Source organism: Streptomyces sp. NPDC059994, from assembly GCF_042737755.1.
GTDB lineage: Bacteria > Actinomycetota > Actinomycetes > Streptomycetales > Streptomycetaceae > Streptomyces.
Map to the genome: position 1 here is coordinate 1 of NZ_JBHWUR010000004.1, position 115343 is coordinate 115343.

Annotated in this window: 36 protein-coding genes and 3 pseudogenes (1 of these 39 running past the window's edge); 22 read left to right on the top strand and 17 right to left on the bottom strand. The window is 72.5% G+C overall.

Annotated elements, in window-relative coordinates; genetic code table 11:
- On the bottom strand, positions 1-400 hold a 400-nt coding region (locus tag ACFWA7_RS03585), incomplete at its 3' end, for a hypothetical protein (protein WP_385820629.1).
- Here ACFWA7_RS03585 and ACFWA7_RS03590 point away from each other — a divergent pair.
- Together ACFWA7_RS03590 and ACFWA7_RS03595 are read left to right on the top strand one after the other, a co-directional pair.
- On the top strand, positions 350-16954 hold the full coding sequence (locus ACFWA7_RS03590; protein ID WP_385820631.1) for a hypothetical protein: 16605 nt from the start codon (positions 350-352) through the stop codon (positions 16952-16954). The genes ACFWA7_RS03585 and ACFWA7_RS03590 overlap by 51 nt on opposite strands.
- A 628-nt stretch (positions 16955-17582) precedes the next feature.
- Positions 17583-18716: a hypothetical protein gene (locus tag ACFWA7_RS03595; RefSeq protein WP_385820633.1), complete on the top strand. Its 1134-nt coding sequence runs from the start codon at positions 17583-17585 to the stop codon at positions 18714-18716.
- Positions 18717-18898: 182 nt separating this feature from the next.
- On the opposite strand, the gene ACFWA7_RS03600 is transcribed toward ACFWA7_RS03595, so the two are convergent.
- The 5 genes and pseudogenes from ACFWA7_RS03600 to ACFWA7_RS03620 all read right to left on the bottom strand — a co-directional run bounded on the left by ACFWA7_RS03600 (position 18899) and on the right by ACFWA7_RS03620 (position 21066).
- Positions 18899-19210, bottom strand: a complete 312-nt coding sequence (locus ACFWA7_RS03600) for a hypothetical protein (RefSeq protein ID WP_385536654.1) — start codon at positions 19208-19210, stop codon at positions 18899-18901.
- 208 nt (positions 19211-19418) lie between these two features.
- On the bottom strand, positions 19419-19733 hold the full coding sequence (locus tag ACFWA7_RS03605; protein ID WP_385536656.1) for a hypothetical protein: 315 nt from the start codon (positions 19731-19733) through the stop codon (positions 19419-19421).
- A gap of 4 nt (positions 19734-19737) precedes the next feature.
- Positions 19738-20046, bottom strand: a complete 309-nt coding sequence (locus ACFWA7_RS03610; protein ID WP_385820635.1) for a hypothetical protein — start codon at positions 20044-20046, stop codon at positions 19738-19740.
- A 181-nt stretch (positions 20047-20227) separates the two neighbouring features.
- Positions 20228-20396: pseudogene (locus ACFWA7_RS03615) on the bottom strand (transposase family protein); the annotation flags it as partial.
- Between the two features lie 82 nt (positions 20397-20478).
- Positions 20479-21066 (bottom strand): cysteine hydrolase family protein, encoded by a 588-nt coding sequence (locus ACFWA7_RS03620; protein WP_385820637.1) that lies wholly within the window; start codon positions 21064-21066, stop codon positions 20479-20481.
- Between the two features lie 74 nt (positions 21067-21140).
- Between ACFWA7_RS03620 and ACFWA7_RS03625 the strand changes: the two genes are divergently transcribed.
- Together ACFWA7_RS03625 and ACFWA7_RS03630 are read left to right on the top strand one after the other, a co-directional pair.
- A complete protein-coding gene (locus tag ACFWA7_RS03625; RefSeq protein WP_385536664.1) occupies positions 21141-22133 on the top strand; it encodes a GlxA family transcriptional regulator in 993 nt (330 codons plus the stop codon).
- Positions 22134-22338: 205 nt separating this feature from the next.
- Positions 22339-23139 (top strand): annotated as a pseudogene (locus tag ACFWA7_RS03630) (pentapeptide repeat-containing protein); the annotation flags it as partial.
- Between the two features lie 166 nt (positions 23140-23305).
- Here ACFWA7_RS03630 and ACFWA7_RS03635 read toward each other — a convergent pair.
- Positions 23306-24721: an amidase gene (locus ACFWA7_RS03635; RefSeq protein ID WP_385820639.1), complete on the bottom strand. Its 1416-nt coding sequence runs from the start codon at positions 24719-24721 to the stop codon at positions 23306-23308.
- Between the two features lie 97 nt (positions 24722-24818).
- Positions 24819-25562 (bottom strand): thioesterase II family protein, encoded by a 744-nt coding sequence (locus tag ACFWA7_RS03640; protein WP_385536669.1) that lies wholly within the window; start codon positions 25560-25562, stop codon positions 24819-24821.
- A gap of 376 nt (positions 25563-25938) precedes the next feature.
- Here ACFWA7_RS03640 and ACFWA7_RS03645 point away from each other — a divergent pair, with 376 nt between their 5' ends.
- From ACFWA7_RS03645 to fabD, 10 genes are all read left to right on the top strand, one after another.
- Positions 25939-39867: an SDR family NAD(P)-dependent oxidoreductase gene (locus ACFWA7_RS03645; RefSeq protein WP_385820641.1), complete on the top strand. Its 13929-nt coding sequence runs from the start codon at positions 25939-25941 to the stop codon at positions 39865-39867.
- A complete protein-coding gene (locus ACFWA7_RS03650) occupies positions 39864-61952 on the top strand; it encodes an amino acid adenylation domain-containing protein (protein ID WP_385820643.1) in 22089 nt (7362 codons plus the stop codon). The genes ACFWA7_RS03645 and ACFWA7_RS03650 overlap by 4 nt, the downstream gene beginning before the upstream one ends.
- A 26-nt stretch (positions 61953-61978) precedes the next feature.
- Positions 61979-75442, top strand: a complete 13464-nt coding sequence (locus tag ACFWA7_RS03655; RefSeq protein WP_385820646.1) for an SDR family NAD(P)-dependent oxidoreductase — start codon at positions 61979-61981, stop codon at positions 75440-75442.
- On the top strand, positions 75439-83010 hold the full coding sequence (locus tag ACFWA7_RS03660; RefSeq protein ID WP_385820648.1) for an amino acid adenylation domain-containing protein: 7572 nt from the start codon (positions 75439-75441) through the stop codon (positions 83008-83010). Before ACFWA7_RS03655 ends, ACFWA7_RS03660 begins: the two co-directional genes overlap by 4 nt.
- The gene (locus tag ACFWA7_RS03665; RefSeq protein ID WP_385820650.1) at positions 83007-92186 is read left to right on the top strand and encodes an amino acid adenylation domain-containing protein; all 9180 of its coding nucleotides are present in this window, start codon (positions 83007-83009) and stop codon (positions 92184-92186) included. Before ACFWA7_RS03660 ends, ACFWA7_RS03665 begins: the two co-directional genes overlap by 4 nt.
- 87 nt (positions 92187-92273) lie before the next feature.
- Entirely contained in the window at positions 92274-92525 is a 252-nt protein-coding gene (locus ACFWA7_RS03670; RefSeq protein ID WP_190093451.1) for an acyl carrier protein, read from the top strand.
- Position 92526: 1 nt separating this feature from the next.
- Complete coding sequence (locus ACFWA7_RS03675) at positions 92527-93750, top strand: beta-ketoacyl synthase N-terminal-like domain-containing protein (protein ID WP_385533624.1); 1224 nt, start codon at positions 92527-92529, stop codon at positions 93748-93750.
- Between the two features lie 4 nt (positions 93751-93754).
- Positions 93755-95011: a hydroxymethylglutaryl-CoA synthase family protein gene (locus ACFWA7_RS03680; RefSeq protein ID WP_385820652.1), complete on the top strand. Its 1257-nt coding sequence runs from the start codon at positions 93755-93757 to the stop codon at positions 95009-95011.
- Positions 94999-97218, top strand: a complete 2220-nt coding sequence (locus ACFWA7_RS03685; protein ID WP_385820654.1) for an enoyl-CoA hydratase/isomerase — start codon at positions 94999-95001, stop codon at positions 97216-97218. The genes ACFWA7_RS03680 and ACFWA7_RS03685 overlap by 13 nt, the downstream gene beginning before the upstream one ends.
- Positions 97215-99071, top strand: coding sequence for an ACP S-malonyltransferase (gene fabD, locus ACFWA7_RS03690; RefSeq protein ID WP_385820656.1), 1857 nt, complete (start codon positions 97215-97217; stop codon positions 99069-99071). Before ACFWA7_RS03685 ends, fabD begins: the two co-directional genes overlap by 4 nt.
- 419 nt (positions 99072-99490) lie before the next feature.
- On the opposite strand, the gene ACFWA7_RS03695 is transcribed toward fabD, so the two are convergent.
- From ACFWA7_RS03695 to ACFWA7_RS03705, 3 genes are all read right to left on the bottom strand, one after another.
- Positions 99491-99979: a hypothetical protein gene (locus tag ACFWA7_RS03695; protein ID WP_385820658.1), complete on the bottom strand. Its 489-nt coding sequence runs from the start codon at positions 99977-99979 to the stop codon at positions 99491-99493.
- A 51-nt stretch (positions 99980-100030) separates the two neighbouring features.
- On the bottom strand, positions 100031-100582 hold the full coding sequence (locus ACFWA7_RS03700) for a hypothetical protein (RefSeq protein ID WP_385820660.1): 552 nt from the start codon (positions 100580-100582) through the stop codon (positions 100031-100033).
- Positions 100583-100877: 295 nt separating this feature from the next.
- Positions 100878-101033, bottom strand: a complete 156-nt coding sequence (locus tag ACFWA7_RS03705; protein WP_385533922.1) for a DUF6131 family protein — start codon at positions 101031-101033, stop codon at positions 100878-100880.
- 129 nt (positions 101034-101162) lie between these two features.
- Here ACFWA7_RS03705 and ACFWA7_RS03710 point away from each other — a divergent pair, with 129 nt between their 5' ends.
- Entirely contained in the window at positions 101163-101609 is a 447-nt protein-coding gene (locus ACFWA7_RS03710) for a hypothetical protein (protein WP_385533640.1), read from the top strand.
- Here the strand turns inward: ACFWA7_RS03710 and ACFWA7_RS03715 are convergent.
- The 3 genes from ACFWA7_RS03715 to ACFWA7_RS03725 form a co-directional block, all read right to left on the bottom strand.
- Positions 101584-102057 (bottom strand): cytochrome P450, encoded by a 474-nt coding sequence (locus tag ACFWA7_RS03715; RefSeq protein WP_385820662.1) that lies wholly within the window; start codon positions 102055-102057, stop codon positions 101584-101586. The genes ACFWA7_RS03710 and ACFWA7_RS03715 overlap by 26 nt on opposite strands.
- A 62-nt stretch (positions 102058-102119) precedes the next feature.
- Positions 102120-104738 (bottom strand): RICIN domain-containing protein, encoded by a 2619-nt coding sequence (locus tag ACFWA7_RS03720; RefSeq protein WP_385820664.1) that lies wholly within the window; start codon positions 104736-104738, stop codon positions 102120-102122.
- Between the two features lie 518 nt (positions 104739-105256).
- Positions 105257-106222 (bottom strand): expansin EXLX1 family cellulose-binding protein, encoded by a 966-nt coding sequence (locus ACFWA7_RS03725; protein ID WP_385820666.1) that lies wholly within the window; start codon positions 106220-106222, stop codon positions 105257-105259.
- A 142-nt stretch (positions 106223-106364) separates the two neighbouring features.
- On the opposite strand from ACFWA7_RS03725, the gene ACFWA7_RS03730 reads away from it, so the two are divergent.
- From ACFWA7_RS03730 to ACFWA7_RS03745, 4 genes and pseudogenes are all read left to right on the top strand, one after another.
- Positions 106365-106745, top strand: coding sequence for a hypothetical protein (locus ACFWA7_RS03730; RefSeq protein WP_385820668.1), 381 nt, complete (start codon positions 106365-106367; stop codon positions 106743-106745).
- A 153-nt stretch (positions 106746-106898) separates the two neighbouring features.
- Positions 106899-107003, top strand: a pseudogene (locus tag ACFWA7_RS03735) (AraC family transcriptional regulator); the annotation flags it as partial.
- Positions 107004-107531: 528 nt separating this feature from the next.
- Positions 107532-107867 carry a CU044_2847 family protein gene (locus ACFWA7_RS03740; protein ID WP_385533652.1) on the top strand — a complete coding sequence of 112 codons (336 nt, stop codon included), beginning with the start codon at positions 107532-107534 and terminating at the stop codon, positions 107865-107867.
- Between the two features lies 1 nt (position 107868).
- The gene (locus ACFWA7_RS03745) at positions 107869-110439 is read left to right on the top strand and encodes a serine protease (protein WP_385820670.1); all 2571 of its coding nucleotides are present in this window, start codon (positions 107869-107871) and stop codon (positions 110437-110439) included.
- A 725-nt stretch (positions 110440-111164) separates the two neighbouring features.
- Here the strand turns inward: ACFWA7_RS03745 and ACFWA7_RS03750 are convergent.
- Both ACFWA7_RS03750 and ACFWA7_RS03755 read right to left on the bottom strand, forming a co-directional pair.
- Positions 111165-111767 (bottom strand): restriction endonuclease, encoded by a 603-nt coding sequence (locus tag ACFWA7_RS03750; protein WP_385820672.1) that lies wholly within the window; start codon positions 111765-111767, stop codon positions 111165-111167.
- 655 nt (positions 111768-112422) lie between these two features.
- Positions 112423-113352, bottom strand: coding sequence for a helix-turn-helix transcriptional regulator (locus ACFWA7_RS03755; RefSeq protein WP_385533660.1), 930 nt, complete (start codon positions 113350-113352; stop codon positions 112423-112425).
- 55 nt (positions 113353-113407) lie between these two features.
- Here ACFWA7_RS03755 and ACFWA7_RS03760 point away from each other — a divergent pair, with 55 nt between their 5' ends.
- The gene (locus ACFWA7_RS03760) at positions 113408-113875 is read left to right on the top strand and encodes a hypothetical protein (RefSeq protein ID WP_385820674.1); all 468 of its coding nucleotides are present in this window, start codon (positions 113408-113410) and stop codon (positions 113873-113875) included.
- Positions 113872-114447, top strand: a complete 576-nt coding sequence (locus tag ACFWA7_RS03765; protein WP_385820676.1) for an NIPSNAP family protein — start codon at positions 113872-113874, stop codon at positions 114445-114447. Before ACFWA7_RS03760 ends, ACFWA7_RS03765 begins: the two co-directional genes overlap by 4 nt.
- 201 nt (positions 114448-114648) lie before the next feature.
- Here ACFWA7_RS03765 and ACFWA7_RS03770 read toward each other — a convergent pair whose 3' ends face one another.
- Positions 114649-114849 carry a hypothetical protein gene (locus tag ACFWA7_RS03770; protein WP_385820678.1) on the bottom strand — a complete coding sequence of 67 codons (201 nt, stop codon included), beginning with the start codon at positions 114847-114849 and terminating at the stop codon, positions 114649-114651.
- Positions 114850-115066: 217 nt separating this feature from the next.
- On the opposite strand from ACFWA7_RS03770, the gene ACFWA7_RS03775 reads away from it, so the two are divergent.
- A protein-coding gene (locus ACFWA7_RS03775) for a deoxyxylulose-5-phosphate synthase (protein WP_385820680.1) crosses the window boundary here: on the top strand, positions 115067-115343 show its 5' portion. It continues 53 nt past the right edge of the window; only the first 277 of its 330 coding nucleotides appear in the window; it begins with the start codon at positions 115067-115069; its stop codon lies beyond the right edge, outside the window.

The following is a 115343-nucleotide window of genomic DNA, read 5'->3' on the forward strand; positions in this document are numbered from 1 at the left end:
GTACGGGCGGGCCGGCGCGCGGGTCGGGCGGGGGCTGGGCGGCGCGGGCAAGGGCGCGGCCGGCGCGGGAGGCAAGGGCGCGGGCGGCGCGGGAGGCAAGGGCGCAGGCGGCGCGGGAGGCAAGGGCGCGGGCGGCGCGGGAGGCAAGGGCGCAGGCGGCGCGCTGGGCGACCTCGGCGGCGGCGCGGGCGGCAGGGCCGGCGGGAACGCCGCGGGCAAGGCCGGCGGCAACCTCATCACCCCGGAAGTCGCCCGCGACCTGGGCCGCGACATCGGCAAGGCACTCGGCAAGACCGCACCCGCCCTGGGCGGGGTGACCAGGGGTGCGACCGCAGGGGCGGTCCGGGGCATGGCCGGGGAACTCGTCGTCAACGACTTCGGCAAGATCTTCGAGAAGCACCTGGGCGCCACGCTCGGGAAGACCACGGCCGGCGCCCTCGGCCGGGAGTACGGCGAGGCGTTCGTCACGAACTGGGCGGGCAAGGGCGGTTGGCAGGGGCTGACGCGGTCCCTGGGCGAGGTCCTGGAGCCGTACGCGGGCAAGCTCGGGACCACCGGGATGCAGGCGTTCTCCCACGACCTGCCGGAAGCGCTGGTGCACGGCATCGGCAAGCACCTGCCCGGCGACGCCGGATACAAGATCGGAAATCTGCTCGGCAACATCGGCTCGGACGCCGGGCACCAGGCCGTCACCGAAGGCATGTACAACCTGCTCTTCAGCCCCGAGCACGAGTTCAAGGTCACCGGTTTCACCCCGGTGGCCGGAGCCGTGGGCGGTCTCCTGGGCCATGGCATCGCCCACGGCATCAACGCGCTGCGCGGAGCGGGCGGGGGTGGCGCCCCAGTCGTCCCGCCCGAGGTGCCGGACCTCAAGTCCCCGCGTACGGGAGGTGGTTCAGGAAAGGGTGGCGCCTCCGGGGAAGGAGAAGGGGTCACCCCGGTCCCGGCCGCCGAGAAGATCGCCACCGTCTCCTCGGGCGGCACCGAAGACGGCGGCGGCGCCGCCCGCGGTGACGGCGGTGCCCACAGCACGCCTGACACGGACCACACGGACCGGAACGGACCGGACGGCGGCGAGGGCCAGGACGGCCCCTCGCCCGACCGCGAGCGGCGCGACAGCGACGCGGACAACGACGCGGACAACGAGTACGGGGAGCTCGAATACCTGAACCTGGACGGTGACGACAGGTTCATATCCCCGGATGCGGATGACGACGGCATCGGGTTCACCGAGGGTGACGAGGGGCCCGCGCCGGCTCCCCTACGGCCCCAGACGGTCGGGGCCGGTGGCGGTGACGGCGGAGGGCCGGTCCCGGTGGCCGGGTCGCCGCGCCCCTCGCAGCGGCCTGAAACAGCCGCGGCGCCGGCCCCCGCTCCGGCCCCCGCTCCGGCCCGCGTGCCGACCAGCTCGGGCGGCCCGGACCTCTCGGGCGCCCGCCCGCAGTCATCGGCGGATCCCGGCGGCGGTGCCGGGCGGGACTCCGAGGGATCCGGTCCGCAGCGCACCCCGGACGGGGCCGATAACGGCGGTCCCCGGGTGTCCGGCGGATCCGACCGGACCGACTCGCTGGGCGAGCACTGGCCCAGCACGCCCGACACCGACCTGTCCGCACCGGGTCCACAGGGCCGGGGCGAGGTCCTGGACCGGGTCGAGAAGGCCCTGGCCGAGGGGGACGCGCCGACCGCGCTGCGGGAGATCGCGACCCTGAAGGACCTGGAGGTCCGCTCGCGCGCGGAGCTGGACGACCTTGGGGTTGGACTGCCGCTCGCATCGGACGGCCCCGAGCCCGTAAGGGGCGTGCGGGAGATCGCGGACGATCTGGCGCTGGCCGTACGTACCGACCCGGCCATGGACGTCTCGGCCATGGTGCGGGAGGCGCGCGAGCACCTGGCGGGCGAGCGTGCCGCGCGGACCCGCGCGGACGCCCTGCGCAGCAGGCTGGTCCGTGATTTCCTGGACGGCGCCGGCGGCGCCGGCGGGCGCGGCTCCGTGGACAGCGACGCCGGTCCCCGCAGGTCCGGCGCGGCCGCCGGAGCGGACTCCGACGAGGCGCTGCACCGACGCCTGGACGAGCTGCGCAAGGCCGGATCCGACGCTCCGGACGCCCCCGACCAGTACGCCGGGCTCAGGGATCGTCTGGACCGCCTCCACGACGGCGGCCCCGCCTACCACGGCCGTCCCGCCCGTCTGGAGGAGTTGCGGCGCGCCCGTCAGGAGGCACTGGGCGAGGAGCGCGAGCACGGGCGGCACGAGCCGCAGCCGCAGGAGCCCGACGAGGCGGACAGCACGCGCCCGGCCGGGAATGACACCGAAGCCACACCGGAGGACCTGGCGACCCTGGAACTGCTTGACTCCCTCGACTCGCCCGGTCCCGTTCGGGACCCGGCCGACGACGGGCCCGAGGCGGCGCCGGAGACTCCCCGGCCGCAGGGTGGCGACGCGAACGAACTGGACGCGTTGCTGGACGAGTTGCCCTACGCGCACGGCGATGGAGACGGCTTCGGCGACCTGGACCGGGCCTCACGCGTGCCGGTCGGGCTGCCGGACGTGCCGGGCGACGCGCCGATGGACCTGGCGTTCCCCGAGGTGCCTCGCGGCCGCCCCGCCGGCCGGACGGATGCGAGGGTCGCGCGGGCCCTGGAACACCTCTCCTCCCAGGCCCGCAAGGCCGGTCTGGACCGGAGCGATGTCCGTGAACGCGTGGAGCAGATCAACCAGGACACCGCGGCCGGGCGTCATTCCGAGGCCGCGGCCGGACTCCGCTCGCTCCAGCGCGATGTCGCCGTCTCAGGGCTCGACACGCGGCTGACGGACTTCCGCCGTCACGTCGACGGCGGATACGGGCGTGTCTCGGAGCTCGGCATGCGCCGCAGCGAATGGCTGGGGCACGCGGTTGACATCGAGACGTCGGTTCTGGAGGGCCGCCCCGCCCACGAGACCGCTGCGCTGATCGACACGTACGAGCGGCGGCTGGGGGCTCTGCGGGCCGAACTGGGCAAGCGGGGCGGCGGCTCCGGCGCCGACCGGTCGCCTCTGCCGATGGACCCCGCGTCCCTGATGGACGACGGGGCGCTCAACGAGCGTCTGGACCGCCTCCACCGGGACCACGAGCGACGCCTGGGCATGGATGCGGACAGCAGTGACCTGTGGTCGCTGCGGCGCGGCGCCGAGATGACGGCCGAACAGGCGGCCCGGCTGGACGATGAGTACCGCGCCGAGCTCTCCCGCCTCGATGGCGCACAACGGGTCGAACGGCTGCGGGAGATGGGCGCGGGCGAGCGCGAACTGGAGCAGTGGCAACGGCGGTTGGAGCGCGACGGCCTCAGCGAGGAGCTGAGGGAGCAGTACGAGCGGCGTACGGCCGCGCTGGGCGACCTCGACACCCGGCGCCGCGTGGACCTCACGCGCACCGACGACGAGCGCGAGCAGGCGCGCCTGCAACGGCGCTTCGACGAACTGCGCCCTGACGACGCCGGTAACACCTTGCAGTGGGAACGTCTGCAGCGCCGCCACGACCCGCTGCGCATGCGGGACGCCGAGGCGGACGCGGACCTGGCCGCGCTGCGCCGACGCCTGGAGGCGCTGGGCCCCCGCTCGCGCCCCGACGCAGACGCCGAACGACTCGGCGACCAGACACCGAAGGAGCAGGGCGAGGCGCCCGCCGTGCCGGACCGAAGCGAGGACGGGTCGGGCTCCCGTACCGAGGAGTCCGCCGACTTCGACGCGCGCGTACGCGCCGGACGCCAGAACCTCGTCGACATGCCGCAGGCCGAGCGCGAGCGGTGGGCGGAGCGTTACGCGCACGCCGACGACGAGGCCGCCCGTGACCGGCTCGACCGGCAGCACGACGCCCGGGTAAAGGAGTTGCGGCGTGAGGCCGAGCTGCGTGCCCTTCGCGAGGCCGACCCCGTCGGCGCGGAGCGAACGGACCGGGAGCGCGCCGCATGGCTGTCCCGATTCGACGAGGCCGCCGGTGACACCGAGGCCACGCAGAAGCTGATCGAGGAGTATCAGGCAGAGACCCGGGTGCTGCGGGAAGTCGGACGCAACCGGCTGGACCGGGCGCTCAGGGCCCCCGATTCCCTGCGCCCGCTGAACGACCGTATCGACCAGGCTCTCGACGGTCTGTCCACCGAGGCGCGCCGGGCCGCCGCCAAGGACAGCGCGACGCTCTCGGAACGGCTGGAGCGGCTGGGCCGGGGCCCCGGCGCTGCGGGGCGTGACCTCGGCGACGGTGTGGGCGAGGACCTGCCGCCGCACGACCCGGACCACCCCTCGGACGGCGACGGAGACGGGGGCGCAGTCGTCCGCGAGCAGGCGGACCAGGACTTCGACGACCTCATGCGTGCCCGGTTGCAGGCATTGCAAGGACCCGGCGACGGCTCGGACACGCACGACGGCGCGTCCCAGGGACCCTCGCGTGCCGGTGGCGCCGAAGGATCGGACATCGGGCAGATGTCCCGGACGAGCGAGCGGACGGGCGAGCTGGAGGAGGGCGAGGACACCCTGCGCGAGCCGTTCTCCGACGACAGCGACAGCGACACCGGCGACGACGCCCCGGCCTCCGCGTCCACGAGGCCGTCCGCTCCGGCCGCCTCCACCACCGCCAAGGGGCGTGGCTCCGGTTTCACGTGGAACAGCCTGGAGGAGTCCGAGAGGGTCATCGAGCGCCCCCGTGCAGCCGACGCCGACGCCGTGGGCGAGGACGCACGAGAGCCGCTGCCGGTCCCCGATGAGCCCGAGTCGGTCCCGGTACCCCGCCCCGGCCCCGCGCCCGTCACCTCGGAACCCATCACCGCACCGCCGCGGCCTCCCCGGAGCCTCGACGACCTCTCCGCCGACGCGTACGAGCGGCTGCTGTACTCGGTGCGCCGACGCTTCCCCGACCTTGGCGACGAGGCCGTACGGCAGCGGGCGAGCGAGGAGCTGGACGCCGTCCCGCGCGCGGTCCACGCGAGCGACGACCCCGGCGCTGAGCGGCCCGTGACGCTGGCACGCGACGCGGTCGCGCCCCGGCACCGGCCCGAGGACCTGGTCCGCTTCGACGACGGGGCCGAACTGCCGTACAACCTCCGCTCGGCGGGTCACGGCGCGCTCGCTTTCCGTGGGACGGAGCGGCTGATCGAGGAGCTGCGCGCGGACCACCGCCCGGCCCCCGGCGCGCTGGAGGAGCTGCGGAGGGAGCTGGCCGACAACCCGCACACCTTCCTCCACGGCCGCCCCTTCACCTTCACCACCCAGGACGGCGGCCGGCACACACTGACCGTGGAGGCCGCCAACTACGGCGACTGGAGCCGCTACACCCCGCTCGGCGAAGAGGCGAAGGCCGCCGGGGACACCAAGGTGGACACGGAGGTCCGCAGCCGTCCGGGCACGGGGGACAGCAAGTCCCTCGGTGCGACACGGTCCTTCGGCGCCACCCTCCCCCTGGGCCCGGGGACCGGCACCGTCGCCCCGTACGCGTCCCTCGGTGTCACCGTGCGCCGCAAGGAACCCGCCTACCAGTACGCCTTCGAACACCGCGCCCAGACCAGCAGCACCGCCGTCGGCAAGGACGGCAGCCACGTCCACGTCGACGACCTGTACGTCAGAGCCGTCGCCGCGCCCCTGGACCGGTCCGGGCAGCCGTCCGGACCGGTGCGGGAGTCCGCGTACCGCATCACCGGCGGGCTCGTGTGGCGGGCGCCGGACAGCGCGGTGCGGCCGGTGCTCCCGGACCGGATGCCCGAACACATCCGGTTCGCCCCGGGCGACCGGCCCCGCCTGTTCGTCCCCCTCGACGTCGCCCCCGGCGGCGACCTGTACACGTGGGCGCGCACCGCGTTCCCCGAGGCCGGGCCGGACAGCGCGGCCCGCCGGGCCCTCGACTCCTTCTTCTCGCCGGAGAGCCTGCGCACCCTGCTGGGGCCGGCCACCGAGGCCACGGTCCTGAGCGAACCACTCCCGGCGGACCCGGCCGGCGCGCACTGGCTGGGCGCCGCCGAGATGCGCCTGCGGCCGGTGTCGGCGGCGCTCACCGCCGCGTCCGACACGACCGAGGTGAAGAAGGCCGACACCGGCCGGGTCTCCGCCGTCCTCGACCGGCGCAGCACCGAGGGCGGCGGCCTCACCGGCACGCTGGGCCCGGCCGTGACCGTGCCCGGCCTGGCGCGGCAGCTCCGCGTCCAGGCGGGCGGGGCGCTGACGTGGTCCACGCAGCGCGCCGAGAGCAGCTTCACCGGCAACACCGCCGAGATCGGCCGCACCCTCACCACGCGCGGTCACTCGGGCGTCTACGAGGTGCGTTACCGCGTCGAGGTCCGCAGGCTGGGGGAGACCTGGCGCTCACCGCGCGCCGACGGCGAGCCCGCGCATCTGACCGCGTCCGTGCTGATGGCGCGCGACGAGGCACGGCGGCTCGCCCGATGGCGGCGTGACCTCGGGCATACGGAGGCCGCACAGGAACCCCGTCCGCCCGCCTACCTCCCCACCGCCGAACGGCCGGGCACCTTCGGGCCGCACGTGGTCGTCGCCCTCGACGCGGTGGCCGCGCCCCAGGACGTCGGCGGCGAGCCGGTGCGGCGCGCCTCGCTCATCCAGCGCGTACGCGACCAGGTGCTGGAAAGCCTGTGGGAGCGCCATCCCCGCCTGGTGGTACGGCCCGACCAGGACACTCCGCGCAGCTTCCGCGAGGGCCGGCTCCTCAAGGACTCCGCCGAAGCCGACTACGCCAACGCGCTGCGCAACACCCACAAGCTGTACCAGGCGCTGTCGCAGCCGCAGATCGAGAGCGCCCTGGAACGGCTCACCACCACCGGTCTGCGCATCCAGCTCGACCGCGTCGGCAGGGTGGGCGACAGCGGGCTCGGCGCCGCCCTCAAGGAGTACGTCACCGTCGAGGTCCGGGCGCGCGTGCGCGGCCCGCGGTTCGCGGGAAACCAGCACGATCTGGGCGTCGCCAACAACGTACTGTCGTCGGTCCGCGCCGACGGCGCCAGCACCCGCACCCAGGGCTGGTCCGGCGGGCTGGACCTCGGCGTCCTCGGCGGCGACGCGTACGGCGCCACCGCCGGACTCAGCCTGCGCCGGGGCCGCCAGCGCGTCTACGGGGCCACCTACGGGCCGCAGTTGAACCCGGACGGCGGGATCGGCAGCACCGGAAGCCAGCATCTGTGGACGTACGACCTGGACTTCGAGGTGTCGGCCCGCTCCCTGCGCCGGCCCGCCAACGCGGCACGAGTCGCCACCGGTGAACTCCTGGCCGCGGATGTGTTCATCTCCCATGGCACGGCCGATGACCTGCTGGGCGCGCGGGACTTCGGCGGAGAGCTGACCCTCGCCGTTCCGGCCGCCCTGGCCGCCACCGGTGGCGCCGTCACCGAGGGCGGCGCGCCGGTGCGGGCGATGAGTGCCGAGCAGGCGCGGACGCTGTCCTCCGGGCGGCCCGTCGCCGACCGGGCGACGCCCGCACTGCTGCGGGGGCCCCACATCGTCCAGAACGTCCTGGCACCCGCCACGGTCTACCGGCACGCCCGGGAACTGCTGGCACAGGTCTCGGGCGACTCATGGGTCTACCGGAGCGACGGCACCCCTGCCTCCCACGCACTCGCCGAGTCCTTCGCACCCGGCCGCAACGAGGCGGACTTCGCCGACGCCGCGGTGGTGGGCAAGCACGTCGGCGAGCTGTTCGGCAAGACGGCGTTCACCGACATCACCGCGTCCGTCAGCGCCTGGCCCCGGCTCGGCCGGGCCCGGGTGCTGGGCGTCGTCGACTCCGGCGACGTCACCCTGTCCGCCATCGGATCCGTGACCACCGGCGCGGGCCACTCCCTGGCCGCCACCCGGGACGCCGGCGTGACCGTGGCCGCGGCGTTCCGCGCCAAGCAGCACGACGCCCTGCGCACCACGGGCGCCTACGGGCTGTCCTGGACGCCCTACCAGCGCTCCACCACCCACACCGAGACCCACGCGCTCGGGGCCAACCCCACCCACACCGTGGCCTACAGCGGCCCCCTCGCCCTGGTCGCGGCGGACGTGGAATGGCATCTCGCCGCACGCTCCAGCCCGCGAGGTCTGCTGGCGCTGCCCACGACCGGCCCCTGGGTGAGAGCGCCGCAGGGGCGGATCGTCTCCGTGCCCGACGGCGTGCTGATCTGGATGCCGCTGGAGGAGGCCGGGGCGCTGGGGCTGTACGAGGACGGGCTCGGCGACCCGCTGCCGCATGTCCCGTTCACGGCGGGCCCGCTGGCCGCGCTCGGGTCCTTCCCCGTCGGCAGCCTCGATCTGAGCGGCGCGCTCACCCGGTTCCGGGAGCTGGTGGGCACCGGCCTGCCCCGGCACGCCGACTGGCTGGAGCCGGCCGGTCTGCTTGAGGACCAGCTCGGCAGCCTCGCCCGGCGCAGCGCCACTCTGTCGCCCAGCGGGATACGCGGCCTGCTCGCCACCTTGGAGAACGGCGGCGCCACCTTGCGCCTGACCCGCCAGAACCTCGGCTCCTCGCGCAGCGCCCGCCTGACCGTGTCCCTGCGGCGCACCGCGTTCACCCCCGGCACGCTGCGGCACGACGCCGCACTGTCGGCGTCGAAGGTGACCTCCACGGCGCACACGGTCACCGACAAGGCGGCCCGGGGCACCGACGCGGGCATACGCGTCACCGAAGGCCCCACCGTCCCGGGGCAGTCGGCCCTGACCGGGATCTCCGTGGCGCTCGACGACCGCGCCGGCTTCTCTCGCTCCACCACGCTCGGCCTGACCCTGACCGAATCGGCCACCTCCACCGTGACGCACGGCGGTATCTCCGTGTCGGGCGAAAGCGCGTTCTCCGTCGTCTTCCAGCTGGAGGTCGACGGCGGACGCCATCGGCTCACCAGCCCGCCCTACCCCCTGGGCACGGTTCGCGAGCACCTTCCGCTGTCCCTGGCCGTACCGGCCGCCGTCGCGGGGCGGCCCCCCGCGCACCACCCCTTCGCTCCCCCCGCCGTCTCCACCCGGCCGACCCTGATCGACGCGAGCACCCCCGGGGCCCTGGCCGACTGGTCCGCGCGGCCCGCGTACCGCCGGGCGAGGGAGTTGTTCGCGGCCGGACCCGAAAGCCTGGCGGTCGCCCGGATCGAGGGCATCGCCGAGCTTCGCGAGGCCGGGGCGTTCGTCCTGGACGCGGCCGGGCCGCTGCCGCGCGGCGGTATCCGCCCGCCGCTGGGCACCCGGGCCGGAACCTGGACGGGGACGGCGCTGGGCCAAGGCGGCGACCCTCACCGGGGCCGCGGCGCCCTCACCCGTCCGGGCGCGGCGGCCGCCCAGGTCCACGCCGACACCGTCAGCCACGAAGTCCTCGCCGCCTACTTCCGTCAGGTGCTCACGCAGGGGCTCACCCTCGGGCTGCACGACACCGACTCCGCGCACGGCGGGTTCGACGCCACCTTGCGGTTGTTCGCCAACATCGACCTCGACAGCGCGGTCGTGGTCGCCCTCGATCCGGACGCGGGCATCGGCGGCAGCCGGCGCGCCCTGGGCAACCACACGCACAGCGGTGACACCACCCAGGCGCACCAGCCGGGACTGACGGCGGGCCCGAGCCTGGCACCGGTGTCCGTCGCGTTCCCCCCGGGCACCGTCACCGTGTCCACACCCGGCTGGCCGGACACCGCGATCGACGGACTCACCCTCGATCGCCGCACCTCCACCCTGACCACCATCAAGCCGCCGGCGGCCGGAGCGGTGCTGGTCCGCATGGACGTGGACTGGCGGCACGTCGCCGAGGTCACCCGGCGCACCGGAGCCGTGCCCCAGGCCGTGCGGAACCTCCTGCCGGACCACCTCAGCAGACGTGTCGGACCGCCCGCCGCCGCCGAGCACACCGTGACGGCCGGCATCCACGTCTGGCTCTCGTACGACCTCGCGAGGCGGCACGGCCTGCTCACGCCCGAACTCGACGCCGCGTCCACGACGTTGAAGAAGCAGACCAAGGCGTTCACCGAGGCCGCGAAGGCGGAGGCGGCGACAGCACGGTCCTTGCGCGACCTGACGGCCGAACTCACCCGGGCCCGCGCCGACGTGGAGCGCGCCTGGCACGAAAGCGTCACGGAGGACGGCACACCGGACGCCATGGCGCCGACATCGTCGGCGGCATCCGCCGCGACCGGGCACGGCACACTGCCCGCCGCCGTGCGCGCGGCGGCGGCACGACTGGCCTCGCGCGAGGAACGGCTCGCCGAACTCCAGCAGCAACTGGCCGACCGCCGCCACGACCTCACCTCCGCCCAGACCAGCCTCTCGCGTGCCAGGACCTGGGCCGACGAGACGCTGCTCCACCACAGCCGCCCGCCGGCCCAGCGCACCGGCAACGCGCCGGCGCCCTTCGACGCCGACGCGGTACTCGACGACATCGTCGTGGCGCAGCCCTCCGCCCAGGACCTGGCCGACTACCCGCTGCCGGCACCCGGCCCGCAGCATTTGGCGGGTCCGGCGACCACTGACCCGCTGACCGCACCGGGCCCGCTCACCGAAGCCGAGGTGAGCGAGGCCGTGCGGCCCTGGTTCGCCGAGCACCGCGCGACCCTGGATCCGCTGATGGCCCGCACCGACCTGACGGACGCCGCCGTACGCGAACGCGACAACGCGCGGGCGTGGGCCCGCACTTGGCACGCCGCCGACGCCCGCTACCGTGCCGCGCTCGCGGACGAGCAGGCCGCCCGGGAGCGGCTGAACCGTGCCCATGGAAAGACGCCGCGCGTTTCCGCGGAACGCCAGTGGCGAGCCCTGGAACCCGTACGGGAGGCGGTACGGGCGTACGACCAGGTACGCGAGCGCCTGGAACTCTCCCGGTCAGAGGCGGTCGCGGCCCGCGCCCGGTTCCTCGCGGCCAGGGACGCCGCCCGCACCGCCGCCGGCGCCCCCCGCACGGCGCCTCGTCCGGCCCCCTGGCGTCCCGACCCGATGCCCGCCACGGCCCGCACGGCAACCACCGACGAGCCGCGCCGGTATACGGCCCTGCTCGCCGACCCCGAAGGGCGCCCGCTCACCCTGCTGTCACCGGACGGGGAGAGGGTCCTCGACATCGTCGAGACGCCGGCGGCCGAGCCCGTCAGCGGCACCAGCTTCCTGCGCTCCCTCGTCCACGCCGTGGACACGACCGCCCCCCACCTGCTCGACACGCGCGGACTGCGCGGCGACGACCTCACGTCCACCGTGCGCACCGTCGCCCACGCCTTGGCCGACCAACTGCTCCCCGAGGGCGAACTGACGCCCTGGCAGCGGGAGTTGGCGGACACCCTCGCCCCCGGCCCCTCCGACCGGTTCACCGCGCAGGACGTCGACGCCGCGGACATCACCCTCACCGCAGCGGAGCGCCAGGAACTGGCCGCGCACCACCGTCTGCCCCGCGCGCTCACGCTCACCCCCGAGCAGCGGCTCGCTCTGGCCCGGCTGAGCCTGCTGCGCCCGGGAGACGGCCGGGTGGGCGACCGCGTCGACGCGGGCTGGAACCACGCGGCCGCCGACCTGCTGCCCGTCCTGGCCGCACGCCTGCTGGGGCTGAACCTCACCGTCGTACGCGGCGACCTCGGCCACCAGACGTTCACCCCGCCGGACCGGCTCACGCCGCTGGAGGTGACCCTGCACGTCCAGGACCACCAGTACCGGCCCGCGCTGGGCCGTACCGACACGCAGGCGGCATCGCGCGAGGGCGACAGTCTCGTCCTGGCCGATGGGAGCAGGTATGTGCTGCACCCCGGGGATGCTCCGCACCCTGGTGCCGGGAGCGGGGAGGGCGGCCTGTTCGAAGCGCTCGCCATCGCGCACGGCCGTGGGGAAAGCGGCGTGGACCTGCGGGCCCGCGCCCTCGGCGGTCTGCCGCGGGAGGTCGTCGAGGAGTTCCCCGACCTCGGTGAGGACGTGCTGCGCGGCCATCCGTTCACCGAGGACGACCTGGCAGCCGCCGGGGTCGTCCTCGACGGGCCAGGGTGGCGCCGCTTCACCGAAACGGGAGGCCTGCTGCCCGAGGACACCGTCCTCGGCGCGTCCGCGCGCAGAGCGCTGAGCCGACGCCTGTTCCCCGGAGCGGGCACCACGTTCACCGAGGATGAGCTCCGGGCCGCCGGACGGGAGCCGGGCGCCCCCTTTACCAGGGGCGCGGACCCGCAGTCCTCGACCTCATCCCTGCCTTCCGGCCACTACGCCCTGACGCCCGCCGCCCACGCCCGCCTCTCCGACAGCGAGCGCGCCGCGCTCACGGCCCTCGTACTGCACCGGCCCCCCGCCTCGGCCCCGCCCGCCATGCCCCGGCTCATCCATGAACTGGCTGTCCGCGCGGTCGGCGGGCTGCGGGTGGTGGGCCCGGACGGCCGCGTACGAACGTACGGCACCCCCACGGCCGCGTCGCCGTTGCTGTACCAGGACGGCGACCGCTACGTCGCGACCCGGCCTGCCGCGGACGCGGCCGAAGTCCCGCGCCCGGTGGGCCGGTTCAGCTCGGCGGCGGACACGCTCCTCGCGGCCCTGGCCCTCAACAGCGACAGACCTGCGGCCCTGGCCGCCCCGGACGCTCAGGAGCAGACGTTCCAGGGCTACGAGCACGTCGAATCCGAATTCCGGCTGGGCACAGCCGCGTTGGTCGAACGCCTGCTGATCGAGCGCATCCGGGACGAGCACGCCGTGGAGGCGGTGGTGAGCCTGGGCGGTGGCGGCGGAGTCTTCGCCTACCGCCCCCAACGGCCCCTCCAGGACCTGGACCTGCGGCTGAGCCTGCCGGACGGCATCGACGCGGCACAACGCCAGCAGATCTTCGCCACCGTGTCGCAGCTCGTCAACCCGGACGGAGGCGTCCAGGCGCCGGCGAGCACGGTCAAGGGCTGGTTCGGCGGGGTCGAAGTCAGCGTGACGTTCGGCAAGGTCCCCACGGACCAGCGCCGGCTCAAGCTGGCCGGCGACGAGACGCAGACCGTCCCCGTCACCGCTGTCTCGGCACCGCGCCTGCTCAGCGACAAGATCGTGGCGCTCGCGAACCGGAAACTGGCGGCGCCCGGGGAGGGCACGCAGGGGCAGCGGCCCGAGGACGAGCTGACCGAGAAGCGCAGGCGGGACGCGCTCGACATCCTCGCCCTGACCGACAAGCTCTCCGAGGACCTGCCTGCGGAGCGCAAGGTGGTGGCCGCCCTGGCACAGGTCGGCGAACTCGGTGACGAGGTGTCGCCGAAGTACCAGCCATTGAAGAAGACCGCGTTCGACCAAGCCGCGAACCAGTTGAAGAGGGCCGTCGAGAAGGCGGCCAAGGGCGGGCAGGCGCAGTCCGACTTCGTCCCGGCGGACTGGAGCACGCTGCGGGAGATCGGCAACAACCTGCCCTCGGCGGCCCGCAAGGCGGCGGCACCCCGGGGGCAGGCACAGCCCCGTGGGCAGTCCAGCGGTCAGAACCGGCCCCAGAACCCGGCTCAGTCCCACTCCCCGGTCCAGGCCGAAGCCCAGTCCCAGCCGCCGCTCCAGGGGCAGGATCACAGTGGGCCCGATGCCGAAGGGAGCCAGAAGGACCCCGCCGTGGCGGCGGAGTCGGAGCAGTTCTTCCTTCTCGCGGACGGCCGCAGGATCCCCTACGGCAGTGTGCAGCTGTTCGAAATCAGGGACGCGCAGGGAGAGTTCCTCGGCCACGCCTCGCACAGCGCCGACGACTGGGCCCGGCGGGAGGACTTCTACCACCGCTTCCGTACGACCACCGACTCCTTCCGCCACTACCGCGTGCGCGAGGGCGCGGACCGGGCCACCGCGTCGCCGGACGGCACGCAGGCCGAGGAGCGACTGCCGTGGCGGCCGGAGACCTCGGGCACGGACACATCGCGCCCGTACTTCTTCGACGCGCACGGCGCCCAGGACGGAGTGGTGCTGCGATTGAAGGATGCGGCCGAACCGGCCGACGGGACGGCTGTGTCGGAGAAGGTGGTCGTCGACGGTGCCCAGTTCGGCCGTTTCCTCACTTCTCTCACCAAGGGACCGGCCGAGCGGGGCGACATCGTCCTGGTGGCGTGCAAGACGGGTCAGACGAACGACGGGAGCAGCGTGGTCGCCGAGGCGGCCAAGGCGGCACCCGGGCGCCGCCTCTACGCGCCGGACAGCGACGTGGGCCACTCCCCGGCGATCGAGGGGGAGGCGCCGGACGGAGGCGTGCTGGCACTGCTGGCCCGTGGTGAGGACGCACGTGGGCGATGGGTCACGGCGTATGCGCCCGGTACGGACGAGGCGTCGGTCCAGGCTGCCACCGGTGCGTCGGCGCGACTGGAGCGGCCGGTGGTGACCGAGCGGGCAGCCGCCGCCGTCACGCTCCAGGCCGAGGGCGACACGAGTACGGACGTACGGGAAAGGAGCGCGGCCCCGGGCGAGTTCACGGTGAATGCCGCTCGCCAGGGGGATTTCGCGTCACGCATTTACGAGGGGCTGCAGGGGACGATCCTCGAACATGAGGAGATAGCGACACGCCCCGGCGAAATCGGTTATTACACGAGCCCCGAGCCAGAGGTGGGCGCGCCGCTCGGCATGCGTTCGTCTTTCCCCGTCACCGAGTCGTCGCAGACGGCACCGGTGTACACGGACCTCGCCCACACGCCGTTCCGGCTTTCGGACCTCCAGCTCTACACGCCCAGGTACGGCTGGGACGCTCCTCCGCGGTATCACGCGTCGCTGGCAGACGCACAGGAGCACGCCGCGATTCGCAGATTCTACGAGAAAGTGGATCTGGAATCCTTCACCAACTTCGGCCGCTCTGATCAGATCACCATAATCGAGGCGAACGTCGGCCCCCAGGGCGGGCTCCTCTTGTATACGAGGACTGGCGGGGCGGTGGAGTTGGGCCGCGAGCAACTCGCGCACGTCGTCGAAGCCCTGGAACCCCAGCGAGAGGGACCCGTCGTTCTCGTGACGGCAGGCCATGCGATTCTCAGGCATGCGAGCCTTCTTCTCCAGCACGAGATGGTCCTGCCGAGCGGCGAGAAGAGGATGCTGTCGGCCTGGCCGGCCGGAGTATGGGAAGCCATCCTGAGCGACCACTTCGATCATCGCTATTCCAGGGGCCGTGCCGTAAACGCGATTGCCCCCGGGGCCGGGACTTCCAGCTCCCGGCCCACTCCGCTACACCTCCTGCCCACTACTGCCACGGGACAGATAGGGGCCGCCGATCCTCGATCCGCCCCCGTGCCGCACCCCGTGTCCCTTGCGGCATCTCAGGAGCGTGTCCGTTCAGCGTCCCGACGCGTGTACAACCGTACGCTCATGTCGCCGGAGCAGACCGAATGGGTGAAGAGCACCTCCCGAAAGATCATTGACATCACTTCCGGATCGGTCTTCTCCCAGATGGGGCGATCCGCTCATCAGGTCACCGTCAGCTCGCGGCGTAGTTTCACCGAGTCTCGCCAGGCCCAGTCGCTGCGCCATGTTTCCATCAGGCTGTGGAACGCGCTCGGCCACCTCCACCAGCAGATGCAACACGGCGTAAACGGAGACAAGTTCAAGAGGGAAGTCGAAGTACAGGGGGCGCTCGTCCATGACCGTCTGGTTTTCGCGACGAACCTCGACCGCTCCGTCGAGTGGCTTGTCGAAGGTGCGGCGCAGGCCGGCGGATTCTGGAACCTGCTGCACTGGTCGCCCGACATCCGATATTTCCTGGGGTATACCAAAGTCGACCGGTTCGAGACTCTTGCGCGTTCAAGCCGTGCCCTGAACAAGCTGGCTGCCCAGGTGTCAGGTATGGACATCACGGAGGACGGCGGCCCGGCCCAGGGGGGCAATGCCGTCATAGACATACTCCGAGAGATCTCCGACAAGGGCAATAGCGCACGTGTTCACGCCGTGGCGACCTCCGAGGAACCGGAGGTCCTGCGTGCATTGTTGACGGATGCGGAACACGCGGGTGCCGTGATTCTCGTCATGGGGCCGGACGGGGCCCACGACTGGGCCAGCCCGATGCACGCGGAGCAGAAGATCCTGCACCTCCTGTCGAAGGCCGACGTCACGCCCCAGCACATTCCGTCATCGGTCGTCATTCGCGGCCAGAAACGTCCTTGCGCGGCCTGCTGGCTGGCTCTGACGAACTTTCAGAAGCAATGGAACCCCACGGCGGGTCATAGCGGACACGACATCGAATTCAACGACCACATCGGAAACTTCTACCAGCAGTCACTCCAGACGCTTGCCCGTCACTTGCCGCACCTGGCACGCAACGCCGACGTCCTGGAGGGGGAGTTGCGGCAAAGATCGTTCACCTCCGCATACTCGTACCCTGCGACGGCATCGTCCGGTCAGAGTTCCGCGGCCGCTCCTCCGATGCCAGGGGGAGGCACCCGGTCCTATGAAACGGCCTCCGAGAGCGAATCGGAGTGGGGGCCGGATGCCGTCGTGCCGAGGCACAACAGCATGCACACCGACTCGATGCCGTTGGCTCCTCGGAAGGTTGTCGTGCAAAGGGAGCCCGGGGAACTGGATGATCTCGCCACGGAGTACCAGTGGAACGTCCTGGCCCTGATGACCAACGAGGAGCTCAAGGTCCGCGCGAAGCGAACCGTCGAAAAGGAGACCTCTGAGCAGACCGGGTATTCCAGGGGGGTGTGGAGCGTGATGAAGAATACCGTTCTGGGAAGTCAGGAGAGTGGCCTGAAATCCCAGTTCGCGCGTTTCCTTGGTGTCGCCCCTTCGGCCGTCACCAAGTGGATGAAGAAGGATTTCGTCGAGGAAGTGATGGAACCCTACCTGGTTCTGGACGGATTGAGTGTCCAGGACCGGTACACGATCGTCGAGGCAATGCCACCGGCATTCATGCTGGCGTGGACCGAGTGCCTGCGGACAGATGAGCGGATGCCTTTCGCCAGGTTGATCGAACTGGGTGGCGCCGAGTTGACGAGTGTGCTTGGTGAGATGTGGAAGAGAGATCCTGCGGCAGCCTCGTCCTTGGAAGATTTCCTGGCACTTGAGCCCGGTTCTGTCTCGCATCTGCCCTAAGGAAATGTAATGGCCCGGCTTCCCCGCCGCCCAGTGGGGAAGCCCGTAAGGAATGAGAGTGATGGAGAGAAACCTGTGGGGATCGGCCGGTCCGGAGAACGCCTCCGGCCCTGCGGAGCCCAAGTACCGCGGCGGTGACGGCTCCGGGCTGGACGAGGAGGCGCCCGCCGGGGTCATAGGCGCGCCTGCCCGGACCCAGGCAGTGGGAGGCATCGGCGGCGGCGAGGGTGGTAACGGCGGACGGCCGAGCCGCCCTGGCACCCTCGGCCGCGACCCGGAGCCGGAGGCCGAGGGGGTCCCGGAGGCTGAAGCGCGGACCGAGGCGCAGGGGGCGACCGCGGCGATCGGCGCGCCCGAGGTGGCAGGCGGAGCCGTATCCCCGGCCGTGACGCGTGCGGCCGTGACACGTGCGGCGGCACCGGCACCGGCACCCGCAACCGCACCGGATCGGACGGGCGCAGCCTCGCAAGCAGCCTCCCAAGAGGCAGAAGCGGAGGGGGAGATGGGGACGGCCTCTACCGCCGGCGAGCCCCCTGCCGAGTCGGCCGGCACAGAACCGCCCACGGAACCGCGTGCCGCAGCGAGCGCTGCCGCCGAAGCCCCGGCGGCATCGGGCGGGCTCCTCCCCATGGCCGCCGCAGCGAACACCGCGCCCGCCGCCCCGTCGGCCGTCCGGGCGGCCGTCCGGTCCGACGGCGGTGACGGGACCGGTGACGGTGACGAACCGGGCAAGGGCGGCCCAGGCGTGGCGGGGCGCGTTCCGCGGCCCATGCGCATCGCCGCGGCCTTCGCCGGGGCGGCTCTCATCGCCACGCCGTTCATCGTGGCAGGGCTCCAGGGCGGTGACGACGGTCAGGCGGCACGCCGGGAACAGGCGGCCGCGTGGAACGGCGGTAGGACGAAGGACGGCTTCGTCCCGGGCACCGACCCCCAGCAGCGCGGGGACGAGATCGGTGCGGCGCCGCACACCGGACAGGGCGGGGGCGGCGACCAGCGGGGCGGGACCGGCACGGGTGAGGGCGGCGCCGGTGACGGTACGCGAGCGCTCGGTGGCGTGCCCGCCGGGAGCGGCGTTACGGGTGAGCACCCCGCAGGGCAGGCGAAGTCCGAGGTCGGCACGGGCAGCGGGGGCGAATCCCGTACCAAGACGGGCGGGTCGCCCTCGTCCCAGCCCGGTGGCGGCTCGGGAGGAACCAAGACATCGGGCTCCAGCGGGTCCAGGGGCGCGGTGGGCCAGAGCCCCGGCACGGTGTTCAGCGCCATCGCCGGACCGTACTGCTCGGGTTCGCAGCGCTTCCAGATGCATGACTATGTCAGCGACAAGCGGACGGGCTGGTCCAGCTCGACCGGTGGCTACAAGGGGTCGGGCTGCGACGGGCGGTATGTGTCGATGCCGATGTCCGGTGGTTCGGGGGACGGCGCCAATTCGGTCAACTGGCTCTTCGACACCTCGGCCGACGCCAAGCAATGCCGTATCTCCGTCTACATTCCGCGCAGCAGTGACGTGATGAGGGTCGGCGGCACCGCGACGTACTACAGCGTGTACCGGGCCTTCACCCCCAAGAGCAACAACCTCGTGGGGTCTTTCTCCATCAACCAGGTTGCCCATCAGGGAGGTTGGTACGACGTCAGCGGCACGTTCCCGGTCGGCACCAGGAAGATCTCGGTGATGATGCACGACCGGGGCACGAACAAGAAGGGGTCCACCAAGACCTACGCCCATCACGCGGCGGCCGCTGTCAGGGTCAACTGCACGGGGTGACACCCATACCCCCTGGGCCGGCCCGGAGCTGCCTTCGGGCCGGCCCGTCCCGCACGCGGTGGTCACGACCGGAAGCTACGGCCGCTGTCGTCGCGGCCGGGACGAGGCGTCGCCGGGCCCTACTGGTGCCTGGTTGTGGAGTGCGCGCCGGTACCTCGGGTGTAAGTAGTTGCGGTACAGGACTAGCCGGGCGGCCAGGCGACCACGTTGAGATTCGCCGCATCGGGATCCGCGTCCAGGCACCGCAACGTGAGCTGCTTGCCACGCTCCCGAGGTGTCCAGCCATGGTGAAGCAAGGCCTGGCGGATGGCAGCCGTGACCAATCCCGGTGCGATCACCACTCCGTGCTCGACCCACGTCACCATGCGCTGCCCGTCCGCTTCCCCGTGCACGACGACGATGGCCAGACCGGGCTCGTCGTTGGGCGCCACCACCCAGCGATAGCAGTCCCCGTCCACAACAACGGTGCGCGTGCCCTTTTTCGCTATGCTCATGCAGCGCAGACTTTCACAGCCCGTACGGTTGGGAATACCTGATTCCCGCTCCATGCCGGGCCCAGCCACCCCACCCGTGCGGAACTCGCCTGCCGCCGGACGCCTCACCCGCACATCAGGAAGGCAACGCACGGTGGTCAAAGGCACCCGGTATCCGTTGCCCGAGCGGGCACCGCTCCGTCCTTCGCCCGGCGAGAGCTGGTCCTGACTAACGTTGCTGTTCCACGGTCAACAGCACCTGCCGTTCGTGGTCGACACGGTAGAACTTCCCCCGCTCCAACTGGTCATGGGGAATGCTGAGCACGGCGAGGTCAGCCCCTACCTGTTCTCTTGCCTGAGGGGAGACGTAACTCAGAGCGGTCTGCTCCATCTGTTCGCGGTCGCGGACTTCTGCTCCGGGCAGGTTGACCACCTGATGAATGTGATGGATCGCCCCGCTGCCCCTGTCATACACGACAAACACGTACCGTGATTCGGGCTCTACGGATCCGTCGGTTCCGCCGAGAGGGTCTTGCGACAGCATGTGATCAGCTCCATCGGAAGATGTTGCAAACGGCGGTGCCTTCTTGCCCTGAGCCGAGCGCGAGCGCGAACGTGACGCTGCTCAGATGCCCATCAAATACGGTGTTCGGCCAGCCGTAGAAGTTGTCGCCGAAATCCGTCACGTTCTCCGACCCTGTGGGACTCGGGCGTGTGCGGAAGCCACGGATGCCCGAATTGCAGAGGCCGGCGCCATCGGCCTGCCCCAGGCTGACCTGTCCCACAGCTTTCTGGGCGCCGATGTTCATCTCCAGCGTGCCGCCTCCGGTGCTGGACCAGAGGATGTTCCAGCTCATATCAGTGATCGGCATTGGTGCCCTTTTCTCTTGCTGGAATCAAGCGCGGGGCAGCGGCCTGCGCGGACGTCGATGGCGGTGTTCCGGATGCCTGCGCGACCAGGCAAGACCTTCCTGCGCTTTCGGAGTGTATTCGCATCATCACCCTTGGTTAAGGGGCTCGCAACCGGTCGATGGGCAGCAGGGTGTCGATGGGCAGCAGGGCGCCGTCCAGGGTCACGAACGCTTCGGTCGCGGCCATGGCCTGCCAGAGGGTGGGCGCGAGTGTCGCCAGGACCTCGACGGGCTCCGTGATGTAGCGGTGAGCGGTGGCCGGCGATACCAAACCCGCTCGCGAGCTGGGCAAAGGTGAGGGGCCTCGGAGTTTCCGGACAGGGGTCCAACAGGGTTGTCCTGAACGCCGGAGGTGGCCCGCACCTCTGATCCGGGGTGTCAGGGGCGGACGGCGGCGACCAGCTCGCCGGTCGTCACCACCCGGGCGAAGCCCCCGCCATGCAGCGAGACGGCACTCGCTCGGGCCAGCTCGTCGGCCGTCAGATGCCAGCCGTTCGGGCCGGACAGGTCGAAGGTGTGGGTGGCGTCGAGGGCGACCAGCACGTCGTAGCCGAGGTTGCCGCCCATGCGGGCGGTGGTCTCCACGCACATGTTGGTCTGGATACCGGCCAATACCATTTGGGTGATGCCCGCCGCCCTGAACCAGTCGTCAAGGTCGGGGGTGCCGTAGAACGCCGAGTTCACGGACTTGGTAACGAACAGCTCCGGCCCGCCGCCCTTGCCGCGCCGCTCCTCGACGTACTCCTTGAAGTCGTTTCCCTCGTACCCGGTCCGCAGCGGCGAGCCGGGTGTGTTCGAGTCGTGCCGTACGAAGACGACCGGCCGGTCCGTGTTCTGCCAGGCCGCGATCAGCGAGGCGATGTTCTCGTCAGCGGCCGGGTTGTTGCGCGGGCCCCAGGACTCCGACTCGTCGAAGCCCTTCTGCACGTCCACCACTACCAGCGCCGCGTTCTGTGTGATCTCCATGCCCACGATCCTGCCGCCCTGACGGGCTCTCTCACAGGCGACGAGAAGACAGCGATCGATGGTTTACTGCCAAGGTGACCCAACCCGCACCGGCCCACCGCGTCGCCCTCCTCGCCTTTCCCGGCATCCGGGCCTTCGACGTCTCGGTGATCACCGAGGTGTGGGGCGCGGACCGCACTGACCACGGGGTCCCCGCGTTCGAGCTGCGCCGGGTAGCCGCAGCCCCCGAACCGGTGCCGATGCGTGGCGGGCTCGCGCTCACACCGGACCGCACCCTCGCCTGGCTACCTCGCGCCGAGCTGATCCTCGTGCCGGGCTTGGACGACCACGTCACCCCGGCGCCCGAGCCCGTCCTCGCGGCGCTGCGCCGCGCCCACGCCCGGGGCACCACCATCGCCGCGCTGTGCGGCGGCGCGTTCACACTCGCCCAGGCAGGACTGCTGGACGGCCGCCGGGCGCTGACCCACTGGGCGCTGATGGATCCGCTGAAGACCCGGCACCCACAGGTGCGCGTCGAAGGGGACGCCCTGTTCGTCGAGGACGGCAATCTGTGGACTGCCGCCGGCACCGCCGCCGGCATCGACCTGTGCCTGCATCTGGTGCGCGCCACGCACGGCGCGGAGGCAGCCGCGACCATCGCCCGCTCCATGGTCACCGCACCCTTCCGGACCGGCACCCAGGCCCAATTCATCGAGCATCCCACCCCGCACGCCGACCGCGACGCGGACGCGCTGGCCGAGGTGCGTGCCTTCGCCCTGGCGCATCTCGACGAGCCACTCACCGTGGCCGCGCTCGCCGCCCGCTCCGGAATGTCGCCGCGCTCCTTCGCACGGCACTTTGCGGCGGCCACCGGAACCACCCCGCTGCGCTGGCTCCTGGACCACCGCGTCGCGACGGCCCAGAAACTCCTCGAACGCACCGACCTGCCCATGCCCGAGGTCGCCCGCCGGTCTGGTTTCGGCAGTGAAGTCACCATGCGCCAGCACTTCACATCCCGCCTGGGGACCAGCCCTCGCGCCTACCGCACCGCGTTCGCCGAACAACCACCCTCCGGACAGAGATGTTGATTGCGGGCCAACCACCAACCGCCTCACAGCAGACCATCAGTCGAGGGCCAAGAAAGGCCATCGCGAGGCAGAGTCACGAGTAACGGCCTTGCCCCTGCTCGGGCCCCGATTCCCCGCGAGAGCGATCAGTGGGCATCCTCTGCGAGGCGTACGGCTTCGGTATCCCCACCGCGGTCCTGCCGTACCTGACAGGAGACCACCCACCTTGTCCGAGACATCCGAACTGCGGGCCGACTGTGCGAACTGCTTCGGCCTGTGCCGCGTCGCGCTGGCATTCTGCCGGTCGACGGACTTCGCGATCGACAAGGCCGTCGGGGACCCCTGCCCCAACCTCCAGCAGGACTTCCGGTGCGGCATCCACGACAAGCTGCGTCCCAAGGGCTTCCAGGGGTGCACGGTGTACGACTGCTTCGGCGCGGGCCAGAAGATCTCGCAGGTCACCTTTGCCGGGCAGAACTGGCGGGAGGCCCCGGACGGTGCGCGGCAGATGTTCGGGGCGCTCCCGGTGATGCGGCAGTTCCACGAGCTGCTCCGGTACCTCTCCGAGGCGCCGGCCCGCCCTGCCGCCCGGCCGGTCCACCGCGAGGTGCGGGCCGCGCTGGAGAAGATCGAGCGACTGACCCTCAGCGACGTGGACACCCTGCTCGGCCTGGACGTGGCGGCGTACCGGGCCGAGGTGAACACGCTGCTGCTGCGGACCAGCGAGCTGGTGCGTGCCGGGGTCCGGGGCAAGAAGAAGGACCGCAGGGGCGCCGACCTGTTCGGGGCCCGGCTCAAGGGTGCCGACCTGCGCGGGGCCGATCTGCGCGGCGCGTATCTCATCGCCGCCGACCTGAGCGGCGCGGACCTGCGGCTCGCCGATGTGATCGGCGCGGACTTCCGGGACACGATCCTCGCGGGCGCCGACCTCACCGACTGCCTCTTCCTCACCCAGACGCAGGTCAACGTGGCGCAGGGCGACGCCGCCACCCTTCTCCCGGCCGGCCTCGACCGCCCGTCGCACTGGAACAAGGACGCCACCGCCCCGGCCACGCCCGCCCGCGAGGACGCCCCGGGCCCGCCTGGACGTGGCGGCGCCCCGCGCAAGGGCTCCCCGGCGCGCAAGCCCGGCGCCTCCGGCCGCAGGCGCCCGGGCCCGGCCGGCTCCCGGAACAAGTAGCCGCCGCGTCCGCTCAATCCACATAAACCCCAGGCTGCCGCTCCGCCCAAGGCACCGCCTGCTCCAGCTGCGCCGCCACCCGCAGCAGCAGGTCCTCGCGGCCATGGGCGGCGATCAGTTGAACCCCGATGGGCAGGCCCTCGCGGCTCTGGCCCAGGGGGAGGCTGATCGCGGGGTGGCCGGAGACGTTGAACAGGGCCGTGAACGGGCCGTGTTCGAAGATGCGGCGGAGCCAGGAGCGGATGCTGTGGCGGGCGTCGTCATAGTCCAGGGTGCCGTGCCGGGCGGGGAGTTGGGCCAGTGTCGGGGTGACCAGTAGGTCGTGGTCGAGGAAGAAGCGGCCGATCGGCCGGGTCACCAGGTGCTGGGCCTCCATCGCGGCCAGGACGTCCAGCGCGGTGAAGGACTCGGCCTCGGCCAGGACGCGGCGCGAGACGCCTTCGAGTGCGGACGGGTCGGGTCGGCGCGGGGCGCCCCGCAGCACCGCGCCGCCGGTCGAGACGGCGCTGAGCATGACCGCCTCCACCACCTCGTCGGCATCGACGTCGGGGCTCGCCTCCGTCACGATGTGGCCGATCCACTCCAGGACCTGGCCGACGGCGACGGCCGCCTCGGCGATCTGGCGGTCGACGGGCACGCCCGACCACGGCACGGTGGTGAGGGCGACCCGCAGCCGGCCCGGGTCCGTGCGGACCTCGTCGGCGTAGGGCCGGGTGACCGGCGCCAGTTGGTACTTCTCGCCGACCGTCGGCGCGGACACGGCGTCGAGCAGGTGTGCCGCGTCCCGTACGGTCCGGGTGAGGCCGAACTCGACCAGCTGCCCGAACGCGGCCTCGCCGGTGAGTGGTCCGGACGGGGTGCGGCCGCGGCTCGGCTTGAGGCCGACCAGGCCGCAGCAGGAGGCCGGGACGCGGATCGAGCCGCCCGCGTCATTGGCATGTGCGAACGGTACGGCCCCGGCGGCCACCAGCGCGGCCGAGCCGCCGCTGGAGCCGCCGACGCCCCGCTCCAGGTCCCACGGGTTGCGGGTGACGCCGTAGCGCACCGACTCGGTGGCGAAGTTGAGGCCGAACTCGGGGGCGGTGCTCTGGCCGAGGGCGACCAGTCCGGCGGTGCGGAAGCGGGCCATCAGGTCGTGGTCGACCAGGGCGTAGGCGCCCCGGATGCTGCGGCTGCCCAGGGTGAACGGCACGCCCTGGGTGAAGGGGCCGCTGTCCTTGATGACGAACGGCACCCCGGCCAGCGGCCCGTCCGGCTCATGCGCCGGGGCCGGGTCGAACAACGGCCCGGTCACGGCGTTGAGATCGGCGTTCACGCGCTCGACCGCACGCCGGGCGGCGTCCTCCACCTCGGCGGCGCTCACTTCGCGCGTACGGATCAGCTCGCGCAGACCGACCGCGTCGAAGGCTGCGTATGCGTGCGGCTCCATGCGGTCGTCCACTCCTCGGTTGCGTGCCCGGGTCAGCGTGACATACGTGTACGAGCCGGTCGGCGCCGGGGTTCGACGGCCCCGGCGCCGAAGGCGGTCAGCGGGCGTTCGCGGTCGCGATGTGCTCGCGGATCTCGCGGGTGATGGCCGGGAGGTGGTCGTCGACGAAGAAGTGGCCGCCCGCGAACACCCGCATCCGGAAGGACGCCGAGGTGTGCCGCTCCCACAGGGCGACTTCGTCGAGTTCGGCCACCGGGTCGTCGTCGCCGGACAGGGCGACGACCGGGCAGCTCAGCGGCGGGGCCGGGGTGGCGCGGTAGGTCTCGATGGCGTGGTAGTCGCTGCGCATCGTCGGCAGGACCATCCGCAGCAGCGCCTCGTCGGCGAGCACCTGCGCGTCGGTGCCGCTGAGCCGCTTCAGCTCGGCGAGCAGGTCCTCGTCGCTGCCGAGGTGGACATACCCGTCACGTACGACAGAAGGAGCGCGGCGCCCCGAGGCGAACAGGCCCAACGGAACGGTGCCGCGCCGCTCCAGGCGCAACGCGACCTCGTACGCGACCGCGGAGCCCATGCTGTGGCCGAAGAGGGTGAGCGGCCGGTCCGTCCAGGGGGCCAGCTCCTCGGCGATGCGGTCGGCAAGCGCGGAGATGTCCTTGACGCACGGTTCGGCCAGCCGGTCCTGGCGGCCGGGGTACTGGATCGCGAGCACATCGACCTCGGGCGAGAGTGTCTGGGAGGCCCGGAAGTAGTACGTGGCCGAGCCGCCCGCGTGCGGGAAGCAGACGAGCCGGGTGGCGGCCTGCGGAGCGGGGTGGAACCGCCGGATCCAGGGGCTGCTCATGGACGATCCTGCCACGGTCGATCCTTCTCCTCATGCGCGCTTCGGGTGAAGTCCAGCATTCAAGTTCTTGGTGGGGCCACCCTTCAGCCTAGGGCCCGCGGTCGGCGCCCAGGGCATCCGCCCGGCGGCCTCGACGTGCGCCGCTTGACGTTGTCCGGGGGTGTCATGTGAGATACGGAACCGGGTGGTCAACCTGTTCTGGTCAACTGCCCGATCGAGTGTATATTTTGCGGCTGCCGCACTTGCCGCAAGCAGAAATTACGGTCGTTCGGCCACTGTGAAGTGCCCGGCACTCGGGGGACGGGTCACCACAGCTATGCTTCGCGAGCACAAGGGAACCATTCGTCGTGCCCGGCTGTCCGATCTCACCCGGCTCATGGAGCTGGAAGAGATGTGCTGGGCCGAGGAATTGCGGGTCTCCGCACGGGTGATCCGGCGGCGTCTGACGGTCAACCCGCAGAGCCAATTCGTCATCGAGGACGAGGGCACGGTCTGGGGCGTCATCTATTCCCAGCGCATCGCCGACCCCAACGCCCTGCGCTCCGTACGGTTCGACACGGCCGACCGGCTGCACCGGGCCGACGGGGCCGTCGCCCACGTGCTGTCCCTCAACATCGATCCGCGGAAGCAGAGCTTCGGGTATGGTGATGCCCTGCTCGAACACCTGCTGGAGTGGAGCGGCGAGGTCGCAGGTGTGGCCACGGCCGTCGGCGTCACCCGCTGCAAGGACTTCAAGCGGCACCCCGGGATCGAGCTCGCGGACTACATCCAGGCAAAGAATTCGCAAGACCGTTGCCTGGATACCGTTTTGCGCATGCATCAGCTGCACGGTGCTGAGATACGTTCCCTCGTGCCCGGCTATCGGCCGGGCGATCTGGTCAACGGTGGAAACGGTGTTCTGGTCGAATACGATCTGGCCACCCGGCTCGATCGTGCGAAGCGGCTGGAGCGAGATGCGGTCGTTGTACCGCAGACGAATTCCCCGACCGCGGTGCCCGCGACAGCTGAACTGACGGCAGAAATCCTGGAGTTCCTCGAAGGGCTTCTCAGCGGTAGCTCCGACGCCGAAGACCCTCAACTCTCCCTGGAAAGCCCGCTGTTCGAGCTCGGCCTCGACTCGGCCAGTCTCCTGGACCTCCAGGACAAAATCGAGGGCCGCTACGGCATCTCGCTCGAACCCCTCTTCTTCTTCGAGTACAACACCGGCGCCAAAATCATTTCCTTCCTCGACGGCGTGCGCGGCGACGAGCCGGAGCCGGTGGAATCCGCCGACGTCCAGGAACCGGTGCCGACGGCCCGCGAGGACGCCGAGGGTGACATAGCGATCATCGGCATGGCCTGCCGGCTGCCCGGCGCCGTCGACGACTACAACGCGCTGTGGGAGCTCCTCGCGGACGGGCGCTCGGCCGTCGGCCCCCTCCCGGACGGCCGCTGGCAGTGGCCCGACGGCATCGGCCCCGACACCCACCCCGGCATCGACCGCGGCGGCTTCGTCCAGGACGCGGAGGGCTTCGAGCCCGGGCTCTTCCGCATCTCGCCCAACGAAGCCCGGCGCATGGACCCCCAGCAGCGCTGGATGCTGGAGCTCGGCTGGGCCTGTCTGGAGGACGCCGGATACTCGGCGAGCGCCGTCTCCGGCACCCCGATGGGAGTGTTCATCGGCGCCAGCGGCTCCGACTACCAGCGCGTCATGGACACCCGCCGGTTGCCGGTGCGCGCCCACAGCGGCCTGACCACGTCCATGGCCATCATCGCCAACCGCGTGTCGTACTTCTTCGACCTGCGCGGCCCCAGCGTCCAGGTGGACACCGCCTGTTCCAGTTCGCTGGTCGCCGTGCACTCGGCGGTACGGGCGCTGCGCGCGGGCGACTGCGAGACCGCGCTGGCCGGCGGCGTCAACGTGCTGTGCCACCCGGCCAACAGCGTCGCCTACCACCAGGCGGGCATGCTGTCCCCGGACGGCCTGTGCAAGACGTTCGACGCGTCCGCGAACGGCTATGTGCGCTCCGAGGGCGGCGCCGTCGTCCTGCTCAAGCCGCTGGCGAAGGCGCTCGCGGACGGCGACCACGTGCACGCCGTCATCAAGGGCACCGCCACCAACCACGGCGGCCAGTCGGGCGGTCTGACCGTGCCCAGCGCCGCGATGCAGGCCGGGCTGATCACCGCCGCGCTGGCCGACGCGGGCGTGGAGCCCTCGGGCGTCAGTTATGTGGAGGTGCACGGCACCGGGACCGCGCTCGGCGACCCCATCGAAGTCCAGGGCCTGACCCGGGCGTTCGCCGGAAGCGCCACCCCGTGCGGCCTCGGCTCGGTGAAGACCAACCTCGGCCACCTCGAAGCGGCCGCGGGCATCACCGGCCTGCTCAAGACCGTCCTGTCGATGCGGCACGGCGCCCTGCCCGCCTCGCTCCACTACACCGAGCTCAACCCGCAGATCAGCCTGGCGGGTTCACCGTTCTCGGTGGTCGACCGGCTCACCGAATGGGAGCCGCAGGGCGGCCGGGCACGGCTCGCCGGAGTCAGCAGCTTCGGCTCGGGCGGCAGCAACGCGCATGTGATCGTGGCCGAGTACGTCGAGAACGGCGACACAAGGGCCGACCCGCCCACCGCTCCCTCCCTCGTCGTCCTGTCGGCCGAGAGCGAGCCGCAGCTCGTACGGCAGGCGGAGCTCCTTCTCGACCACGTCCGCCGGGAGCGGCCGGACGCGGCCGGGCTCGCCGATCTGGCGTACACCTCGCAGACCGGCCGCGCGGCCCTGACCGAGCGCCTCGCACTGGTGGCGGCGGACACTGACGCTCTCACCGCTCTGCTGGAACGTTTCCTTGCAGGTGGCGGCGGAGTGGACATCCACCGGGGGAGTGCCAGGCGGCGCGCCGGAGCCCCGGCCGAAGCCCCCGCGGCCGGGCGGGGGCATGGGCTGCCGGCCGACGCCTGGGTGCGCGGCGCGGACGTCGACTGGGAGCGGCTGTACGAGGACGGGCCGAGGCCCCGGCGCGTACCGCTGCCCACGCACGTCTTCGCCAAGAAGCGGTACTGGCTCGACGACGAGCCGGGGACCGGCACGGCCCCCGCGGCCGAACCGCCGCTGCGGGCCCACCCGTTGCTCGGGGCCCCGGTGTCGGACGACCCCTCCCGATACCGTGCCACCCTCTCCGGCCGGGACTTCTACCTGCGGGATCACCGGGTGCGCGGCGAGAAGGTACTGCCCGCAGTCGCGTACCTGGAGATGGCCCGCGAGGCGCTGGTCCGTGCCACCGCGGCCGACACGGACGCCCCGGTGCGGCTCGCCCATGTGGTGTGGCAGCGGCCCTTCGTCGTCGCCGACGAGCCCCGCACCGCGTACACCGCCCTGACGGACGACGGCGAGGGCCGCTTCACGTACGAGATCGGCACCGGGGGGCGCGACGGCGTCGTGCACTCGCGCGGCACCGGTTCGCGCGGGGGCGCCCAGGAGCCCGGCGCGCTCGACCTGGCCTCCCTGAAGGCCCGGATGGGCACGGCCAAGCTGGGCCGCGAGGAGTGCTACGCCGCCCTGCGCGGCGCCGGGCTCGACTACGGCGACGCACACCGCTCCCTGCGCGAAGTCCGCCTGGGCGACGGCGAGATACTGGCCGCGCTCGCCCTGCCGGACACGCTGGGCGACGACCGGCGCGGCTTCGTGCTCCACCCCAGCATCCTCGACGGCGCCCTCCAGGCCGTCTACGCCCCGCAGATCCACGACGCCCGCACGGGCGCGGCCTGGAGCGCGGAGCTGCCGTTCGCGCTCGACGCGCTGGAGGTGCACGGCCCGACCCCGGTGACCGCGTACGCCTGGATCCGCGCGGCCTCCGGCGGCACCGCCGGGGTGCGGCGGTGGGACCTGGACCTGTGCGACGAGCACGGCAGGATCTTCGCCACCCTGCGCGGCTACTCCACGCGCGAGAGCGCCGCCGGCCAGACCGAGGCCCCGGTTACCCTGTTCCGGCCCGTCTGGCACGACCGGCCCGCCCCCGCCCCCGCGAGCGTCGAGCCCGCCGCCCTCACCGCCCAGACCGTGCTGGCCTGCGGATTCGGCGAGCGGCTCGCGGAGCTGCGCCGACTGGCACCGCAGATCACGTTCCTGGACCCGCCGGAGACGGCCGAGAGCGATGGCGCCCCGGCGGCCGTCACCGCTCACGCCGTCGAGCTGCTGCACGCCGTCAAGGGCATCCTCCTCGGCAGGCCGACCGCCCCCGTACTGGTGCAGGCGCTGGTGCCCGCCGACGGCGAACCGTACGCGTACGAAGCCCTGTCCGGTCTGCTGAAGAGCGCGCACCTGGAGAACCCGGTGCTCCTCGGGCAGGTCGTCGCCGTTCCCGCCGACGCGTCGGCCGCGGAGCTCGCCGAGGTGCTTGCCGAGGAGGCGCGCGCCCCGCGGGACCAGCAGGTCCGCAGCGAAGGCGGGCGCCGCAGGGTGCTCGGCTGGGAGCCGGTGGGCGAACTCCCCGACGCCGGGCCGGTGGTATGGCGCGAAGGTGGCGTCTACCTCATCACCGGGGGTGCGGGCGGCCTCGGTCTGATCCTCGCCGAGGAGATCGCCCGCCGGGCGAGCGGCGCGGTGCTGTGCCTCACCGGCCGTGCCGAGCCGGACGCGGAGCGGCGGGCCGGGCTCGACGCGCTGCGGCAGACCGGCGCGAGCGTCGAGTACCACGTCCTCGACGCGGCGGACGCGGACGGCACCGCCGCACTCGTCGCCGACCTCGTACGCCGCCACGGGGCCGTGCACGGAGTGGTGCACGGCGCGGGCGTGCTGCACGACAACTTCCTGCTGAAGAAGTCCGCGGCGGAGTTCGCCCGGGTGCTGCGCCCCAAGCTCGCCGGGGCGGTCGCCCTCGACGAGGCGACCAAGGACGAGGACCTCGACTTCTTCGTCCTCTTCTCCTCCATCATGGGCGCGACCGGCAATGTCGGCCAGGCCGACTACGCCGTGGCCAACGCCTTCCTCGACCGCTTCGCCCGCCACCGCGACTCCCTGGTGCGTGCGGGCGAGCGCGCCGGTCGGAGCGTCGCCATCGGCTGGCCGCTCTGGGAGAGCGGCGGCATGGGCGCCGACGCGGCCACCCGCGACGCGCTGCGGACGCGCGCCGGGATGGTCCCCATGGCGACGTCGGCGGGCATCGAGGCCTTCCACCGCGCGCTCGCGGCCGGCGAGCCGCAGATCGTGGTGGGCGTGGGCGAACGGGCCCGGCTGCAGGCGTACTTGGAGACGGGTTCCGCCGCCCGGCAGCCCATGGGTGTCGTCGCCGAGGTCACCGTCGCTCAGTCACGCGCCGTCGACGACCGTACGCTCACCGATCGGGCCGTCCGCTTCCTGAAGGAGGCGCTCGGCCGGCTCACCGGGCTGGCCGTGGGGGAGATCGAGGAGGACGAACTCCTCGGCGCGTACGGGATGGACTCCATCCTGGCGACCGAGCTGACGGCGGGGCTTGAGGCCACGTTCGGCCCGCTCTCCAAGACGCTCCTGTTCGAGTACCACACGCTCGCCGAGCTGAGCGGATACTTCGTCACGCGGCACCGGGCGGTGCTGGAGGCGCTGTTCGCCGAGGCAGCGGAGGCAGTCGGGACCGTCGGGACCGTCGAGGCAGCCGATGCGGCCGATGGGGCCGGCGCCGTCGCGCCGACCGGCGCCGTGGCCGCCGACGTGCTGCCCGCGCCCCGCGCGGAGGTGACCGAGCCCGCCGCGCCCCGGTCCTCCGCGCTCGACATCGCCGTCATCGGCATCTCCGGCCGCTACCCCGAGGCGCGTGACCTCGCCGAGTACTGGGCCAACCTGCGCGACGGGCGCGACTGCGTCGTGGAGGTGCCGCAGGACCGCTGGGACTGGCGAGACCACTACAGCGAGGACCGGACGGCGCCCGGCCGCCACTACAGCAAGTGGGGCGGCTTCATCGCCGAGGTCGACCGCTTCGACCCGCTCTTCTTCAACATCTCCCCGCACGAGGCCGACTACCTCGACCCGCAGGAACGGCTGTTCCTGGAGCACGCCTGGACGGCGCTCGAAGACGCGGGCCACACCCGCGAGCAGCTACGCCGTCTCGGCGGCCGGGTCGGTGTGTACGCGGGCGTGATGTGGGGGCAGTACCAGCTGCTCTTCCCGGGCGGGGGCGCCCCGGGCGGCAACCCCAACGCCCTGGGCAGCAGCTACGCGAGCGTCGCCAACCGCGTCTCGTTCGTGATGAACCTGCACGGCCCGAGCATGACCGTGGACACCATGTGCTCCAGCTCGCTCACCGCGATCGAGCTGGCCTGCCGGGACCTGCGCCAGGGCCGGACCAAGCTGGCGTTCGCGGGCGGCGTCAACGTCACCGTCCACCCCAACAAGTATCTGAGCCTGAGCGCGGGCCAGTTCATCTCCAGCAAGGGCCACTGCGAGAGCTTCGGCATCGGCGGCGACGGCTACATCCCCGGGGAGGGCGTCGGAGTCGTGCTCCTGAAGCCGCTGCGTGACGCCGAGCGCGACGGCGACCACATCTACGGCGTCATCAAGGGCAGCGGCGTCTCGCACGGCGGCCGCACCAACGGCTACACCGTCCCCAACCCCCGGGCGCAGCAAGCCGCGATCAGCGACGCGCTCGACGAGGCCGGGGTCGACCCCCGCGCCATCAGCTACATCGAGGCCCACGGCACCGGCACCAAGCTCGGTGACCCCATCGAGATCACCGGCCTCAGCCAGGCGTTCGGCGCGGCGACCGGGTCCGCCGACACCCAGTACTGCCACCTCGGCTCGGCCAAGTCGAACATCGGCCACTGCGAGAGCGCCGCCGGGATCGCCGGGCTCACCAAGGTGCTGCTGCAACTGCGGCACGGCCAGATCGCGCCCTCCCTGCACTCGCGCACCCTCAACCCCAACATCGACTTCAGCGGTACGCCGTTCGTCGTCAACCAGGAACTGCGTGCGTGGGAGCGCCCGGTCGTCGACGGCGAGGTCCGTCCCCGGCTCGCCGGGATCTCCTCGTTCGGCGCGGGCGGCTCCAACGCTCATCTACTGGTGGAGGAATACGTCGACAGTGCCGCCCGCCGCCCCGGCAGTGCCGCCTCCGGGCAGCCGCTGCTGTTCCCGCTGTCGGCCAAGGACGAGGAGCGGCTGCGCGCCTACGCGGCCCGGCTGCTGCGCTTCGTACGGGAGTCGGCGGACGGCCCCGACGCGGTGGCGCCCGCCGATCTGGCGTACACGCTGCAGACCGGCCGCGAGGCGATGGACGCCCGGCTCGCCGTCGTCGCCGACTCGTTCGCCTCGCTCGCCGACCGCCTTGAGCGGTACCTGGCGGCCGGGGGTGATGTCGCGGGCCTGGTCAACGGCAGCGTGAAGGCGGGGCGCGAGGCCCTGTCGCTGATCCCGGCCGAGGAGCTCGCGCGGACCACCGACCGGCTCGCCGAGCGCGGAGACCTTCCCCGGCTCGCGGAACTCTGGGTACGGGGTGCTTCGTTGGACTGGCGGAAGCTGCACAGCGGCGCGGACGCGCCGCGCAGGGTGAGCGCGCCGACGTACCCGTTCGCCCGGGACCGCCACTGGGTGCCGGAGTCTGCCGCGAGCACGGCCGACGGTGTCGGCCAGGGTCTGACTGCCACCCCGCGCGCCGATGTGCGCTTCCTCGCCAAGCGGTGGCTCCCGGCCCCGCTCGACGGGGTCGCGCCGCGACGAGTGAGCGCCCTCGTCCTGCACGACGCCGCCACCGCGCCGCTCGCCTCGGCGCTGACCGGGCTGTGCGACGAGGTGACGCTGGTGGAGTCGGGCCCGGGTGCCGAACAGCGGCTGGCCGGCCGGATCGAGCGGGCAACCGCCTTCGTCGATCTCACCGGCGTCACCGAGCGGGAACCGTCGGGCCAGTCCCTGGCGCTGCTCCAGAGCGTCCTCGCGGCCAAGTCGTCGCGGGACATCGATCTGCTGTACGTGACCCAGGGCCTCGAATCGTTCGGGCGCACCCGGACCCGGCAGGACCTCGCGGGAGCGGCGCGGGTCGGGCTGTACCGGATGCTCCAGAGCGAGTACGGCGGCCTCACCTCCCGCCACCTCGACCTCGACCCGGCGACCCGGGGGGCCGCCGAGCTCGCCGCCGTCGTCCGGCGCGAACTCGACGGACCCGGCGCCGACTCGGAGATCTGCCACCGCGACGGCGTCCGGCACGCGCCCGCCCTCGACGACCTCGCCCCGCGCGAGGCCACCGGCCGGGCGGACCTCGCCGAGGACGAGGTGCTGCTGGTGACCGGCGGCACCCGGGGCCTCGGCCTGCTCTGCGCCCGGCACCTCGTCGAGCGGCGCGGAGTACGCCGACTGGTGCTGACCGGCAAGGACCCGCTGCCCCCGCGCCACCTGTGGAGCGATCCCGAGGCGTGCGCCCCGGCGGTCCGCGCGAAGATCCGTGCCGTGCTCGACCTTGAGGCGCGGGGCGTGGAGGTGCGCGTCCTGGCGCTGCCGCTCGACCGCGCCGACGAGGTCGCGGCCGGCATCGAGGCGATCGAGACGACGATGGGCCGGATCGCCGGTGTCATCCACGCGGCCGGGCTGGTCGACACCGAGAACCCGGCGTTCGTCCGCAAGCCCGTCGAGGGCATCGCACGTGTGGTCTCGCCGAAGATCGAGGGCACCCGCAACCTGCTGGCAGCCCTGGACGCCACGGCGCTCCGGTTCATGGTGCTTTTCTCCTCGGTCTCCGCCGCCGTCCCCGCGCTCGGCGCGGGCCAGAGCGACTACGCCATGGGCAACGCGTTCCTGGACTACTTCGCCCAGGCGCACGCCCACGCCCTGCCGATCACCAGCGTCCAGTGGCCCAGCTGGCGCGAGACCGGCTTCGGCGAGGTCAAGAACCAGGCGTACACCGACACCGGACTGCTCAGCATCACCGACCGCGAGGGGCTCGACCTCCTCGACCAGGTCCTCACCTCGCGCTACGCCCCGGTGGTCATGCCGGTGCGCGTCGACCCCGCGCGCTTCGACGCGGCGGCGCTGCCGCGGCCGAAGCGGCGTACGGCGGCGGATACGGCTCCGGCGGCCGACGCCATGGCGCCCGCCTCCGTGCCCCCCGCCGCGCCCGCGTCCGTACCCGCGTCCGGCCTCGGTGCCGAAGCCGGTCCGCGTCTGATGGCGTTCCTGAGCGAGACCTTCGAGGCCGAGCTCAAGCTGAAGCCCGGTGTGCTGGACGAGCGCACCTCGTACGCGGACTACGGCGCCGACTCCATCCTGCTCGCCCAGATCCTCCAGCGGATCAAGCAGCGCCTCGGCGTGCCGCTCGAACCCTCCACGCTCCTGGAGCACCCCACCCTGCACGAGCTGACGGGGTGGCTGCTCAGCGCGCACGGGGCCGAGGTCGCGGCCGAGTTCGCCCCCGCGCGGCCCGCGCCTCTCCCGCACGAGGCGCCCGCGTCGGTCCCGGCCGTCGCCGCACCCGCCCCGGCCGTCGCCGTGGTGGCCGAGGCCGTGATCAGGGCACCGGCCGCGCCCGCCACTCCCACCGCCGGCCCCGTCGCCGTCATCGGCATGGCCTGCCGACTGCCCGGCGCGCCGGACCTCGACGCGTACTGGGACCTGCTCTCGCAGGGCCGCTCCGCCATCCGTACAGTCCCCGAGGACCGCTGGGGGCGGGCGACCGACTTCACCGCCGGACTCGTCGACGACGTCCACGGCTTCGACCCCGGGTACTTCATGCTCCACGCCGAGGACGTCCGGGCGATGGACCCGCAGGCGCTGGTGCTCCTTGAGGAGAGCCTCAAGGCGGTCCACCACGCGGGCTACCGCTTCGGCGAGCTCGACGGCAGCAACACCGGCGTGTACGTCGGCGCACGCGGCCGGGGCCGGGCCGACAACGACCTGGTGGCCGGGGCGCGTAACCCGATCATGACGGTCGGGCAGAACTACCTGGCCGCGAACATCTCCCAGTTCTTCAACTGGCGCGGCCCGGCCATGGTCCTGGACACTGCCTGCTCCTCCTCGCTGGTGGCGATGAAGCTCGCCACCGACGCGCTGGCGGCCGGGTCGGTGGACCTCGCGGTGGTGGCGGGCGTCAGCCTGCTCACGGACTCCGAGGACCACGAACTCTTCCGCCGCCGGGGCCTGTTGCAGGAACGGGGCGAGTTCCACGTCTTCGACCGCCGCGCCGCCGGAGTGGTCCTCGGCGAGGGCTGCGGTGTCGTGGTACTGAAGCCGCTGGAGCAGGCGGAGCGGGACGGCGACACGGTGTACGCCGTGGTCGACGGCATCGCCATCAACAACGACGGCCGCACGGCCGGCCCCGCCACCCCCAACCTCCAGGCGCAGAAGCAGGTCATGCGCGACGCGCTGCGCCAGGCGGACCGCGCGCCGCAGGACGTGCGCTACCTGGAGGTCAACGGCTCGGGCTCGCAGCTGACCGACCTCCTCGAACTGAAGGCCGTCCAGGCGGTGTACCGCGAAGGCGAGCCGACCGCCGCGCCGCTGCACCTGGGCTCCATGAAGCCCAACATCGGGCATCCGCTCTGTGCGGAGGGCATCGCCGCCTTCATCAAGGTCGCGCTGATGGTCCACCACCAGCGGATGGTGCCGTTCCGCTCGGGCCAGGAGCCCATGGAGCACTTCTCCCTCGACGCGGCCAACCTCGCCTTCCCCCGGCAGGCGGCGGACGCGGTCCTGCCGTACGCGGCGCTGAGCAGCTTCGCCGACGGCGGCACCAACGGACACGTCGTCCTCAAGCACCGCCCCGCGCCCGCCGGTCCGGCCACGCGCGGTCCCGTCGCGATGCCGGAACTGACCCGGACCGATGTGCGCACGGGCGCGCAGGTCACGCATGTCGAAACCGCCGGGACACAGGTGTGGACCCGGCGCGTCACGGCCGGTGACCCGGTCATGGACCACCACCGCGTCTACGGCCGCCGGCTGCTGCCGGGCCTGGCCTGGATCGACCTGCTGTACCGGTGCTTCGCCGAGTCCGGCTTCGCGTACGACACGCTGGAGCTGCGCGACCTGTCGATCTACCGCCCGCTGAGCGTGGACGCCGACAGCGCCGTCGACATCCGTGTCGAGGCCGTCGGGCACTCCGCGAACGGCTGGCGCATCGAGGTCACCGGAGCCGGCGCGGAGCGGTACATCACCGCCGAGATGCACCGCCTCACCGGCACGGTCTCCTTCGCCGAGCGCGTTCCCGCCGACGCTGAGCCCGGGGCGCGGGTGACCGGCCTCGACGAGGTGTACGGCGCCTACCGGGCCCGGGAAGTGGCCCACTCCGGACCCATGAAGGCCGACGGCACGGTGTCCGTCGGCGCCCAGGACATCTGGGTGCGGCTCGGCGCGACGGGGGGCACGGGCGGCGAACTCTTCCACCCCACGCTCATCGACGGCAGCGCCGTCGGCGCGAGCGGCGCCCTGGCGTACGCGGAGGGCGGCGACCCCAAGCTGTTCCTGCCGCTCCACTACGGCTCGTTCCGCGCGTCCGCCGCCTTCGGCAACGCCTGCCGCACTCGCGTCCGCAGGTCCTCGGTCCGGCAGAGCGAGGAACTGCTCGGCTTCACCATGGAGTTCTTCGACGCGGAGGGCCGCAAGACCGGCGAACTGGCCGACTTCAGCAGCAAGCTGGTGCGGCACGCGGGTCTGATCGACCCGGCCCGCGGCGCGGAGGCGTCGCCGCTCGCCCCCGTTGCGCCGCTCACGGCTCCCGTGACGCCGTCGGCCTCTGCCGACGCCGTCGGCGCGGTGGTCGCGTCCGTCATCGCCGAGCAGCTGGGCGTGTCCGCCGGTGAGGTCTCCACGACCATCAGCTACTACGAAATGGGCCTGGACTCGGCCAAGTTGCTCCAGGTCGCCAGCCGCCTTGAGCAGGCCCTGGACAGGCGCCTGTCGCCGACGCTGCTCTTCGAGCACGCGACGGTCGGGGCGCTGGCGGACCACCTGAGCGCGGCCGGAACGACCGTCGCCGAGCGGCCCGTACAGATCCCCGTTCCGGGGGAGCGCCGGATCACCCAGCAGCCGCAGGCTCCGCAGGCCGAGCGGCCCCAACTGCCCGGCAGCCAGGACATCGCGATCGTCGGCATCGCCGGGCGCTACCCGAAGGCCGCCGACGTCGCCGAGTTCTGGGAGAACCTCAAGGCGGGCCGGGACTGCATCGGTGAGGTGCCCGGGAGCCGGTGGCCGCAGGACGCGCGCGCGGGCCTGTCCCGCTGGGGCGGGTTCGTCGACGACGTCGACTCCTTCGACGCCGCCTTCTTCGGCATCCCGGCGGACGAGGCCGCCCAACTCGACCCGCAGGAACGGCTGTTCCTCGAAGTGTGCTGGGAGGCCGTCGAGGACGCCGGGTACACCCCGGACGCCCTGGCCGCTGCCCGGGACGGGGCACGACGGCGTGCGGTGGGCGTGTACGTGGGCGTCATGCACCGGGACTACGCCCTGCTCCAGGAGGAGGCCGTACGCCAGGGGCAGCGCGTTCCGCAGGCCCTGAACGCGGCCACCATCGCCCATCGCGTCTCGCACTTCTGCGACTTCCACGGCCCGTCCCTGGCCGTCGACACGGTCTGCGCGTCCTCGCTCAGCGCCGTGCACCTGGCGGTGGAGGCGCTGCGCAGGGGCGAGTGCGACGCCGCGCTCGCCGGCGGGGTCAACCTCTCCCTGCACCCCGGCAAGTACCGTACGTACGGCCTGCTCGGTCTGCTCGCCCAGGAGGCGCCCGCGCGGTCGTTCGGGGCCGGGGGAGACGGCTATGTGTCGGCCGAGGGCGTGGGCGCGGTGCTGCTCAAGCCGCTGAGCCGGGCCGTCGAGGACGGCGACGCGGTGTACGCGGTGATCAAGGGCAGCGCGGTCAGCCACTCCGGCCGCACCCCCGGCTTCCGGGTGCCGTCGGCCACCGCGCAGCAGGCCGTCGTCGCCGACTGCCTGGACCGGGCCGGGGTCGACCCCGCGTCGCTCGGATACGTGGAGGCGCACGGCACCGGTACCGAGATCGGCGACCTGATGGAGGTGGAGGCCCTGGAGCGGGCCTTCCGGGCGCGCACCGACCGTACGGGCTTCTGTGCGCTCGGCTCGGTCAAGTCGGCGATCGGGCACGCCGAGTCGGCGGCCGGGATCAGCGCGCTGACCAAGGCCGTGCTCCAGCTCCACCACCGCACGCTCACCCCGCTGGTACCGGCGGAGCGCGCCAACCCGTACCTGGACCTGGCCGGCTCGCCGTTCCGGCTCCAGACGGAGCTGGCGGCGTGGCCGAGCGAGGACGGCGCGCCGCGCCGGGCCGGGGTCAGCGCGTTCGGCGCGACCGGTGCCAACGCGCACGTCGTCCTGGAGGAGGCGCCCGCGCCGGGGGCGGCGCGGCTGTCGGACGTCCCCGGCGGGGTGCTGGTCCCGCTGTCCGCCAAGGACGAGGACCGGCTGCGCGCGTACGCGCAGAAGCTGCTGCGCTTCCTGGACGCGCACGACGGCCTCGACCTGTCCGCCCTCGCCCACACCCTCCAGACCGGCCGGGTCGCCCTGGAGGAGCGGCTGGTGCTGCGCGCCCGCAGCCTCGACGAGGTGAAGGACGGCCTCGGCCGCTTCCTCACCGGTGACGGCGCCGCCTCCGGAAACCTCTGGCGGGGCCGCGTCGACGCACGCCCGTCCGGCGCACGGCTGCTGGACGAGGACGAGGTGCGCGAGCAGCTGGTCGGCCGATGGGCCGCGCAGGGCAACTGGCGCAAGATCGCCGAGCTGTGGCTGGAGGGGTACGCGGTCGACTGGAGCGCGCTCCACGAGGTCCCGCCGCACCGCCTCCACCTGCCCACGTACCCGTTCGCCAAGGACCGGCACTGGGTGTCGGTGGCCGCGGACATCCGGCCCGCACCGGCTCCGCGGCCCGCAGCCCCCGTACGACCGGAACCGGAGCCGCAGCTTCGGCCCGCCGCCCCGCACTGGCGTTTCCTCGCCGACGGCGAGCCGGTGCCGCACCGCGCCGACACCACCGACGCCGCCGAAGAACGGGCGCTCGGGTTCCTGCGCGGGCTGCTCGCCGACCAGTTGGGCCACGGCGCCCAGCAGGTCGCACCGCAGGCCGGGTTCCTGGAGCTGGGCCTGAGCTCGCTGGGGATCGTCCGGATGACCCGCGAGCTGGGCGCGACCGTCGCCCCGGGCTTCGTGCCCAGCGCGCTCTTCGAGTACGCCACGGTCGGCGAGCTGGCCGCGCACCTGGTGGACGTGTACCCCGAAGGGGTCGCCCGTCTGGTCCCCGTGGGCCGTACGCGCCCCGCCCCGGAAACCGCCCCGCAGTCCGAGGTCCTGGAGGTGCTGGAGCGCCTCGGTGACGGCGACCTGGACCTCGACGACGCCATCGCGCTCCTCGACGGAGAGAGAACTCAGAAGTGAAGCACGAGCTCAGCGCCCTCATCGCCGACTACAGGGCGGGCAAGGTCACCGACAGCGAGGTCGGGGACCTGCTGCGGCGGCTTCGGACGGGCGCGCGGACGTACGAGCTCTCCGAGGGCCAGCGCGGTCTCTGGGCGCTCCAGAAGGCCTATCCGCGGATGGCCGCCTACAACGTCCCGCTCTGCTTCCGGGTCTCCGGGCTCGACGAGGCGGTGTTCGAGCGGGCCTGCCGCGCGGTGGTCCGGCGGCATCCGGTGCTCAGCACGGTCCTCGGCCGCGAGGGCGACCGGCCCGTGCAGTCGGTCGACCCGGGCCGTGAGCTCGACTACGCGCGCGTGGATCTGCGCGCGCTGCCGGAGGCCGGGGCGCTGGCCGCGGTGGAGGCCGAGCACAAGCGGCCGTTCGCCATGGAGGGGGAGCCGCTGCTGCGGATCCGCGTCTTCGCCCGCCCGGCGGACACCTCGATCGTGCTCGTCAGCGTCCACCACATCGTCTTCGACGGCAGCTCGGCCCGGCTGCTGGCGCAGGCGCTGTTCGACACGTACGAGACGCTGCTGGCCGGGGGCGAGCCGGACGCGGCCCGCGCGGGCGCGGACTTCGAGGCGTTCGTGCGCGAGGAGCGCGCGACGCTGCCGAGCCGGCGCGCGGAACTGCTCGGCTACTGGCGGGAGAAGCTGGCGGGCCCGTCCGCCGCGCTGAGCCTGCCCACCGACCGGCCGCACGCCGAGGTCGCCGACCGGTTCGCCGGGGACACCCGCTTCAGCGAGCTGTCCGGCGAACTCGCCCACGCCGTCGAGGAGATGGCCGCCTCCCGGCGCGCCTTCGCCTCCACGGTCATGCTCGCCGCGTACGCCGTCACGCTCGCCGGATACTCCGACGAGCCCGAGGTCGTCGTCGGGATGCCGGTGAACGAGCGGGGCGGCGAAGAGCTCGCCGACGCCATGGGGCTCATGATCAACATGATGCCCGTCCGGGTGGGCCTCGCCGGGGGCACGACCTTCGGGCAGCTGGTGGCCCAGGTGCAGCGCGAGGTCGTCGACGGGATGCTGCACAGCTACCCGTTCGCCGCGCTCGCCCGCGATCTGGCCCAGGCCGCGCCGTCCGGCCGCTCGCCGGTCTTCCAGACCGCGTTCGTCTTCCAGGACGTGCTCGACGGCATCGCGGACCCCGACCGCCCCTACGAGCTGGTCGAGGAGCTGCACCAGGAGGGCGAGTACGAGCTGTCCGTCGAGGTGTGGGGCAAGGGCGACGGGTACGCGCTGCACTGGAAGTACCACCCCGAGCTGTTCGGCGCCGACTTCGTGGCGGGCCTGGGCGAGCGCTACCGGCGCGTCCTCGAAGCCGTCACCACTGACCCGGAGGTCCGCCTGGAGGACCTGCACGCGCTCTTCGCGGCCGACACCGCTCCCACGGCGGCCGACGGCCCCTGTGTGCACGACCTGTTCGACGCGGCCGCGGCCCGGACTCCGTACGCGGTCGCGGTGACCGGTGCGGACGAGATCCTCACGTACGACGAACTGCGCCGCCGCAGCGACGCGCTGGCGGCCCATCTGGTGGCGCGGGGCGTGCGTCCGAACGACCTGGTGACGGTCTTCCTCGACCGTTCGGCCGCGATGGTCGTGGCGCTGCTCGGCATCCTCAAGGCGGGCGCCGCCTACGTTCCGCTGGACCCGGAGCTGCCCGCCGCGCGGCTGTCCGACATCGTGGGGGACAGCGGCACCTCCCTGGTCGTCACCCAGGCCCGGCTGAAGGCGAGGGCCCAGGCTCTGCTCGACGCGCGGCCGGCCGAGGCGCGGGCGGCGGCGCCGGGCGACCTCGTGGTCCTCGACGAGCAGCGGGACCAACTCGCGGCCGCCGCGACCCGGGGCGATCGGCCCGGGGTGACGGTGACCGAGTCGGAACTCGCGTACGTCATCTACACCTCCGGCAGCACCGGCAAGCCCAAGGGCGTGATGATCCCGCACCGGGGCTTCACCAACCTGCTGCGCTCGATGGCCGTCGAGCCCGGACTCGGCCGCACCGACACGCTGTTCGCGGTCACCACCGTCAGCTTCGACATGGCGCAGGTCGAGCTGTTCCTGCCGCTGGTCACGGGCGGGCGCTGCTATGTGTGCGACAGCGCGACGACCAAGGACGTCGACCGGCTGAAGGAGCGCATCGGCCGGGTGCGCCCCACGGTCATGCAGGCCACCCCGGCGACCTGGAGCATGCTGTTCCACTCGGGCTGGCGCAACACCGAGGGCGTCCGGATCCTCACCGGCGGCGAGGCCCTGTCCCGTACGCTCAAGGACCACTTCCTGAGCACCGGCACCGAGGCCTGGAACCTGTACGGGCCGACCGAGACCACCGTCTACTCGACCGGCACCCTGGTGCGCCCCGACGCGCCCATCACCATCGGCAGGCCGATCGCCAACACCGAAGTCCTCATCCTGGACGAGCGGTTGCGGCCGGTGGCCGAGGGCGAGCCGGGCGAGCTGTGCATCGCCGGGACCGGGCTCGCCAAGGGGTACGTCAACCGCCCCGAGCTCACGGCCGAGAAGTTCGTGCCCCACCCCCTGGTCGCGGGCGCGCGGCTCTACCGCACCGGGGACCTGGCGCGCTGGAACGAGGACGGCGAGATCGACTACCTCGGGCGGCTCGACTTCCAGGTCAAGATCCGGGGCAACCGGGTCGAACTGGGCGACATCGAATACCACTTGGGCGCTCACGCGGCCGTCGCCGAGTGCGTCGTGGTGGCGCGCGGCGAGGACGCTGCCAAGCAGCTCGTCGCCTACTACCGGCCGGGCCCGGGGCGCTCGGCGGACGCGGCCGACTTCAAGGAGCACCTGCGCGAGAGGCTGCCGTCGTACATGGTCCCGGACTTCTACGTGCCGATCGACGACGTTCCGCTGACCGGCAGCGGCAAGGTGGACCGCAACGCGCTGACGCGGCGCGAGATCTCCCTCGCGCCCGCCGCGCCCGCGCCCGCGCATGCCGTACCCGTGACGGCCGCCCCCGAGGGTGTGCCGCTCGCGGACATCGAGGAGCGGGTCCTGGCCTGCTGGCAGGACGTCCTCCAGGTCCGCGACATCGGCCCCACAGCCTCCTTCTTCGAGGTGGGCGGCAACTCGCTGGCGGCCGTGGTGCTCGCCGAGCGCATCGCGGAGCGCCTCGGCGTGCCGTTCGCGGCGGCCGACCTGTTCAAGTACGCCAGCGCGCGCAGCATCGCCGAGTACGTGCGCGAGCACACCGCACCGCCGGTCCGGTCCGTGCGGGCCGAGGAGGAGACCGCGGTGATCGCCCCGGATGCCGCCGCGGACCTGCCCGACGACGCCGTGGCGATCGTCGGCATCGCCTGCCGCTTCGGGGACGCCGACGACCACTGGCGGTTCTGGGAGGACCTGCGGCGCGGCGACGGCACCACCCGGTTCTGGACCGAGGAGGAGCTGCGCGGGGCCGGGGTGCCCGAGCGGGTGCTGCGCGAGCCCGGCTATGTGCCGCTGCGCTCCGCCCTCGCGGACAAGGACGTCTTCGACGGCGAGTTCTTCCGGCTCTCCCCGAACCACGTCGCCCTGATGGACCCGCAGTTCCGCCAGCTGCTCCTGCACGCCTGGAAGGCCGTCGAGGACGCGGGCTACGACCACCGCGACATCCCGGACACCGGCGTCTACGTCACCAGCGGCAACCACTTCTACGGAGCGCCCGCCCCGGAGGCGGCGCCCGTGATCGAGGATCCGCAGCAGTACCTGTCGTGGGTGATGTGCCAGAGCGGCACGGTCGCCTCGATGATCTCGTACCAGCTCGGCTTCGGCGGCCCCAGCCTCGCCGTCCACTCCAACTGCTCGTCCTCGCTGAGCGCCCTCTCGCTCGCGGCCCGCGCGGTGCAGAGCGGCGAGACCGGCTTCGCCCTGGTCGCGGCGGCCTCGGCGGCCAGTACGGACGGACGCGGTTACGTCCACAAGCCCGGCCTCAACTTCTCAAGCGACGGCCGTGTCAAGGCGTTCGACGCCGCCGCCGACGGCATGGTCGGCGGTGAGGGCGTCGCCGCGCTGCTGATCCGCCGGGCCAAGGACGCCGTCGCGGACGGCGACCACATCTACGGCCTGCTGCGCGGTGTGGCGACCAACAGCGACGGTGCCCAGGCCACCGGTTTCTACAGCCCCAGCGTAGACGGCCAGAGCCGGGTGATCCGCCGGGCCCTGGAGCGCACCGGCGTCGATGCGCGCTCCATCGGATACGTGGAGGCGCACGGCACCGGCACCAAGCTCGGCGACCCCGTGGAGCTGGCCGCGCTGACCGAGGCGTACCGCGAGGCCACCGAAGAGAGGGGTTACTGCGGCATCGGCTCGGTGAAGTCCAACCTCGGCCACCTCGACTCGGCGGCCGGGCTCGCCGGGACCGTCAAGGTCCTGCTCGGCCTCTACCACGGTGAGCTCCCCCCGACCCTCAACTACACCAGCCCCAACCCCCAGTTGAAGCTGGAGCGGTCGCCGTTCCACGTAGTCGACCGGCTGCGGGAGTGGCCGCGGGGCGAGGGCCCGCGCCGGGCGGCGCAGAGCTCCATCGGCCTGGGCGGCAGCAACGCGCACGCGATCTTCGAGGAGTACACGGCCGCCGCGCCCGCCGCCGACGACCGCTCCCCGCAGCTGGTCCCGCTGTCGGCGCGCACCCGGGACAACCTGGCCGCCTACGCGCGTGAGCTGCGGGCGGCCCTGGAGAGCCCGAGGCCCACGCTGCGACTGCGCGATGTGGCGTACACGCTCCAGGTGGGCCGGGTGCCAATGGCCCACCGGGTGGCGTTCGTCGTCCGTGACCTGGGTGAACTCGTCGACGAGCTCGCGCTGTTCCTCGACGGCCGGGACTCGGGCCGCCGCTTCGCGGGCGAGGTGCCCCGTGGCGGCGCCGCCGACGGCCCCGCCGCCAAGGTCGCCCGCTGGCTGGAGAAGGGCGAGGAGAAGGGCAAGCTGAAGAAGCTCGCCCAGGCGTGGGTGCAGGGCGCCCACGTCGAGTGGCGGCGGCTGGCCAGGACCGCGGCGGGCCGCCGGACCAGCCTGCCCGCCTACCCGTTCAGCCGGGTCGTCCACCCGTGGCCGGCTCGCGCCGTCGAGGCGTCCGGGCCCGCTCCGGCGCACCCCCTGCTCCACGAGAACGTGTCCGGGCTCGGCGCGGTCCGCTACCGCACCCGGTTCACCGGCGAGGAGTTCGTGCTCCGCGACCACGTGGTCGAAGGGAAGCGCTTGCTCCCGGCCGTGGCGAGCCTGGAGATGGCGTACACGGCCGTGCGCCGTGCACTGCCCGCCGCCGGATCGCGGCTCACGCTGAAGAACGTCAGCTGGGTACGGCCGGTGGCCGTCGGCGGCGAGGGCCGCACGGTCGAGTTCACCCTGACCGAGGACGCGGCGCCGGGCTCGGCCCGCTTCGAGCTGACCGGCTCGGCCCAGGACGGCGGACAGGTCCACGTCCAGGGCCGCGCGACGGCCGCGCCCGCCGGCGAGCGGCCCACGGTCGGGCTCGACCGGCTGCGCGCCGCCCTGCGGCTGCGCCCGCTGTCGGGCGACGAGTGCTACGCCTGCATCGCCCGCGCCGGAGTCGCCTACGGCCCTGGCTTCCGGCTGGTGCGCACCCTGTACCGGGGCGCCCCCGACGGGCGGCGCGAGGTGCTGGCCGAACTGCGGCTGCCGGGCGGGTCGCGCGGCTCCCTGGAGTCGTACGCGCTGCACCCGGGCTTCCTGGACGCGGCGATCCATGCCTCGCTCGGCCTCGACCCCCGGTTCGACACGGAGGCGGGCGCGGCGTCGCGGCCCCGGGAGGCGTCGGCCACACCGGTGCCGTTCGCGCTCGACCGGCTCGACGTCTACGCGGAGTGCGAGGAGGAGATGTACGCCTGGGTGCGCCCGGCGCCCAGGGAGCGGGCCGAGGGCGCGGGCCAGGTGCTCGACATCGACCTCACCGACGCCGGCGGGCGGGTCTGCGCCGCGCTGCGGGGCCTCACCTACCGTGTGCTCGACGGGAAGACGGACGGCGGCCGGGTCTCGGCCCTGCGCACCCTCCTGCCGGTGTGGGAGCCCAAGCGTGCCGGACTCCCCTCGTCCGTGGGTGAGTTGGCGGACGCGCAGCCCGGTGAGGTGTTCGTCTTCGACGCCGACCGGCGGCTGCGCGACGAGCTCGGGGTGCTGGCGCCCGGACACCGGCTGGTGGAGCTGCCCGCGGGTGCCTCGGTGGCGGAGATCGCCGAGCGGATCCGCGGCACCGGGCGGACGCCCGCGCACCTCGTCTGGGTGGCGCCGCACGACGGGCCCGACCCCGTCGCGGGCCAGGAGCGGGGCGCCGTCGAGGTGTACCGCCTGGTGCGGGCGCTGCTGTCGCTCGGCCTCGGCACCAAGTCGCTGACCTGGACCGCGCTCACCTTCGCCACCCAGCGCGCGGAGGCCCGCGACCTGGTCGCGGCGACCCACGCCGGTGTGCACGGGCTGCTGGGCAGCGCTGCCAAGGAGCACACCCGCTGGACGGTCCGCCTCCTCGACCTGCCCGCCGCGGCGCCCGGCGACGCGCTGCGCGCGGCCGGACTCGCCCTGCCCACCGTCCCGGCCGGAACCACCCTCGCCCTGCGCGAGGGCCGCTGGCTCGCCCAGGAGCTGCGGCCCGTCGCCCCGCTCGCCCCCGCCACCGCGCCCTACCGGGACGGCGGCCGCTATGTCGTCGTGGGCGGCGCGGGCGGCATCGGTGAGCTGTGGAGCCGCCACATGGTCGAGCACCACCGGGCGGCGATCGTCTGGATCGGCCGCCGCCCCCTCGAAGGCGCCGTCGCGGCCTCCCTCGCCGACCTGGCGGCCCGAGCGCGGGCCGTCGGCGCCGGGGAGCCCCTCTACGTACAGGCGGACGCGAGCGACGAGGCGGCGCTGGCCGCCGCGTACCGGCGCATCAAGGAGCGCCACGACCGGATCGACGGCGTGGTCCACTCCGCGATCGTGCTGGCGGACAAGACGCTGGCCAACATGGACGAGGACCGGTTCCGCGCGGCACTGACCGCCAAGGTCGACGTGGGCGTCCACCTCGCCCGCGTGTTCGGCGCCGAGCCGCTGGACTTCGTCCTCTTCTTCTCTTCGGTGGAGAGCTTCGTACGGGACGCGGGCCAGGCCAACTACGCGGCCGGCTGCACCTTCAAGGACGCGCTGGCCCTGGACCTCGCGGACCGGTGGGCCACCGCGCCGGGCGCCGCCCGTCCCGTGGTGAAGTCCGTCAACTGGGGCTACTGGGGTGTGGCGGGCGTCGTCAGCGACGACTTCTACCGCGCGCGCATGGCGGCGGCGGGCATCGACTCCCTCGACCCCGAGGAGGCCCTGCGCACCCTCGCGGACTTCCTCGGCGGTGAGCACGGCCAGATCGCGCTGATGCGCACCTTCGACGAGGCGGCGCTGCGGGGGCTCGTGCCCGACGAGCGCCTGGGCGCGTCCGCCGATGTGCCCGGGGACGGGCCGGACCGGCTGCCCTCCGTGCTCGACGCGGTCGTGGCGGCGTACCGCGCACCGCACGGCGAGGTCGAGCGGCTCGGCCGGTTCCTGCCGCACCCGCGCCTGTGCGAGCTGGCCGGGCGGCTGCTCTTCACCACGCTGCGCGACCTCGGCCTGGACGGCCTGGAAGGACGGATTCCCGCCAAGTACGGCCGCTGGCTGGCGGAGAGCGACCGCGTGCTGACCGCCGCCGGGCTCATCGAGGTGCGCGGCGGACGGCGCGCCCTGCCCGCCGCGCGCGACCTGGACCCCGCCGAGCTGTGGCGCCAGTGGTACGCGGAGCGCGCCGGCTGGCAGCCCGGCCCCAACCAGCGCGCCCAGGTCGACCTCGTCGAGTCCTGTCTGCTCTCCCTGCGCGAGGTCCTGGCCGGGGAGCGCCCCGCCACCGAGATCCTCTTCCCGGGCTCCTCGATGTCCCGCGTGGAGGGCATCTACCGGGGCGACCCGATCGCCGACTACTTCAACGACCGGCTGAGCGAGCTGGTCGTCGACGCGGTGCGCCGCTGGCGCCAGGCCCACCCGGGCCGCCGCCCGCGCGTCCTGGAGGTCGGGGCCGGAACCGGCGCGACCAGCGCCAAGGTGCTGGCGGCGCTGGAGCCGCTGGGCGACGCGATCGCGGAGTACTGCTACACCGACCTCTCCAAGGCGTTCCTGTTCCGCGCCGAGGAGCAACTGCTGCCGCGCTACCCGTATCTGACGACCCGTATCTTCAATGCGGAGAAGTCGCCCGGGGAGCAGGGCGTCGAGCCCGGCGGGTTCGACGTCGTGGTGGCCACCAACGTGCTGCACGCCACCGCGGACATCGCGCTGACCCTGCGCAACGTGAAGGCGGCCATGCGGCCGGGCGGGCTGCTCTTCATGAACGAGATGAGCCGCAACACGCTCCTGGCGCATCTGACGTTCGGCCTGGTCGACGGCTGGTGGCTGTACCGGGACGCGGACCTGCGCATCCCGGGCAGCCCGGTGCTCACGCCCGAGAGCTGGGTGGACGTACTGCGGGCCGAGGGCTTCGACAGGGTGGGGCAGCCGGACCCCGGGGCGCATGTGCTGGGCCAGCAGCTGACCGTCGCCGAGAACGGTGGCGGTGCGGTGGTCCGTACGGACGCGCCGCGCACCGACGCCCTCCCGGCGCCGCGCCCGGTCGTCACCGCCTCCGTCACCGCCTCCGCCTCCGTCACCGCCTCCGCCTCCGCCTCCGCCTCCGCCTCCGCCTCCGCCTCCGTCCCGGACGCCGGCCTGCGGGCGCGCACCCTCGCCTACTTCGGTCAACTCCTGCGTGACGCACTGCGCCTGACGGACGATCAGCTCGATGCGGGCCGGAACCTGCACGACTACGGTCTCGACTCCATCCTGGTCTCCGGTATGAACAACGCCGTCGCACGCGACTTCGAGGACGTTTCCAGCACGCTCTTCTTCGAGCTGCGGACCCTCGACGAGCTGACCGACCACTTCCTGGACACCCGCCGCCCGGAGCTGCTCAGGCTCTTCGGAGCCCACGCGGCGGAGGCCGAGCCCCCGTCCACCGACCTCGCGGAGCGCGCCATCGCGTACGTCACCGCGCTGGTCGCCGACACGCTCCGGATGGCGCCCGGGGACCTCGCCCCCGACGCCGACCTCTTCGACCTCGGGCTCGACTCGATCCTCGTCATCCAGCTGAACAACGCGCTCGGCCGCGACTTCGACGAGCTGAGCAGCACGCTGTTCTTCGACTGCCCGACGGTCCGCGAGGTCGCCGGGTACTTCACCGGGGCGCACCCCGCGCGGCTGGCCGAGGTGCTGGGCGCCGAGGAGCCGCCGCACACCACCGCCCCGGTCCATGTCCAGGTCCAGGTCCCGGCTCCGGCCCCGGCCCCGGCCCCGGTCCAGGTCCCGGCTCCGGCCCCGGCCCCGGCCCCGGTCCAGGTCCCGGCTCCGGCCCCGGCCCCGGCCCCGGTCCAGGTCCCGGCTCCGGCCCCGGCCCCGGTCCAGGACGCGGCGCCGGCCGTGTCCCCGGCCCCGGTCCGGGCGCCCGCGCCCACCCCCCGCCTGCGCGACATCGCCATCGTCGGCCTCGGCGGCCGCTATCCCCGGGCCGCCGACCCCGCCGCGCTGTGGGAGAACGTGCGGCAGGGCCTCGACTGCACCACCGAGTACCCCCTGGACCGCTGGTGGCTGCGCTGGGAGGAGGACGGCAAGGAGCGCCCGCGGGGCGGGTTCCTGGCGGACGTCGCTTCCTTCGACGCCGAGTACTTCGGCATCCCGGACGACGAGGCCGCCGCCATGGACCCCCAGGAGCGGCTGTTCATCGAGACGGTCCACAGCGCCCTCCAGGACGCCGGGTACACGGCCGCGGCGCTCAACCGGCAGGGCAGGGTCGGGGTGTTCGCGGGCGCCATGAACGCCACGTACAACGGGCGCACCGCCCACTCCTCGATCGCCAACCGCACCTCGTACCTCTTCGACTTCCAGGGGCCGAGCATCGCCCTCGACACGGCGTGCTCGTCGTCGCTCACGGCGATCCACCTCGCCCTGGAGAGCCTGTACAGCGGCGACAACGACTGCGCGGTCGCCGGTGGCGTCAACCTGCTCCTGAACGCCGACCACTTCGACGTGCTCGCCGAGCACGGGCTGCTGTCCGCCGGTGACCGGTGCCGACCGTTCTCCGAGCACGCGGACGGCTTCCTCGCCGCCGAGGGTGTCGGCGCTGTCGTACTCAGGCCGCTGGAGGACGCGCTGGCCAACGGCGACCACGTCCACGCGGTCATCAAGGGCAGCGCGGTGAACGCGGGCGGCCGGACCAGCCGGTACAGCATGCCCAGCCTCACGGCCCAGCGCGACGTCGTCGCCCGCGCCCTGGAGAAGGCAGGTGTCGAGCCCGCCACCGTCAGTTACGTGGAGGCGCACGGCACGGCGACCGCGCTCGGCGACTCCATCGAGATCTCCGCGCTCAGCCGTGCGTTCGGCACCGCACGCGCGGGCCAGTACTGCGCGGTCGGCTCGCTCAAGTCCAACCTCGGCCACGCCGAGAGCGCGTCCGGCGTCGCCGGTCTCACCAAGGTCCTGATGCAGCTCAAGCACGGGCAGCTCGCGCCGTCGATCAACGCCGAGGAGCTGAACGGCGGGATCGTCTTCAAGCGGACGCCGTTCGCGGTGCAGCGCGAACTCGCGCCGTGGGCCCCGGTCGACGCCGACGGGCGGCCGCTGCCGAGGCGCGCCGGGATCTCCTGCTTCGGCGCGGGCGGCTCCAACGCACATCTGATCATCGAGGAACACCCTGGAGGCGGCGACGTGGCCCCCGCGCTTGCGCATCTGACCGACGAGCCCCGCCTGGTGCCGCTCTCCGCCCGGACCCCGGACCAACTGCGCGACGTGGCCGGGCGGCTGGCGGACTTCGTCGGCGACACCGACCGTGCGGTGCCGCTGCGCGACCTCGCCTACACCTTGCAGGTGGGGCGCGACGAGCTGCCGGTGCGGCTGGCCCTCGTCGTACGGTCGGTGCCGGAGCTCGCGGCACGGCTCGCGGCGTTCCTCGGCGAGGGCCTGGCGCCGGGCGCCGAGTACGCCGACCTGACCGGCCGCGAGGCCGGACGGCAGACGCCCGCGCCCGTCACCGACCTCCGCGAGGCGGCCCGGCAGTGGCTGTCCGGGACGGCCCTCGTGTGGGAGGCGCTGTACGGCGGGGCGCCGCTGCCCCGGCGCGTCAGCCTGCCCACGTACCCGTTCGCCAGGAAGACGCACTGGTACGGGGAGCTGTCGGCCCCGGCTGCGACGGCAGCGGCCCAGGCCGTCGCGCCCGCGCCCGCACCCCGTCCCGCCGAGGACGGTGGCGTCCGCGGTCTGCTCCTGGACGCCGTCGCCGCGCAGCTGGACGTGGACCCCGCCGAGGTCCGCACCGATGTGGACTTCCCCGCCCTCGGCCTCACCTCGATGGGGCTGGTGCGGCTGGCCAGGGAGATCCAGCGCGATCTCGACCCGGGGTTCGAGTCGGCGCTGCTCTTCGAGCACGCGACGGTCGACGAGCTGGCGGCCCACCTCACCGGGCGGGGCGTCGCCGCGGCGCCGCAGCCGGTGGCGCCCGTCGCCCGCCACCCGCTCTCCGAGGGGCAGCAGGGGCTCTGGGCCCTGCAGAAGGCGTCCCCGGAGTCCGGTGCGTACAACGTGCCGCTCTGCTTCAGGACCACCGGCCCGGACGTCGGCGCCCTGCGGGCGGCGTTCGCGCGAGTCCGGGCCCGGCACCAGGTGCTCGGCGCGGCCGTCGAGGTGGCGGGCGGCAGCCTCCTGCTGGCCCGACAGCCGGACGGACAGCCGGTGGTGACGGAGCATCACCTGTCCGTGACCGACGAGAGCGAGGCGGTCGCGCTGATCCGCGCGCACGCCAAGGAGCCGTTCGACCTGGAACGCGGCCCGCTCTGCCGCCTCGATGTCTTCCACGGTCCCGGCGCGGCGGCCTGGGTGCTCCTGAACACCCATCACCTCGTCCTCGACGGGGCCTCCGCCGTGCTGCTGGTCATGGACCTGCTCGCCCAGTACACGGCGCTCACCGAGGGCCGGACCCCCGACGCGCCGCGCCCGAGCGCCCCCTACGAGGAGTTCGTGGCCGCCGAGGCCGAGGCGCTGGGCGACGCCCGGGCCGGCGAGCGGCTGGCGTACTGGCGCGAGCGGCTCTCCCAGCCGCTGCCCGCGGTGGCGCTGCCCGCCGACCGGCCGCGCCCCACCGGCTCCGGCGCCGGGGCCACCGCGACCCGGCGCCTTCCGGCCGGACTCGGCGCGCGCATCGCGGAGTTCGCCCGTGGCCGGCGGGTCTACGCGTCCGCCGCCTACCTCGCCGCGTTCAAGGTCCTGCTGCGCCAGTACACCCAGCAGGACGACGTGATCGTGGGCATGCCGGTGAGCACCCGGCCCGCGACCGGCTTCGAGCGCACGGTCGGCCACTTCGTCGACATGCTGCCGGTCCGCAGCCGCGTCAGCGGCGCGGCGCGCTTCGCCGACCTCTGCAAGGACGTCCAGAGGAACCTGGTCAACGGCCTGGCCCAGCAGTACCCGTTCACGGCCCTGGTGCGCGAGCTCGGCCTGTCCACGGGCGACGGCGGCGCGCCGGTGTTCCGGTACGCGTTCATGTACCAGGACTGGCACGAGGACGTCACCGCCGGTGCCCCCGCCTTCTCCTACGTCGAGGGCATCCACCAGGAGGGCGAGTACGAGCTCGTCCTTGAGGTCGTCGAGCCCGCCGGGCCCGGCGGCTCCTGGACCGTCAACTGGAAGTACGACACCGCCCTGTTCGACGCCGCCACGGCCGAGCAGCTGCTGCGCCAGTACGTCCACCTCCTGGAGAGTGTCCCGGCCGATCCGGAGCAGCTCGTCGACGCGTGTTCGCTGCTCTCGCCCGAGGAGCGCCACACCCTCACCGTCGAGTGGAACGCCACCGGGGCCGCCCACCCCGAGCGGCCCGTGCACGAGCTGTTCGCCGAGCAGGCGGCCCGCACTCCGGACGCGCTCGCGGTCGTCACCGGGCAGGACTCCCTCACGTACGCGGAGCTCGACGAGCGCTCCGGCCGTCTCGCGAGCCATCTGGCGGACCTCGGTGTCGGCCCCGGCAGCCTGGTCGCGGTGTACTTGGAGCGCTCGCCCGAGCTGCTGATCGCGCTCCTCGCGACGGTGAAGGCGGGCGGCGCCTACATCCCGCTCGACCCCGACTACCCGCAGGACCGGCTCGCCCACATCCTCGGCGACGCCCGCCCCCAGGCCGTCCTCACCCACAGCGCGCTGCGCGCCCGGCTGCGCGAGCTCGCCGACGTGCCAAGCACGGTCCTGATGGACCGGCCGTGGCCCACCGGCGGCCCGGTCCGCGCCCGCGTCACCGCCGACGACCTCGCGTACGTCATCTACACCTCGGGCAGCACCGGCGACCCCAAGGGGGTGATGGTGCCGCACGGCGCCCTCACCAACTTCCTCTGCTCGATGAAGGACCGGCCGGGCCTGCGGGCCGACGACCGGCTGCTCGCGGTGACCACCCACAGCTTCGACATCGCCGCCCTGGAGCTGTACCTCCCGCTGGTCGTCGGGGCACGTGTCCACCTCTGCGACGCCGACACCGCGCGCGACCCGGGCCGGCTCAAGGCGCTGCTGGGCGCGGTGCGGCCCACGGTGATGCAGGCGACCCCGTCGACCTGGACGATGCTGCTGCACGCGGGCTGGACCAACGACGAGCGCGTCCGCGTGCTGTGCGGCGGCGAGGCGCTGCCCGAGACCCTGCGCGAGCGCCTGAGCGCGCTCGACTGCGAGGCGTGGAACCTGTTCGGGCCGACCGAGACGACCATCTGGTCCACGGCCGGGCGGATCGAGCCGGACGGCCGCATCACCATCGGCACGCCCATCGACAACACCCGGATCTACATCCTGGACGGCCTGGGCCGCCTCGCGCCCGCCGGTGTTCCCGGTGAGCTGTGCATCGCGGGCGCCGGGCTCGCCAAGGGCTATCTGAACAAGCCGGAGCTGACGGCCGAGCGCTTCCCCGAGAACCCGTTCGCGCCCGGCACCCGCATCTACCGCACCGGCGACCTGGCGCGCCGGCTGAGCGACGGCCGCATCGAGTGCCTGGGCCGCATCGACTCCCAGGTGAAGATCCGTGGCTTCCGGGTCGAACTCGGCGAGATCGAGCACGTCCTCGCCGGTCACCCGGCCGTGCGCGAGTGCGTCGTGGTGGCCCGTACGCGTGCGGAGAGCAGGCAGCTGGTGGCGTACTACGTGCCGGCGGCGGCCCCGGTGGCGGCCGAGGAGCTGACCAGGCACCTGGCCCGGAAGGTCCCGACGTACATGGTCCCGTCGTTCGTCCTGCCCATCGACGCGCTGCCGTGCACCCCCAACGGCAAGGTCGACCGCAAGACCCTGGAGGAGCGTCCGGTGGTGCTGGCCCGGCCCGTCGCGGACGCGCCCCGGCCCGTCGGGGCGGCGCCCGCCTCCCCGCTGCCGCACGAGGGCGATGTGCTCGCCCTGTGGCGCGAGGTGCTCGGCGTCGACGACCTCGGCCCGACGGACGCGTTCCTGGACGCGGGCGGCAGCTCGGTCCTGGCGGCCGTGCTCGCCGACCGGGCCGCCGAGCGGTACGGGGTGCCGTTCACGGCGGCCGAGACCTTCAAGTGCGTCAACGCGCGGGGGATGAGCGAGCACCTGCAGGCGAGCGGCGGCACCCGAGCCGGTGCCGAGGCGCAAAGCGTGCAGCCCTCACCGGCCCCCGGCGCCCGTCCCACCGGCAGCGTCGCCGTCATCGGCATCTCCTGCCGACTGCCCGGCGCCGAGGACCACCACGCGTTCTGGCGCAACCTGCTCGCGGGCGAGGAGAGCGTCGAGCTCTGCTCCACCGGCGAACTGCGCGAGCTGGGCGTCGACGAGAGCCTGATCGCGCACCCCGACTACGTTCCGGTGCGCGCGAGCATGCGCGGCAAGGGCCTGTTCGACGCCGACTTCTTCCAGGTCTCGCCGCGCGACGCGGAGCTGATGGACCCTCAGCTGCGGCTGCTGCTCCAGCACTCCTGGAAGGCCGTCGAGGACGCCGGACGGCTGCCCGGTGACATCGCCGACAGCGCGGTCTACGTGTCGACCAGCAACGCCCTCTACCAGGCACCGCTGGCGGCCGGGAACGCGCGGCGCGACTCCGAGTCGCTGGTGAGCTTCCTCCAGGCCCAGCCCGGCACCATCCCGACCACTGTCTCGCACAAGCTGGGCCTGACCGGCCCGAGCCTGTACGTGCACAGCAACTGCTCGTCCTCGCTGGCCGGGCTGGCCCTCGCGGTCCAGGGCATCCAGTCCGGCCAGACCCGCCACGCGCTGGTCGGCGGCGCCGGAATGTACGCCGAGAACGCCGTCGGCTACCTCTTCGAAGAGGGCATGACCCTCTCCTCCGACGGCCACTGCAAGCCGTTCGACGCCGAGGCGAGCGGGATGATCGGCGGCGAGGGCGTCGTCGTGGTCCTGCTCAAGGACGCCGGGTCCGCCGTCCGCGACGGCGACCACATCTATGCGCTGCTGCGCGGCGCCGGGATGAACAACGACGGCGACCGCAAGGCCGGTTACTACGCGCCGAGCGTGGCCGGGCAGGCCGAGCTGGTCTCGGCGGTCCTGGACCGCGCCGGAGTGCACCCCGAGAGCATCGGCTACCTGGAGGCGCACGGCACCGGCACCCGGCTCGGCGACCCCATCGAGGTCATGGCCGTCTCCGAGGCCTACCGCCGCCACACCGACCGCACCGGTTTCTGCGGCATCGGCTCCGTCAAGTCCAACCTCGGCCACCTGGATGCGGCGGCCGGGCTCGCCGGTCTCGTCAAGACCGCCCTGGTCGTCGGCAACCGGCGGATCCCGCCGACCGTCAACCACCGCGTGCCCAACCCGCAGATCGACTTCGCGGGCTCGCCGTTCTACGTGGTGGACCGGCTTGTCGAGCACGCCCCCTCGGCCGAGCCGATGCGCGCGGCCGTCAGCTCGTTCGGCATCGGCGGCACCAACGTCCACGCCGTTCTGGAGGAGGCGCCCGCGCGCGGCGCCGAGGACGCCGTCCTCGCCGGTCCGCGCCTGGTGCCGCTGTCGGCGCGCGGGCCGGAGAACCTGCGCCGGTACGCGGACGACCTGGCCCACCGGCTCGCCGAGCTGGAGGAGACGGGCCCGAGCGCCCGCCGCCTCGCCGACGTCGCCTTCACCCTCCAGGTGGGCCGCACCCAGCAGCCCGAGCGCGTGGCGTTCGTGGTGCGCGACGTGCGCGAACTCATCGACGCCCTGGGCGACTTCGCCTCGGGCGGGGAGCAGCGGGTGTACGGCGCCCACGGCGCCCTGGCACACACCGCCCGGCAGTGGGTGGACGGCGGCGAGGCGCACTGGCCGCACACCGACGAGGCGCACCCTCCACGCCGGATCAGCCTGCCCACGTACCCGTTCACCGAGGAGTACTTCTGGCTGCGCGGCGAGGAGGCCGCGGCGCCGGAACCCCCCTCGACCGACGTGTCCGGCAAGGTAAGTGACGGCTCGTCGGATCTGGACTTCTTCGAGGAGCGCTGGGTGGCGACGGCCGCCGCCGCCGTCCCCGACGCCCCCGCGTCCGAGGCGCAGGTCGTCCTGTGCTTCCTCGACGGGGCGGCGGACCGGGCCGCGTACGAGCGGTCCCTGCGCGAGCGCGCGCCCGGTGCCGAGCCGGTCTTCGTCGGCGCCGGGTCCCCGTATCCCGTGGACCGCGACGACGAACGCAGCTGGAAGCGGGCGCTCGGGGCGGTCGCGGCCGAGTACGGGCGCGTCGACGCGATCCACTACCTCTGGCCGGCCGGGCACCGCGACGGGGGTCCTGGCGAGCAGCCGTCGCTGCTGCGCGAGCTGCGCGACGTCGCCTCCCTGATCCGGGCCGTGGTCGCTGCCCGCCTTGAGGTGCCGCACCTGCTCGTGGCCGGGCACTTCCGCGACGCCGTGGAACAGGCCGCCCTCGACGCCCTGATCGGGTACGAGCGCTCGCTCACCGAGGTGCTGCCGGGCACCGCCCTGCGCGTGGTCCTGCGCGAGGGTGCGATCGACGCGTCCCACTGGGCCGCTCTGCTCTTCGCCGAGCAGCGCCAGGAGGACCCGGCGAGCGTGCTGTACCGGGCGGACGGCGTGCGCCGGACCTGCCGGGTCGAGCGCGTCGAGACCCCGGCCCGGCCCGCCCGGAGCGTACTGCGCGACGGCGGAACGTACCTGCTGACCGGTGCCTTCGGCGGCCTCGGCCGCCGCCTGGCCGAGTACCTGGCGCGCGAGTACCGTGCCCACCTCGTCCTGCTCGGCCGCTCGGAGATCGGCGCGGCCGACGAGGCCTGGGCCGAGGGCCTGCGGCGCTCCGGCAGCCGGGTCGTCTGCCGCCGGGCCGATGTGAGCGACCCGGATGCGCTGGCCGGACTGCGGGCGAGCCTGCCCGAGGAACTGCGCGCCTTCGACGGCGTCCTGCACCTCGCGGGCGCGGCCGAGCCGGTCACCCTGCCGGCGAAGACCACCGCCTCCATCGACGCGGTGCTCGGCGCGAAGGCGCACGGCTCGCTCGCCCTGGAGCGCGCCCTCGGCCTCGACACCGAACGCCCCGACTTCGTCTGCCACTTCTCCTCCACCGCCGCCGTCCTCGGCGACTTCGGCAGCGGCGACTACGCGGTGGCCAACCGCTTCCAGGCGGCCTACGCGCGCGCCCTCGGCGAGCGGCCGACGCGACACCGGACGCTCGCGATCCAGTGGCCGCTGTGGGAGGAGGGCGGCATGGGCGCGTCCGCGCAGCGGAGCGCGGACCCGGACTTCATCGACGCCTACCTCCGCTCCAGCGGCCGGCGGGCGCTGGAGACGGCGGCGGGGCTCGACGCGTTCGAGCGCCTGCTGGCGGCCGACCTCGTCGCGCCGATGGTGCTGCGGCCCACCGCGCAGGCGTCCGCGATCGTCGCCGGCACGGTAGGACCGGCCGCGCGGCCCGAGCAGCCGGCGCCCGCCGTGCGCACCCGGGCGCCGAAGACGGGTGAACTGACGTACGCGGTGCGGGAAGTGGTCCAGCACGTCCTCAAGGCGGAGGCGCACCGGATCGACGACCGCAGCAACTTCGTCGACCTCGGCTTCGACTCCATCCGCCTCACCCAGCTCGCCCACCGGCTCTCCGACCGCGTCGGGGTGCGGCTGCTGCCCACCGTCCTCTACGACCACCCGTCGATCGAACGGCTGGTGGAGCACCTGGCAGGAGAGGACGTCCGGATGGCGGTGGAGGCCCCGGCGGTGGCCGCCGAGCCCGTGGCGGCGGTCCGGACCGCCGCGGCGACCGGGCCCGCTGCCGGTGTCGAACCCGCAGTCGGGGACGAGCCCGTCGCGATCATCGGCATGAGCGGGATCTTCCCGGGCTGCCGCTCGGTGGCCGAGTTCTGGGACGCGCTCGCCGACGGCAAGGACATGGTCCGCGAGCTCGCGCCCGGGCGGTTCGGCGCGTCGGTCCCGGCGGAGCCGGACGGCGAGCGCTACCGGTGGATGGGCAGCATCGACTGGGCGGACGAGTTCGACGCCGCCTTCTTCGAGATCGCCCCCAAGGAGGCCCGGACGATCGACCCGCGCCAGCGCCACCTCCTCCAGGAGTCCTGGAAGGCGCTGGAGGACGCGGCGCTCGGCGCCGAGGAGCTCAAGGGCAAGCGCGTCGGCGTGTTCGTCGGCGTGGAGCAGGGCGACTACCAGTTCCTGGTGAAGGACGGCGGCAACGTCACCTCCAACCACGACGGCGTCCTGGCCGCCCGGCTCTCGTACTTCCTCGACCTCAAGGGCCCGGTCCTCGCCGTCAACACCTCCTGCTCCTCGGGCCTGGTGGCCCTGCACCAGGCCTGTCTGAGCCTGCGGCAGAAGGAGTGCGACATCGCGGTGGTGGCGGCCGCCAACTTCGTGCTCACCCCGCAGTCGCTGGACGCGATGAGCCGGGCGGGCATGCTGTCCGAGGCGGGCCGGTGCTTCACCTTCGACCAGCGCGCCGACGGCATGGTGCCCGGCGAGGCGGTCACGGCCCTGGTGCTGCGGCCGCTCGCCGCCGCCGAGGCGAACGGCGACCCGGTGCACAGCGTGATCGCCGCGAGCGGCCTCAACTACGACGGCCGCACCAACGGCATCACCGCGCCCGCCGGAGAGTCCCAGCGCGAGCTGCTGTCCAGCGTCTACGAGCGCGGCGGCATCGACCCGGGGGACCTGGGCCACATCGTCACCCACGGCACCGGGACCAAGCTCGGCGACCCGGTCGAGGTCAACGCGCTGCGCGCGGCCTTCCGGACGGACGCGGGTGTCGCGGAGCGCGGGTTCTGCGCGCTGACCTCGACCAAGACCAACTTCGGCCACACCTTCGCGGCGTCCGGCCTGGTCGGTCTGATGAGCCTGTCCGAGTCGGTGCGCCGGGGCGTCATCCCGGCGAGCCTGCACTGCGAGCAGGACAACGAGTACATCGACTGGAGCGACAGCCCCTTCTACGTCAACAAGGCGACGAAGGAGTGGGCGACCCCGACGGGTGCGCCCAGGACGGGCGCGGTGAGCGCCTTCGGCATGAGCGGGACGAACGCGCACGTCGTGGTACGCGAGTACGTACCCGGCGCCGTGGCACCCCCCGCCGCGCCCGGTGCGGTGGGGCATCTGCTGCCGCTGTCCGCCAAGACCGAGACGGCGCTCGCCCAGCTCGTGGACCGGCTGCTCGACCTGATCGCCGACGGCGAGCTGCGCGACGCCGACCTGCCCGCCCTGGCCCGCACGCTCGGCGACGGCCGCCACCACTTCCGGCACCGCTGCGCCGTCGTGGCCGACACCCTCGACGAGGCGGCCGCACTGTGGCGCGGCTGGCGCGAGGGCTCGGCCGGGGCGGGGTGCTTCGCGGGGACGGTCGCGCGCGACTTCTCGGCGCGGTCGGCGGACGGCGCGGACGCCGGGCGGATGACCGCACCCGGCGCCGGCCTGGACGCCACCGAGCGCCGCCGGGCGCTGTCCGCGCTCGCCGAGCGCTATGTGCGCGGCCACGACCTCCCGTCCCCGGACGCGGAGACGGCCGCCCGCCGCCCGGCGCGCCTGCGGCTGCCCACGTACCCGTTCGCACGGAACCGGTACTGGGTGCGGGAGGAGGCGCCGGTGGTCGCGGAGGCCCCGGCCCCGGCCCCGGCCCCGGCTCCGGCCCTGGCTCCGGCTCCGGCTCCGGCTCCGGCTCCGGCCCTGGCTCCGGCTCCGGCCCCGGCCCCGGCCCTGGCTCCGGCTCCGGCCCTGGCTCCGGCTCCGGCTCCGGCTCCGGCCCCGGCCCTGGCTCCGGCCGCGGCCCCGGCGCGGCCCGCTGACCAACTTCCGGCCGAGCCCGCCGTCCAGGCTTCGGCTCCGGCCGAGCCCGCCGCCCCGGCGAAGCCCGTCGTGCTGGCCGGCCTGGCCGACTTCCCGCACCGGCTCGCCGAGCCGGCCGAGGCGCGGCCGCACACCGTGACGCTCTCCCCGTTGCCCGCGCCCGCGCGTCCGGTCACGCGGGAGCACGACATCCTGGAGGACCTGAAGTCGGCGGCCAACCTCGACTTCGGCGGAATGGTGGCGACCCTCAACCGGACCGGTGTGATGGTCGAGCACCTCATCCCGTACTCCTCGGAGTTCGCCGAGTACGCGGGGGAGCGCGGCGGCGAGGTCCTCGACCTCGGCTGTGCCTACGGCATCGCCAGCATCGCGGCGCTGGAGCGCGGCGCGCGCGTGGTCGCGCTCGACATGGAGAAGAAGCACCTCGACATCCTGGAGCAGCGCGTCAACGACGACGCCCGCACCCGCCTGACACTGCGTCAGGGAGTGCTGCCGGACGTCGACTTCGAGGACGGGCGGTTCACCGCCGTGCACGCCAGCCGCGTCATGCACTTCCTCACGCCCGAGGGCGTCGGGGTGACCCTGCGCAAGATGTTCCGCTGGCTGGAGCCGGGCGGAAAGGTCTTCCTGAGCACCGACTCGCCCTACTTCGGCTACTGGGCCTCCAAGGCCGCCGACTACGAGGCGCGCAGGCGGGCGGGCGACCCGTGGCCCGGCTACATCGAGGACGTGGCGGCCCACTTCGAGGCGGCCCACGTCGTCGGCGGGCCGAGCCTGATCAACGCCCTCGACCCCGAGGTCTTCCGGCGGGAGTGCGAGGCGGCCGGGTTCGTGGTCGAGCGGGCCGGGTACTTCGGCGCGGTCGGGGTGGACCGGGGCTCGTACGGGGCGCCGGGCCCCGACATGGAGCACGTCGGCATCATCGCGCGCAAGCCGGACACCTCCGGGGCGGCCCAGGCCCAGGCCCAGGCCCAGGCCCAGGTCTCGGACCCGGCCCGCACGGCCGCGCCGCGCGACGAGAGCGCCCGCGCCGGCGACATCGGCTACCGGGTGCGCGGAACCGGCACCACGGCCCTGGTCCTCATCCACGGCCTGGGCTGCGACATGACGTACTGGGAGCAGCAGGCCCGGTACTTCGCCGACCGGTACACCGTCGTCACGCTCGACCTCGCGGGCCACGGCGGCTCCGGCCGCGACCGGCGGCACTGGACCGTCGAGGCGTACGCACGGGACGTGGCCGACGTCGTCGCCCGGGTCGGCGCCGAGCACGTGGTCCTGGTCGGCCACTCGCTCGGCGGACCGGTCATGCTGGCGGCCGAGCCGCTTCTCGGGGGCCGGGTGCGGGGCATGGTCGGCGTGGACACGCTCCACACCTTCGACCCGCAGCCGCTCAGCGCCAAGCAGCTGGACCGGTTCGTGCAGAGCTTCGTCGACGCACCCGTACGGGCCGAGGAACTCTTCCTCGATACGCACCGGGCGGACCTCGTCGCCCTGGTCGAGCGCACGCGCGCGCACGTCGGCGAGGCGATCGTCTCGGCGTCCTTCCGCGAGATGCTGACGTACCTCCAGCGGCTGCCCAAGCGGTTCGGGGCGCCCGTGACCCTGGTCAACTCGACGTCGTGGATGCCCACGGACACGACCTCGGCCGCGAAGTACGGCGTGGACGTCGAATTCGTGGACGGCGTCGGGCACTTCGTGATGCTGGAGGCGCCCGAGGTGCTGAACGCCTCTCTCGAACGGCTGGTCAAGGGGTTCGTCGACGGTCACGGAGCGATCGGGGCCACTGAGCGATGAACCGAGGAACAGGTACTAAGATCCCGATGAAGCGTGACCTGCAACGGTTCTTGCGAGAGACGCTGAGCGGCGTCCTGGGAACCGATCTGGCCACCAGCTCCGACAGCGTCGCCCTCGTGGAGCTGGGGCTCGACTCGATCAGCTGCGTCGTGTGGCTGCGCGAGGTCAACCGGACCTTCGGGCTTTCCCTCACGGTGGCCGAGGTATGCGGTCACCCCACTTTCGGCGAGCTGGCCACCCTCATCCAGGGGGCCATGGGAGATCTGATGAGTGTCACGAGCCCTCGGTCTTCGGCTGCCCAGGTGGCCTCGTACCTGCGGCAGAGCCTGGCCGACGAGCTGGAGCTGGCGGAGCCGGACATCGACGACGACGCGCCGTTCGTCGAGCTGGGCCTGGACTCCATCACCGGCGTCACCTGGACCCGCAAGCTGAACACGCACTTCCAGCTGTCGCTCTCCGCGACACAGGTCTACAGCCACCCGACGATCGCCGAACTGGCCGAGCACCTGGCGGGATGCCTGGGCGGTACGGGTGCGCCGACGGCGGCCGAGGAGGCCGCCGCCCCGGTCCCCGCTCCCGCCCCGGAGTCCGAGGCCGCGCACGAGGGCGGCACCGGTGACGAGGAGCGCGCCGCGCTCGCCTCCTGGCTGCGCGCGAGCCTCGCCAAAGAGCTGGAGCTGGACGAGGCCGACCTCGACGACGAGACGCCGTTCGTCGAGCTGGGCCTGGACTCCATCACCGGCGTCACCTGGACGCGGTCCATCAACACCCGCCTCCAGCTGTCGCTCTCGGCGACCACGGTGTACGGCCACCCGACCGTCGCCGCACTCGCCGCGTACCTCGCGGCCGAGCAGCGGGCGGCGCTCCCGGCCGAGCCGGCGGTGGTCGACGTGTCCGTGGTTGAGGCGACCGTCGAGCCGGAGCCGGAGCCGGAGCCGGAGCCGGAGCCCGAACCCGTACGCGCATCCACGCCCCGCCCGGCCGTCGACCTCGTCGACATCGCCGTCGTCGGGATGTCCGGCGCCTTCCCCAAGGCGGAGAACCTGGACGAGTTCTGGCGGAACATCGTCGAGGGGCGCGACTGCGTCTCCGAGGTACCCGGCTCGCGGTGGCCCGTCGAGACGTTCTACGACGAGCGGCCCGGTACGCCCGGCAAGTCGTACAGCAAGTGGATGGGCGTGCTGGAGCACGCCGACCGCTTCGACCCGCTGTTCTTCGGCATCTCGCCCGGCGAGGCGGAGTACATGGACCCGCAGCAGCGGGTCCTGCTCCAGGAGAGCTGGCGGTGCGTCGAGGAGGCCGGGTACAACCCCGAGGCGCTCTCCGGCACCCAGTGCGGCGTCTTCGTCGGCTGCTCGGTCAACGGCTACGGCGGACGGCTCGACGAGACCGAGCTGAGCGCCCACCAGAACCTCGGCAGCAACAGCGCGATCCTGGCCAGTCGGATCTCGTACACCCTGAACCTCAAGGGCCCCTGCCTGTCGATCGACACCTCGTGCTCGTCGTCGCTGGTGGCGATCGCCGCCGCGTGCGACAGCCTGGTCCTGGGCGACAGTGACACGGCGCTTGCGGGCGGCGTCTGGGTCATCCCCGGCCCCGGCGTCCACGTGGCGATGAGCCAGCTGCGCGCGCTCTCCCCGGACGGCCGCTGCCACGCCTTCGACGAGGGCGCCAACGGGTTCGTCCCGGCCGAGGGCGTCGGCGTCCTGCTGCTCAAGCGGCTCGCCGACGCGCAGGCCGACGGCGACCGCATCCACGCCGTGATCAAGGGCTGGGGCGTCAACCAGGACGGCAAGTCCAACGGCATCACCGCCCCCAACGCCGAGGCGCAGACCCAGCTCCAGCGGCGGGTGTACGACAGGTTCGGCATCGACCCGGCGGACATCCGGCTCGTCGAGGCGCACGGCACGGGCACCGCGCTCGGCGACCCGGTGGAGATCGACGGCCTGGTCGGAAGCTTCGGCGCGCACACCGAGGAGCGCGGCTACTGCGCGATCGGCTCGGTCAAGAGCAACATCGGCCACAGCGCCTGCGCCGCCGGTGTCGCCAGCACCCTCAAGGCCGTGCTCGCCCTCAAGCACAGGACTCTGCCGCCGACGATCCAGTACGACCGCCTCAACGAGCACATCGACCTGAGCGACACCCCGTTCTACGTCAACACCGAGGTGCGCGACTGGCCGGAGCGGGACGCCAACTCCCGTATGGCGGCGGTGAGTTCGTTGGGCTACAGCGGCACCAACGCCCATCTCGTGGTCGCCGAGGCCCCGCCGGTCGCCGTGGGGGCCGATGAGCCGGGCGCCCGGCTGATCGCCCTGTCCGCGCGCACCGCCGACCAGCTCGACCGGCAGGCGCGGCAGCTCCTCGCGCACCTGGATGCCGACCCGGCGCAGAGCCTGCGCGCGCTCAGCCACACGCTGCTGCTCGGCCGCAAGCACTTCCGCCACCGCCTCGCCCTGGTCGCCACCGCGCCCGGCGACGTGGCCCGCGCCCTGCGCACCTGGCTGGAGACCGGCGCCGACCCGGCGGTCCGCACCGGCGACCGCAAGCCGGAGCGCGCGACGGGCAACCGGTCGACCGTGCCCACGGGGACGGCCGACCAGTTGGACCGGCGCCACCTGAAGTCGCTGGCGGAGGAGTACGTACAGGGCCGCACCCCGTCGTTCGACACGCTCTTCGAGGCGGGCCGCCCGTCCCGGACCTCACTGCCGACGTACCCGTTCGCGACCGACTCGTACTGGCTCACGGGCCCCTCCGCCGAATCGGCCCGCGACGCCGCCCCCGTGGCCGGTGAGCCGCTGTGGCTGGAGCCGCGCTGGGAGCCCGCGCGACCGTCCGGCGCCACGTCTGTCCCCGGCGAGCACACCGTCTGGCTCGTCGGACAGGGCATCGACGACACCCTCGCGGACGCGGTGCGCGACCGGCTGCCCGGCTCCACCACCGTACGGACGCACACGACCGGCGCCGACACCCTCGACGCGGACTACCTGCGGCTGACCCGCTCGCTCCTCGCCGACGTGCGGGGCCGTGGCGGAGCGCGCGAGGGGCTGCTCCAGGTGGTCGTGGCGGGATCGGGGGAGTCCCGCGTGCTCGCGGGCGTCTGCGGGCTGCTGCGTACGGTGAGCCTGGAGCACCCCCGGCTGCGCACGCAGTGCGTGGAGTACGCCGACCCGCTGTCGGCCGACGCCCTGGCCCGGCTCGTCCGCGAGTGCGCGGGCGACGGGAACGAGCCGGAGGTACGCCAGGCCGGCGGTGTGCGTTCCGTGCGCCGCCTGGCCGAAGTGCCGTCCACGGAAGGCGCGTTGAGCACGCCTTGGCGTGCCGGTGGCGTGTATCTGATCACCGGTGGTCTCGGCGGGCTCGGCCTCGTCCTCGCCCGTGAGATCGCCGGAAGCATCGGCGAGGGCACGCTCGTCCTCGTCGGCCGCTCCGCACCGGACGCGGCGACCCGCCGCACCCTCGCCGCCCTGGCCGAGCCGGGTGTGACGGTCACGTACGAGCGGGCCGACATCGCCGACCGCAGCGCCGTGGACGCGCTCGTCGGCGAGGTGGTCGCGCGTCACGGTGCGGTCCACGGCATCGTGCACTGCGCCGGCGTGCTGCGGGACGGGCTGGTCGCCGGGAAGACGGACGACGACGTACGGGCCGTGCTCGCGCCCAAGGTCGCCGGACTCGTCCACCTCGACGAGGCCACCCGGGACCAGCCGCTCGACCTGCTGCTCTCCTTCTCGTCCACGGTGGCCGCGCTCGGCAACCCCGGGCAGGCGGACTACGCCGCGGCCAACGGCTTCCTCGACGCCTACACCGCCCACCGCAACGAACTGGCCGCACAGGGCCGCCGGTCCGGCCGCGCCGTCAGCATCGGCTGGCCGCTGTGGGCGGACGGCGGGATGCGTCTCGACGCGGCCGGGCTCGACCGGCTGGCGCGGCTCGGGGTCGCCCCACTGGCCACCCGTGACGGCCTGCGCGCCCTGGACGCGGCCATCGCCTCGGGCCGGGAGCGGACGCTGGTCCTCTCCGGCGACCGCGGGCGACTCCTGGCGCGGCTGTCGGCGCTGATCGCCACGGCATCGGAGCCGGAGCCGAGGCCGGAGTCGCAGTCGGATTCGGAGCGGCTGAGCGGCCCGACGCCGCAGGCGTGGCAGGAACTGCTCGTCGCCGAGATATCCGCCCAGCTCAACGTTCCTGTCGAAGAGATCGATGCGGATGGTGAGTTGGGGGAGTACGGGTTTGATTCGATCAGTTTGACCGAGCTGGCGAACCGGCTGAACGAGCGGCACGGTCTGGCGCTGGCCCCCACCGTGTTCTTCGAGTACCGGACCGTCGGCAGCCTCGCGGCACACCTCGTCGACGCGTACGCGCCGGAGATGGCGCGCGTCCACGGCGAGCGGCGGCCGACGCCGGAGCCTGTGCGGACGTCCGCGCCCGCCGCCCCGTCCGAGGACACCGCTCCCCACCACATGGCTCCGGCCGGCCCCGCCGAACCCATCGCCGTCATCGGCATGAGCGGCAGCTTCCCCCAGGCGCCCGATCTGGCGGCCTTCTGGGAGAACCTGCGCGACGGCAGGGACTGCATCACCGAGATCCCCGGGGACCGCTGGGACTGGCGGGCGATGCATGACGACCCGGCCACGCCCGCGAACAGGCGGCACGTGCGCTGGGGCGGCTTCCTCGACGCCGTCGACCGCTTCGACCCGCTCTTCTTCGGCATCTCGCCGCGCGAGGCCACCGCCATGGACCCGCAGCAGCGGTTGCTGCTCACCCACGTGTGGAACGCCTTGGAGGATGCCGGGCTCGCGCCGTCGAGCCTGGCCGGCACCGACACCGCCGTGCTCGTCGGCACCGCCCCCAGCGGCTACGGCACCCTGGTGCTGAAGGAGCAGCAGGGCGAGGACGGGTACGCGGCCACCGGGGTCTCCGGTTCCGTCGGCCCCAACCGGGTCAGCTATCTGCTGGATCTGCACGGCCCGAGCGAGCCGGTCGAGACCGCCTGCTCCAGCTCGCTGGTCGCCCTGCACCGCGCGGTGGAGCTGCTGCGCTCGGGGGCGAGCGGACTCGCCCTGGTGGGCGGCGTGAACACCATCGTCAGCCCCGATCTGCACATCAGCTACAGCCGGGCCGGAATGCTCAGCGAGGACGGCCGCTGCAAGACGTTCGCGGCGGGTGCCGACGGCTATGTGCGCGGCGAGGGCGTGGGCATCCTCGTCCTGAAGCCGCTCGCCGCGGCCGAGCGCGACGGCGACCGCATCCACGGCGTCATCCGCGCCACCGCCGAGAACCACGGCGGCCGTGCCCACTCGCTCACCGCCCCCAATCCGCAGGCGCAGGCCGAACTCCTCAAGTCCGCCTACCGCCAGGCCGGGATCGACCCGCGCACCGTGACGTATGTCGAGGCGCACGGCACCGGCACCGAGCTGGGTGACCCCGTCGAGCTCGGCGGCCTCAAGAGCGCCTTCGCCGCGCTCGCCGAGGAGACGCCGGACGGTCTGGGCGAGCCAGCCCGGTGCGGCATCGGCTCGGTCAAGAGCAACATCGGGCACCTCGAACTGGCCGCGGGCGTGGCCGGGGTGATCAAGACGCTGCTCCAGATGAAGCACGGCGAGCTGGTCGAGAGCCTGCACTGCGCGGAGCTCAACCCCTATCTGGACCTCGCGGACGGCCCCTTCCACGTCGTACGCGAGCGGACGCCGTGGCGACGGCTGCGGGACGCGGACGGCGCCGGCGTGCCGCGCCGCGCGGGTGTCAGCTCGTTCGGGTTCGGCGGGGTCAACGCCCATGTCGTGCTTGAGGAGTACCGGGGCGGCGAGCCCCGGCGGGAGGCGCCCGAGAGCCGTCCGGCCCTGGTCGTGCTGTCGGCCCGTACGGGCGAGCAGCTCACCGGCCGGGTCCGGGACCTGCTGGACCACTTGACGGTGCATCAGGTGACGGACATTCAACTCCCGGCCCTCGCCCACACGTTGCAGACCGGCCGCGATGCGATGGAGGAGCGGCTCGCCGTGGCCGTCACCTCGGTGGCGGAGCTGCGCGACCGGCTCGCCCGCCTCTTGGGCGGCCATGCGGACGGCTGGCACCGGGGCTCCGCGCCCCACCGCGCCCCGAAGGCCGCCGGGCGCGACACCGCACGGCTCGCCGCCTCGCACGCCTGGCTGGACGCCCGGGACGACAGCCGCGTACTGGCCGAGTGGGTCGCCGGGCACCCGGTCGACTGGCAGCGGCTGTACGGCCTGGGCGCCCGCCCGGAGCGCCTCGGCCTGCCCACCTACCCCTTCGCCGACGAGCGCTACTGGGCGGGCCGCACCCGCCGCCCGGCCGCACCGGCCCACCCGCACCCGCTGCTGCACCGGGCCGCGTCCGGCGACGCCGACGGGGCTGAGGCGTACGAGTCGCGCTTCGACGGCAGCGAGCCGTTCCTGCGCGACCACCGCGTCCAGGGCGGCCGGGTGCTGCCCGGCGCCGCGCACCTGGAGATGGCGCGCGCCGCGCTCGCCCGGGTGATCGGCCCGGAGCGCGCCGACCGCGTCCGGCTGGCCGACGTCGTGTGGCTGCGCCCGGCCCTCTGCGGGCCGGACGGTCTCGACCTGCGCGTCACCGTGCGCACGACGGCCGAAGGCGCCTACGAGTACACCATCCACGCCGTCGACCGCGACGGCGTGCGCACCCTGTGCAGCCAGGGCCGGGCGAGCGTGACCGGCGGCGCCGGGGGCCGTCCGCCGCTCCTGGCCGAGCTGCGCGCGCACTGCGCCGAGACCGCCGTCACGGCCGACGACCTGTATGACCTGTACGCGAACGTCGGCATGGAGTACGGCCCTGCCCACCGCTCGCTCGCGGGGCTCGGCGTGGGCACCGACGGCGAAGGGCGGCCGCAGGTCCTGGCCGAGCTGCGCCTTCCGGCGGCGGCCGAACCCGTGGACCGCTACCGGCTGCACCCCAGCATCGTCGACGGCGCCCTCCAGGCCACGATCGGCCTCGGTCTCACCGCCGCCGCACGCGACGGGCGGGCCGGGCGGCCCGCGCTGCCCTTCGCCCTCCAGGGTCTGACGGTGGCGGGCGCGACCCCGGCGACGGCGTACGCCTGGATCCGCCACCAGGACGGCAGCCGCGCCGACGCCCCCTCCGCCAAGCTCGACGTGACCGTCCTCGACGAGCGCGGCGAGGTGTGCGTGGAGCTGACCGGGCTGAGCGCCCGGGTGCTGCCGGGCGGCCCCGGCGAGCGGCCCGCGCCGGTACCGGTTCCGCAGGCGGCGCTGGTGACCGCGTCCGCCGACGCGCCCACCGCCGACCGTGCGCTCGACTACATCCGCGAGCAGTTGGCGGCCGCGCTCGAAGTCGCCCCCGAGCGGCTGGACGTGGACACCCCGCTTGAGCACTACGGCATGGACTCCATGATGGCGATGGAGCTCACCCGCCACCTTGAGGGGCCGTTCGGACCGCTGTCCAAGACGCTGTTCTTCGAGGTGCGCACCATCAGGGCGCTGAGCGAGCACTTCCTGGCCGAGTACCCGGAGCAGGTGCGGGCGGCCCTCGGCGCGTCCGGCGCCGAGCCGGTGACCACGTCCGCGTCCGCCGCCCCGGTGGAGTCCACCGGTGAGTCCAGCGGCGAGCGCCGCGCCCCGCGTGCGCACACCGACATCGCCATCGTGGGCGTGAGCGGGCGCTACCCGGAGGCCGAGGACCTCGACGCCTTCTGGCAGAACCTGCGCTCCGGACGCGACTGCATCCGGGAGGTCCCGCAGAGCCGCTGGGACCACCGGGGGCACCCGGGTGGCAAGTGGGGCGGTTTCCTCGACGGCGTCGACCGGTTCGACCCGCTGTTCTTCCACATCTCGCCGCGCGAGGCCGAGTACCTGGACCCGCAGGAGCGCCTGTTCCTCCAGTGCGTGCACCACACCCTGGAGGACGCCGGATACACCGGCGCGAACCTGGCCCCGGCCGGCAAGGTGGGGGTGTTCGTCGGTGTGATGTACGAGGAGTACCAGCTCCACGGCGCACAGGCGCAGGCACGCGGGCAGCACGTCGCCCTGTCGGGCAGCCCCTCCTCCATCGCCAACCGCGTCTCGTACTTCTACGACTTCCACGGGCCGAGCATGGCCGTGGACACCATGTGCTCGTCGTCGCTGACCGCGATCCACCTCGCCTGCGAGGCGATCCGCAGCGGTCAGTGCGAATCGGCGGTGGCGGGCGGCGTGAACGTCAGCGTCCACCCCAACAAGTATCTGATGCTCAGTCAGGGCAAGTTCACGGCGAGCGACGGGCGCTGCCGCAGCTTCGGGGAGGGCGGCGACGGCTATGTGCCCGGCGAGGGCGTCGGCGCGGTCCTGCTGAAGCCGCTGGACCGGGCGATCGCGGACGGCGACCACATCCACGCCGTCATCAAGGGCACCGCGCTCAACCACGGCGGCCGCACCCACGGCTTCTCCGTGCCGAGCCCGGCGGCGCAGGGCGAGGTCATCGCGGCGGCGCTGGCCGAGGCCGAGGTCTCCCCGGCCGCGCTGAGCTACCTCGAAGCCCACGGCACCGGCACCGCGCTGGGCGACCCGATCGAGATCGCGGGCCTGGTCAAGGCGTTCCGCACGGCCGGTGGCGCGCTGCCGCAGAGCCTGGCGATCGGCTCGGTCAAGTCCAACATCGGCCACTGCGAGAGCGCGGCGGGCATCGCCGCGGTCACCAAGGTGCTGCTCCAGCTCAAACACCGCGAGCTGGTGCCGAGCCTGCACTCGGCCGTGCCCAACCCGCACATCGACTTCGAGCGGACGCCCTTCCGGGTCCAGCAGCACCTGGCGCCGTGGCACCGCCCGACGCTGGTCGTCGGCGGCGAGGAGCGCGAACTGCCGCGCGTGGCCGGGGTGTCGAGTTTCGGCGCGGGCGGCTCCAACGCCCATGTGATCCTCGCCGAGTACGAGCCGGAGGCCGCGCGCCACGAGGTGCCCGCCGACGGGACCCGGCCGGTGGCCGTGGTGCTGTCTGCCATGAGCGAGCAGCAGCTCGTCCAGCAGGCTCGCCAACTACGGGCCCGCGCCGATGAGTTGGGCGATGCCGACCTCGCGGCCGTCGCCTGGACGCTCCAGACCGGCCGTGTCGCGCTCGATGAGCGCCTCGCCTTCACCGCGACCTCGATGGAGTCCCTCAGGCAGCACCTGGACGCCTTCGTCGCCGACCCCGCCGCGCCCGGCACCGGGCTGCGCGGGACCGTACGGCCCGACGGCGACGTGCCGCGCGAGTCGGCCGGGACCGTCCGCGCCTGGTGGGAGCGGGGGCAGTACGACGAGGTCCTGGCCCGCTGGGTGCGCGGCCTCGCCGTCGACTGGGCGCCGCTGCACGGGACGGACGCGCCGGTGCGGCGCGTGAGCCTGCCGGGCTACCCGTTCGCCCGCGAGCGCTACTGGCTTGACACCGAGGACGCTGTGGCCGTACCGGCCCAGCCGCGCCACGACGAGCTGCTGCTTCTGCGGCCGGTGTGGGAAGAGGCCGCCGGAGCGGACGCGGTCGCGTCCGAGGAGTACGCCGAGCACCATGTCGTCCTGATCGGCTCGCTCGACGCCGCCGGGCGGGACGCGTACGCGGCCGCGCTCGCCGGGACGACCGCCTTCGAGGTGGTGGAGCCGGGCGAGGAGCCGCTGGACGCCCAGTACTTGGACGTGACCCGGCAGGTGTTCGCCCGGACCCGTGAGCTCCTGGCGAGCGGTCCGCGCCGACCCGTGCTGCTCCAGGTGGTCCTGGTGGGCAGCGGCGGCGCCGCGGAGTGCTTCGGCGGGCTCACCGGGCTCCTGAAGACGGCCCAGCTGGAGAACCCCCGGCTGCGCACCCAGTACCTCGACTGCCTCGACGGGGCTCCGGCCCCGGCCGTCGCCGCCCGGCTGCTCGCCGAGGCGGGCCGCGCGGCCGAGCCCGAGGTGCGGTACCGGGACGGGCGGCGGTATGTGCGGCGCTTGGCCGAAGTGGCGCCCGCGCGCCCGGCGGCGGCGCCGTGGCGCACCGGCGGTGTCTATCTGATCACCGGTGGCGCCGGGGCCCTGGGCCTCGTCGCGGCGCGTGAGATCGCCGACGGCGTCGAGCACGCCACGGTCGTCCTCACCGGCCGCTCCCCGCTGGACGCGGAGCAGTCACGCGCGCTCGACGCCCTGCGGGCGGCCGGGCTGCGCGTCGACCACCGGCGGGTGGATGTCACCGACCGCGCGGCGGTGGACGGGCTGATGGCATACGTCGAAGCCACCCACGGGCCGCTCACCGGCATCGTGCACAGCGCCGGTGTGCTGAGCGACGACTTCATCGTCAGGAAGACGCCCGAGGAGCTGGCTCGCGTGCTGGCCCCCAAGGTGTCCGGCCTGGTCAACCTGGACGAGGCGAGCAAGCGCCACCCGCTGGAGCTCTTCTGCTGCTTCTCGTCCACCAGCGGCGCCTTCGGCAACCCCGGGCAGGCCGACTACGCGGCCGCCAACGCCTTCATGGACGCCTACGCGGCCCACCGCAACCGCCTCGCCGGCGCCGGGCTGCGGCACGGAACGACGCTCTCCGTCAACTGGCCGCTCTGGGAGGACGGTGGGATGCAGGTCAACGACGCGACCAGGGAACAGCTCCGGCAGATGGACCTGGCGCCCCTGGACACCGGCAGCGCCCTGCACGCCCTTCGGGTCGGGGCGGCCGCGCACGACAACGGCCTGGACGACGGCCGCCTCGTGGTCGTCGCGGGCAACCGCGAGGCACTGCTGCCGAGGCTGACGGCACGTCATGAGACAACTGGGGAAGGGGAATCGGTGCAGCAGGAGCAGCCCACAGGGGGCGCCGACCGCGCGCTCCTGGACCGTACCGTCCGCTACCTGCGGCAGCTGCTCGCCGGGGCCCTCAAGCTGGGCGTCGAGCGGCTCGACGCCGACACGGCGCTGGAGCGGTACGGCATGGACTCGGTCGTGGCGACCGATCTGATCGCCCGCCTGGAGGAGAGCTTCGGGCCGCTCTCGAAGACCCTGTTCTTCGAGATCCAGACGGTCCGCGCGCTGGCGGAGCACTTCGTGGCCGAGTACGAGGGCGTGCTGCGGACGATGTTCGGTGAGTCCGGCGCGCCGCGCCCGGCCCCGAGCACCGCCGGGCCCGCCGAGCCCGTGCGTGCGGTGGCGACCGTCGCGGCCGTGGCCGACCGGTCCCGGCGCCCCGGGCCCGCGCCCATGGACCAGGACGTCGCGATCATCGGGATCAGCGGGCGCTACCCGCAGGCCGCCGACCTGGACGCGTTCTGGGGGAACCTGCGGTCCGGCAGGGACTGCGTCACCGAGGTGCCGGCCGAGCGCTGGGACCACGACGCGCTGTTCGACACGGACCGGGACGCGCCCGGCCGCACCTACTGCCGCTGGGGCGGCTTCCTCGACGGGATCGACCGGTTCGACCCGCTGTTCTTCGGTATCTCGCCCCGCGAGGCCGAGACGATGGACCCGCAGCAGCGGCTCTTCCTGGAGACGGTGTGGGAGCTGCTTGAGGGGGCCGGGGTCACCCAGGACGCCATCGAGCGGCGCTACGGTCGCCGGGTCGGTGTGTACGTCGGCTCGATGTACCAGATGTACCGGGCCGACGAGGCGGACGTGCCGCGCGCGGCGCTGACCTCGGCGACCTCGTACAACATGATCGCCAACCGGGTCTCGTACTTCTTCGGGCTCGAAGGCCCGAGCCTGGCCGTGGACAGCATGTGCTCGTCCTCGGCCCAGGCGATCCACCTCGCCTGCGCGGACCTGCTGCGCGGGGAGAGCGAGCTGGCGATCGCGGGCGGGGTGAACCTCACCGTCCACCCGGACAAGTACCTCGCGCTCTCCCAGGCGCAGCTCCTGGGCAGTCACCCGGGCAGCCGCAGCTTCCGCGACGGCGACGGATATCTGCCGGCCGAGGCCGTCGGCGCGGTGCTGCTGAAGCCGCTGGCCGCCGCGCTGCGCGACGGCGACACCGTGCACGCGGTCGTCAAGGGAAGCGCCTCGCTGCACGGCGGCCGGGCCAACGGCTTCATGACGCCCAGTCACCGCACCCAGGTCGCCGTGATGCGGCGGGCGTTGGAGCGGGCCGGTGCGGCACCCGAGTCCATCGGTTACGTGGAGGCGGCGGCCAACGGGTCGGCGCTGAGTGACGCCGTCGAGTTCAGCGCGCTGCGCGAGGTCTTCGGCGCGGTGCCCGAGCCGGTCGCGCTCGGCTCGGTGAAGTCCAACCTCGGCCACCCCGAGGCGGCCTCCGGCATCGCCCAGCTGACCAAGGTGGTGCTCCAGCTGCGTCATCAGGAGCTCGCCCCGCTGGTCGAGGGCGGCACCGCCAACCCGAACCTCGACTTCGAGGCCGCGCCCTTCGTGCTGTCCGAGCGGCTCGCGCCGTGGCAGCCGCGCCCGGCCGAGGGGCAGGGCGTCCGTCGCGGTCTCATCAACTCCGTCGGTGCGGGCGGCAGTTACGTCACCCTGGTCGTCGAAGAGGGCCCGGCGGCGGTCGTCGAACCGGCGGCAGGCGACGGCGGGCCGCAGCTCGTGGTGGTCTCGGCCAAGGACCCCGAGCGGCTGCGCGACACGGCCCGCCAGCTCCTCGACTTCGTCGACCGTGAGGTTTCCGCCGACCTCGCGGACCTCGCGTACACCCTCCAGACCGGGCGCGAGGCGCTTCCTGAGCGTTTCGCGGCCGTCGTGGGCTCGCGGGCCGAGCTGCGCGCCGCACTCGCCCGCCACCTCGGCGAGGCGGACGCCGCCGAGGTGCTCGGGGTCCAGGTCCACGCGGGCAACGCCGAGGACGGAGCCAATCCGCTGACCGCCCTGCTCTCCGGTGCGCGCGGCGAGGCGTTCGTCGCCGCGCTGGTCGCTGACGGTGACCTGGACCGGCTCGCCGGGCTGTGGGTCGGCGGCGCCAAGGTCGACTGGGACGCTCTGCACGCGGGTCGGCCCCGCAGGAGGGTCACCCTGCCGACCACGCCGTTCCGGCGCAAGCGGTACTGGATCGGCCGCACCTGGCGGCAGCCGCGCCCGGACGTGCAGCAGGTGCTCGACACCGGGCAGCAGCCTCGGCGGGACGAGCGGCCGGTGGCCGACGAGGCCCCGCAGCCGCGCGAGGCCGCGCGGGCCCCGCAGCCGTCCGAGGTACGGCGGGGGCCCGACGACCTGACCCGCTACCTCGCGGGCTTCTTTACCGAAGCCCTGGGCCTGGACGCGGGCGAACTGCCCGCCGACAAGGACCTGCACGGCTTCGGCGTGGACTCCATCCTCTGGTCGCGGCTCCAGCGCCGGGTCGAGGCCGACCTCGGCCTGCGCCTGTCCACCCGCGACCTCCTGGAGGGCGGCACCCTCGAACGCATCGCGGCCCGCCTCACCGAGCTCCGCGCCGCGACCGGCGCCGCCGAGCCCGCCACCGACACGGCCCCCGGCCCGGGTCCGGACACCGAAGACCCCCGTGCCGCCAAGGCCCGGGCGCTGGAGCAGTTCCGGCAGGGGCACGTCAGCCTCGAAGATCTGAAGGCACTCATGAAGGAAGCACCGAGCGCGTGAACGAGGATCAGATACTGGCGGGCTTCAAGGCGGGCACCCTCTCCGCCGACGACGTTCTCGCCTTCTACGAAGAGCTCCAGCGGCACGCGGCCGAGCGCCCCCTCTCCGAGGGCCAGAAGGGCCTGTGGCTGCTGCACCGGCTGCGGCCCGACGCGGACGTCTACAACGTCCCGGTCTGCTTCCGCACCGACGCGCCACTCGACGTCGACCGGTTGCGCCGGGCCTTCGCCCTGGTGGTGGCGGCCCACGGCCAGCTGTCGAGCGCGGTGACGGAGGAGGACGGCGTGCCGTACCTCGTCGCCCGCCCCGACCGGCCGGTCCACTTCCGCCACGAGCGGGTGCCGGGCCTGTCCGAGGACGCGCTGCTCGCCGAGGTGCGCCGGGCGGCGAAGACCCCGTTCGACCTGGCGTCGGACCCGCTGGCGCGGGCGTACGTCTACGAGACGGACGCCCCCGGGGCGGTCGTCCTGCTGGTCTTCCACCACCTCGTCTTCGACGGCGCCTCCACCCCGCTGTTCCTGCGGGACCTGGCGTCGGCGTACGAGACGGTGGGGCGCGGCGCCGACTGGAGCTCGCCCGCGACGGACGTGTACGACGAGTTCGTCCGATGGGAGCAGTCCTTCCTCGACGGACCCGAGGGCGCGCGCCACCGCGCGTTCTGGCAGCGGACGCTGGCGGGCGACCTGCCCGTGCTCCGCCTCGGCGTCGAGCGCGCCCCCGCCCCCGGCACGCCGGTGCTCGGCCGGACCGCCTCGCTCGCGCTCTCCGGCGCGGCCGGCGACCGGGTGCGCACCTGGTGCGCGGCGAGCGGAGTGCGGCCCGCCGTGCTCTTCCTCGCGGTGTACGAACTGCTGCTGCACCGCTACAGCGGCGAGCGGGACCTGATCGTCGGTGTACCGTCGATGGGCCGCCCGGACCTCGCGTACGCCGACTCCGTGGGCTACTTCGTCAACATGGTGCCGGTGCGGTTCGGGCCGCGGGAGGACGTGCCGTTCCGCGACTACGTGCGCGAGCTGTCGCTGGTCCTGGCCGATGGACTCGATCACGCCGGATACCCGTTCCCGCGCATGGTGCAGGACCTGAACCTCCAGTCCGACCCGGACTCCTCGCCGGTCTTCCAGGTCTCCTACGTCTTCCAGAACCAGCGCATGATGCACGTCGCGGACGAGGTGCTCGGCCTGGAGCTCGCGCGGTCGATGCGGTTCGTCGAAGGGATCTCGCAGGAGGGGGAGTTCAAGCTCCACCTGGAGGTCTTCGAGAACGCCGACGACTACGCGCTGCACCTGAAGTACGACGCCCAGCGCTTCGGGACCGCCGACGTCGAGCGGTTCCTCGGCCACTACCAGCGGCTCCTGGACTCGCTGCTCGACGGCCCCGAGCGGCCGCTGTCGGCCGCCTCGCACCTGTCGGACGAGGAGCGGCACCGGCTGCTCGTGGAGTGGAACGACACCCGGCGCCCCTACTCCGACGACAGCTCCCTGCCCGAGCTGCTCGACGCCGCCGTGGCGCGCCACGGCGACCGCACCGCCGTGGTGTTCGGCGAGCGCTCCCTGACGTATGCCGAGCTCGGCGCGCGGATCGACGAGGTCGCCGCGGAGCTGCGCGGGCACGGCGTCACCGCGGACACCGTGGTCGGCGTCTGCATGGAGCGGTCCGTCGAGATGGTGGTCGCCCTGTGGGCGGTCATGAAGGCGGGCGGCGCCTATCTGCCGCTGGAGCCGGGCTACCCGGCCGACCGCCTCGCGTACATGATCGAGGACTCGGGTGCTCAGCTGGTGCTCGGGCAGCGGCACGTGACGGGCGACGGCCTGTCCGCCGCCCGCGAGGTGCTGTACCTGGACCGCGAGGGCCGCGTCGAGGGCGCCACGTCCGAACGGGCCGTCGCGGGACGCTGCGCCGCCACCGCGCGCAGCCTGGCGTACGTCATCTACACCTCCGGCTCCACCGGCCGCCCCAAGGGCGTGATGGTCGAGCACCGGGCGGCCGTGAACCGCATCGAGTGGATGCAGAACGCGTACCGTCTGGACGTGGACGACGTCGTGCTGCAGAAGACGCCGTTCAGCTTCGACGTGTCGGTGTGGGAGTTCGTCTGGCCGCTTCTCAACGGCGCCCGGCTGGTCGTCGCCGAGCCCGAGGGCCACAAGGACCCCGACTACCTGGTGTCGCTGATCCGCCGCACCGGTGTGACGACCCTGCACTTCGTGCCCTCCATGCTGCGCCTGATGGTGGAGAACGACGGCTGGGCGCGGTGCGCATCGGTGCGCCGGGTGTTCTGCAGCGGCGAGGCCCTGCCGCCCGAGCTGCCGCCGCGCCACTACGCGGTGCACCGCGCGCCGCTGCACAACCTGTACGGCCCGACCGAGGCCGCCATCGACGTCAGCCACTGGACCTGCCCGCCGGGCGAGGGGGCGCGCCCGGTCCCGATCGGCCGTCCGATCCAGAACATCCAGCTCCATGTGCTCGACCACTTCGGCCAGTTGGCGGCGGTCGGCTGCGCCGGAGAGCTGCACATCGCCGGTGACGGTCTGGCCCGGGGTTACCTCAACAACCCGGACCTGACCCGGGAGCGGTTCGTGCCGAACCCGTTCGCCACGGTTCCCGGCGCCCGGATGTACCGCACCGGCGATCTCGTACGGCGCCTCGCGGACGGCACCCTGGAGTTCCTCGGCCGGATCGACAACCAGGTCAAGGTGCGCGGCTTCCGCATCGAGCTCGACGAGATCGAGGCCCGGCTCGGCGCCCACCCCGAGGTGCGCGCGTGTGCGGTGCTGGCCCGCGAGGACAGCCCCGGCGACCCCCGCCTGGTCGGCTACGTGGTGCTCGACGCGGGCTTCGACGAGGTGCCCGGCCGCGACCACCACGCCGAGCTGCTCGCCCACCTCACGGACGCGCTGCCCGACTACATGGTCCCCGGCGCCCTGGTCCGCCTGGACGCGCTGCCCGTCACCGCCAACGGCAAGCTCGACCGCGAGGCGCTGCCCGCCCCCGACGCCGGTGCGTACGCGGTGCGCGCCTACGTCGCCCCGCGCACCCCGGCCGAGGAGGTCCTGGTCGGGATCTGCGCCGAGCTGCTCGGGTTCGCGCCGGACCGGATCAGCGTCGAGGACAACTTCTTCGCGCTGGGCGGGCATTCGCTGCTCATCCCCAGGCTCACCGCGCGGCTGACCGCCGCCGGGCTCCACTGCGACCTGCCCGCGGTCTTCGCGGCGGCCACGCTGGCGGAGCTCGCCGCGTCCGTCGACGGCAGCGGCGCGGCGGACACCTTCGTGGTTCCGGCCGCGCGCGTCCCCGAGGGCTGCACCCGGATCACGCCCGACATGCTGCCGCTGGTGGAGCTGACCGAGGACGAGCTGGCGGCGGTCGTCGCGGCCGTGCCCGGCGGCGCCGCCAACCTCCAGGACGTCTACCCGCTGGCCGCCCTCCAGGAGGGCATGCTCTTCCACCACCTCAAGGAGAGCGGCCGCGACCCGTACGTGCTGTCCGGGGTGTTCTCCTTCGACAGCCGCGACCACCTGGACCGCTTCGCCGACGCCCTGCGCGCGGTGATCGCCCGCCACGACGCGCTGCGCACCGCGATCCTCACCGACGGTCTCGCGCAGCCCGTGCAGGTCGTCGTCCGGCACGCCGAGCTCACCGTGGACGAGTTCGCGGTGACCCCCGGCAGCTCCGCGGCGGACGAGATCCAGAAGCTGCTGGCCGGTTCGCAGGCGATGCGCCTGGACCGGGCGCCGCTGATCCGGCTGCGCGCGGCCCGCGACCCGCGGAGCGGGCAGTGGTCCGCGGTGCTCAATCTGCACCACGTCATCGACGACGCCACCTCGCTCGGCTTCCTGTTCAAGGAGCTCGTGGCGCACATGACGGGCCGCGCCGCCGAACTGGCCGCCCCCGAGCCGTACCGCAACTTCATCGCGCACGCCGCCCACCGGGCCAAGACCCTTGACCCGGCGGCGTACTTCGGCGAGCGGCTCGGCGACGTCACCGAGCCCACCGTGCTCTTCGGCATGCACGACGTGCACGGCGACGGGCGACGGGTCGCCGATCTGCGCAAGCCGCTCGACGCGGAGCTCGGCGAACGGGTCCGCACCCGGGCCAAGGAGCTGCGGGTCAGCCCGGCGACGCTCTTCCACGCGGGCTGGGCGCTGGTCGTCGCGGCCTGCGCCGGGCGCGACGACGTGGTGTTCGGGACCGTCATGTCCGGGCGTCTCCAGGGCCCCCGGGGCATCGAGCGGATGCTCGGCAACTTCATCAACACCGTGCCGGTCCGGCTCGACCTCACCGGGCGCGATGTGCGCGAGCTGGTGGCCGAGACCGACCGTGCGCTGCGCGAGCTGGTGCGCCACGAGCAGACCCCGCTCGCCGTCGCCCACCGCCACAGCGGCGTGCCCCGCGACACCCCGCTCTTCAACGCGATCTTCAACTTCCGTCATCTGGAGTCCGACGACCGCATCGACGAGGACGAGCTGGAGCGCGCGGGCGTCAAGTCGCTGGCCGGGGTGATCGAGCGCAGCAACTACCCGGTCGCGCTCTCGGTCGACGACCTGGGGCACTCGTTCTCCGTGGACGCGCAGATCGACCAGGCGCAGGACGCCGCCCTGGTCATCGCGTACCTGGAGGCCGCCATGACCGGGCTGCTCGGCGCGCTCGACGCCGAGGAGCCGGTGGCCGCCCTCGACATCTCAGTCCTGCCCGAGGCGATGCGCCGGCGGCTGCTCGTCGACGACAACCGGCGCCCGCGTTCGTACGCCGACGACCGCGCTCTGCACGAGCGGTTCGAGGAGGCCGCCGCCGCGACCCCCGACGCCGTCGCCCTCTCCCACGGCGCCGAGAGCCTCACCTACCGCGAGCTGAACGCCCGCGCCAACCGGCTCGCCCGCCATCTGCGCGAGCTGGGCGTCGGCCCGGACGTGCTGGTCGCGCTCTGCCTGCCGCGCAGCGAGCACCTCGTGATCGGCCTGCTCGCGGTCCTCAAGGCGGGCGGCGCCTATGTGCCGCTCGATCCGGCATCGCCGGTGGACCGGCTCGGCCATCTGCTCACCGACAGCGCGCCGCGCGCCCTGCTGGTCGACGGACCGCTGCCGGAGGGCCTGCGCGCCCCCGAGGTACCGGTGGTGGACGTACGGGCCGACGCGGCGCTCTGGGCCGACCGCCCGGACACCGATCTGCCCGCCGCCACCACGGGTCTGACGCCCTCTCATATGGCGTACGTGATCTACACCTCGGGATCGACCGGCACGCCCAAGGGCGTGATGGTCGAACACCGCAACGCGACCCGGCTGTTCACCGCCACAGAGCCGTGGTTCGGCTTCGGCCGTGACGACGTGTGGACGCTGTTCCACTCCTTCGCCTTCGACTTCTCCGTGTGGGAGATCTGGGGCGCGCTGCTGCACGGCGGCCGTCTGGTGATCGTGCCGCAGGCCACCACCCGCAACCCGAAGGACTTCTACGCCCTGCTGTGCGCGGAGGGGGTGACCGTCCTCAACCAGACACCCAGTGCCTTCCGGCAGCTGATCGCGGCGCAGGGCGACAGCCCGGCCGCGCACCGGCTGCGCACGGTCGTCTTCGGCGGCGAGGCGCTGGACGTGGCCGCCCTCAAGCCGTGGCTGCGCCGCGCGGCCAACAAGGGCACCCGGCTGGTCAACATGTACGGGATCACCGAGACCACCGTGCACGTCACCTACCGGCCGCTCACCGAGGCCGACGCGGAGCTCGCCGTCAGCCCGATCGGCGAGCGGATCCCCGACCTGCGCACCTATGTCCTGGACCGGCACGGGCGGCCCGCCCCCGTCGGCGCGGTCGGCGAGCTGTACGTCGGCGGTGACGGGGTGGCCCGCGGCTATCTCAACCGGCCCGAGCTGACCGCCGAGCGCTTCCTCGACGACCCGTTCTGCCCCGAGCCGGGCGCCCGGATGTACCGCACCGGCGACCTGGCCCGGGTGCTGTCCGACGGCACCCTGGAGTACCTGGGCCGCAACGACGACCAGGTGAAGGTGCGCGGCTTCCGCATCGAGCTCGGCGAGATCGAGGCGAAGCTGCTGGCCCACCCGGGCGTCGAGGACGCGCGCGTGGTCGTGCGCGAGTACGGCGAGCACGACCAGCGCCTGGTGTCCTACGTGGTGCCCTCGGCCGAGCGCGCGCACGCGGTGCGCGAGCTGCTGCGCATCGAGCGCACCGAACCCGAGGCGCTGGAGCGGACGTACGAACTGCCCAACGGCATGACGGTGTTCCAGCAGAACCGCAGTGAGACGGATTTCGTCTACGAGGAGATCTTCACCAACCTCGAATACCTGCGCAACGGCATCACCATCCGCGACGGCGACACCATCGTCGACGTCGGCGCCAACATCGGCATGTTCACCCTGTTCGCGGGGACGCGCTGCCCCGGCGCGCGCATCCTCGCCTTCGAGCCGATCCCGCCGGTCTTCGACTCGCTGCGCCGCAACGTGGAGCTGCACGGGCTGAACGCCCAGGTGTTCGCGTGCGGCCTGGCGGCCGAGGCCAAGGAGGAGACGTTCACCTTCTACCGCCACAACACCGTCATCTCCAGCAGTGTCACCACTGCCGAGCAGGCGCACGAGATGGTCCGCTCCTACCTGCGCAACCAGGAGGAGCTGACCGAGGACGGTACGGTCGCCGGTGACGAGCTGGTGGCCGAGCTGGTCGACGCGCGCCTGGACAGCGAGCGGTTCACGTGTCAGCTGCGCACTTTCTCGGAGATCGTCGCCGAGCAGGGCCTGGACCGCATCGACCTGCTGAAGATCGACGTGGAGAACGCCGAGTACGAGGTGCTCAAGGGCATCCACTGGCGCGACTGGCCCAAGATCCGCCAGCTGGTGGTGGAACTCCACGACGTGGACGGCCAGTTGGAGAAGGTGGAGACCCTGCTGCGGGCGCTCGGCTACCGCGTGGTCAGCGAGCAGGACAACCGGCTGCTCCGGGGCACCCCGCTCTACAACGTGTACGCGATCCGTGAGGAGGGCGCCCGCGCGCCCGAGTCCGGCGAGCAGGAGGCCGCGCCGCGCTGGGCGGCGCGCACCCCACTGCTCGACGACGTCCGCACCGCCCTGGCCGAGGCCCTGCCCGAGTACATGGTCCCGGCCGCCCAGGTCCTGCTCGAAGCGCTGCCGCTCACCCAGAACGGCAAGCTGGACCAGCGGGCGCTGCCCGACCCCGAGAGCACCCGCGGCCGGGGCGAGCGTCTTGTCGCACCCCGCACCGAGACCGAACGCGCCGTCGCGGCCGTCTGGGCCGAACTGCTGCACACCGACGTGGACCAGCTGGGCGTGGACAGCAGCTTCTTCGCCCTCGGCGGCAACTCGCTGCTCGTGACCCGACTGGTGAACCGCCTCAAGCAGCAAAGCGGCGCGGACCTGCCCATCCAGGTCGTCTTCGACGCCCCGACGCTCGCCGGTATGGCCGCTGAGCTGGAGCGACATGCGCCCGCGGGCGGGGAGGATGGCCTGTTCGACGTGGATAGGATCCGCGAGAGCCTCGGTCTGATCGAGAGCATGAGCGACGAAGAGCTGGACGCTCTGGAAAGCCAGAACCAGGAACCCGGGGCCGGACGATGACCACTGTGAACGAAGACAGCGCCGACCTGATCAAGAAGATCAGGTCGCTGCCCGCCAAGCGGCAGCGCGCCCTGATCGCGCTGCTGCGCAAGCAGGGCGTGGACCTCTCCGCGCTCGACACCATCCCCAGGCACCCCCGGTCCGCGACCGAGCCGGTGCGGCTCTCCTTCGCCCAGCAGCGGCTGTGGTTCCTGGCCCAGCTGGACGGGACGAGCGCGTACTACAACATCCCGATGGCGCTGCGGCTCAGCGGTCCCCTCGACCGCCCCGCGCTCCAGCGGGCGCTGGCCGAGATCGTCCGCCGCCACGAGGTGCTGCGCACCCGGTTCGTGGAGCGCGACGGCGTCCCGTACCAGGAAATCGGCGACGGCAGTGACTTCGCCGTGGCCTACGAGGAGCTCGCCGGTCCGGACGCGCTCGCCGGCGTGTGCGAGCGCGAGGCGGTCGCGCCCTTCGACCTGGCGCGCGAGTCCCTGATCCGGGTCCGCCTGCTGCGCGAGTCCGAGCGGGCGCACGTCCTGCTGGTCACCATGCACCACAGCGTCTCCGACGGCTGGTCGCTCGGCGTCTTCTTCCGCGACCTGGTCGCGCTGTACGAGGCGTACTGCGCGGGCGCCGGGTCGCCGCTCGATGAGCTGCCGATCCAGTACGCGGACTACGCGCACTGGCAGCGCCAGTGGCTGGTCGACGAGGTGCAGGAGCGCCAGGTCGGCTACTGGAAGGAGCGGCTCTCGGGGGTCGACGCCCGGCTCACCCTCCCCGCCGACCTGCCGCGCCCCGAGATCAAGACGTACCAGGGCAGGCACGAGCGGTTCACCTGCCCGCCCGAGCTGCTGCGACGGCTGCGCGAGGTCAGCGAGCGGCACGACGTCACGCTCTACATGACGCTGCTCGCGGTGTACGCGCTGGCCCTGCATCAGTACACCGGTCAGAGTGACATCGCCGTGGGCACCCCGGTGGCGGGCCGCAACCGGCTGGAGGCCGAGGGCCTCATCGGGTTCTTCGCCAACACCCTGGTCATGCGCACCGACCTGTCCGGCGATCCGTCCTTCCCCGAGCTGCTCGCCCGGGTCAAGGAGAGCGCGCTACAGGCCTACGACCACCAGGACGTGCCGTTCGAGGCGGTCGTGGACGCGTTGAACCTGGAGCGCAGCCTCAGCCACTCGCCGGTCTTCCAGACCATGTTCGTGCTCCAGGAGGCGCAGTCCGAGCGCGAGGTCCGGCTCGGCGGGCTCGACGTCTCGCTGATCGAGTTCGACTTCGACATCACCAAGTTCGACCTGACCCTGGATCTGCGCGAGACGCCGGACGGGCTGGTCGGCGCGGTCGAGTACACCACCGCCCTCTACGAGAGCGCGACCGTGCGGCGTTTCATCGCCCACTACACCCGGCTGCTCGCGGCCGTCGCCGAGGAGCCCGGCGCGCGGATATCCAGGCTCTCCGCGCTCGACGAGGCCGAGCGCCACCAGGTCCTCACCGGGTGGAACGACACCCGCCACCCCTTCTCCGACGAGAGCTGTCTGCACGAGCTGTTCGAGGCGGCGGTGGCGCGCCACCCCGAGCGCACCGCCGTCGTCTTCGGCGCGGACGAGCTCAGCTACGCCGAGCTCAACGCCCGCGCCAACCGCGTCGCGCACGCCCTGCGGCGCCACGGCGTCGGCCCGGACACCGTGGTCGGCCTGCGCATGGAGCGCTCGGCGGAGATGGTGGCCGCGATCCTCGGGATCCAGAAGGCGGGCGGCGCCTATCTGCCTATCGAGCCCAGCCACCCCGCCGAGCGCACCGCGTACGTGGTCGAGAGCTCCGGCGTCGAGGTCGTCCTCACCCAGCCGCACCTGGACACCGAGGCGGTGTCCGGGGTGAAGCACCTGCTCACCGTCGACGCGGGGGGACGGGTCGCGCACGCGGGCGAGGAGCTCACCGGCCTCGGCGAGGACAACCTCGACGCGGCCGAACTGGGGCTCAACGCGGGCCACTTGGCGTATGTCATCTACACCTCCGGCTCCACGGGGCGCCCCAAGGGCGTGATGATCGAGCACCGCGCGGCGGTGAACCGCATCGAGTGGATGCAGCACACCTACGACCTGGGCGAGGACGACGTCGTCCTGCAGAAGACGCCGTTCAGCTTCGACGTGTCGGTGTGGGAGTTCTTCTGGCCGCTGATGGCGGGCGCGCGGCTGGTCGTGGCCGAGCCCGAGGGCCACAAGGACCCCGCCTACCTCCTCTCCCTCATCCGCCGCACCGGCGTCACCACCCTGCACTTCGTGCCGTCGATGCTGCGCTCGGTCGTGGAGGAGGCGGGCTGGGCCGACTGCGCCTCGGTGCGCCAGGTGTTCTGCAGCGGCGAGGCCCTGCCCGGCGATCTCTGCGTCCGGCACTACGCCCTGCACCCCGCCCCGCTGCACAATCTGTACGGCCCCACCGAGGCGGCCGTCGACGTCAGCCACTGGACCTGCCCGGCCGACCGGCCACTGCGCACCGTCCCCATCGGCAGCCCCATCCACAACATCCAACTGCACGTCCTGAACGAGGCGTTGGAGCCGCAGGGCATCGGGTGCGTGGGCCAGCTGTACATCGCCGGGGCCGGGCTCGCGCGCGGCTATCTCAACAACCCGGACCTGACCCGCGAGCGGTTCGTGCCCAACCCGTTCGACGACGCTCCGGGCGCCCGGATGTACCAGACGGGCGACCTGGTGCGGCGGCTCGCCGACGGCACCCTGGAGTTCCTCGGACGCATCGACGACCAGGTCAAGCTGCGCGGCCACCGCATCGAGCTCGGCGAGATCGAGCACCGCCTCGCCCAGCACCCCGCGGTGCGCGCCTGCGTCGTGGTCGTCCGCGAGGACAAGCCCGGCAGCCCGCAGCTGGTGGCGTACACGGTCCCGGAGGGTGAACCGGCCGACCGCCGGACCGAGTTCGCCGCGCACCTGGAGCGCGCCCTGCCCGACTACATGGTGCCCAGCGCCTTCGTGGTCCTGGACGCGCTGCCCGTCACCGCCAACGGCAAGCTCGACCGCAAGGCCCTGCCCGCCCCCGGCATCGACGCCTACGCCCAGCGCGCCTACGTCGCCCCGCGCCCCGGCACCGAGCAGCTGCTCGCGGACGTCTGGGCCGAGCTGCTCGGCTTCGACGGCGAGAAGATCAGCGCCGAGGACAACTTCTTCGCGCTGGGCGGCCACTCGCTGCTCATCACCGTCCTGATCGCCCGCCTCAAGGAGCACGGCCTCGCCGTCACCGTACGGGCGGTGTTCAACGCCCCTACGCTGGCCCTGCTCGCGGCCGAGATCGACGGCGCCGAGGCGCGCGCCGACTTCACCGTCCCGCCCAACCTCATACCGGAGGCCTGCGAGCGGATCACCCCCGCGATGCTGCCGCTGGTGGACCTCACCCAGGCGCAGCTCGACGCGGTGGTGGCGACCGTACCCGGCGGGGCGCCCAACGTGCAGGACGTCTACCCGCTGGTGCCCTCGCAGGAGGGCATCCTCTTCCACCACCTGATGGATCCCGACAACGACCCGTACGTCATCCCGATCCTGCTGGCCGCCGAGGACGCGGCAGCCGGGGACGCGTTCGCCGCCGCGCTCCAGTCGCTGGTCGACCGGCATGACGTGATGCGCACCGCCGTGCTGACGGCGGGGCTGCCCGAACCCGTCCAGGTCGTCCACCGCACCGCCCAGCTGCCCGTCGAGCACGTCACGCTCGACCCGGGCCAGGACGCCGAGGAGCAGGCGCGCGCCCTGCTGGAGCAGCCCGGGCGGATGACGCTCGGCCGGGCCCCGCTGCTGAAGCTGGCGATCGCCCAGGACCCGCACTCCGCACGGCGGTTCCTGCTGCTGAGCGCACACCACCTCATCGAGGACGCGACGTCGCTGCGCCTCATCCTCGACGAGCTCGTCACCCACATGTCCGGACGGGTCGACCGCCTCGCGCCGCCCGCGCCCTACCGCGACTTCGTCGCCCACACCCTGCACCGGCTGGCCTCCGACGACACCGAGGCGTTCTTCCGGGACCGGCTCGGCGACGTCACCGAGTCGACCGCGCCCTTCGGCCTGACCGATGTGCGCGGCGACGGGCGCGGGGTGCGCGATCTGCGCCGCTCGCTGGCGCCGGGCCTGACCCGCGATCTGCGCGCGGAGGCCCAGCGGCTGCGCACCAGCCCGGCAGCCCTCTGCCACGCGGCCTGGTCCGTGGTGGTGGCGGCGTGCAGCGGCCGCGACGACGTGGTGTTCGGCACCGTCCTGTCGGGCCGCCTCCAGGGCGTGCCCGGCGTGGAGCGGATGCTGGGCAACTTCATCAACACCCTGCCGCTGCGGGTGCGCCTGGCCGGGCGCACCGTGGGCGAGCTGGTCGCCGAGGTCGACTCCGCGCTCAAGGAGCTGATCACGTACGAGCAGAGCTCGCTGATCGCGGCCCAGCGGTGCAGCGGGGTGGAGGGCGACGTGCCGCTCTTCAGCTCGATGATCAACTTCCGGCACTTCGAGCCCGGCCGTGATGACGACGGCCCCACCGGCACCGACGCCCAGGGCGTGCGCTGGCTCGGCTCGGCCGACCGCACCAACTACCCGGTCGGCCTGTCCATCGACGACATCGGCACCGAGCTCTCCCTCAACGCCCAGGTCGACGCCTCGCTGTCGCCGGACGCGCTGATCGGCTACCTCGAAGCGGCGCTGACCGGCATCGTCACCGCGCTGGCCACCGACGGCGGCGCGAGCACCGAGGCGCTCGCCGTCGACATCCTGCCCGCGCCCGAGCGCCGCCGGCTGCTCACCGACTGGAACGCCACCGCGCACCCGTATCCGCGGGACAGCTGTCTCTTCGAGTTGTTCGAGGAGCAGGTGGAGCGGCGGCCCGACGCCGTCGCCGTCGAGCACGGCGCCACCGTGCTCAGCTACGCCGAGCTCAACGCCCGCGCCAACCGCGTCGCCCACGAGCTGCGCGAGCGGGGGGTCGGTCCGGACACGCTGGTGGGGCTGTGCGCCGAGCGCTCGCCCGAACTCGTCGCCGGTCTGCTCGGCATCCTGAAGGCGGGCGGCGCCTATGTGCCGATCGACCCGGGCTACCCCGAGGCCCGCGTCCGCACCCTCATCGAGAGCTCCGGCGTCACTCTGGTGCTCAGCCAGTCCCATCTGCCGGGCGCGGTGCTCGACGGCACGGACGTGCTGCACCTGGACACGGGGGAGCGGGCGGCGGACGGCGTCCAGGTCCTCGCGGACCGCCCCGAGCACAACCTCCCCCGCGCCGAACTCGGCCTCACCCCCGACCACTTGGCGTACGTGATCTTCACCTCGGGCTCCACGGGCGTGCCCAAGGGCGTGCTCGTCGAGCAGCGCGGTGTGGTGCGGCTGGTACGCAACCGGGAGTACTTCCCGACCGACGAGCGGACCGTGGTGCTGCACCACTCGTCGATCTCCTTCGACGTCGGCTCGCAGGAGGTGCTCGGCCCGCTGCTCAACGGCGGCCGGCTGGTGCTGCACGACGGCGACTCCAAGGACGTCGGACAGCTCCTGGACCGGGTGGAGCGCTCCGGGGTCACCATGATGGCGCTGTCGGCCGCGTTCCTGCCCGCGTTCGCCGAGGCCTCCCGCCACCGCACGCTCCCGCTGGCCTATCTGGGCGTGGGCGGCGAGGCGTTCTCCGCCCGCGACGTGCGCACGCTGTACGCGGCGCACCCGGGCCTGACCGTCGTCAACGCCTACGGCCCCACCGAGAACAGCATCGCCTCCACCTGCCACGAGATCCCGCGCGACCTCGCCGAGGACGCGCCGATCCCGATCGGCCGCCCCATCGGCCAGGCCACCGCCCATGTCACCGGCCCCGGACTGCGGCTGGTGCCGTGCGGCGTGGTCGGCGAGCTGTGCGTGGGCGGCGCGGGCGTGGCGCGCGGCTACCTCTCCAACCCCGGCCTGACCGGGGAGAAGTTCGTCGCCGACCCCTTCTCCGACGCCCCGGGGGCGCGGCTGTACCGCACCGGCGACCTGGTGCGCCGACTGCCCGACGGCGCCCTGGAGTTCGTCGGCCGGATCGACGACCAGGTGAAGGTGCGCGGCTTCCGCGTCGAGCTCGGCGAGATCGAGAGCGCGCTGCACACCCACCCCTCGGTGCACAGCGCCGTCGTCACCACCCGGGACAGCGGCGACACCAAGAAACTCGTCGCCTATGTCCGCCCCACGGACGCCTGGCTGGACACGGCCGCAGAGGAGCAGAACGCCGAACACCTCGGCCAGTGGCAGAAGCTCTTCGAGGACCAGTACGCGGCGGCCGACGACGCGAGCGCCGACGCCACCGACGCCGAGCTCAACCTGGTGGGCTGGAACAGCAGTTACACCGGTGAGCTCATCCCCGAGCCCGAGATGCGCGAGTGGATCGACGGCACGGTGGCGCAGATCGAGGAGCTGCGGCCCCGGCGGCTCCTGGAGATCGGCTGTGGCACCGGACTGCTCCTGTACCGCTACGCGGGCGCCTGCGAGTCGGTGCACGCCGTCGACATCTCCGCCTCGGCGCTCGCCGGGGTCAAGCGCGGCGCCGAGCGGCGCGGCTGGTCGCACGTCACCCTGAGCCAGGGCGACGCCCTGTCGGTGACGGCACCGGAAGGCACCACGTTCGACACGGTCGTCCTCAACTCCGTCGTCCAGTACTTCCCCAACCGGGTCTACCTGGAAGAGGCCGTCGCCCGGATCCTGCCGCTCGTCGAGGACGGCGGCCGCATCCTGATCGGCGACGTCCGCAACCTCGACCTGTTCTCCGCGCACCTCGGCGCGATGGAGCGCAGCCGTACGCAGGTGCGCACCTCCACCGGGGCGCTCGCCGCCCAGGTCCAGCGCCGCCGCCGCCAGGAGGGCGAGCTGCTGGTCAGCCCGGCCTTCTTCGCGGGCCTGGGCGAGCGCTTCCCGGAGCTGGGCGCCGTCGACCTGATGGTCAAGCGGGGCCTGGGCGACAACGAGATGCTCAGCTACCGCTACGACGTGGTGCTCACCAAGGGCGCGGGAGCGCCCGCCGAGCCGCTGCCGTGGCTGGAGGCCGACTCGCCGCAGGCGCTGCGCGCGCTGCTGGCGGGCGAGGTGCCCGAGCGCTTCGGCGTCACCGGCCTGACCAACCCGCGTGTCGAGGACGACGTCCTGGTGGCCGAGGGCCTCACGCGCTGGCCCGCCAACCGCCAGGTCGACCCGCTGCCGGGCGGCAACCGCCTGTCCGCGGCGGCCACCGAGCGGGTGCGCGAGCTGGAGTCGGCCCTGCGGTACGCGGAGGAGAGCGGGTTCAGGGTCGCCGTGACCTGGTCGCAGGACCGCCCCGACGGCCTCGACCTCGTCCTCGGCAAGGGGGAGCTGCCCCGCGTGCGGGCGCGCGGCGCCTACGGCCGCCCGCAGCTCGCCAACGCCCCGCAGGTGGCCCGGATGGGCCAGACCATGACCCGGGTGCTGCGCGAGCACCTGTCGGCCAGGGTGCCCGAGTACATGGTGCCCAGCGTGTTCGTGGCGCTCGAAGAGCTGCCGATCACGACCAACGGCAAGGTCGACAAGAAGGCGCTGCCCGCCCCGGACGAGAGCGACGTCCACAAGGAGGTGTACGTCGCCCCGCGCACCGAGACCGAGCGGACGCTGTGCCGTCTGGTCGAGGACGTGCTGGGTCTGGGCCGGGTCGGTCTGGAGGACGGCTTCTTCGAGCTGGGCGGCCACTCCCTGCTCGCCACCCGGCTCACCATCCGGGTCAAGCAGGAGACCGGCAAGGACCTTCCGCTCCAGGTGATCCTGGGCGGCGCCACCGTCCAGGAGATGGCGGCGGCCCTGGAGTCCCCGGCGGACGAGCCGGTGGCACTTCCGCTGCCCGCGCCCGGCGGAAGCGCCCTGAGCGCGCCGCTCTCCCTCCAGCAGAGCGAGCTGTGGTTCCTCAACCACCGCGAGCACCTGGGCACGGCGTACGACAACGTGCAGATGGCCTACCGGATCGTCGGCGCCCTGGACCGCGCCGCCTACGCCCGCGCCTTCGAGGCGCTGGTGGCCCGGCACGCGGTGCTGCGCACCAGCTATGTCCTGCGCGACGGGGCATACGTACAGCAGGTCAACGACGCCGGTGGCTTCGCCGTCGCGTTCGAGGAGATGGCCGGGGACGCGGCGGCCGCCGAGTGGCTGCGTGCCGAGCGCGCCCGGCCGTTCGCGCCGCAGGACCGCCATATGCTGCGGGTGCACCTGCTGACGCTGTCGCCGCACGAGCACATCGCCGTCGTCACCCGCCCGTGGGGCATCTTCGACGGCTGGTCCACCGGCGTCTTCCTGACCGAGCTGAACACGGTGTACGCGGCGCTGCGCCGGGACGCCGAGCCGGAGCTGCCCGAACTGCCGCTCCAGTACGCCGACTTCACGCACTGGCAGCACCGCGCGGTCGACGCCGCGGAGCTCGCCCGGCAGGAGGCGTACTGGCGCGGTCAGCTGGCCGGGCTGCCCGCCTGCCTCTCGCTGCGCACCGACTACCGCCGCCCCGCCGTCAAGTCCCACCGGGGCTCGACGGTCGCGGTGAACGTCCCGGCCGAGCTGGTCGTACAGCTGCGGCGGTACGGCCAGGAGCGGGGCGTCACGCTCTACATGACGCTCCTGTCGGCGTTCGCGGTGCTGCTCGGCGCGTACACCGAGGACCGCGAGGCAGCCATCGGCTCGCCGGTGACCAACCGCCCGGACCCGGCGCTTGAGCAGCTGATCGGCTACTTCATCAATGTGCTCGTGCTGCGGCTCGACACGGCCGGGGACCGGAGCTTCGACGAGCTCCTGGCCCGGGCCAAGCGGGTGACGGCCGAGGCGCACGAGCACAAGGACGTGCCGTTCGCGCGGCTCGCCCAGGAGCTGGTCGCCGAGCCCGATCCGGCGCACTCGCCGCTGTTCCAGGCGATGTTCAACCTGATCCCGGCGCCCGCACCGACCCCGCCGGGCGAGGAGGCACCCGTACCGGAGTTCGCCACGCTGCCGGTTTCCTCGGACGCCGGGGTGGCGAAGTTCGACCTCAACCTGGTGGTGCGGGAGACTCCGGCGGGCCTGAACGGCTATCTGGAGTACAGCACCGATCTGTTCGCGCGGCGGACGGCCGAGCGGATGGCCGCGCTGTACGAGCGGCTGCTGCTGAAGATCGTCGCCAACCCGGGTGCGGACCTGGCCGGGCTACGGGCGGCCGCGGCCGACGCGGAGCTGTGACCGGCCGTCCCCCCCTGCCCCGTCCCCACCGATTCCTGTTCCCGTGTTCCCCCTGTTTCCCCTGTTTCCCCTAGTGATGGTGTGACTATGAAGAGCGAAGAAATCCTCCCCCTGATCCACGAAGCGATCGTCGAGGTCCTGCCGGAGCTCGACGGGCACGACTTCCAGGAGACCGACTCGCTGGACGCGCTCGGCGCCAACTCGATGGACCGCGCCGAGATCGTCATGATCGTCCTTGAGGCGATGAACCTGGAGATTCCGCTGGTCGACACGTTCGGCCCGCAGAACCTGGGCGAGCTCGCCCGGCACCTCGCCGACAAGACCGCGGTGGCCCGGTAACGTGCCCGAGATCGCCGTGACCGGGCTGGGGGTCACCACGGCCGTCGGCCAGGGCAAGGCCGCCTTCGCCGAGGCACTGTTCGCCGGGGCGCACCGGTTCGCCGTCATGGAGCGGCCCGGCCGCCAGGCCGGTACGCGGTTCGTCGGCGCGGAGATCCCCACCTTCGCGCCGACCAACCGGCTGGCCGCACGCGAGCTGCGGACCGTCTCCCTCACCGGCCAGGTCCTGCTGGCCACCCTGGAGGAGGCCTGGACCGAGGCGCGCCTCGACGAGGTCCCCGCCGAGCGCATCGGCCTGGTCGTCGGCGGCAACAACCTCCAGCAGCGTGAGCTCACCCTCGCCCAGGACCGCCACCGCGCCAAACCCCGCTTCCTGCGGCCCAGTTACGGAATGTCCTTCCTGGACACCGATCTGTGCGGGCTCGCCACGGCGGCCTTCGGTATCCGCGGCTTCGCCCACACCGTGGGCGGGGCCTCGGCCAGCGGCCAGCTGGCGGTCATCGAGGCGGCCGAGGCGGTGGCGTCCGGCCGGGTCGACGTGTGCGTGGCGGTGGGTGCCCTGATGGACCTCTCGTACTGGGAGTACCTGGGCCTGCACGCCATGGGCGCGATGGCGCCGGAGTCCTGCGCCGAGGCGCCGGAGCTGGCCTGCCGTCCGTTCGACTCGGGCCGGGGCGGCTTCGTCTTCGGCGAGGCGTGCGGCGCGCTGGTCGTCGAGCGCGTCGGCGCCCGTCCGGCGCCCGCCGAGCCGTACGCGGCGCTGACCGGCTGGTCGGTCCAGCTGGACGGCAACCGCAACCCGAACCCGTCGCTTCAGGGCGAGGTGCGGGCGATCGGGCAGGCCCTGGAGCGGGCCGGGCTGACGGCCGTCGACATCGACTACGTCAACCCGCACGGCACGGCCTCACCGGTCGGCGACCGCACCGAGGCCGACGCCCTGCTGGCCGCCGGGCTCACCCGCGCCCGGGTCAACGCCACCAAGTCGATCACCGGGCACGGACTCACCGCGGCCGGGGCGGTGGAGGCGGTCGCCGCGCTGCTCCAGATGCGGCACGGCAGGCTGCACCCCACCCGCAATCTGGTGGAGCCCATCGACGACCGGCTGCGCTGGGTGCGCGGCGAGGCCGTCGAGGCCGAGATCGGCCACTGCCTGAGCCTGAGCATGGGATTCGGCGGCATCAACACGGCACTTTGCATGAGCAAGTGCGAATCACGGAGAGCGTAAGGTCATGTCCCGCGTCGGTATCGAAGCGATGAACGTGTTTGGCGGCTCGGCGGTGCTGGACGTCAAGGCACTGGCGCAGCACCGGGGGCTCGACCTCCCGCGCCTGGAGAACCTCCTGATGAGGGAGAAGACCGTGGCGCTGCCCTTCGAGGACCCGGTGACCTTCGGCGCCAACGCCGCCCGGCCGCTCCTCGACCGGCTCAGCGCCGAGGAGAAGGACAGCATCGAGCTGCTGATCACCTGTACCGAGTCGGGCATCGACTTCTCCAAGTCGACCAGCACCTACCTCCACGACCAGTTGGGCCTGAGCCGCAACTGCCGGATGTTCGAGCTCAAGCAGGCCTGCTACGCGGGCACCGCCGGGTTCCAGATGGCCTGCAACTTCATCCTGTCGCAGACGTCGCCGGGCGCGAAGGCGCTGGTCATCGCCACCGACATCTCCCGCTACCTCCTTGAGGACGGCGACGAGGCGGCCGCCCAGGAGTGGGCGTACGCCGAGCCCAGCGGCGGTGCGGGCGCGGTCGCCATGCTGATCAGCGACACCCCGCACGTATTCCAGCTCGACGTGGGCGCCAGCGGCTACTACGGCTACGAGGTCATGGACACCTGCCGTCCGGCCCCCGACAGCGAGTCCGGCGACGTCGACCTGTCCCTCATGTCGTACCTGGACTGCTGCGAGCAGTCCTACCGGGCGTACGAGAAGAAGGTGGCGGGCGCCGACTACCGCGACTCCTTCCAGTACCTCGCCTTCCACACGCCCTTCGGCGGCATGGTCAAGGGCGCCCACCGCACGATGATGCGCAAAGTCGCCAAGGCGAAGGGCGCCGAGATCGCCGAGGACTTCGAGCGCCGGGTGATGCCGGGCCTGGAGTACTGCGGCCGCGTCGGCAACATCATGGGCGCGACCGTCTTCCTGTCGCTGGCGAGCACCGTCTGCAACGGCGGTTTCGACGCGCCCCGGCGCCTGGGCTGCTTCTCCTACGGGTCGGGCTGCTGCTCCGAGTTCTACAGCGGCGTGGTCACCCCGGACGGGGCCGCCCGGCTGAAGGAGATGGCCATCGATGCCCATCTGGACGGCCGCTACCGGCTCTCCCTGGACGAGTACGACCGGCTGCTGAGCGACCGCGACTTCATCCGCTTCGGCACCCGCGACACGGCCGTCAACCAGGACCTCGTCGCCGCGACCGGCAACGGCAGCGGGCCCCGGCTCGTCCTGCGGGAGATCAAGAACTACCACCGGGAGTACGCATGGGTGGGCTGACAGACGGACCGGCCCCCACCACGCTGCGGCTGCGCGAACAGGGCACCACCTGGTATGTGCGGATCCACCGGCCCGAGGCCGACAACGCGCTCAACGAGACCCTGGTGCGCGAGCTCACCGAGGTCCTGACCCGCGCCTCGCGCTCGTCCGCCACCGTGGTGGTGCTCGAAGGGCTGCCCGAAGTGTTCTGCTTCGGCGCCGACTTCGGGGCGATCGGCGCGGCGGTCCGGGAAGGCGGGCGCACGGCGGCCGACCCCGAGCCGCTGTTCGACCTGTTCCGCCTCCTCGCGTACGGCGACTTCCTCTCGGTCGCGCACGTGCGCGGCAAGGCGAACGCCGGCGGGGTCGGCCTGGTGGCCGCCAGCGATGTGGTGATCGCCGACGACAGCGCCACGTTCAGCCTCTCCGAGCTGCTCTTCGGCCTGATACCGGCCGTGGTGCTCCCGTTCCTGATCCGCCGCACCGGCTTCCAGCACGCCCACTACCTCGCCGCCACGACCCGCACCGCCGACGCGGCGCGAGCCTGCGAGTGGGGGCTCGTCGACGCGTACGGGCCGGACAGCGAGGCGCTGCTGCGCACCCACCTCCAGCGGCTGGGGCGGCTGTCGAAGAAGGCGGTCACGCGGTACAAGGCGTATCTGCGCGAGCTGTCGCCGGTGACCGAGCACGCCAAGAGCGCGGCGCTGGCCACCAACCGCCTGGTCTTCGAGGACCCGGAGAACGTCCGGGCCATCCAGCGGTACGCGGAGGAGGGCGTGTTCCCGTGGGAGGCGGCCCCGGCCGAGCCCGTCGGCACGACACCCCAGTCCCTCGAAACCCCCCGACCCACCGAGGCCCCCATGCAATTCACCGTGCCCCCCGAGGCACTCGGGAACGCGCGGTTCCGCGAGGCGCACGGCGTCCGGTACGCCTACGCGGCGGGTGCGATGTACAAGGGCATCGCCTCGGTCGAGCTGGTCACCGCGATGGGCCGGGCCGGGCTGCTCTCCTTCTTCGGCACCGGCGGCCTCGGCCTGGACACGATCGACGACGCCCTCACCCGGATCCGCAGGGAGCTCGACCAGGGCCAGGCGTTCGGTGTGAACCTGCTGAGCAACCCGCAGGAGCCCGACCTGGAGATGCGCACCGTGGAGCTGTATCTGCGCCACGGTGTCCGCACGGTCGAGGCGTCCGCCTACATCCGCCCCACGCTGCCCCTGGTGCGCTACCGGCTCGCCGGACTCTCGCGCGACGCGGCCGGAAACGTGGTCCAGGACCACCACATCGTCGCCAAGGTGTCCCGCGCCGAGGTCGCCGAGCGGTTCCTGCGGCCCGCGCCGCCCGAGCTCGTACGGGAGTTGGCCGAGCGCGGCCTGGTCACCGCCGAACAGGCGGAGCTGGGCGCGGGGCTGCCGCTCGCCCAGGACCTGTGCGTCGAGGCCGACTCGGCGGGCCACACCGACGGCGGCAACGCCTATGTGCTGATGCCCGCCATGCGCGCGCTGCGCGACCGGATCGGCGAGGAGGAGAGGTACCCGGAGCCGGTGCGCCTGGGGGCGGCCGGCGGCATCGGCACCCCGGAGGCGGCGCTCGCCGCGTACACCCTGGGCGCCGACTTCATCGTGACCGGGTCCATCAACCAGTGCACCGTCGAGGCGGGCACCAGCGACGCCGTCAAGGACATCCTCCAGGAACTCGGCGTCCACGACACCGACTACGCGCCCGCCGGGGACATGTTCGAGGTCGGCGCGAGGGTCCAGGCAGTGCGCAAGGGGCTGTTCTTCCCGGCGCGCGCCCAGAAGCTGTACGAGCTGTATCTGCGCCACGACTCGCTCGACGACCTGGACGCACGGACGCGCACCACGCTGGAGGAGAAGTTCTTCCGGCGCTCTATCGACGAGGTGTGGGCGCAGACCCGGGCCCATGTTGCCCAACGCTTCCCGGAGCGGCTCGCGGAGATCGAGCGCAGCCCCAAGCAGAAGATGGCGCTCGTCTTCCGCTGGTACTTCGTCCACTCCACCCGCCTCGCCATGGCGGGCAGTGCTGAGCAGCGGGTCGACTACCAGATCCACTGCGGTCCGGCCATGGGCGCGTTCAACGCCTGGGTACGGGACACCCCGTTGGAGAAGTGGCGCGAGCGCCGGGTGGCCGCCGTCGCGGAGCACCTGATGCGGGAAACAGCGGCCCTGCTGGGCCAACAGCTCGGAACGTACGGGAGTTACTCATGAAATCGGTCTACGTCTTCCCCGGCCAGGGCTCGCAGCACAAGGGCATGGGCGAGGGGCTCTTCGAGAAGTTCCCGGAGCTGGTGGCGCAGGCCGACGCGTGCCTGGGCTACTCCGTCGAGGAGCTCTGCCTGCGCGACCCCGACAAGGTGCTGGCCAGGACCGAGTACACCCAGCCCGCGCTGTACGTGGTCAACGCCCTCACCTATCTGGACCGTACGGCGGGCGGCGAGCTGCCCGACGTGGTGGCAGGGCACAGCCTGGGGGAGTACTGCGCGCTGTTCGCGGCCGGTGCCTTCGACTTCCTCACCGGGCTCCAACTGGTGCGCAGGCGCGGCGAGCTGATGAGCCGGGCGCCCAAGGGCGCGATGGCGGCGGTCGTCCGCCTGGACCAGCGGCGGGTCGACGAGATCCTCAAGGGCCTGCCGTTCCGCAATCTCGACATCGCCAACATCAACTCGCGCGAGCAGTGCATCGTCTCCGGCGAGTACGACGAGGTGTTCGCCCCCGAGCTGCGCACCGCCTTCACCGACGCCGGGGCCGCCTTCATCCCGCTGAACGTGAGCGCGGCCTTCCACTCGCGCTGCATGACGGAGGTGGAGGAGGAGTTCGCCCGCTACCTCGCCGGGTTCGAGCTGCGGGAGCTGACGATCCCGGTCGTCGCGAACTGCACGGCCCGCCTCTACCCGAAGCAGGGGTACGCGGAGTATCTGACGCGCCAGATATCCAGCCCCGTGAAGTGGTACGAGTCCATCTCCTGGCTGATCGGCCAGGGGCACCGCACCTTCCACGAGATCGGCCCCGGCCGGGTCCTGGCCAAGCTGACCGACCAGATCCTCAAGGACCCGCTGCCGCTGCCCGAGGAGCCCCCGGCACCCGCGGTGAGCGCCCGGCCGCGCACCGAGGTGGTGTTCATGTACGGCGGCCAGGGCACCCAGTACCACCAGATGGGCCGGGAGCTCTACGACACCCACCCGGCGTTCCGCCGCGCCCTGGACCGCTGCAGCGCGGCCCACCGGGCGGCGGGCGGCGCCTCCCTGGTGGAAGCGATCTATGACGACGCGCGCAAGGGCAAGGAGTACGACTCCGTCCTCACCACACACGCGGCGCTCTACAGCATCGGCTACAGCCTCACCGAGACCCTGCGCGAGGAGGGCGTGCGGCCCGACGCGGTCCTCGGCCACAGCCTGGGGGAGTACATCGCGGCCACCGTCGCCGGGTCCATGGACTTCGAGGACGGGCTGCGGCTGGTGATGCGCCAGGCCCGGCTGCTCGCGGAGCGCGGCGACGGCGGCATGCTGAGCGTGCTTGCCGCACCCTCGCTCTTCGCGGACCGGCCCGACCTGTTCGACGCGGTAACCCTTGCCGGGGTCAACTACGACGGCAACTTCCTGGTGAGCGGCGCGGCGGACCGGCTCGCGGAGCTGCGGGCCGGGCTCGACCGGGAGGGCGTGATCGCCGTGCGCCTCCCGGTCCGCCAGGCCTTCCACTCCCCGCACCTGGACGCCATCCGCCCGGCCGTCATGGACGCGGCCCGGACGGTCCCGCTGCGCTCCGCACGCCTGCCGCTGTACTCCGCCACGCACGCGGCGACCGTGGACCCGGGCGCTCCGGAGCACCTGGAGCGCTATCTGTGGGACGTGATCCGTGAGCGCATCCGGTTCGACGAGCTGATGGCGTCGGCCTTCCCGGAGCCCGAGCGCCACTTCTTCGTCGACCTGAGCGCAAGCGGTTCGTTCGCCAACTTCCTCAAGCACGGCTACGGCCCGTCCCACCGGGGAGCGCCCGCGATCAACCAGTTCGGCAACAACACGGCCTCCCTGCGCAGGCTCCGCGAGGCGCTGCCCCAGGAGTGAGCCGGTGGGCGGCCGCCGCCGTGCGGTGCAGGTGGACGCTCAGGCGCAGGGTGGCCAGGTCGAGCAGCGGCGTGGCCACCGACAGGGCGCGAGAGCGTGCCACCCAGGTCGCAACCGCGCCAAGCCGCGGGCCAGGGTGGCGCGCCAACGCGCCAGCACGCCCGCGTGGCGGCCCGGTGGCGCGACCGGCTGCACAAGCCTCTCCACCGATCTGATCCGCGACGACCAAGCGGCCTACGTGGAAGACCTGGCGGTCAGGGGCCTGGCCCGTACCCGCCTGGCGAAGTCCGTGCACGATGCGGGCTGGTCGCCGTTTGTCGTGATGCTGGAGCAAGGCCGTCAGGCACGGCGGGTACTTCGCCAGGATCGGCCGGTTCGAGCCGACCTCCCGGGAGTGCAAAACGGGTTCGGGGCGGTGGTCAGGTGCTGAGGAGGCGGTCGAAGAAGGATCGGTATTGGCGTAGGGCCAGGCGCAGGTCCTCGGTGGCGGCCTCTTCGCCTCGATGCCATTGGCTTTCGAGTCCCTGCTTGTGGTCGGCGAACGTGGTGGCGAGCAGCTGCATGACCTCGGCGACGAGCCCGTCTGCCGCGAGCACCGACTGCTTCGGGTCATCGACGAAGCCCTGCTGGATTTCCTGCCATCGGGTACGGAGCCCTTCTGCCTCCTGGGCCCCGAGAAGCGGGGCGGTATCGGGCTTCTGCTTGGACTCGTCCCGTTCGCCCGCTGCCGCGTCCGGTTCGTTCCCGGCCTCGTCAGTGATTCTGGTCCGGGGTTCTGTCCCCTCGTCGTCGGGGGCCGCCGTCAGGTCGTCGTCCGTCTGGGGCCGGGCGATGTCCTCGGTGGACAGCGTCTCTCTGGCGGGCTCGGCGTACTCGTCGTCGCGCCCGTATGGTCCTTCTCTCTGCATGTCCCTTCACCTCCGTGCGGGGCCGAACGGCCGCTTGCGGTTGGCGGGCGCTCAGCGGCGTTCTTCATCCGGCGAATCGGTGTCGTCGTGCAGCAGTTCCTCGAAGAGCGCCCGGTAGTGGACCATCGCGCTCCGGAGTTCTTCCGTCGTGGTGTCCCTGCTGCCGGCCCGCCCGTTGACCTCATGGGCGATGCGGTAGTGGTCCAGGGTCCGGGAGTGTTCGACCGAGAGGTCCCGCTTCTGCTGCTCGAAATTCTCGGTCGGGTAGCCGCGCTCGCTCATGAGCGTGGTCACGAGCCGGTCCGCCTCACCCACGGCCTGGTCGGGACTGTCGACGAAGTGCTCCTGCACGCTGGCCCAGTCCCGGGCGTACCGGTCGCGGACCGTGGAGGGCAGAGGCCTGATCTCCATCGATTCATGCCGCTCCTCCCTCTCCTTGAGGTCGCGCTCGGCCGCTCCACGGCTTTGCTCCGCCTCGACGGCGCGCTCGTATTCGGGACCGAACTGCTCCCGAAGGTGCCGGCGCCGGGTCATGGTCCGCATGGTCAACGCGACGGCGGCCAGGACCACCACGGCGACCACGATGATGACGATGGTCCACATCGGATCCTCCACTCCTTGGCAGCGCACACAGCGGCCAGAGCTGGGGCGTACCAGCGCTACCGCCGCGGGCCGTCGTCCCTGCTGGTGCCACATTCCAGAATTTCACAGATTGCCGGAAATGTGCTAGCGCCGATCGCGGCGATCAGCAGGAGGGAGAAGAAGGCCATGGTGCGATGCCCGGGTTCGCGGGTGCGCGTGCCCCGGGCGCGGCAGGAGGTCGTGACGGCCGTGCTGTACGCGTCCTCGGCGTCGGGTCGTGCGAGAACGGGTTGGTCCCGCACTGGCTCGGGGACGGCTACCAGTAGTGCCGACGACCGCCCACCTTGTGCCCGACGGATCCCAGGATCCACAGGATGATGCCGATGACGACCAGGATGATGCCGATGGTCCACAGGATGGCGAGGCTGGCCACGTAGCCGATGACCAGCAGAATGATTCCGAGGATGATCATGATGTACGCCGATCTCACGGAGTGATGAAAGACCCCTGTCCCTAGATTAGGCCCGCTCCCTGGCGGTGGCTTCCCGGAAATCGCGGTTCTACCGTGGAGGGGACAGAGCGCAGACCTCCGGAGCACGTCATGTTCGTCATCCTCGGACTCGTCCTTCTGATCGCCGCCCTGGTCGTAGGCGTGTCCGGCGTCGTTACCAACGACGGCGCCGCCCACGAGCTCACCGGCGGATTCTCCGTATTCGGCTACGACGTCACCGGCTCCACCGGCACCCTCTTCCTCTACGGCATCGTCGTCGGCGCCGTGGCCCTGCTCGGGCTGAGCCTCCTCCTGGCCGGTGCCCGCCGGACCTCTCACCGCGGCCACGACGGGCGGCCTGGACTCAATGAGTCGCGCCGCGGCACGGCCGCCGGTGACACGGGCCGCGACGACGCCGTGGACCAGCGCGGCATCGCCCGCCCGCAGACGACGGGCGATGCCGGGGCCGACGCGCCCTATGAAGATCAGCATCCCGACCCGGACGGTGAGCGCCGGAGGGGGCCGCACCCGTTCAACCACCGATCGCAGCCCCGGTAGGCCGGCGGCCGCGCACGTACGGATCGCTGGCCAGCCAACCACAGGGGGATGCCCGTGGCGCCACATCCCCCGCAGATGATTCACGAAGGGCGGCGACCCGTGAGTTCGGCAGGAAGATCGCGCACAAGGCCGAAGCTGTCCAGGGCGGCGCCAAGAACACCGTGGTCCCTGTGGGGATCTCGTACGGGCCCAGGACCGGGTCCTCGATCGTCTCGCGTGCGCCGTATGGGCCTGGCGGGAACAGGCGCGTCGACTCCTTGAGCACCGTGTCCAGATACGTGAGGCGCCGCAGGTCGCCGAAATCGGGCGCGGCGCGCCTGCCGAGCACCTGGGCCACCCCGACGCGGTCGGCGACATCGGCCTGCCCGGCCCACTGGTCCGCGAGCTCTGGCGCCAGCTCCGTGAAGCGTGTGAAGTGCCGCTCGTGGGCCGGGCGTCCGGCGAGCACCGACAGCAGCCCTGGCAGGGCCGCAGGCTGTTGTGTCTGCGGCCCCGCTCGGAGTGCTGGGGTCAGGACGGGTCGCCGTACTGGAGGCCGCGTCCGTTGGTGCCGACATAGACGCGCCCGTAGGTGTCGGGGTCGCCGGTGATGACGCCGACGCCGCCGATACTGCCCCACTGGTGGGCGTCGTCGTTGACGCGGACCCAGGTGGCGCCCTTGTCGGTGGAGCGGAAGACGCCGGTGACGTCCTTGACGGTGCCGATCAGGTACAGGGCCTGGTAGTCGGCGCCCGGCGCGGCCTTGCCGAAGCCGAGGGCGGAGGCGGACTCCACCGTTTTGAGCGTGGTGAAGGTGCGGCCGCCGTCGGTGGAGTGCAGCAGCCCCTTGCCGCTGCCGGAGATCCACAGGTCTCCGGCGATGCCGGGGACGGCCGTGAGCCGGCCGGCGGGCAGGTTGGTGGCGCGGGCGGTGAAGTTCGCGCCGCCGTCGGTGCTGGCGTAGAGCGTTCCGCCGGCCAGTGAGTAGAAGGTCTTGGCCGAGGAGCGGTCGGCGACGACCACGGCGCCGGTGCCCAGGCCGCTGACCTTCGACCAGCTCGCCCCCTTGTCGGTCGAGCGGTACGGGGCCTGATCGGCTTGGGTCCAGACGATGGCGGAGCCGTCCGCCGCGAGCGCGACCTGGCCGCTGTCGGCGCTGTCCACCGGCTCTGTCCTGAAGGGGTTCCAGCTGCTGCCGCCGTCGGTGGAGTAGGCGCCGTCCTTCGCACCGCCACGGCCGACGCGGACCATCGCCGAGGGGTTGGACTGGGCGAAATCGATGTCGGTGCTGGTGATCATCATCGGGTTCTGCAGCCGCCCGGCGGGCACCTTCGTCAGGGAGTCGTAGCGGAAACCGCCCAAATCGCCCATGGAGGTGATGACGGTGGCGCCGCCGGGCGGGGCGATCGCGTCCATCAGCGAGGTCTCCTCCAGCCCTCGGGCCCCCACGATCCAGTGGCTGGTGCCGCCGTTGTCGGTGGCGCCCGCGTCCTTGCTGCGCCAGATGCCGCTGCCGGTGCCGTACAGCACGTGCCCGGAGTTGAAGGGGTCGATGGCCAGGGCGGTCATCCAGTGCCCGATGCCGGTACCGACGTAAGGCGCGCCGGAGGCGTCCCGCTCCGATTTCGCGGCCTGTGCCTTCCAGGTCGTGCCGCCGTCGGTGCTCCGGTACAGCTCGTCCTGGGGCCACCAGCGGTGGAGGGTGGTGACCATCACCGTGGACGGCTTCTGCGGGTCGACGGCCAGACCGGAGAACCCGTAGTTGCCCTGGGACGGGGAGATGTTCTTCCACGCCCCGCCGGCCGGCGTGTACTTCCACACCGAACCCGCCGTCGCGTCGCCGATGGAGTTGGCGTACGTCAGGTACAGCGAGCCGTCACCGGAGACCACGCCGTGCTGCGGCATCTGGCCGGTGGGCTGACCGGAGACGGCCTGCCAGGTGCTGCCGCCGTCGGTGGAGCGGTACAGGGAGGTGGACTTGTCGGCGACGCCGACATAGACCGTCCTGCTGCCGGCCGGGCCGTACGTCACGAAGGCGATGCCCGCGCCGCTGCTCGCCCCGTCCTTGACGGGGAACGAGGAGACCTGACTCCATGTCACGCCGTGGTCGGTGCTGCGCCACAGGCCGTTCTTGCGGGTGCCCAGCAGCAGAGTGCCGTTGTCCGCGGGGTTGACCACCAGCCGCTCGCCCGCCCCGCGGCCGTGTTCGTTGGCGCCCAGCTTGAATGGCAGAGCGGTGCGCTTGAAGGTGCGGCCCCGGTCCGTGGAGCGCAGGAGCTCGGCGTTGCCGGCCCAGTCGTTGGTGTAGGTGCCCGCCGCGGCGTAGAAACGGTTGGGGTCGACGGGGTCGGTGGCCAGCGAATCGATGCCCAGCAGGTTCCAGTCCTTCTCGCCGGCCCAGTCGGTGAGCGGGATCCACTGCTCGGCCGCGGCGTCCCAGCGGTAGGCGCCGCCCATGTCGGTGCGCGCGTACAGCAGACCCTTCTCGCGCGGGTTGAACACCAGCCCGTCGACGTAACCGCCGCCCACCACCTGGGCGTTGTTCCACACATACGATCCGGCCGCGGCCGCCTGGATCCCGGCCGATTTCACCAGCCGCCACTGCTGGTTGGCACTGCCCTTGCCGTGATGCTGGATGACTGCCGCGCCGGCGGCCGTGGAGCCCCCGGAGACGTCCAGGACCCGGCCGCTCCTGCGGGAGGTGAAGGTGACGACGTCGGAACCGCTCACCTCGTCGATTCGCCACTCCTGGGAGGTGGAGGAGCTGTCGGTCTGCTGCTCAGCGGCGGCGCTCTCGGCGGTTGAATCGCCCTTAATGCCCAGCACTTTGCCGCTGTTGCGGTTCACCAGCTCGTAGTAGCCGTCCTCGGTGGGCCTCAGTCTCCACTGCTGATTGGCGGTGTTCTGGTCGGTCCACTGCTGGATACGGGTGCCGTCGGCGGTGGAGAAGCCGTTGACGTCCAGCACCTTGCCGCTGTGCACGGAAACCAGCCGGTAGTAGGCATTGCCGTCGACCGTCGCGGCCTGCGAGTCCTCCTGCACGAGCAGGAGATACGGCACGACGAGGGCGGGCGCGCCGAGCAGGAGACCGGTCGCGGTCCAGCGACGGCGGTGAAGCCCGCGACGCCGGCCGTTCGTGGGGTTCTTCATGGGGGAGGTGTCTCCTTGCATGCTGTTCACCAGACAAAAGGCGGACCCAGGCTCCGGAATGGCCGGATCCAACTCCTTGTGGTCACAGGCTCCGTAAAAGGTTGCCTTGAGCCGGAATCTCTTTTCAGGCCACCTCGTGGTGCGGTGGGCGTTGGTCAGCGTCTGGGTGACGCTGGCACTCTTGGTGTCGACCACCTCGGCCCGGAGAGACGCCGAGCGGGGCGTCCTGGGCTGGTCCGGCGTCACCGACCGAACTGAGCGCGGTCATGTTCGGCTTCAAGTGCGTGGCCGACGAGTAACGGCCGACCGTCGTGCTGCCGTCGGCACAGCGGATCAAGGCCATCGTCGAACCATGGGTGCGCTGCCAGTCCAGGAACCGGAAGTCGGACACGATCATTCCGAGGGTGTCGAGGGACCCGTCCACGGCCGGGCCCCCACCCAAGAGTTCCTGTGCCACATGCCAGCCGCTGCCCCCTTCGAGTGCTTTCTGTGGAGGGGCGGCATGGTGGGCGGACAGATCAGCGGTGTGTGAACTGGACCTGTGTCGGCTGCACGGCTTCCGGCCGCAGCGCGATCCCGTTGATGGTCAGTCGTTCTCCGTAGATGTCGGTGATCCTGATGGCGCGGCCACACCCGCTGCCGTCGGGGGAGAGGAAGTAGTTGTAGTCGGTGCGGGCCAGTTGGCGCCAGCCGCCGCTGGTGCGGACTTCCAGCCGCGCGAGCGGGTTGCGGTGGCCGATTGCCTGAATGCCGCACCAGTAGGGGCTGGATCCGTTCTTGTAGCGAATCGATATCGTGCCCGGTGTCTCGGGGCTCGACAGGCTCCAGGTGATCGCGATCCGGCCGGTCGAGATGGGGGCCAGTCTGGCGAAGGCTTGCTCGCTGAGGTCGAGTTGGCCGGGTGCACAGGGCAGGGGGCATTCGTTGGTGATCCGGACCGTGACGGAGGCGCCGTTCGCCGCGCGGACGAGGACGTACGCCCCGCAGGCTTTGGACGTCTCGTAGTCGGTGGTGTTCATCGCCGCGATCATCATGTCGTCGCTCGGGCCGTAGGAGCAGGCGCCGTCCCCGACTCCGGCCTTGTAGACGGTGGCGACTCCCTTGCGGGTGCTCTTGGGTCGAATCCGCCCGGCCAGGGATGACGTGGCAGGGGCCCTTTGCGTGGAGGCCGATGGCGGCGCCGCCGACGTGGTCGGGGAAACCGTCGGGGACGTGGCGCCGGCCGACGTCGGGGTCCTCGCGCCGGCCGACGGGGTCGCGGAGGGGGCCGGCGGGGAAGAGGGCTTCTTGCCAGGCGATGTCGGCGGGGGACTCCCCTGCGAGTCGGTGACGGCCGTGGCCCGCCCGGCATCCTTCTTCCCGTCCGGTTGCATCGTCATGACCAGGCAGACGAGAAGACCTGTGACCACCAGCCCCGTGGTGGTGCCCACCATCAGCCCTCGTCTGCGCCTGCGCTGCCGCGCGGCCTGCCGTGTCTCTTGCATGTTCATCCGTTTCGGAAGAGCGTGTCGGTGTTTCCCTACTCAGTGGCCGCAGGTGACGAGAAGGTTGCCGCCGCTTTCTCGGTCGGGTCGGGTGCCGCCACATGAGCAGCCGGACGGCGGCGCTGGGCACGGTCTCTGTGATGTGCACCCCCTCGGCCGCCAGCACGTGGCAGGCGGGTTCGACGCGAGTGATGGGGTCATCGACTTCGAGCGCCCCACCGTCCGCACAGCCGCAGGGTTCGACCCCTTCGACCTGACCGTGGACCTGGTCATCGACCCCGACCTCAGCCGGCACCAGTGGAAGGGCCTGGACGGGTACGCGCACGTACGGCGGTTCGGCATCGTCACCGACTCCGAGCGCCAGGCCGTCTACGCCGCCCGCGCCCAGGTGCTCGCGATGCTCGCTGACCGGTCCGGGCCGTTCACGGACGCCGCCGCGTGGACGGCGTGGCGCTGCAACCCGGTCTGGCGCGCGCCCCGCCTGCCGCGGCCCGCGCAGAGGGTTGGACCGGAGGGCGGCTGAACCGCCGACTGGACGGTTGCTCTCTGCGGGGGACCGGAGGCAGGAGCCCCCCAAAAAATCGGACACCGGGCCGTGGAGAACGTCAGAAGAACACGCGCTCTCCGCGGCTGCTGGTGCCATCCGTCCTGCGCCGCCTGCGCCACCACTGCGTGCACCGGTGTCTCCCTGCGCCAGCATCTTCATGCCGCCATCGGAGTCACACCCCAGGCATACCGCCGCACCTTCCGCCCCACACCCGCCGACGGTTCAGCGCAGTAGCGGCGGGCAACTCACCGTTCCGCCGGGCCTACGGACGTTTCCGGCGTATTCCGGCTGCCCTCCTCCTATGGGCTGAGGCCCCTGACCAGAACGGAGGAGACCCTTGGACGAGACTGAGCACACTGCCCCCGGGTCGCGCAGCGGGCGCAGGCCGCCGTCGACCGGGGTGGAGGCACGGAAGTCGGCAGATCCGCTGCACGCGAAGTCGGCGCGGTAGAGCGCGACGGCGTCCTTCCTGAACTCCTCCGGAAACGGAAACCCCGTCGCCTCGATCGCGAAGCTGCTCGGCGTCTGCGAATCGGTGCCTGCGCAGTGCCTCGTGTCCCGTGAGCACTCAGCCGGGCCCGCGGCCCGACTGTCAGGTCGTCGGCATATGTGATCTTTGAGGCATATCGAGACTTCACAGGAATCCGGCCACGGGAAGGCGTGTGAGGCATTACGTTGAGTGCCTGCCGCTGCCTCTTGGTGATGGTGGGGAAAGTCGACGGGCGGGGGACGCTGATGTCAGCGAGGCCGGTTGTTGTGCGTATGCCGCTGGAGGGCGGTGGATCCATCCTTGTGCAGGCGGATCCCGTCGAGGCGTCGGCCGGGCCGGTGATGGCCGGACGGGCCTCGGAGGCGATACGCGATTTGCCGCACAGCGTGCAGAGCGCGATCGGCCCGGTCGCGGACATGGCGCGGGCGGTGCTGGACCAGTTCCGGCGAGTGCGGCCCGACGGCGTCGAGGTTGAGTTCGGCGTCGACCTGGCTGCGCAGGCGGGGGCAGTGATCGCGAAGAGCGAGGCGGCCTGCCATCTGAAAGTGACCGTGACCTGGAATGCCGCCGTGAGCACTGTTGCTGACGGCGGTGAGAGCGGAAACTGAAATGGAGTACCTGGTCACGTCGTCGGCGGACGAGGGTCCCGTCGCGGCGAAGCCCCCGGCGCGCGGAAGTTCGGCCGCCGCGGTGGCACAGATCCTCACCGGCGAGGGCATGCCGGTTGGGGCGGGCTTCCTCGTGCCGGGCGGGACGGTGGTCACCTGCGCCCATGTCGTGTGCGACGCGGGCCATGGCCCTGGTGACGAGGTGGAGGTGTGTTTCCCCCAGGCCATGGGGGCCCCGAAGGCCAGGGGAAGAGTACTCACCGGGCCGTGGCGCCGACCGGAGGGTGAGGACATGGCTGTCATCCAGCTCGCCCAGACCCCGCCTTGCGTACCGGAACTGCTGGTGGGGCTCGCCTATGGAGCGGAGGGGCGGCCCGTATGGTCGTTCGGGTTTCCCAGCTCTACATTCGACGGCGGTCACGAGGGCACGGCGACGGCGGGTGGTCCGCTGCGTGTCCTGGACCACTGGCTGTTGCAACTGCATGACGCGAACACCGTGGCGCGGGGATTCAGCGGCGGGCCGGTCGTGGACACCCGGACCGGTCTGGTGATCGGGATGGTGACGTCCCTGCCGGGTGCCGACCCGTACCAACGGGGCCTGAACACCGCCTACGCGACGCCCGGCGAGATCCTGCGCGAGGTCTGGCCCGCGCTGAAACCACAGGATGTCTGCCCCTACCAGGACTTCCGAGCCTTCACCTACGAGAGGGCGAGATGGTTTCACGGTCGTGACCGTGCGAAGGAGCAACTGCTGCGTCACCTGGCGGGCAGGCGGCACGGAGTGTTGCTGCAGGGCCCTTCCGGATCCGGCAAGTCGTCCCTGGTCCAGGCAGGTGTGCTGCCCGAACTGCCGTCGGACTGGCAGTCGGTGGTGGCCCGCCCCGAGCGCAGCCTCACGGCCAACCTGGAACTCGCGGGCCTGTCGGGAGCCGCCAGCGGCGGGATCCTCGCGGCGGCCGAGAGGTTTCTCGCGGCGTCCAGCGGCACCGAGCATCTGCTGCTCGTGATCGACCAGTTCGAGGAGCTGCTCACCTCCCCGGGCCCAGGGCACGGCACATCACCTGTGTCGGACGACGACCTCGCTGTGCTGCGTCAGCTCACCGAGGTCGTCGAGTCCTGTGTCCCGGTCACCGTCCTGCTCGTCATGCGCAACGACTTCTACCCGCGTCTGGCCGATCGGGCGTCGAAACTGCTGGAGGCCGTGAAACCCGTCGTCGACTTGCCGCCGACGCTGACAACGGGCGAGCTGCGCGACATCATCACCAAGCCCGCAACGGACGCCGGCCTGCGCTTCGAGGAGGGGCTGGCGCAGACGATCCTCACTGAGGTCCTGGCCGGTGGCCGGTATGACACGGACCCCGACGAGGTCCGCGTCACCGTACTGCCGTTGCTGGAGAAGACCTTGACCCTGCTGTGGGAGAACCGCGCCGACAACCTTCTGACGTGCGACGCCTATGAAAGGCTCGGCAGGTTCGGCGGCAGCCTGGCCCAGTGGCAGGACGCTGTGCTGGGCCAGTTGGACGAGCGGCAGAAGGCGGTGGCCCAGCGCGTCCTCGCCCTCCTGGTGCGTCACGACCAGACCGGAAAGAGTCTGGATACGCGCAGACAGCGCAGCGTGGCGGGGCTGCGCACGCTGGCCTGTGGTCCCGTTGCCGACGAGGCAGCGGTGGACCGGGTTCTGACGGTCCTGACCCGCGAGCGGATCATCACCGTCCGCTCTTCGGATGAATCCGGCGGGACGGCTCCGCCCATGGCCGAGCTCGTTCACGACCTCCTCATCGACAAATGGCCCCAGCTGCGTCAGTGGGGTGCGAAGTATGCCGAGTTCGATGTGTGGCTGGATCACGCGCTGGAGCGCGCCGGGAGGTGGAAGGGCTCCAGAAAGGGGGGCGACCTCCTCCAGGGAACCGACCTGGAGCTCGGACAGCGCTGGCGCGGTGAGTTCGGACTGCCCGCGCCCGCGGAAGATTTCCTGCGCCGCAGCGAACGTCACCGGCAGTGGCGCCGTGTGCAGGCAGGGGCTGTCGGGCTGGCTGCCGTGCTCGTCGCCACCCTCGCGGCCACTGGAGTGATCGGCGTGGGTGTCGGCGGGGGAGCGGGGCGGGCGGAGGGCCCCACCGCGTCGGCGAGCGCCTATCCCGGGACCGACAGCGGCGCCAGGTCCCTGCTGACGAAAGCCGGTGCGGGCGGGGATGCCGGTCTGGTCGAGTCACTGCGACCCACGCACGACGACTACGAGGCCGTCTTCCGGCCGGGCTACGCCGAACAGGCCGAGCGGTACTACCAGGCCTCGGCGCCCCTGCCGCTCGGGCCCTGGGCCAAACCCCAGCAGACGGTACTGCAGATGTGGAAGGCCACCACGGAGGAGATTCACGCCGGGACGGCTCCGGCCCTGGCGCATTTCCCAGGTGGCTACGCGAAGGTCAAGGACAGCTTCAAGCCGGGACTGACCATCTACCGCTGGACGTACACGGAGCCCGGTGAGGCGTACGGCATGGCGTTCGACGGTCTTGTCTTCGTCAACGGCCACTGGGCGTTGTTCCCCAAACCATGGCGTGTGCTGGGTTCGTGAGGAATCCGTTGTGATCCGTGACTGGGGGCAGGTGAGCGATGTGCCTGTCCATGTGAACTGGGACGCCGGTAACGGCAGGGCCGCCGCCAATATCGGTATCTGGCGGCCCTCTGAGGCTTGCTTCCCCCTCCGCAACGGCGACGGCACCGTCACGTACCTCGACTGGGGGCAACCCAGGTTTCCCGCTCAACCCTTGATGTGGCTGGTGTCATCACGGCACCGGAGCCATCTTGGACAGCTCCGTTTGCCAGGCCGAGCCCGCCGGGTACTGGCCGATGCTGTCACGACTGCGGCCGTCGTTCCGGAAGGGAGAGCTCTTGGCGCAACCGAGGCGTTGCGCGGTGAGATCGTGCGTGCGACCCAGCCTGCTCCCGGCCCACAGGGCGAGTGTGCACGTTCTGCGGGCCGGTGTCGCGTCAGCCGAATCCGCCCCACTCCGCAGTTGACGCTCGTCCCCTCCGGGCATTCGGCGGCGATAGCCGGATGTACCCCCGATATCACCGCTGCCCTCGTCCACGTGCTTCCCGCGCTGTACGGGGCCGCAGCCGGCGGTCTGCCCACCTGTGGATCCGCCGGGCCACCTCGTGCGGGTACGCCGCTGGGGCGGACCCCGCCGGAACTTGCTGCGCCCGGCCCGGTCGGCGCGGGGGAACGAGTCCGGTAGGAGCATGGCGTAGCGCGCGAACGGTGATGTGCACGGCCACGCGGGGCTTTTCCCACGGCCTTCAGGACACCATCTCGTTCCATGGTGCGGGACCCGTGCCATCGGTCCAGGCGGCGAGGCGCTCGTGGTCCACACAGCGGATTCCGCATTGCTCGGCGTACTCGACGGCGGGCTGGGTGAACTCGCCCGTGGTCACGACGGCGGCGACCTGTGCTTCGTGGACGGCGAAGCAGGTGCCTCCGAAGCGTTGGAGTTCCTGCGAACCCACCTTGTTCACGGGCCCGTACCGTTTGCACTGGATGACCACCGAGCGGCCGTCCGGGGCGGTCGCGAGCACGTCCGCTCCCAGGTCGCCCGCGCCGCCCACGACCTGCACGTCCGCGCAACCGTCCCGCTCGCACAAGGCGGCTATCGCCTGCTCGAATGCGACCGCGTCCATGGCGCCGTACTCCTCTGCCGTGAAGGTCTCGACATCGGTGTCCAGCGGGCCCGCCTCATGTGCGTACGGGGCGACGGCCGCCGGACCCGTCCGCGGGCCTTCCGGTCGAGGTGTTTCGGCAAGCTCCTGGCTGATCGCCTCGGCCGCGTCGACAAGACGGCCCGTCAGGGGTCGGCGGCGGGCCCGACGCAGGCCGAAGAGGGCTACGGACGCGCAAACCGCCATGGCCACCCCTGCGCCCGGAGGGCCGCCGCCAGCCGTTTTGGCAAGGGTCTTCAGCGTGAGCGCGGCCCCACACAGAAGTAGCGCCAGCAGCCCGAAGACCAGCACGGTCTGGCGGAGACTGAAGGCCCGTCTGCTCGTCGTCGTTCCCTGTCGGCCGAGAGGCGCGGTCATATGTGCCTGGCTTCCCCCGTACGTGGCGACTTCATGATCATTCATGACTCCCGTCTGCCCCGCTTCCCCGACTCCCAACTCGTGCGAGGCAGGCCACCCGCAGCCAACCCGGCTCCGATACGTGTCGACTCCGCTGTTGCTGGAGCCTGTGCTGGTGTTGCGGAGACCGGGCAGGTGGTGGGATGGGCTGGGGGGTAGCAGAAGAGGAGGTCGTAGCCGGCGGGCAGCTGAAGCAGGATCTGCCGCACGGAGGTGGTCGCCGGCCGCGTCGGCCGCGGTGCGCAGGACGGCGCTGACGTCCCAGGCCGCGGACGCCTCGGTGGCCCCGCGATCCAGGCCGCTGCGGCCCGGACGAACCGTTCGTCGGGCGCATCGCGGACATCACCGCCGACATGCACCTGGAAGGCGTGCGCCTCACCCGCGCAGGGTCCTGTGCGCGCGTGCCGTCGACCGGTGCTCCGCTCGGGAGGTCGCTCTACCGGGTTCACTGCGTGTAGCGAGCGGCCAGGGCGCGTACCGTCTCGGCGATGCGGTCGCGGAGTTCGGCCGGTGCGATGACCTCTACGCCGGTGCCCAGCCGCAGGAACTCCTGGTGGGCGTGGTCGATGGATTCGATGGGCACTCGAATCTCCGTCCATGCGCCTCCCCCGGGCGTCACGCCGAGGCTTCGGGCTCCCTCCGGGGTGAGCCGCACCAAGGCCTCCCCGGTGTGCAACCGGGCTCGGAAGTCGGCCAGATAGCCGTTCCAGTGCGCGGCCAGGTCGAACCCGTCCGGGACGGCGAACCCTTCTTCCAGCGGCCGGAGTTCGTCGATTTGGTCGACCCGGTAGGTGCGGATCCCGCACGGCCCGCCGGCCACCAGGTACCAGCGGCCCGCCTTGAGTACGAGCCCGTATGGCTCCACCCGGCGCTCGATCTCCTCCGGTGCCCGCCAGCGCCGGTACCGCAGGACCACTGCCCGTCGCGCCCACACCGCGGCGGCGACCGCGGTCAGGTGAGGCGTACGGGCGGCGTCGCCGTACCAGCCAGGGGCGTCGAGCAGGAAGTGTTCCTGGATCCGCCCGGCGTGCTCGCGCAGCTCCGCCGGAAGGGCGGCCCGCAGCTTGAGCTGGGCGGTGGAGAGAGCCTCGCCGAGGCCGAGCTCGGCGGCGGTGCCGGGGAGCGCGGCGAGGAACGCGGCCTGCGCCTCGTCCGCGGTCAGTCCGGTGAGCCGGGTCCGGTAGCCGTCGACCAGCCGGTAACCGCCCGCGTGGCCGGCGTCGCCGTACAGCGGGATACCGGCGGCGCCGAGCGCTGCGACATCCCGGTAGACCGTACGGACGGAGACCTCCAGTTCGTCGGCCAGCTGCTGGGCCGTCATCCGGCCCCGGTTCTGGAGCAGCAGAAGCAGGGTGACCAGTCGGCTCGCGCGCATGCCGCTCAGTATCCCCTGACAGTAGATGTCAGGGTAGTGACCCTAGCCTGCGCATATGAACGACTTCGACTTTCTGCACGGCTTCTGGGACGTGGCCAATCGCCGTCTCACCACACCGCTCGGCACGGGGCCGGCCACCTGGGTGGAGTTCCCCGGCCAGGCGGTGGTTCGACCGCTGTTCGGGGGTGCCGGCAACATCGACGAGATCACCTTCCCCACCCTCGGACGCCAGGGCGTGACCCTACGGCTGTTCGACCGCGAGACGGAGCGCTGGTCGATCCATTGGTCCGACAGCCGGACCGGCAGACTGGATCCCCCGGTGATCGGTGGCTTCACGGGCGACCGCGGTGACTTCCACGGCGAGGACAGCTACGACGGCCGCCCGATCCGAGTGCACTTCACCTGGTACCGACTCGGCCCGGACGCCGCACGCTGGGAGCAGGAGTTCTCCGCCGACGACGGCCGCACCTGGGAGCTGAACTGGACCATGGAACTCACCCGCACCGGAGCGAGTGCCGCATGAGCATCGTCGAGTTTCGGCAGTACACCCTGCGTCCCGGGAGCCGGGAGACGTTGATCGAGTTGTTCGAGCGCGAGTTCGTGACCGGGCAGCAGGCAGTCGGTATCACCGTCGGTGACCGGTTCCGCGATCTTGACGACCCGGACCGCTTCGTCTGGCTGCGCGCGTTCCCCGACATGGCGCACCGTCGGCGCGCGCTGGAGGCGTTCTACACCGGGCCGGTCTGGCGGGAGCACCGCGACACGGCCAACGCCGCCATGATCGACAGTGACGACGTCCTGCTGCTGCGCGGCCCTGGGTTCGCCTCGGAACCGGGCACCCGCGAGGTGGTCGCGACCGTCTGCCACCCCTCCGACGCGGCCGCCTTCGACGCGTACGCCGACCGGTACCTGGCCCCGGGCCATGCACTGCACCGCACCGAGCACGCCGATAACGACTACCCCCTCCTGCCCGTCCGCAGCGGGCAGGATGTCCGCGTCTGGTTCGGCCCGGCCGAACCACCGCCCTGGCCGATCCGGCGACTGCGGCTGGAACCCGTGACGACACGGCCTCGCGCTGTCACGGCGGGAGGTTAGATACACCAGCACCCTTCCCGTTTCGGATGGGGTATGAGTGGGGGAGGGGGCCGCACCCACCCCAACCAATTTTTCCCGGCCTTGAGTTCGACGACGCCCCTACGGAGCGTCGTCTCGCTCGCCACTGCCGCCACCACACTGTGCGGCCCGGCCGCCATCCCCCCGCTCGCGGGCCTTGCACGGCCTCGCCTGCAGGGCCTGTCAGGTCGTTGAGCGGGCCACGAGCTGCGGCGGCCGCGCCAGCAGCCAGTCCGGCGTCCCGGGCCGGTTCAGCGCGACTTCGACGTCCGGGGCGATCTGCCCGGCCAGGCCGGCACACACGGCCTCACGGGTGGCCTGCGCCCCAGCAAAGTCGATGCCGTCCACGTCCGCTTCCGCGTCCCCGTGCTCCACGTCGACCAACTCCCCTCCACAGTCGCCCCTTTGGCGCCTTTCATCCAGCGTGCGACGGCCGCCGGCGAAGTGGAGGAGCTGAGCACCCACGGCACACCCCACAGTGCGCCGTGACTGAGTGCGTCGGGTTGGCTCGTTGAGCATGACGGCTCATCGCGCCGCCGACTGGACTCTCTGGCGGAGGAAATGCCGCTGCCGCTTCCGGAACGATCCCTAGACTGACCACATGGCCCATGGGAAAACCTCGTATGTCTGCCTCGCGTGCCGGGTTTCGTACAAGCAGCCGCACGACAGCAAGAGGCAGCGGAGCTGTCCACGGTGTGCGGGGCTGATGATCCATGCAGGGTCGGCGTTCGCCGCACCCCGGCGACGGGACATCGCAGCATGGCGGACCCTCACCGTGCTGCTGAACGCGGGCGTGGGCTTCCACAAAACCTGCTGCTGCGGACCCGGCTACCGGCCCCGGACACTGCGCGACGTGCGTGAACGGATGACGTACGCCC

Bases quoted from the DNA above. Each gene is read 5' to 3' on its own strand.
- ACFWA7_RS03590 (WP_385820631.1), top strand. From the start codon at position 350: ATGGCCGGGGAACTCGTCGTCAACGACTTCGGCAAGATCTTCGAGAAG.
- ACFWA7_RS03595 (WP_385820633.1), top strand. From the start codon at position 17,583: ATGGCCGCCGCAGCGAACACCGCGCCCGCCGCCCCGTCGGCCGTCCGG.
- ACFWA7_RS03600 (WP_385536654.1), bottom strand. From the start codon at position 19,210: ATGAGCATAGCGAAAAAGGGCACGCGCACCGTTGTTGTGGACGGGGAC.
- ACFWA7_RS03605 (WP_385536656.1), bottom strand. From the start codon at position 19,733: ATGCTGTCGCAAGACCCTCTCGGCGGAACCGACGGATCCGTAGAGCCC.
- ACFWA7_RS03610 (WP_385820635.1), bottom strand. From the start codon at position 20,046: ATGAGCTGGAACATCCTCTGGTCCAGCACCGGAGGCGGCACGCTGGAG.
- ACFWA7_RS03620 (WP_385820637.1), bottom strand. From the start codon at position 21,066: ATGGAGATCACACAGAACGCGGCGCTGGTAGTGGTGGACGTGCAGAAG.
- ACFWA7_RS03635 (WP_385820639.1), bottom strand. From the start codon at position 24,721: ATGGAGCCGCACGCATACGCAGCCTTCGACGCGGTCGGTCTGCGCGAG.
- ACFWA7_RS03640 (WP_385536669.1), bottom strand. From the start codon at position 25,562: ATGAGCAGCCCCTGGATCCGGCGGTTCCACCCCGCTCCGCAGGCCGCC.
- ACFWA7_RS03645 (WP_385820641.1), top strand. From the start codon at position 25,939: ATGGAGCTGGAAGAGATGTGCTGGGCCGAGGAATTGCGGGTCTCCGCA.
- ACFWA7_RS03655 (WP_385820646.1), top strand. From the start codon at position 61,979: ATGAAGCGTGACCTGCAACGGTTCTTGCGAGAGACGCTGAGCGGCGTC.
- ACFWA7_RS03665 (WP_385820650.1), top strand. From the start codon at position 83,007: ATGACCACTGTGAACGAAGACAGCGCCGACCTGATCAAGAAGATCAGG.
- ACFWA7_RS03670 (WP_190093451.1), top strand. From the start codon at position 92,274: ATGAAGAGCGAAGAAATCCTCCCCCTGATCCACGAAGCGATCGTCGAG.
- ACFWA7_RS03680 (WP_385820652.1), top strand. From the start codon at position 93,755: ATGTCCCGCGTCGGTATCGAAGCGATGAACGTGTTTGGCGGCTCGGCG.
- ACFWA7_RS03685 (WP_385820654.1), top strand. From the start codon at position 94,999: ATGGGTGGGCTGACAGACGGACCGGCCCCCACCACGCTGCGGCTGCGC.
- fabD (WP_385820656.1), top strand. From the start codon at position 97,215: ATGAAATCGGTCTACGTCTTCCCCGGCCAGGGCTCGCAGCACAAGGGC.
- ACFWA7_RS03695 (WP_385820658.1), bottom strand. From the start codon at position 99,979: ATGCAGAGAGAAGGACCATACGGGCGCGACGACGAGTACGCCGAGCCC.
- ACFWA7_RS03700 (WP_385820660.1), bottom strand. From the start codon at position 100,582: ATGTGGACCATCGTCATCATCGTGGTCGCCGTGGTGGTCCTGGCCGCC.
- ACFWA7_RS03705 (WP_385533922.1), bottom strand. From the start codon at position 101,033: ATGATCATCCTCGGAATCATTCTGCTGGTCATCGGCTACGTGGCCAGC.
- ACFWA7_RS03710 (WP_385533640.1), top strand. From the start codon at position 101,163: ATGTTCGTCATCCTCGGACTCGTCCTTCTGATCGCCGCCCTGGTCGTA.
- ACFWA7_RS03720 (WP_385820664.1), bottom strand. From the start codon at position 104,738: ATGAAGAACCCCACGAACGGCCGGCGTCGCGGGCTTCACCGCCGTCGC.
- ACFWA7_RS03725 (WP_385820666.1), bottom strand. From the start codon at position 106,222: ATGCAAGAGACACGGCAGGCCGCGCGGCAGCGCAGGCGCAGACGAGGG.
- ACFWA7_RS03740 (WP_385533652.1), top strand. From the start codon at position 107,532: ATGCCGCTGGAGGGCGGTGGATCCATCCTTGTGCAGGCGGATCCCGTC.
- ACFWA7_RS03745 (WP_385820670.1), top strand. From the start codon at position 107,869: ATGGAGTACCTGGTCACGTCGTCGGCGGACGAGGGTCCCGTCGCGGCG.
- ACFWA7_RS03750 (WP_385820672.1), bottom strand. From the start codon at position 111,767: ATGGCGGTTTGCGCGTCCGTAGCCCTCTTCGGCCTGCGTCGGGCCCGC.
- ACFWA7_RS03755 (WP_385533660.1), bottom strand. From the start codon at position 113,352: ATGCGCGCGAGCCGACTGGTCACCCTGCTTCTGCTGCTCCAGAACCGG.
- ACFWA7_RS03760 (WP_385820674.1), top strand. From the start codon at position 113,408: ATGAACGACTTCGACTTTCTGCACGGCTTCTGGGACGTGGCCAATCGC.
- ACFWA7_RS03765 (WP_385820676.1), top strand. From the start codon at position 113,872: ATGAGCATCGTCGAGTTTCGGCAGTACACCCTGCGTCCCGGGAGCCGG.